Source organism: Wolbachia endosymbiont (group B) of Chesias legatella (genome assembly GCF_964026945.1).
Lineage (GTDB): Bacteria > Pseudomonadota > Alphaproteobacteria > Rickettsiales > Anaplasmataceae > Wolbachia.
Genome location: NZ_OZ034711.1, coordinates 57,672 through 173,014 on the forward strand (window position 1 = coordinate 57,672; position 115,343 = coordinate 173,014).

Sequence of the window (115,343 nt, forward strand, 5' to 3'; positions counted from 1 at the left end):
ACTGTTGTGTCTTTTGTTGTCATAATTTATTACAGTATGTTAATATAATATAACAATCGACTCAAGATTCAGCTACTTTATTTTTATAGTATGTTTCTTTTGTAGCATAATTAAAAATACTAGCAAATGTTAACATTGCAAATATTGTGAAAAGCGCCATTTGATGATCTGAAAAAAGTGCTAAAATTGACACTAAAATTCCACTCATAACAAACATAAATCCATTGATAATGGATGATGATGTGCTAATATACTTCTGCTCAACAATCTCACTACCAACAGTAAAATTAAGCATATGTCCTCCTGCAAAAAAACCAAACATTAACATACAAAAGTATATAATATGAACTGTTAAATTACCGCATAGTAAAATAATAGCTGAAATACTTTGCAATGTGGCAAAAGCAGAGATTACGTGCCTTCTATTTTTAAATAGATTTGAGATTAGATCTGCAATTGGAGCACCAACTGCAAGACCAAGCCACAATATTGCAGTTGCCATACCTAACTCCATTGTATTGAGTTCTAAGTTGCTTAGTAACCTTGGTGCCCACAGCATATTAAGCGCTAAAAATGTTCCAAAAGTGATAGCACCCACTATTGAGGTTATCCAGATATCTCTTAATTTTAGCACTGTTAGTACAGAACATATTACTGTTTTTATAGAGCTCTTTATTGTGTATTCCCCCAAATTTTTTTTTGAAAGTCCTTTCGGATAAAAAAACATAAGTACAAATATCGATACGCCAAATAATATTACGCATACAATAAGATTTTTCCAATCTGCACCTTCGGCAAGCAAGCTAGAGAAGCACATTTGAATCATCAAAGCAGAAAGACTTGAAATTGTCTGCACTAGTGAGAACATCAGTCCAAATTGAGTAAGGGGAAAATATGTGCTACTTACATGAGCAGCGCCAATAAAACCAAACGATGCTCCAATTGCGATCAAAAATTGAGATAAAATTAAATGGGCAAAATTGTCACTCTTGATAAGGACAAAAAAACCAAAGAGCATGATTGACAATGAGAAAAAATAAATTTTTTTGCTGGAAAAAACATTAAACATTGCCCCACTAAAAAATTGTGAGATAGCAAAAGTCCAAGTATATGCTGAATTAGCTAGTGCAACTTGCGCGATTGTGAGCCCAAGTTCTTTTTCAAGATTCACGCTTATAAAGGTGTAGATTATCTGCATATTGCTGAATACAACAATCAAGTTACTGATTAGCCAAATGAACCAAGCTTTATTTTTCATAAGATTTTTTATAAATAGTTCATTGATAATAAACCTCTTTTAGGCTCTGATTATTGTTAAAACAGTTGCAATTATAGTATGATATAAAAGCTATGAAACAACAAATTTGTTGTGAGATTTAATTTGTTAGAGTCTGTACATAATCTCAAGAAAGGAATAAATTCAACAATCATCATCTATAAGATAAAGGTGAAAATTTGAAATTATCATGAACTGGCTCATTTTTCTGCCACTCGAATGATGTTCTTTCAATTGTTGGTAAATCAAAGTCAGTTTAGCTATTAATTATTCATCTTTTTTCTAATTATGCAGTGGATCTATTATTAAACCTTTCAATAATACTTTTTATTTTTGCTGCCTCTTCAAACTCTAAATTTTCAGCATGCTTCAACATTTGCTTTTTCAAACTGTTTAGATCATCCTTATTAAAATTCTCAACTACCACTTTTTCCTGTAGAGTATTTGATATAGGCTTTATTATAGTTTTTGGTACAATATTATGTAGTGTATTATGCTCTGTCTGTTTCTTTCTTCTCCTTTCAGTTTCTTTCAGTGCACGATCCATAGAATTAGTAATTTTGTCTGCATATAAAATTACTCTGCCTTCAACATTTCGTGCAGCACGACCTATCGTTTGAATGAGCGAAGTCTCTGATCGTAAAAACCCTTCTTTGTCAGCATCTAAAATTGCAACCAATCCACACTCGGGAATATCAAGACCTTCCCGCAATAAGTTAACGCCAACAAGAACATCTATTTCTTTCGATCTTAATTTGCATATAATTTCAATTCTCTCCAGTGCACCAATATCTGAATGTAGGTAAGTTACTTTCATACTGAGCTCACTCATATGCTCAGCTAGTTTTTCAGCCATTTTTTTTGTCAATGTGGTAATTAGAATACAAAACCCTTTTTTTATCGTCACTTGTGCCTCATGAATCACATCATCAACCTGACTCCCTGTTGGTTTTATGATGCAGATGGGATCTGTCAGTCCTGTTGGGCGGATAACTTGCTCTATAAATGCGTGATTAGTCTTTTCTAATTCATATTTTCCTGGAGTAGCCGAAACGTAAATAGTCTGTGGCCGTATTGCCTCCCACTCTTCCAATTTTAATGGACGGTTATCAAAAGCAGAAGGTAGCCTAAAACCATAATCTATCAATTTCTTTTTACGTGCTTCATTACCGCTATACATTGCACCTATCTGGGGAACGGTTACATGGCTTTCATCAACAAATAAAATTACATCTTTAGGTAAATACTCAAACAATGTAGGTGGTGGATCTCCGGCTTTCATTCCGTAAAGATAACGCGAATAATTTTCAATACCTTTACACACTCCCGTTGCCATCATCATTTCAATATCAAAATTAGTACGCTGCTCAAGGCGTTTTGCTTCAACAATTTTGTTCTGTGAATAGTAATAATCCAGGCGTTCATGTAGTTCTTTTTTAATCAATTGAACTGCTTGCAAAAGAGTCTCACGTGATGTAGTGTAATAGCTATTTGGAAAAATGGTGACTGTATCTATGCGTCTGATAATATTGCTGTTCATGGCATCAATCTCAGAAATTTCCTCTATTTCATCACCAAACAATGATAAACGCCAAGCTTTATTTTCATAATAGGCAGGAAATATATCAATAATATCGCCGCGCACTCTGAAATATCCTCGCTCAAATCTGACATCAGAACGTTTATATTGGAGATTAACTAAATTATTCAGAAAGTCATTAACATGAATCTTATCTCCAGCACTTAAAGTCAAGGTCATGCTGAGATAGCTCTCAGGCGAACCAAGACCATATATACAAGAAACACTCGCAACTACAATCGTGTCCCTACGCTCCAAAAGAGAGCATATAGCAGAATAGCGTAGCATATCAATTCTTTCATTTATTAAAGAGTCTTTTTCAATATAAGTGTCTGTTTGTGGTGAATAAGCCTCAGGCTGATAATAATCATAATAAGAAATGAAGTATCCAACAGCATTGTGAGGGAAAAATCCTCTCATCTCCTCGTAAAGCTGCGCCGCTAAAGTTTTATTATGTGCCATAATTAACGCAGGCCTGTTTGTTCTTGCAATAACATTTGCCATAGTAAAAGTTTTTCCAGAGCCAGTTACTCCAAGTAAAACCTGATCTCTTTTTTTGTTATTTAGTCCTTCAACTAAACTATCTATTGCTTGTGGTTGATCCCCAGCTGGCTGAAAATTTGTAACTATTTGAAATGCCATAATCCCTATACTTTCATAATATATTTATCATTACATAATACACATGATATTATGAGTAAGGTATAAAAACGAGCGTAAATGAAGTTCTATTTTCCTTTTTTATAGAGTTGGCTCCAAACTCTATTGTTAGTGAGAACAAAAAATACCGTCAAAATTATAAAATATGTCACTATTTTTAGCCCAAGTTTATGTCGGCGCTCCAGTTCTGGCTCTGCTGCCCATTGTAAGAAATTTACCACATCATATGCCATATTTTCAACTGTGGCTTGCCTTGTACCATCATATTCTACCATTCCTTCAGAGAGTGGTGGTGCCATAGCTAACCTGCCTGTTGAAAAATATGGATTAAAATATAAACCGTTCTCATCATGTTCACCGTTTTGATAACCAATTAGTAGTGAATAGACATAATTTGCACCATCATGTCTTGCTTTGACAATTAATGATAAGTCCGGTGGAATTGCTCCATTGTTGCTTGCTGCAGCTGCTTCTTTTGTATCAAAAGGTGCAATAAAATAATCCGAAGACACTCCCGGCCTATCAAACATTTCACCCAAATCATTCGGACCATCTTTAACTTGGTAAGAGGCTGCAATTTGTTTTACATCCTCTTCAGAAAAACCAACATCTTGCAAATTACGAAACGCTATTCTATTCATTGAATGGCAAGCAGCACAGACTTCCTTGTATACTTTATAGCCACGCTGAATTGATTCTCTATCGAAAGATCCAGTAATTCCATCAAAACTCCAGTCGATTTTCTTATTTGGTAAAGGTTTAAACTCCTCTGCAGACAAAGAATTAGTGAGAAATAATATACAAAATACAGCAACTTTAACCAACAGCATCACTTCATCTCCGGAACGGAATCGCTTATTGTTTTTGGTAATTTTTTTGGTTTCTCATACTTACTAAGTAAAGGTAAAACTATTACAAAATATGAAAAATAATAAAGAGTTGAGAGCCTACTTAAAGTAATGTAAGGCTCCTTAACTTCTTGTCCCCCAAGCCAGGCAAGAAATGCAAAATTTATTGCAAAAACCCAAAAAAATTTCTTAAATAATGGACGGTAGGAACCACTTTTAACCTTTGATTTATCAAGCCAAGGCAAAAGAAACCACACTAAAATAGATCCAAACATGGTAAGTACACCAATAAGTTTATTTGGAATTGAACGCAGCATCGCATAAAAAGGTAAGAAATACCACTCTGGCACTATATGTACTGGAGTTACCATAGGATCAGCCTCTATATAATTATCAGGATGCCCAAGATAATTGGGGGCATAAAAAACAAATGCAAATAAAATTATAAAAAATAAACCAAAAGTTATGCAGTCCTTTGCTATATAGTAAGGATAAAAAGGAATGGTATCCTTATCTGACCTGACTTCTATTCCACTTGGATTATTAGAGCCAAACCTATGCAGAGCAACAACATGCAACATAGCTAAAGCGATAATAATGAAAGGCATAAGATAATGCAGCGCAAAAAAACGATTGAGCGTTGGATTATCAACAGAGAAACTTCCCCATAGCCATATAACTATTTTATCACCAATTAAAGGTATAGCCGAGAATAAATTAGTTATAACTGTTGCACCCCAAAAACTCATTTGTCCCCATGGAAGAACATATCCCATAAAGGCAGTTGCCATCATTGCAAAAAATATAAATATGCCAATAAACCACACCATTTCTCGCGGTCTCTTATAAGATCCGTAATATAATCCACGCATGATATGAACATAGACCACCATAAAGAAGAGCGACGCCCCAACAGCATGAGTATAACGTATCAGCCATCCATAACTTACGTCACGCATTATACGCTCCACACTATTAAATGCATGATCAACATGCGGAGTGTAGTGCATGGCAAGAAATATACCTGTTATTATCTGCAAAATTAGTGCTATACCAGCCAAAGAACCAAAATTCCAAGCATAATTTAAATTTTTTGGTACTTGATAAGAAGCAGTATGTTTTAGAAAAGAAAATATAGGCAGTCTATACTCTATCCAACCTAATATACCTTTTTCTTCTGTTATTTCTTTCTTGCTATCATCTTCCATAACTTAAAGTTTTTTCATCTTAACTCATTTTATTGTAACAACTTACCTACAACACACAATAAAAAGTTTAATTTAAATAATAGATTTCACGAAAACAAGCACTCAGACTTGAGTGCTTGTTTTAACTGATTTAGAGGGATTTTTGATGACATACACCTTTAGATATTGTTGAATTGCTTAATAAACTTCGAGGACATTGATCAAGTTTTTCAAACTCACTAATTACCATCTTGATATCCCTTTCTATAGCACTAACCTTTCTTTCTCTAATTTGCTCCAATGTCAAAAGTGAATCATCCAATGGTCTTGAATATTTTCTCCCGATAAACTTTCTGATTACCACGTCAGCTAGCAGAGCTGTTCCATTAAAATCAACTTGCGAAAAATCAATTGGGCTTCCAGTCAAATGTGCAACAGATTGTTGTGCAGGAGGTAAAGCAGGAGTATTTCGACCCAATGTAGAAGCAGTTATCCAACTAAATATACTATTAATAAAAGAGGAAGGTTTTACTGCACTGCTTGCTGCGTTACTTGCCACGCTGCTAGCTTCCAATTCTTCTTTAAGACTTACTCTAGTAGAAGTTAATATCGCTTTGCAATCAATTGAAACGGCACCACTTAATATAGATACTATTCTTTGCATTGCACTACTGTTATTACACATATCTCTTCTGTAACCTCCAACAACATCCGATGCTGTTCTGCCATTTACATCTTTAATACTAATATCAGCATTGTTGCAAAACAAGAGTTTTACCATATCTGATTGACAATGAAACGACGCTAAGTATAAGGGTGTAAAACCTTTATAATTTGTAGCATTGATATTAGCACCACTATCAATTAGAAGTTGTGCTATTTCCAGTTTACCATTAATAGCAGCAATGTGCAGAGAAGTATTAAAATATTCAGTATTAGTAGCATTAATATCAGCACCTTCATTAAGCAAAAGCTGCAATATTTTTAAATCGCACTTGTCAGTAGTAAAATGTATAGGTTTTATACCATGCCTTTCACTACTCAAGATTTCGCTTTTTATACCTATACTCTCCGCCTCTTTAATGCACTTTTCAACTTTCTGAAAATTACCTATGTTTATAGCAGTAAATAATTCATCTATGAATAGTTCAACTTTTTTGCTTGTTACATCTGCGGTACTATAATTATTACCCATTTCTAACACTGTCTGTATAGTTCCTATAGAGCTAACTTTAGCAGTATGTTCTAGCATAGATGCTATTTTTCGTCTTGCATCGCTATCACACATATTTCTTCTATAACCTCCAACAACATCCGATGCTGTTTTGCCATTTACATCTTTAATACTAGTATCGGCATTGTTAAAAAGCAAAAGTTTTACCATATCTAGGTAACAATAGAAAGATGCTAAGTACAAAGGTGTAAAACCTTTATAATTTGTAGCATTGATATTAGCACCATTATCAAGTAGAAATTGTGCTACTTCTGCTTCGTTAGCAGCAGCAGCAATATGTAAGGGAGTACTCAAATATACAGTACTAATAGTAACATTAATATCGCCACCTTTGGCAATTAAAAAGCGTAATATCCTTAAGTTACGTTTTTGAGTAGCAAGACGCAGAGGATTTATAACGTGCTCTCTACTATTCAAAACCTCATTCTTTACATGCTCACTCTCTGCCTCTTCAACACATTTTTCAACTTTCTCAAGATCATGCTCATCTATAGCAGTAAATAAATTCTTTCTCAATTGCTCAAGTTTTCTCATCACGTATCTCCTAAAGAATAATGTTTCCGGCTTTATATCACACAAGTTAGTATGTGCAAGTGAAATTTACAAAGAAAAAATTTCACTGGTTAAAAATTAGGTCTTCAGCAATCTATCAAGTAACTTTTGTGCAAGATATTCGAAGCTCCTCATTCAAATTTTTTAGTACTTGATAAGAAGCAGTATGCTGAAGAAAGGGGAAAATAAGCACTCAAACTTGAGTGCTTATTTTAAAGGCATTTTTGATGCATGCTTTTAGATATTGTTGGGTCGATTAGTGAACTTCCAGGATAAAGTTCTTTACACTTACTAAGTGCCGTCTCGAGTTTTTTTTCTATAATGTCAAGTTCTCTTTCTTTATTTTTTTCTGTTGTCAAAGGTGAATCGTTTAGTGGCCTAAAATGTTGTTTTCTTGTGAACTTACTTATTGCTACAGCAGTTAGCAGAACTGTTCCATTACAATCAATTTGTGAAGAACCAATAGGGCTTCCAGCCGAATAGGCAACAGATTGATGTGCAGAAGGTAAAGCAGGAGCACTGCTGAATAAGCCACTGATGGTGATAGTTATCCCATTAAATATACTATTAATAAAAGAAGAAGGTTTTACTGCATTGCTTGCAGTGCTGCTAACTTCTTCAAAATTTTCTCTGATAAGAGTGAAGGAAGAATTCACTGTTCTACTTGCCAAGTCTGTGGTATTACTAACTTCCAATTCTATCTTGATTGCTTTGGTAGGGAATAATGAAAGATTCGCTGCACTACTTACAGAATCTGTGGCGTCATTAGCGTCTAACCCTACCTTAACACCTGCTTTTATAGAAGTTAATTTTGCTTCACAGTCATCTTCAGTAGCACTGCTCAATACAGATTCTATCTCTTGAATTTTACTATTGCTATTACATCTATCTTTTCTATAACCTCCAACAACATCTAATGCTGTTTTGCCGTACTTACTTTGAATACTAGCATCAGCACCTCTACAGAGTAGGAGTTTTACCATATCTAAATGACAATGGTTAAATGCTAAGTACAAAGGTGTAAAGCCTTTATAATTTGTAGCATTGATGTTAGCATCACGATCAAGTAAAAACTGTGCTATTTCTAGTTTGCCATTAATAGCAGCAATGTGTAAGGGAGTACTCAAATATCGACTGCTAATAGTAGTATTAACATCAGCACCACTGTCACACAAAAACTGTAATACCTTTAAGTTACCTATGTAAGTAGCAGAATGCATAGGCTTCATACTATATTTTTCATTATTCAAAATCTCATTTTTTATGTGTCTATGTTCTGCCTCTTCAATATATTCTTTAACTTTCTCAAAATCATCTCTGTTTATAGCAGAAAATAATTTTTTTCTCAGGCTCTCAATTATTTCTTGTCTTTCCATCAAATACCTCCTAAAAGACAACGTTCCCGGCTTTATATCACACAATTTAGTATGTGCAAGTGAAATTTACAGAGAAAAAGTTTCAATAGTTAAGAATTAGGTCTTCAGCAATCTATCACGTGCCGCGTTTAACTTTTGTGCAAAATACTCTGAGCCTCCCTTATCTGGATGGACTAGCTTCATTAAATTTTGGTATGCTTTATTGATTTCATTTTGGCTTGCTTCAGGATTTAGTCCCAGTATTTTTAATGCTTCGTCTTTAGACATGTTATCACCAGTGTAATTTTTGTTGTAACTTGTACCACTATTAAATTCGTTCAAAAACTTACTTAGTATAGAGTTCATCATAAAGCTTATGTTATTTCTCTTTGCCAAAAAGAGAAAAAATACGACAACGCTAGGTAGAACGAACGTGATTATTATGAATACTAAAAAGAGCAAAAAGATGAATGACATGTATATTTTTTTATCATTTTATGATTAAATAGTAACAATTATAATTGTTGTGGTAAATAACATGTTTATCCAGATTGAAGAAACACCAAACCCAAACACGCTGAAATTTCTTCCTGGTTTTGAAATTCTGAGCGAAGGAGAAACAGCTGATTTTTCAAATGCAGATGAAATAAAAAATTCTAAACTGGCAGCAAGTCTTTTTCAAATAGAGCATGTGGTAAGAGTATTTTTCGGTCATGATTTTATTTCAGTAACAAAATCAGATGGAATTAATTGGGACGTATTAAAAGTAGAAATTTTAACTACAATTATGGATCACTTTACTTCTGGTGGAAAAGCACTGGATAAAGAAGGAGTAAGTGATAATAAAATGCTAGAGGAAGAATTCTTTAATGAAAATGATATAGAAATTGTAAATAGAATAAAAGAATTGATGGAAAGTTATATTAAACCTGCAGTTGCTCAAGATGGTGGTGATATCAAGTTCCGTGGCTATAAAGACGGAATAGTTTACGTTGAACTGCAAGGAGCTTGCTCTGGGTGCCCAAGTGCTGCAATTACCTTGAGGCAAGGAGTGCAGAATATGCTGAGCTATCACATACCAGAAGTTTCAGGTATAGAGACTATGCTATGACTAATCAAACAGTTAGAGGAACGAAAGATCTTTTGTTTGATGAATGGTATAAATTTAAATACATAGAGCAAACAGCAAATACAATCTCAAGTTTATACGGCTTTTTGCCTGTTCAAACTCCGATATTTGAATACACAGAAGTTTTCACAAAGACTTTAGGTGATAGCTCAGATATCATAAATAAAGAGATGTATACATTTAATGATAAAGGAGGAAAGAGTATAACTCTGCGTCCTGAATTCACTGCAGCGATTGTTAGGCTACTCATTGAAAAAAAATTGCAAACACCGATAAAATTATTCTCAACAGGACCTGCATTTCGTTACGAAAGACCACAAAAAGGACGACAAAGGCAATTTCATCAGATAAATTTTGAAGTTTTTGGCATAGAAGATCCAAAAGCTGATATTGAATTGATATCACTTGCTCAGCAATTACTCACTGAATTTGGCATCAATAAAAACGTAAGGCTGGAAATTAACTCTTTGGGCGACGGTGAAACAATAACTAAATATAGAGAAGCTTTGATATCGTATTTAAAAAAATTTCAAAATGACCTATCAGAAGATAGTCAAAATAGATTGATTAAAAATCCACTCAGAATACTAGACTCTAAGGATAAGACAGATAAAGAAATAATCTCTGACGCACCAAAAATCAGTGATTATTATACAAAAGAATCTTCATATTTCTTTGACCAGGTGTTAAATGGACTGCAAGCTCTTGGCATACCTTACACTGTAAATAGCAAATTAGTTCGAGGTCTAGACTATTATTGTCACACAGTATTTGAATTTGTCACAGAAGATTTAGGTGCACAAGGAGCAGTTTTTGCCGGTGGAAGATACGATAATCTAGTATCTTCAGTAGGTGGAAAGCATACTCCAGCAATAGGATTTGCAGGAGGTATTGAGCGTATAACGGAATTAATCAACTATGCTGAAAAAAAAGAGAGGCCTATTTATATAATTCCAATCGGTGGAGAAGCTGAAGAACATGCTCTAGCACTTGTAAATGAGCTGCGCAGAAATGATTTATATGTGATTCACGAGTATAGCGGAACTCTTAAAACCCGAATGAAAAAAGCAAATCAAGCAAATGCAAAAGCTGCATTAATCTTTGGTGATGAAGAACTGAGCAGTAAGACTTTAAAAATTAAAAACATGGATACAGGTGAAGAAAAAGTAATCGCTCGTGATAAAATCGTAGAAAACCTCTAAGGAGTAATGCAAGTGTTAGCTATAGAAGAAAATTCGTCTGCAAAAGAATTTTTCATAGCATTCAATGTATCATAATCTGTAAAATCTAACTTTACTGGTGTAATAGTAATAAATCCCTCTTTTATTTTATCTACACTACCACTGCCTGAGTGTTCTCGAGACCAATTTAAGCTCAAAGAACCATTTGCGTTTTCAGTAAAAGTTAAATCCCCATCAATATTGTATTCACCTTGTTCAGCAAATTCTACCCCTTTTACTTTTTCTGTAGCAGGAAAATTTACACTCATCACTATATTTTTAGGCCAACCAACTTTCATTAGCTTGCTGATAACCTTTGATGCAAAAATCTTTGTATTATGCCAGTTTATTTCATTACGATAAACTTGGCTTAGCGCGATAGAAGGTATAAATCTTGCAGCACCTTCCATTGCAGCACCAATTGTTCCTGAATAACAAATATCATCGCCGACATTTGATCCAATATTTACTCCAGATAATATCAAGTCTGGTTTTTTATTCATAATCTTATTGAGTGCAATAATGACGCAGTCTGCAGGGGTACCAGATACACTAAACTCCCTTTCGTTGTGTTGGTTTATTTTAATAGATTGTTTCACTGGATAATCAAGAGACCTTGCAGCTCCACTCCTATCAGTATCTGGTGCCACTATCCATACCTCTGATGCGAAATTATGTGCAATCTTTTTGAGTAAATTTATTCCTTCACTTTCAAAGCCATCATCATTTGTTATCAATATTATCATATGCAACACTCAGCTATCAAGGTATACTGATGAGGTTTTAAATTTCTTTTCATAACCATAACAAAGAACTTGCTACAAATCAATAAGGAAAAATTAGAAGTGCGGCCAGGTTACTGCCGCAACTTTCTTTGATTAAAGCTTAGCAAGCTCTAGAGCTTTAACACTAAGCAGCAGAAAATCTTGCCATGTCCCCTATAAATGCTTTCACTTTTTCAAGATAGGTAGATGGTTCTGCAGGGATTGCTATCTCGTCTATCTTATAAGATATTGCTGCATCTATGACTTCATCTGTTATTAATTCTCTTAGCTTTTTTTATTATATGCATAAATAAAAATATGCTTAAATTAAAAAAATGCAAATTTTGTATAAAAAAGATCGATTGAAATTTCTGAGCTTCAATTATATTATTAATCTATTAAGATAAAGATTACTGTGTCAAATAAGATAGGGTTTTTTGCTATTTTCGCCTTGGTGATTAGTAGCCAAATTGGCTCTGGAATTTTCATGCTTCCAATTAGCCTCGCTCCGTATGGCGCTTATAGCCTTATAAGCTGGGTAATATCAGGATTTGGTGCCATATCTCTTGCTTTGGTTTTTGCTTCACTCTGCGCAAAATTTCCAGAAACGGGTGGTCCTCATATTTATGTGAAACATGCCTTTGGCTCTACAGCAGCTTTTTTTGTTGGTTGGACATATTGGGTAAGTTCGTGGGTTAGCTCAACTGCTGTAACGATTGCAAGTATCGGTTATTTAGCTCCACTTTTTCATAATGATATACAAGATATACGTTTGCTTTTAGAAATAATATTAATTTTAGCTATTATGCTAATAAACTTAAGAGGAGTAACTACTGCTGGCCGTGTTGAGCTTCTGCTAACCATTGTTAAAATTATCGCACTTCTTGCAATACCTATCGCAGGGTTGTTTTTCTTTGATAAAAATAATTTTATTGTAAGCGAGGAAGTATCAAACTTTACAATATCGCAAACTTTTGCTCGTTCTACACTCCTTACTCTATGGTGTTTTATTGGACTTGAATCAGCAACAGCACCTGCAGGATCCGTCAATAATCCAGCTAAGACAATACCAAGAGCTATAGTGCTTGGAACAGTCTGTGTTGCTGTGATATATTTCATCAATAGTCTTTCAATTATGGGATTGATAAGTGGTAATGAACTAGCTAGTTCAAAAGCACCATATGTTGATGCGATAAAAATTATGTTTCCAGGTAATTGGCATTTAATTATTTCTGTTGTTGCCTTTATCGTTTCTGTAAGTAATTTAAATGCTTGGTTTTTAGCTGATGGACAGGTCACCTTAGGCCTTGCAAAAGACAAGTTAATGCCGCAATTTTTTGGCAAAAAAAATAAGCATGATGCTCCATTATGGGGAATAATACTCAGTACTTTGGGGGTGTTAGTTTTACTTATCCTAACGTCAAACAAAAGTTTTGCTGAGCAAGTAACTTCAATAATTGATATCTCTGTGGTGTCATTTTTGTTTATCTACTTAGCATGTAGCCTTGCTTTTCTCAAAGTTAATATACAAGACAAAAGCTACTGCAAATTTTTAATTGGAGGTGTGGCTGTATCTTTTTGCTGTTGGATAATATACGAGACTTCTATAAAAACATTGTTAATATCAAGTCTATTCCCTTTAAGCGGAACACTTATTTATCTACTTTGGTATCATAAACTAAAAACTTAACTTAAATTTTTTATTTGCTAAAATTCTTAAGCTATACTACTGGCTTACATTAATAGAATTAAGAGGTATTGTGTCAAATAAAATAGGTTTTTGGGCTGTTTTTGCTTTAGTCATTAGTAGTCAGATCGGCTCTGGGGTTTTTATGCTTCCAATTAGCCTTGCTCCATATGGCGCTTATAGCCTTATAAGTTGGATGATATCAGGAGCTGGTGCTGTGTCTCTTGCGCTAGTTTTTGCTACGCTATGTGCAAAGTTTCCAGAAACAGGAGGTCCTCACGTTTATGTGAAACATACTTTTGGTCCTGCTGCAGCGTTCTTTGTTGGTTGGACATATTGGGTAATCTCATGGGTTAGTACAACAGCTTTAATAGTTGTGGGTGTTGGCTATCTTACACCATTTTTCCATGAAGATATCAAAAGTATGCGTTTATTTTTAGAGCTGTTGTTATTTACAATCATTACATTAATAAATTTAAGGGGAATAGCTACTGCAGGGCACGTTGAGTTTCTGCTCACGGTTGTGAAGGTTGCTGTATTGCTTGCAATACCTGTAGCAGCGTTGTTTTTTTTCGATAGAAATAATTTTATCATAAGTGAAGAAATATTAAGTCTTACAACATCGCAAATTCTTGCCCGCTCTACACTCCTTACTTTATGGTGTTTTATTGGACTTGAATTGGCAACAGCACCTGCAGGGTCAGTTGATAATCCAGCTAAAACTATACCAAAAGCTGTGGTGCTTGGCACAGTTTGTGTTGCTGTTATATATTTTATCAACAATTTTGCAATTATGGGATTGATCAATGGCAACAATTTAGCAAGTTCAAGAGCACCATATGTTGATGCGATAAAAATTATGTTTTCTGGTAATTGGCATTTAATTGTTTCTATAGTTGCATTCATTTTTTGTGTTGGCAGTCTAAACGCTTGGGTTTTATCTAGTGGACAAGTTGCTTTTGGTCTTGCAGAAGATAGACTAATGCCAAAATTCTTTGCTAAAAGGAACAAGCATGGCTCTCCTTTTTGGGGAATAACAGTTAGTTCAATTGGAACTGCAATTTTACTAATTCTCACTTCAAACAACAATTTTGCCCAGCAGATTACGTCGATTATTGACTTTTCTGTAATTTCATTTTTGTTCGTTTATCTTGCGTGCTGTTTTGCCTTTCTAAAGGTTATTATACAGGAGAGGAGTTGTTATAAGCTTTTAATTGGTAGCATAGCAACAACCTTTTGTTGTTGGGTGATATTAGAAACCCCTGTAGGTACTCTGCTGATTTCGAGCCTGTTCACTGCAAGTGGCATACCCATTTATTTATTTTGGTACTGCAAAACTTCTGTGCAACAAATTCAGTAGTGAGAGATACACTTTAAATGGTTAATATTTATGGGCCAAGATTTTTTTTCTCTTTATCTACTTGTTCAATATTACCATTCTCAAGTTTGCTACCTACTTCTTCTGTGCGTTTATTATCTATGTAGATCTCATTTTTTGCTTTATTAGAAAGACCTATTTGCGATTGCAGTTTTTTATACTCTTCTTTTTCAGGCGTGAAAATTTTCACTAAAAATCTTCCTATTATTGGTATTGAACTTAAAAAATCTCTTAATCCAAAAGATTCTTGCTTCTTGTTTGAAAGATGCTGGTCTATCTTAGAAATTTTCACACCATACTTTTTATCATCAAAATTTATCGCTGGCTTGCTTTTTTTCGAAAGAACATTTTGAATCTCTAATCTATTGACTTTTTCAGGCTTTTGAAATTCAGATACTGCAGGTTTGACCTTAGTGTCATCATGTTTTTTACTCATTTCATTCTACCATGCAATATTACTAGTGTCTTATAATTATAACTAAATTATGGTTAATTGCAAGGTAAAAATATTAAAGTAATTGTAAATTTTATCAGTAAAAATATAATATAGCTTTAAAATCAGAGGTTTATTTATATGGGATGTAAGATTGCAGTTATTGGAGCAACAGGAAGAGTAGGATATGAGGTATTGACCATGCTTGCTGAGTTTCAAAAAGAGGGAAAATTTTCGATAGATTCTGTTATTGTATTTGCATCAAAAAAATCAGAGGGAAAAAAGGTAAGTTTCGGCGATGAAGAATTAACTGTCTTAGACCTTGAGAACTACGATTTTGTTGGAATTAATATAGCAATTTTCTGTGCTGGGTCTCATGTTTCCGAGAGATACGTACCGATTGCAACTGAAGCTGGATGTATTGTCGTAGATAATACCTCTCGTTTTAGGATGAAAGAAGGCGTGCCACTAGTTATTCCAGAGATCAACAAAGATAAAATTACGGAATATAAAAACCATAACATAATATCTAATCCAAACTGTACTACAATACAAATGTTGCTGGCATTACATTTATTACACAAAAAAGCAAAAATAAAGAGAATCGTTGCTTCAACTTATCAATCAACTTCTGGTGTAGGTAAAGCAGCAATGGATGAGCTTTACAATCAGACAAAAAAAATCTTTATGAATGAATCTAAAAAACCTGAAATATTTCCTAAGCAAATAGCATTTAATTGCATTCCCCATATAGGAGGGTTCATGGAAGATGGCTCTACAGAAGAGGAATGGAAAATGCAAGAGGAAACAAAAAAAATTTTAGGAGAGAATATAAAAGTAACTGCAACTTGTGTACGAGTACCTGTTCTTGTTGGTCATGCTATAGCAGTAAATGTAGAATTTGATCAGCATATAACTGAAGAAGAAGCTCGTGAAATGCTCAGTGAAGACGATGGAGTTTTAGTACAAGATAAGCGCGAAGATGGTGGATATATGACTCAGATTGATGTTGTGCAAGAGGATGCCGTATACATATCGCGTATTAGACAAGACGATACCGTTAAACACGGATTAAATATGTGGATAGTAGCTGATAATCTACGCAAAGGTGCAGCACTAAATATAGTGCAGATCTTGGAGATCTTGATCAAAGAGCATTTATAGCTCAATAACTTAAATCTATATTGACATGTCCCATTTTACGCTTGTCCCTAACCTCTTTTTTCCCATATATGGTTAAACTAGCTTTTTCGTTGCTCAAATATTTGTGAGAATTATATATATCATTACCTATTATATTTTTTGTCATGCAAGGAAAGCGTAATACTACTTCCTGCATAGGTAATCCGCATATTACCCTCACCAGCTGCTCGAATTGACTAACGTTGCATGCATCCAAGCTCCAGTGGCAAGAATTGTGGGGTCTTGGGGCCAGTTCATTAACTAGTAATTCATGATTTTGAGTGATGAAAAATTCAATAGCTAGAATTCCTACTACATCAAGCGCAGTTGCTATTTTCTTTGCAGTTTTTTGTACCTCTTGGGCTAATTTATTATCTATTTTAGCTGGTGCTATTGAAGTATTAAGTATTCCGTCAACGTGGTGATTCTCTGCTATAGGAAAAAAAGCTACTTTACCGTTTTTATTTCTTGCAACGACTATTGAAACCTCTTTCAGTAAATCAACACTTGCTTCAAGAATGTACTCTTTATTCCAATCGAAGGAAGCAAATTGCTTCAGTTCAGAATCATTTTCAATCACATATTGTCCTTTTCCATCATAACCCATTTCTGTTGTTTTTAGCCTCACTGGATAGCTAAAAGTTTCACTACTTTCTATTAGCTGATTATAATTTTGTATACTTTTGTAATCAGCAGTTTTTATGCTTAAATCTCTAATAAAATCTTTCTCTCTCAGCCTATTTTGCGAAATGTGTAACGCCTTTTTGCCTGGATAAAAATCTGTATGCTGCGACACAATCTCAATTGCACTACATGGAATATTTTCAGACTCAATAGTGACTAAATCCACACTCTGTGCAAAAGATTCAAGTGCCCTCTTATCACAGAAGTCTGCTATTGTTAAATCATCAGCAACAGAACAAGCTGGATCGTTTTTAGCACTGGCAAAAATATGCGTTTTGTGCCCAAGTTTTATTGCAGCGATAGCAGTCATTTTACCTAATTGCCCACTTCCTATTATTCCTATCACTTTTTTATCCAGTGGATCTGTTTTGTTCATCATGTAGATTAATATTTCCTAGTTAGAGTACGATAATATGCTTGGAAAATCTATGAAAAAAGTGTATAATTGAAGTGTGTTAAATTTTTATCATGAACACTTTACGATGACCATGAAATACACACTTATTACTAATTCTGTTGAAGTTACAGTTTTGCCAATTTACATTGAAGAGCAATCCATTCCTTATGAAAATTGTTACGTATGGATGTATAATGTTAAGATAAAAAATAAAAGCTCATCAACCATTCAATTATTAAGTCGCTATTGGCGAATAATAGATCATAAGGGCAAAATAAATGAAATTGCTGGAGTTGGTGTTATTGGAGAACAACCTGTAATAAAATCTGGAGAGGTATTCAAATATACAAGTGGAACATACTTAAATACACCATCAGGAATAATGCAGGGTAAATATGAATTTCTGAACGAAGAGAGCATAAAAACCTTTGATGTTATGGTACCACCCTTTTCCTTAGATAGTCCATACGTTAACACTAGACCTCATTGATCATCAAGATAGTGTATTTGTTTAAGTGCATCTGAAACCAGTGCTTCTTGTTTTGTCATTTGAGCTTCCATAATGTCATCCGAGTAGCTGATACTGAGATCCAACTAAGTTGATAAACACGAAAGCACTGACCATTTGCTTCTATAGTTGTCTTTTTTCGTCTATCTTATTTTGTTACTCTGCTGAACAGATGCAAAATAGTTTATTTTTGATTCTTATCATCAAGTGTGAATAAGATTATTGTAGAGGTTAAACCTATAATAACTATCATTAACGAAAATGGGGCAGCTTCTCTGTAACGCTCATCGCTGACAAGTTCATATACTCTAGTTGATATAGTTTCAAAATTAAATGGTCTGATAATTAGTGTTGCCGTGAGTTCTTTTACCGTATCCATAAACACGAGCAGAAATCCCGATAGTATGCTTTTCTTGATAAGGGGAATATGAATATTCAGGCACGTGGAAATAGGCCCATGACCCATAGTATATGCAGTCCATTCAATTTCATTTGGTGTTTTTTTGAGTCCCGACTCTATCGCCTTGAAAGATATAGCAAAAAAACGAAATAAATATGAGTAAACTAATGCGCCAATAGTTCCTACCAAGCTAATTTCTACAATATATTGAGTAATGAAAGAAGATATTCTGCTTAAAAACATTATTATGCTAATTGCAATAATTGCATTTGGAATTGCATATCCAAGAGAAATTAGACGTGCTACGTTGCTTATTACCTTGTTTCTACGCGCTGTATATCCAATAATTATCGCAATGCTAATTGAGATTAATGCGGTAATAAATGATAAACCAACACTATTTGCTATTATATTGTAAAATCTTGCTTCGTATATGAAAAAGCCTTTCTCTATGCTCCAATATATAAGTGGAATCATTGGTAAAATAAAGCCTATTAATATCGGCAATAAACACATAAGATAAGAAAAGATCAACGATATAGAACCGTTTATACTACGTTTATTGTGATAATCTGCATTAGTATTGATTGAAGAGTAAGATATTTCTCTTTTTTGTAGTTTTTTCTCGATAACTATTAGTGTTGCAACGAAAATCAGTTCTGCAACTGCCAAAACAGTAGTTGAATATTTGTCATGCAATAAAAACCAAGTACGGTATATTCCTGTCGTGAAAGTATCGATAGCAAGAAACTGTGGTGTGCCGAAATCTGTAATTACTTCCATTAGTACCAAGGATAACCCAGCTATAATTGATGGACGTATGGAGGGTATGATGACAGAAAACAGACTCTGTAATGAGGAGAACCCAAGTGTTGATGCAATAGTGACTGAGTTACTAACGCTCTTTAGACTTGAGCGGACCAACATATAAACGTATGGATATAGACTAAATCCCATTACTAATATTCCACCACCTAGGGATTTGATCTCGGGAAACCAATAGTCACCTTTGCCCAATTGAAAAGTATCTCTTAACAAGCTCTGAATCGGACCTGAAAACTCTAGCGTATTTACATAAACAAACGATACTATATATCCAGGAATTGATATCGGAAAAAATAAGGCAATCTCAAAAATTCTACTTCCGGGAAACGAAAAAAATGTAGTAAGCCAAGCTGGAATTACTCCAAATATAAAGGATATTAACCCTACTCCTACCATCAAAATTAACGTATTGAGTATATATTCAGGAAAAAGTCTACTAATTACCCACCCAGAGTTTGCTGATTCTGTAAATAGAATCGATATTAACGATAGTATAGGGCAGACAAATAATACACTTACTAAAAACAAGAATATATTTTTAAATACTCTCAGAAACATTAACTTGAATCTATATTTGATATTAAAATGTTATATGCAAAAACTAAAGATATCCAGTAATTAACAGCCGTCCTATTGAATATCTTCATAATTTTATATATTATGTTTTAAATCGATAAACTAATTAATTATGAGTTTTGTCATTGCAACTTTCTATCATTTTGTAAAACTCTCTAATTATTATGACATGAAAGATGAAATAAAAGTTGCATGCGACAACGTTGAATTAAAAGGCACTATACTCCTTGCAGAAGAGGGTATTAATGCAACCGTATCTGGTGAAAGAAACGCGATTGATAAAATATTCGATTTTCTACGTTCTGATTATAGACTAAGGGACCTTACATGGAAAGAGAGTGCAGCAGAATATCAACCATTTAGTAAGATGAAAGTGAGATTAAAAAGAGAAATTGTGAATCTTGGTGTAAGTAATCTCGATACTTCCGTTAGAGGCCAGTACGTTGATCCAGATTATTGGGATGATTTTATCTCTCAACCTGATGTTTTAGTGATAGACACACGAAATGATTACGAAGTAAAACTAGGCAAGTTTAAAAATGCAATCAATCCACACACTCAGCGTTTTCGCGATTTTCCTCAGTGGGCAGAGTCATTTTCTGAGAGTAAAGACCTGAAAGTAGCTATGTACTGTACTGGTGGAATCAGATGTGAGAAATCTACAGCATATATGAAAAGCCTTGGATTTAAAGATGTTTACCATCTTAAAGGCGGTATTCTTTCCTACCTTGAAAAAACTGGTAATAAAAGTGGTAATTGGGAAGGCGAGTGTTTTGTTTTTGATGATAGAATTGCTGTTGATCACTCACTTGCCCCGAGTGATAAAATAAAATGCATATTCTGCTCAAGTAAAGTTTCAACTGATGAGCTGAAATCAGTTCCACGTGGCCAGGTAGTTTGCTCTGATTGTAAATCTTTAAGTATTGAAAGAAATTCAGAATACAACACGAACCTTTAACAATGTATTTCTCTTTGCATATTTGTAACCTTAATTTTATCAAGGCATTTACCTACAACATAGCCCGCTCCAGCTCCAAGTAACGCACCAACTATAGCAAATGCAATCAACACTACACCAGAACCGCCAATAAGAGCTAAAGTTTCTTGCCATAAACAACATGCTGCAACTAGACCAGCAACTAAACCAATTCCTGCACCTCTGCACCTAAGTTTCATATTATTACTAATATTGTAACCTCTTCTATGCTTTAGGTTATGACTAGTATTGTTACTTGCCCAATCAAAGATTTCGATATTTGGGTTTTTGTTCACAAAATCGATAAGCTCACCTATTGTTTCGTTACGCAAACTATCTAAAGATATAACTTTATCTTCTACATATTGTTCAAATACATTTTTTTTACGTGTCATTTATTTTTCCATACTATTAGAATATATTTTATTACACTTAATGTCTTAATAGTTGGTAAATTCCCATATAAGAATAAGTAGATAATCTTACCACTATAGGTGGGACTAAAGCGCTATAAGATTAAATTTCTGAAAAATGTTGGTAAGAAGAGCTTTTCCAAAAACAATAAAGTTAAGAGTTGAAGAGATAGTAAAAGAGCGACTTACAGTTAATCCAATTGATTTTGGTGAATCGTTTTGTTACAAACTCAAAGGATACAGAAGACTGAGAACTGGCGATTATCGTATCATGTAAATGCTGCAAAGTATGAAGTGTTTCAATAAAACGCAGAAAAGACATTTACGAGTCTGAGGCTCCATACTAATATCCTTCCAGTATTAACTTACTGTAACCTTTCCGGTTGAGCCACTGCGATTCTTTGCAACGTTTATCTCTAATTCGTTATTAGCATCGATTTTATAGTCTGTAGAGTAGTAAAATTATAGGGGTATAGTCAAAAAATGAGTTATTTTTGAGCTGAGCAAAGCCACCTAAGGTGAAGAGGAAGGAGAGGTGTATAATATAATATTTATAATTTACTTACGTAACTTAACGATTATTGAAAAACATAGTTCTTAAGTACCTTCAAAGCTTTCTCGTAAATGGTATCCCTATGTCCTATTGTAATAATAGTTACTTCATGTTTTTTGGTGTCTGCACAATACATAATACGGTAATCGCTGACTCTTAGTCTTCTAAACCCTTTAAAGCTATGATATAAAGGCTCACCAATGGATCGACTGTAAGTCGCTCATTTATTGCATCTATAGCTCTTGACCGTACTTTTTTTGGAAGATCTTTTTCAAGAACACTGTCTAGGAAGATAATAGTGTATTCCAATCCACGTCCTCACTTTTAGTTTTTTTTTCATTTTCAATATCATATTGATCAGCAACTACAGATAGTAAAAAATCTTCCATTTCACGATCTATTGCTTCTTTAAATAGCCTTTCTGCTAATTCTTGAGTGGGCTGCTTAGTGAGCTCAACTAGCTTAGCAAAATGCAGTAAAGTTTCTTTACTGAAAGCTAAATTAGCGTTTGCCATAAGTTTTACCGAAATCTACTAATAATTATAAAACATTTTTCTGAAATTTTCAATTTTGTTTTAACTTTCGTGAAAACTGTATTGGAAAGCATTAATATGCTATTAATAGCATATTAATGCTTATATGTTATAATTATGTTAATTTTTTAATTAAGGAGAATATTATGTTAGGAAATTTACAAAGAGGTATTGTTGCTAAAAATTCAGGAAGGTGGGGAGATAATATATTCAAAGCTCCAGAACAAAAGTTGAATGATCAATCAACACAGTATGGAAAAACACTTGTACACCGAAATGAATCAAATTTGAATGATTTGGATCCGGACAATGAGGTACAATATACACTAGCTGATTGCTATAAAATATGTGATGAAAGACACCCAAAAGATAACTGGTGGGATAATTCCTTGAGAAAAACGTGCAAGGCTTTCTGTCCTTACACTAATGAAACCTGCCTCTCTAAGTGTAGGGCTCCTTATCATTTTGATAAAAAATGCTATAATGAATGTAAAGCTCAGGGTTTTGACGCTCCTAAACATCCTTCACAAGAGTCAACACCTATTGATGTAAGTGCTATATTACAGGATATTGGAGACAATTTCCATGTTCTTGCAGATTCAGTGTCTGTTCTGTAGAAGGTACAGGTTTAATATCAAAAAAGTGTGAGGCTTCTTTATTTTTCCTAAAATTTTCAATAAAGAATTATATCGGAAGAATGGATCAGGAAGAAGGGCTGTATAATGTATATTTAATGTTTATATTTATTTTTTATAAATATCACATCTATGTCCTATCTCTGTGATAGTTACTATTTGTTCTAATTGATTTACTCTATAAATTATACGATATTCACCAACTCTTAACCTTCTACGTCCTTTTAAGCTGTGGTGTAATGGTTCACCGAGGTTTATTGGATCAACTGTAAGACGTTCTTTTATAGCCTTTTGGATTCTTAGCCTTATTGTTTTTTGAAGGTTTGGTAAATCTCTCTCAACAACACTTTTGAGAGACTTAACTTTATAATGCTCTAATCCCACTTAATATCTTCAAAATCGACTGTTTCTGCACCTTCAACATCACGCTCATCAGAAATTTTAGACACTAAAAAGTCTTCAATTTCAAGCTCGATTGCTTCTTTAAGTAGTTTTTCTGCTAATGCTTGAGCAGGTTGCTTAGTAAGTTCAGATAATTCAGCAAGATGCTGTAAAGTTTCTTTACTGAAAGCTAAATTAGCGTTTGCCATAAGTTTTACCAAGTTCTACTACTCTATAATTATACAACATTTTTCTGAAATTTTCAATAAAGAATTGTTAAGGTGAAGAGGAAGGAGGGCTGTATAATTTGTTTTAACTTTCGTGAAAACTGTGTTGGAAAGCTAATATGCTATTAATAATATATTAATGCTTATATGTTATAATTATACAAATTTTTTTAAGGAGTATATTATAGCAAAATGTAATCAGAAGGTGGAGTGGTTAAGGTGTAGAAACTGCGAGGACAAATGTGAGAAAGATCTGTCTGAACGTGGCTTAAGAGTGGTGGAGGAATGCCAGGAAAAATGTAAGCAAGCTTGGAGAGATGCTTGTGATGAGAAAGTTAATCCACTTCACGATTGCCACAGATGGTGTGAAAGAGAGTACCCTAATTGGTCTAAATTAATCGAGAGATCAACATGCAAGGCAAAATGTAATGGTGGGCTTACTCCTCAAGAAATAAAGTGTGACGATAAATGTAGGAATCCTATTACTGCAAGATTAGATAAAGAATGCTTTTCTAAATGTAATGAAGATTTCAAACTTCATTCACAAGAAGCAACAATTAGTGACATAAATACATCAGAAGATATTAAAAGTAGTTTCTATAGTCTTGCAGATTCAGTGTCTGTTTAACAAAAAAGAGTGAGTTGTCTCCCGAAATTTTCAATAAAGAATTATATTGACAGATTATGACAGGTTGAGTATAAACGGGTATTAGCTTTTGCTGAGGTTAGGGAGAAATGACACAGACTAAGTATAGTATTGCAAGACATTATTAGGAATAGGGAAGGTATGCTGGCTACTGGATGTATTTCTATGATAACAACTACTCTTCGTCATCAAAAATCAAGAAGGCTCTGCAACTTGATAACTCTATTCTTTTATTGACGTAGATGACTCTGAAAAATTGCGGAGCTGAAGTGCTAATGCTATATGGTTATTACGTTCAAGAACAAAACGGAAAATCCTATGTTATACTAGAAATAATGTGCGGAAAAGGGGGGATTCGAACCCCCGACATATTTTCATATGTGCACGCTTTCCAAGCGTGTGCTTTAGACCGCTCAGCCACCTTTCCATACTTATTCATAATATTAAAAATTATGCTGCTAAACAACTGGTATATATGGTTCGCCACGGAAATTCACAGTATTGTTAAACTTGTTTTTGCACGTTAAAAACGCTTTATCACAACCTGCAAGTATCGAATATTTATCTCCGGTAGAAATTTGATATGGAGGAGAAGCAAATAATGTAACTACTTTATTTTTGTATTCTTTAACTACAACTTCAAATGTTGCTGAACTAAACACTCCGTGCTTATAATATCCATCGCTTTCGATTAAATTAGTGTCTTCAAATCTTCTTTCATCTATCACTTTAGTAATTGTGCTCATTCTACTAAACTTTTTAGCATCAGCTTTACATCTATCATCGCAAAATTGTGCCCTGCATACAGGAGAATATAGCTCTGTTATGCTTCTCTCAAGCTTTGTCGCAAGACCTCTAATTTCAGCGATAAACCTCCCACTATTTAATGTTACTTTACCAAAAGTTCCTGCATGCAAATTCATAATTCCCTGACTCAAATCTTTATAATTCACAAGAAATATTTCAATATTTGCAAAGTCATGCCTTCCTGATAAAACATCTTTTTCTTTAATATCAGCACTATTTAATATTCCTTCAATTTCTAGATTATCAGTTCTCAAATCGCTATTTAATATTATACTGCTGGCTATAAAACCGCTTGAAGATTTATAGAGTATATTATTGAGATTTAAATCTTTATCATAGTCAGTGAATCCCATTACCTCCCCACTTACAAGTGTTAATTTCCAGCAAGTAGCGATGGTAAGTAATTCTCCAGCTAAATGTTTTTTTAATTTGGTTTGCATAGTTGCCTCTTATAAATAATGGCATAGCTGCATTTAGCTACACTTGTTTTTTCAAATCTCTATAAAAGTTCTCGTGTGGAGCAAATGCAAGAAGTGTTAATACGTTATTTTGTTCGTTGTGAATATAGGCTAATAATGTCAGTTGATTAAAAATAGAAAATTTATACACGCGAACACCTGCAAGATCGCCTGACTTTAGCTCTCCAATATATGGGTTACCTTGAATTTGTTTGATAGCTTCTTCAAGTTTGGGTAGTTGATTATTGAGCAGCTTCTTCATTGACCGCTTAAAAGTGTTGGTGAGAAGAATCTTCAAAATTTTGTGGACTTATACTCCTCAACATTACCTGACTTGATATCCTCAATGCCTGAAAGGATTTCTTTGATGATATTATAGCTTAGCTCAGGGTTATCTTCAACAATCTGACCAATCTTAGCCCAATGCTCGATTTGTTGCGGTACAGAACGATTTTGCAATATGGAATGAGACTGCACTATTTTCTCGAACTCTCCATCAAGATTTACTGTTATACTCATTAAATTATTACTTCCTAGTTTAAGCTATTATATCATATATTGGAAATTTTTTCAACATTTTGAAAGTGCATAGTGAAAACACACACCACATTCAAGTTGTGGTGTGTATTACTAGAACAAATTAGAAAGAAAACTTCACACCAGTGAGGAGAAGAATTCCTTGGTTAGAAGGTACATCAGCATTATTTTTATCTTTCAGTGCACCTTTTTCATCAGTCATAAAATAATGTAAGGCTGCATAAGGAACAAACTTGCTCTTATTGCAAGAAGATAGATCATACTGAACACCAAGTGCAACATCATGAAGCATATCTTTGTCGCTCATTCTGCTACCAAAGTATGTCAAGCTTGTGTAGATATTATCATATTGATAACCAGCACCTGCAGTCCAATACATAGTGTTTTTACCGTCCCCATCAAACTGAGCTTTCAGCCCTTTTACTCTTTTGTCATCATCAGTAGTACCGTTACCATCAATTTCTGTATAGGTATCACCGACTAATTTTTTAATACCCTTCGGTTGACCAGATTTGCCTAAATATGCAAAAGAAGCAGCGAATTTTATATTTTGACCTTCATCAATCTTATAATCAGCGCTTGCACCCAAATTAACACCCATCAGGTCATTGTACTCTACAAATTCCTTATAAAGATGCTTATCTTTACTCGGTTGCTTTGAAACCCCATATTCACCAACTACGGAAGTTTTAACTTTTACATTATGTTTACTAAAGTCATATTCATATGACGCACCAGCACTTATTATATGCTGGTAATCTGGTCCAACATGTCTTAACGTTTCCTCATTCTTTACCCCTGTTACCTTATTACTTGAATCTTTGAGGAAATCTGGAGCTATTTCTTTTACAACGGATAAACCACTATCGTAGCGAGGTGAGTAGCTAAGACCAAATCTTGCACCCATATAATTCGGCGAGTAGTAAGCAGCTCTAAATGGCAATGTGGTCATAACCTCTTTGTTGTATTTTCCCGCCATACGGAAGGAGAGTTTTTCGCTCTCGCTCGAGAAGCTTTCAGTGTAAAGACGTGGTGTTACGTAAAATGGGAAGTTTGCAGCACTTCCTTCTAAGTTTACTTTTCTGAACCAGTCACTATCTGCAGCTCCATCAACAGTTGCAATTCTTGTTGCATCAAGTCTCATCAGAGACTCAGGACCAAACTGATAGCCAAGTTTCAGATCACCATATTGTGAATTTAAGAATACATGCGCACTTCTACCTCTTGCAGCATTCACGCCTTGTGAAGCTCCTTTACCTTCAGTAACTGGAACATGGAATTGTACATCGGCACCATAACGAAGACCAATATCCTCATTTTTATTTGAGGCTCTTAAGTGCAATATTGCATCTGAAATCATGCCCATGTTTTCACTGTAATCACCAATATTCCCTATCCCTTTAGGAAATATTGGATTTGCTCCTTTTATACTATTTGGAGTATTGTTAAAATAATCTGTAGATTTACCTGGCATAACATTATAATGGTTATAGCCACTTAGCCCATAGTTACCATAACCTTGAGAATCAACAACGCCACCGAAAGTTATTCTTAAACCATCCCCTTGATTGGTATTGATAATATCAACCCCACCAACTGAAACAACAGGACTTGCCTTACCTTTTTCCTCTGTATTGCTGTTAACAACTTTTACATCCTTTTTTATATCTTTAGCTTCAATTTTAGCATTCTTAGTTTTAGAACCCTTAATTTTTGACTTTTCTACATTAGAATTTTTAACTTTCAGGGCTTTCGCTTTTGAATCTCCTATAAGTTTTGCTTTTTTCTCATTTGCTAGCCTAATTTCATCTTTTTTCTTTTGTTTTGCTACTAATTTTAACTCTTCTTTTTTCTTCTTTTGTTCAGCTGCTAATTTTAACTCCTCTTTTTTCTTCTGCTCAGCTGCTAATCTTAATTCTTCTTTTTTCTTAAGCTCCTCAGCTTTTTTTCTTGGATCAGCATTACATATCCTGTCCATTTTTTCTTTTAGTTTCTTATTTGACGTCTTCATCACTTCCATCTTTCCAGAAGTTTTGATTGACTCGTTACTCTCTTGCTTTTTTACTTCCTTCATACTCTCGTCAGAAAAGTCAGCAGCAAAGCCACTGAAAGAACATAAAGTCAATAGAGAAGTTAGAGCAGTTCTAGTATAAATAGATTTTTTCATGAAGTGCCCCCAAAAAATTTTAAAATCATAACATAAATAGTATAAAGGTGTTGAAAATCCAACTTAAAGCAACCTTATAGCGAAAATAAAAGTAAAATGCAATACTTTAAAAGCAACTTTCTTAATACGCTCAACGTGTATATTAACCAAAATTTAGCACAGAGGTAGCTTGTTAGTACATTGTAACTCTATATTTATTCTATGGAAGTAAAATTTACTCAAAGCGAGAAAATTAAAATATTAATAAAAAGTGTTGACAATAATATTAGTTTGTATTATAGTTAGTAAATTATTGTTTAGCTGTTAATAATTAAGGTATTTATGGATTTTAGTTTTTTACGCAATTGGTTTAGCACCACAGGTGCTGGTATAGATTCACAATTAGATAAACCTGAACAGTCAAGAGCCATTTCAGTAGATGACGGAAAATGTGAGATGAAAGGATATGATGATGAATTTGAGATCATTGAAGATTATGAATTTATAAATCGTGCTGATCCAAATGAGCCATGTTCTTTACCTTCTGATTATAAAATAGATGAAAGTATTGTAAAAATTGCAGGATTTGATAAAGAGAAATTATTAGAAATGGGTAATTTCTGTAATATAAGCTATGGCGAGGATGATGATAAATTAAGTAAAAAAAGATGTAATAACCTAGCTCAAGGAGTATACAAAACTGAATTTGAAACTGCAGAAGATTTTGAAATTATTCCATCTACTGAAAAAATGTATAAAACTAGAGCTGAACTTATCAGCGAAGGTTATGAAATCATTCCATTTAGTAATAGTTTTGAGGAAGATGCTGGTCATGTTTTCATAAAAGGCAAAGAAATAACGGTAGCTTACCACGGTACTCGTGGCCTCAATGATGGAATCACTGATGCAAATGTACTTTTTACTACTTCAGAATTTTTACCAGAAGGTGGAAGAATTCATCGTGGTTTTTATAATTCATTTACGGATTCATGGTCTAATCTTTATGGCATTTTGAAATCTTATGCTGAAAAACAAGAATCAGAAATCAAAGATTTTAAAATCAATCTCACAGGTCACAGTATGGGAGGAGCTATTGCTAAAATAGCTGCTTTGTGTCTAAACAAAACAGAAGGAGCAGAAGATATTCATGTTGCAACTTTTGGTGATCCACGAGTTTTTGATCTTACTGCTAGTGAATTTTATAATGATGTTCTTCAAGAAAAAACCATTAGAGTAACTCAACATAGACAAGACCCAGTACCAGCGGTATCACCTGGTATTTGTGGTTATGCTCATGTAGGTGCACAATTGAGAATATCAGTACCTGAAGGATATTTTGTTCATCAAATGGATGGTTATCATGAAGCCATTAAAATAATGGATGAAAATGACTTCCGATCGAACAATAACGTTTCTCTCTTTTACTACCCTTCGAGAATATTAAGTCGAATTAACTGTGCAGTTTTAGGTAATGCTCAATATTATGCTGCTAATTTAGGTAATTATATTCTTGGTGGACAAAATTTTTTCGAGAAAGTAAAAAAGGAATACCAAGATAAAAACTTAGAAAATTTTTCTAAGCTTGAACAAGCAGAAGTTAAGCAGATAGGATATGAGGATTCCTTGTCTACTGCAAGGAGTTTATAACTACTATACAGAGCAATCATTAGATTGCTCTGTAAGCATCTATTCATTTAAATTCAATATAAAAATTTTCACCAGAAGTTATTTTCCATTCTTCTTTAAATTTCTTTAGGTGTTCTTTTTTTTCGCATTCTAAAAGCAGTTCTTCTATGCTCTTATTATAGCTTTCTGTAGTAATTCTTCCTTGATGATGCATAAACCTCAAATAAATCAAATAAGTGTTAATCACATCTGTTTCACAATAATCGCGAATCTCTTGTATTTTGCCACTATCATATAAGTCCATAACTTGTGAACCATCAACTCCAATCTTACCGGGAAGATTAAATGCTGCGCAAACTTCGTTCATCTTCATTCTTGCAGAAGCTCCAAAATCAGAGAGAGATTCAAGCAAATCACAATGCCAATCACTACTGTACCTCTGATTGTAACTATTCCACTTATCGCCAGCTTTGTGAAAATATTCTGCTTGAATGCCATGAACCATAGCACGGTACTTCAGTACCGGTATATCAAAAGTGCGTCCATTGAACGAAACTAGTCTTGGCTTTTTCTCTGATATGTAGTTAAAAAATCCCTTTATTAGCTCTTTTTCATTGGAGTTTACTGTGCCTCCAGATCTTATTTCTTGTAGTGTGAACATTTCATAACCGCTCTGGCGTGTTATATTACAAAGTAAAAAACTAATGACTACAACAAGGTGGAAGGGCTGACGCAGAAAAGAGTTTTGCCCGTTTGTTATTTCAAGATGATATTTTGTTAATGCGTTCCTCTTTTCTTCTACACTGCTATCATCACTAATATTTAGTAAATTCTTGCAGGAATTTACATCTGGTATAGTTTCAATATCAAATACTAACAAAGAATTAAGCATTACTTATATATTCCTCAGGGCGATCAGTCCAAGGTCGCACTTTTACGAACAAAAAGAGATGAACTTTACACTCAAATAACTTTTCCAATTCTGTACGCGCCTCGATATTAATTTTTTTTATGCTACTGCCGTCTTTTCCTAGCACTATTTTCTTATGATTATCTTTCAATACAAATATGATCTGTTTTATGACTAAACTCTTATCTTTTTTTTCCTCAAATTGTTCAGTTATAACAGCTGTAGAGTATGGCAATTCTTCACGTAGGTTCAAGAATAACTTTTCTCTCGTAATTTCCGCTGATAAAAAATCAGCTGAGGAATCAGTTATTTGATCTTTTTCATAAAACCAAGGGCCTATCGGTGCAATTTCAGACAAGTAACTAGTCAGATCAGAAAGTCCATCATTCTTCAGTGCCGAGATCGTAAAAATTTTTTCAAACTTATAAAGCAAATTTAGGTGCTCATGTGCCATCTTGAGCTCTGATTTCTTTACTAAATCAGTTTTATTGATAACCAAAATGCATCTGCCTTTTGTGCGCTCCAGTCGTGCAAATATCGTTTTTATTCTTTCTATATTTTTTAGGTAATTGTTTACATCAACAAGCAATAAAGTAATGTCACTATCCTTAACTGCTCCCCATGCAGATTTGACTAAAGCTTTTTCAAGATTTGTTTCTGCTGAAAACACTCCTGGAGAGTCAGTAAAAACAATTTGCGCATTGTTGCATATAGCAACACCCCTTACCTGCGTCCTTGTTGTCTGCACTTTAGGGGTGACAATAGCAATTTTCTTGCCTACGATGCTGTTAATCAGCGTTGACTTTCCAGCATTTGGCAAACCAGCTATCGTTACAAATAAGCATCTTTCTTCTTTCACAAAGGAAATTATAAAGAAAACTAAATGCTAACGTCAATTGATTGTTTTGCAGGTAGATCGCACTCTTCCTCTTTTGAAGAAAAACGCTCAACTATACGTGGTTTGACATCCTCCCCGCCCTAAAGGGCAAGGATTCCTACCACGTTCAGACCGAAATCTCGGTGGGTTCCTGCTTCACCGGGAGGCTAAATGCACTATCCCCTCCACAGGCACAACACGGCATGCCCTGCCGCTAAATCTATTATAGCTTGCTTATATTCGGTCTGCTTCCGCCTTATATCCCCGCCCTGAAGGATGGGGTTTTACGGCTATCGTTGATAATACACTCATTCACTTTTTCAGCTATTGGTTCAATAATACCAAATGTTACAAGGAGCCCTGCGATTACTGCTATGGGTGCTATCACCGCACCTGCTAAAGCTGCCGATCCCATTCCAAGCATTGCACCAGGGAAAACAGCAGTTGCAGCTGCAGCAAGACCAACTCCAGTTGCAAAGCTTGCAGCACATGAACAAGCACCAATAAAAAAATCTTCTTTGAAAAACTCTTCACTATAAATTATTATACATGCAAATAAGGCTGCCGAAACCGCAGCAATAATTCCACCCATTATCAAAGGTGACAAAGCTGTAAAACTGAGCCCCAAACCTGCAAGTGCTCCTATTGTTGTAGCTATACCTAAGGCAAATAACATTTCTTTAGTATTGTTGTCCATATAACCTCCTTAATTAATTTTCTAAAAAACTTTTCTAGTATAGCTAAATTTCTTAGATAGATCAATTAATTTTTTTATGATTAAATGTGATTAAAACTCAAAGAGCGGGAGAAGGGGTTCGAACCCTCGACCTCAACCTTGGCAAGGTTGCGCTCTACCAACTGAGCCACTCCCGCAATGAAAATTTACTTATTCTTATTATAGGTGCATATCATAATTTGTAAACCCATGCATATGAAAAATATGGGAGCCAATCTTCTATGATCTTTTCGTATACTTAAAACTCATTTTTGATTATTGTATGTATCATAAAACATATTAAATTTATGAGAATATTTGTATATAAAGACGACCTGCCAGCCAGTGCAATACCGAATGATATAAAATCTATAGCTGTTGATACAGAGGCAATGGGGCTACTGCATAGCAGAGATAGATTATGCCTTGTTCAGCTCTCTTTCAATGATGGCAACGCTCACTTAGTTCAATTCAAAAACGATTATACAGCTCCAAATTTGAGAAAAATATTAGAGGATAAAAATATAACCAAAATATTTCACTTTGCGCGGTTTGATGTAAGCATAATACATTATTATTTAAAAACTTGGGCACTGCCTTGCTATTGCACGAAAATAGCCTCACGTTTAGTTCGCACTTATACAGATAATCATAGCTTAAAAGAGTTGTGCTTAGAACTACTTGAGATAAAATTAAATAAGCAACAACAATCTTCTGATTGGGGAAATGAAAATTTAACAGACAAGCAAAAAAGTTATGCTGCATCTGATGTTTTATATCTCCATAAAATAAAGGAAAAGCTAGATTTAATGCTAGAACGTGAAAATAGAAAAGAATTAGCCGAAAAGTGCTTTGAATTTCTTCCTACTCGTATTGAGCTAGATTCAATGGGTTGGGGGAGTGTAGATATCTTTAATCATCATATGTAATCACTTCACTTGAATCCAGAAAAATTTAGTTGATCAGCTGTTAATTGATACGCTATATTTATAAAAATTTAGGTATTTTATGAGTGATGATATTAAAGCGGTAAATGATCAAAATTTCGAATCTGAAGTTGCTAACCACAAAGGATTTGTGCTGGTAGATTTTTGGGCAGAATGGTGTGGACCATGCAAAAGTCTGATGCCACGTATCGAGCAGTTAGCCAAGGATAGAAAAGACAAGATCAAAATCTGTAAGTTTGACATAGATGGAGAAACTGAGGTGCCAAGTAAGTATGGAGTTCAATCTATACCTACTTTAATCATATTTCAAGATGGTAAGGAAATTGCACGCAAAATTGGCGCAATAAATGATTTACACAGTTGGGTTGATAGTGAAATAAGCGAGTAGACAAATTTCCTTTTGCGTGTATTATAGGTGTTGATAAAAGGGATTGTAGCTCAGTCGGTTAGAGCAGTTCGCTCATAACGAATTGGTCGTAGGTTCGAGTCCTACCAATCCCACCACTATTGATACAATTGCAAGGCCTACTCTCTTAGATAAGCTTTTTGCCTTATTAAAGTACTTGGTTGTTAGTGTTTGAAAACTCCATGATATTAGATTCCTTGCATAACTGGAATTCAAAAGTTCCAGAGCGATTTTCTTATTCGATCTCAGCTGTCTGATTATGAAAGAAATCTATTGTCAAAAAAATTACTTCCGCGTATTTTGAATCTGATTATAATGACAATTAGAGATATTTTAAGAGCTCAAAAATTTATCTTTGTCTGCAGACTTTCAATTAATCTTTCAATAAAAAGCGTGCTCTTCAGCTTATATCTGTCGTGTGTGCGCTGCATTTTTTTCTAATCTTTTTATACAGGAGGATTTTATGTCCAGAATTCCAGATACTTGACCTTTACTTTAGCTAATCACAGGCGCCTGTGATTTTTATAAAGAAAGTGTAGGAAAAACTGTTTCCAGCCATAAATTTGCCATGCATACCTAAAAGGTAATTATATTAGCATAACGTTCATACTTGCATGCTAGTATTAATATTATTTAAATTGAAGAATATTATGGAACAACAAGCATCAAACAAAGATAGAGGGGTTAAATTTAGACAGAATCAATGTAAGGAGAAATGCTATATCCACACAAAAAAATGGACAGACCCTGAATGCGTAGACAAATGCATTCAGAGGCACAGTTCTGAAGTTTTTAAACCTTATTCACAAGTTAGTGAGAAATTATTACCTAATGCAAACAATCTCTATGATGAAAGCACAGAATTATCACTTATGGCAGATACTCTAGATGCAATGTTTTTTTAATCACAAAAGAAACACTTATTTCAATATTTGCAGAGATGTTAGATTTTTAGATATACTCTGACTTATTGAACAATTCTTTAAATTGGTAAAATACTGTTTCTTTTCCTCTATTTCTTTTTCACTATTCTTTCCACATATCGCTTCTGTTTTTATCTCTGGTTGTTTCTCTTGATTGAGCGAGCCCTTCTTTTCAAAATAATTATCTGTGAATTCTAAAAAGAGTGAAATCAGCTCAGGAAGATTGTATTTGTGTTCACTTGATGAGCACAATTCTGTAATCGAAGAAAAGTGAATATCATCTGCCTTAATAGGTAGTAACGATAGAAACTTATTCCAGCATTTTTTCATTATTCCAACTTCAGGTTCAAGGTTTTTTATTTTAGCTAAGTTGGCATGCTCCATAAAAAACTCTTTATATTGCTCAAAACCTTCAAAAGTTTCTTTTTTTTGGTAGTTTTTTTTCCTATGACTTTTTTCTATGTCAGCAATTTTAGTACCTATATTTGCCTGCTTACTAATAAAGCCATCGTTCTCTAAGTTAAAACAAATTGTGTATGGAGTAATGTCGTTTACTATTGTGTGTGGCTTAAAGTGCCAACCAAAGCATTTGAGTATGAATTTTATTATAGGAGGAAATAGCCATTTAGGTTTTGATATGTGTAGTAATTTCACTACGAGTTTTTTGAATGAGCTAAAGGATTTATTGATAATGCATCTTAAATGAATATTGTCATCTTTTTTAAACTTTTTATAAACCTCCGCAGCTATTGGTCCTCCAGCACAGCTTCCATACAGTACTATATTGTCTGGGTGAATGCCTTGCTTTAGAAGATCTGAAATGACTCCAATTCCTGCATTTACTCGATTTCGACCGTTTAAAGAATGGCCTTTGCTTTTTCCAGAACCAGGAAAATTAATAAGGTGAACATCCATACCTGCTTCAGCTGCCCAATTCCATTCACTTTTGTCTTCATCTGGCTCTTTTTCAAAAGTATATGTAAGCCCTGGAAAGTAAACTATATGCTTTTTCTTTCTGCTATCTGCACTGCTCTTCGAGTTTGACATCACTATCTTTTGAATTCGCATTCCATTTTGAACTTCTACGAACTCTTCCCTAATTTTTATTGTATTTTCTTCTGTTACTTTCATTTTGCGTTTTTCACTATATTGATTTAATAATACATGAAATTTTAGAAAAAATCAATTTTACTAAAAAATTAACTTATAGCGTATCTATCTTTATATTTATTGGAATTAAAGTAGTAGTGAGAAATGCCTCTTGACATTTGATAAACCTAAACGTAGCCTAAAACAATTTACTGTTTATTTATGACATTTGTTCAATCACTTAATAATCAATTAGATAGTTTACACTTATTAAAACACCCGTTTTACGAGTCATGGAATGAAGGTAGCTTAAGCCTGCAGGCTCTGCAAACCTACGCTAAGGAATATTATCACCATGTTGCTGCTTTTCCTCGTTATATCAGCGGTATACATTCCTTGTGTCCGAATTTGAAAATGCGGCAAGTTTTACTTGGTAATTTAATAGAGGAAGAACAAGGCGACGAGAATCACCCAGAATTATGGCAGCGTTTTGCTGAAGGACTGGGAGTAGCACGTTCAGAACTTTGTGAAAATGCACAAATTAAGGAGACACGAGAATTAGTTGATGGTTATTTTGACATTGTAAAATCAGATTTTGCAGCAGGTCTTGGAGCTCTGTACGCTTATGAACGTCAAACTCCAGAGGTTTCTAAGTCTAAAATTGAAGGTCTGAAAAAACACTATTCAATAAATGATGAGCGTTCTCTCAAATTTTTTACCGTTCATATGGAAGCTGATGAGTGGCATTCTGAAGAATGTGCAAACCTTATTGCAGATTTAAACGAAGAAGAGCAAGAGAAAGTTATGCAAGGCGCTGAAAAAGGAGCAAAACTCTTATGGGGTTTTCTTGATGGCATGATGAATGTTGATGTTTGTCATTAATTATAAGTAGATACTAAATTCAGTGGTAGCATGTAATCTTCTTATATCTGATTTACGGCTTTGGGTTCATTTGGGATGTAGTGCAGAAGAGAAGTCTTCTCCCCAATTGGTGAGTATTGACGTTGATTTCACTTTTAAATCTCCTCCTTCAGGGCTTACAACTGATCAACTTAAAGATACTATCTGCTATTTGGAAGTAGTGCAAAATATTCAATCTCTTGTTCAGGGCAAGCAATTTAATTTAATCGAGCATTTAACTCATGAGATATACAGAGCCATTAATAACCTTTTGCTGCGAAAGAAGCATATTATTTCTTCTGTCAGGGTGACTACTCACAAAATCGCACCACCAGTTCCTGGTGTGCATGGGGGCGTTTTTTTTACTTACTGTAATGAATTGCAAGAATGATCTATATTTCTATTGGATCAAATATAGGGAATCGCCTTTCCCATTTACAAAGAGCTACTGAGTTACTAAAGAAGCGCTATTTAAAAGACTTAAAGTCTTCGATCATTCTAGAAACTGAGGCTATTTTACCAAATGGTGCTCCACCTGAGTGGAATAAGCCATTTCTTAACATGATTGTCTATGGAAGTTGTTCTTCTTCTCCTGAGGAGCTACTAAAAGGCTTAAAACAAATCGAATGTGACATTGGTCGTCCACAAGTCTACGAAAAATGGGCACCTCGTGTTATTGATTTAGATATTTTGTTATGGGATGATCTAACGCTTGATACACCTGACCTTAAAATTCCTCATCCAGAATTGGTACACAGACCATTTTTGCTCCACTTGATGGCAATGGTTAACAAAACTTTTGCTTTCAATGTTCAAGAATGTTTTTCAAAGAGTTTTACGCTTTCACCAAAGCTTATGGGTATCGTCAATATTACCCCTGATTCATTTTCAGATGGTGGTCTTTATTATGATGCGAATCGAGCAACCAAGCAGGCATTGCAGTTGGTATCAGATGGTGCAAGCATAGTTGATCTTGGAGCTCAATCAACAAGGCCTGGAGCTTCAATAAAGACACCAGAGGAAGAGTATGAACGTCTAAAACCAGTACTTGATAATCTTAGCGACTATATGAAAAATGGTGATATTGAAGTCAGCATTGATAGTTTTTGGCCAGACATTATTTTAAACGTTTTGAAGCACTACAATATTGCCTGGGTAAATGATCAGAAGGGAGATCTGAGTAGTAATACCTTAAAAGAAGTTGCTAGCAGTGGGTGTAGTGTCGTTATTATGCATTCACTTTCGATACCACCACATAAGGAAAATATTATTCCACATGATATTGACCCAATTGATATCATAAATAATTGGGCAGAGAAGAGCATTAATAGGTTACTTGACCTTGGTTTTGATGAAAATTCAATAATTATTGATCCTGGTATTGGTTTTGGCAAATCTATGTATCAGAATATTCAGATTTTACGCAGTATAGAAACTTTACAAAATTTTGGCTGCAAGGTTTTAGTTGGCCATTCTAGAAAGTCATTTATTTCTTCTTTTTCTACAGAGCCTGCCTCTAATAGAGATTTAGAAACAATTGCTACATCTGCTATACTGCACAATAAGGTTGATTTCCTTAGAGTGCATAATGTACGTGACCACATGAGATTTTTTGTAGCCCAAGCTGCCTTACAGGGATGAAGATTATTGGAATTATGGCTGTTGACCCTAATGGGGTAATTGGAATAAATGATGATTTGCCCTGGCATTATCCAAGTGAGTTTAAGCACTTTTGTCAAGTAACCGACAAACAAGTTATTGTGATGGGAAGAAAGACATTTGAAACCGTGCCTCAAAGCATACTAAAGAATCGTACACCTATTGTTTTCTCCCGTAACAAGTGTTTTAATAGAGGTCCAAAATGTACTGTTGTCTCTTCCATGCAAGAATTTCTGTCAATTCAAAGTAGTTCTCAAGTCTTTGTGATTGGTGGGGCACAAATAGCACACCTTTTTTTAGAGCATAACCTAATCTCAGAATTTATTATAACTGAAATTCACAAGCCCTATAAGGGTGATACATACCTCAATTTAGCATTTTTTGATGGATGGAATAAAACTATTCTCGTCAGAACAGAAGACTATACTATATTCAATTGTATCCGTTCAGCAGAGTAGTAAAATTATTAGCATAAAAGTAATCAACGTTTCTAATGAAAGCTGGATCCCAGCATCAAGTGCTAGCCTGAAGCTTTAGCTATAAATATTAAGAAATTTACCAAACGAAGAAAAAAGGCAGAAGAATCCCCGTGTGACGAGTTTTATAATGTAAATTGGCGCTATAATAATGTTCTAACAAGCGCGTTTTGGCTGAATGTAGAAAAAATAAAAAAAGCCGCTATAATTTTTGTGTAATTTGCCAATAAATATTTGAGTTTTTTACTGATTTTGTGATTGAGCCTGCAGGTCAAAAATAAGGATAAATACTCTTAGTATCATAGTAAAGGGAATGACGAAATTTGTAAAGTAGTTTTCACTCAAATGACGCCCAGGCAAAAACTATATGGTTATGCAAAAAATCTATTTTTAAAACTGTTAATATAACATAGAAAAAACCTCACCTTCATTAATAATAGATTACTTACCAATTGGGTAGTCACCAGTGAAACAAGCATCACAATATTGCGGTGTAGCATTGTTACGTTTTTCTGCTTTAACAGCTCTGTATAGCCCATCAATACTCAAAAAGGCTAAGCTATCTACTCCTATACTTTCCTTTATCTCTTCTATAGATTGAGTCGCAGCAATTAAATCTTTGCAATCTGGTGTATCTATTCCATAAAAACAAGAGTGCTTAATTGGTGGACTTGAAATTTTGAGGTGAATCTCTTTTACTTCTGCATCCTTTAGCATAACTATTATATTTCTGAGCGTACTACCACGCACTATACTATCATCTATTAAAATTATGTTTTTGCCTTTCAAAGTGTGCTTATTAGCATTGAATTTTAATTTTATTCTAACTTTACGTACTTCAGCGGTGGGTTGTATAAAAGTTCTTCCTATGTAATGATTACGAATTATCCCCAGTTCCATAGGTAATCCTGAATGCTTTGCATATCCAATAGCTGCAGGTATTCCAGAATCAGGTATTGGTACAACCATATCTACATTGTTTTTTGGTGGGCTCTCTTCTGCAAGTATTCTTCCTATTTCTTTTCTTATATCATATATGGACCTCTTCTCCATTATGCTGTCTGGTCTCGAGAAGTAAACGTATTCAAAAATACAAAAACTTGATTTTTGCTGTGGGAAAGGAAACATTGAGGCTAGCTTACTATCCGAACTGATGGTAACTAATTCGCCTGGTTCTATTTCTCTAATAAACTCTGCATTTATTATATCAAGAGCACAAGTTTCAGATGCAAGAACGTAAGAACCGTTTAACTTTCCTAAAACAAGAGGCCTGATTCCAGATGGATCACGTACTCCAATAACTACTTCTTGATTGATTGCCACAAAAGAATAAGCACCTTGTATTTGCTTTAATGCATATATAAAACTCTCTAAAAAGCTATCTTTTTCACTGCTTGCTGTCAGATGCACTACTACTTCTGTATCAATATCTGACTGAAAAACGCACTCTTGTTTAATTAATTGTTCGCGTATCGGAGAAATATTAATTAAATTACCATTATGTGCTATGGCAAAATCCCCAAATTTGCCACTTTTGCCAAACATGGGCTGCACTCCAAATTTACTACCACTTGTTGAGTATCGAACATGACCTATTGCACAATCTCCAGGTAAGGATTTCTTTATTTCATCTATATCATCAAATACACTGCTCACTTGGCCTTGAAAGTGATAAGAGTGCAGCTTATCGTTGTTACTGGTTACTACGCCAAAAGACTCTTGACCTCTATGCTGCAAAGCGTGGAGAGCAAGTATAGAGTTAAAAGCAGCACTTTGGTTGTAACTTATGCCAAATACCCCGCACTCCTCATGTACTTCATCAAGCATGAAAAATATTAAATAAAGCCTGATTGTACTTTAGTAGAGGCAAAATACAAGAATTTTATTTGTTAATCCCTTTCAAAGTTGGAGCTTTCTACGGTAGTTTTGATGTATACCAGAAAGTAGGTTATATGCAATTAACCAATTTTGAGATTTTTGACAATTTTTTAGCACTGAAGAGAAAAAGATATTTTTATTGACTTATCTATGTATTGAAGTAATCACTAAAAAGTTTTAGTGGTTATGGTATATAATATGTCTAAGCAAGTGGGTAAACAAGGTGAAAGTAATCTTATTTTAGAGCCTGAACAGTTCTCTAACAGCTTCTTCAATAGTCAACAGAGTAGTTCATCAAATCCAAAATTACCGACTATAAGTCGTAAAGATAGGCATATGGATTTAATCAAGAAAAGGTACGCAAAAAACAAAGATGTTGCAGAATATCTAAGAAGTTATGACTTTATTAAAAGAGCAGAAGAATTGTCAATAATTTATCTTTTTGAGCGAGACTCATCTTCTACGAAATTGCAAATACCATTGACTACAGATGAACAAATTCTAGTTAAAAAATTTTGTGATGAGATGATAAAAGGTATAACAGAACACGATGAGCAAGAAAGCGTTTTAAAGTACATGGAACGCATAATAGAGGGTTATTTAAATCAAGGAATAAGATTAAACTCATATTACGGTAAGGATAATAAGACTGTAACAAATTTTATATTTGAAAAAATGGAAGAATTAATTAATCGCTTTCATGCAAATCCACACAATTCAACTACAAAAAATATCATACAAAAGATCACTCGTAATTTAGTGTTAAAAGGTGGGGTAGAAAAAGGATTATCTTTTTATAGCGATATTGAAGGCGGATATTACGGCTCTAATTATTTAAATGATCTTAACGAACAATGTAAGAGTAAGAAAAAAATGCTAGAGGGTCTAGCATATGAAGGTATTGTGAAAGAAAATAACAAGCAAATTGATAAATATGATCTTGAAGTAGAAGTAGATAATAAATATTTTTATATTAAGTATCCACAAGGTAGTATTGTTGAAACTGCGAGAACTTTAAATAATGAAAAAGCTAAGGATTTAGAAGTTGGCATATTTCAGATTGAGGAAAGTATAGTAAAAGTTGAAATTACAGAAGATGGAAAAAGAAATTACACAGATATCTTAAAAGGTGGTATTGAAATATTTTTTACTACTAAAATAGGAGAGATTAGTATTTATCTACGGAAAGATGGTAACAAAATGGTAGTAGAAATTGATGAGAAAAGCAAAATAAGGTTTAGCAAGTTAGAAAACAAATCAAGCTTTGGAGGGAATTGTCTTATACAGGGGAAAAGTGTTTTAGAAGTTATGGGCAAGAGTTTTGAAAATATTCCTGAGGAGTTAACTCAGACTATTAAAAACGTTCCATCTACTAGTCTTATGCAAACATGTTTACAACAACAAGAAAACTCTAATAGGGAATTAAATTAATGTATTTTTAGGATAATAATTAAGAAATTAATTATAAACATTCATACGCATTCGATTGTAGTAGAGGATATGGGGCAGCAATTAGCACAAGAACTAAAGGCAAATGTGGTTGGTTGTCAAATAGTGATTGATTAAATCAATTTAGAGAGGTAAATAGCAGCTTTGCAGCTTGTTTTTATGAACAAAGATAAAACGTTGTAGCCAAGTGCGCTTTCGGCATTGTGCTGAATTGCAATATCTCTGTGCTCTAATTCCTCATCGCGAAATTTACTTATAGTTTCTCTTAATTCCCCATCTTCTAAATGTAAGACTTGCTCCTTGTAGTGCTCTCCGATCACTTCTTCAACTGCAGCAGTGCAAGCCATAGCGGCTTTTTTACCCATCATGGCAGTTACAACACCAAGTGATACCCCTAAAGCACCCCAAACTGGCAACAAAACAGTAGGACGAACTCTTTGCTCCTTGATTTTCTCATTAAAATAGTGGAAATGTTTTTTTTCCTGCTCCTCCATTTCAATTATTTTGTCAATTATGGAAGATTTTTTAAGAATAAATTTTTGACCGGAATAAATGCAAATGGCTCCATATTCGCCAGCATGATTTACTCTAATTGCTTGTTCTAAAAAATTTCCTTTCAATTTTTTTATATTGCTTTCCAATGTCTCCTCCCTTTATTTCTGCATTAGTACTACTATAAACCAACATATTATAGAGTAAATAAAATTCCATGCGTGCATTGCACCAACATTGTGATTACAGGAACTCAAGCAGCTATAGCAACGGCAAGAGTTACTTGACGGACTCCGCCATTCTCCTTAAAATAAGGGTGAAGATATATTATTTATCTTCAGTCTGTGCAGATAAAACGACAAAAAGCTCAATATACTTGATGTTTAATTTTTTGCACTATGTGCACTCTATGTCTTTATAAAACTTTTACCCACATAAGCTAAAATGCGCTTATCAAAGCATTTAATACAATAAAAAACGCCAATTAAAAAAATAGGTAGTAGCTGATAGATTTTCTTTTGCCTTTTTCTCTGTTTAGTAAATTTTTCAATATTTAATGCAATTAGCCTGCACTGGGATGACAACGAGTAGTGAGCTAAACATCCGTGTGGTTATTAGTATTATCAAGATATTCTCTAATCTTCTTTAAATCTTCCCAAGCTAAGCGTTTTTGTGCTGGTTGACGAAGTAGATAGGCTGGATGAAATATAGCGGCTGTGGTAATTGCATGAGATAAATATTGGTTAGTATAAGTATGAAATTTGCCACGCAAGTTCGATATAGTCTTTGTGTTATCAAGAAGGCTATAACATGCGATTCCTCCAACAAAAATCAGAATCTGCGGTAAAACAAGAGCAATATGCTTCTCAACAAATGGTCTGCACATATCAAGCTCTAGATCAGTTGGTTTTCTATTACCTGGTGGACGCCAAAACACGGTGTTGCTTATATATACCTTAGTGCGGTCCAGATTAATTGCACCGAGCATCTTATCGAGCAGCATTCCGCTTGCACCACAAAATGGTATGCCTTTCAGGTCTTCATTTGCTCCTGGTGCTTCACCAACAAGCATGATTTTTGCATTTGGATTACCATCGGAAAAAACAGTATTAGTTGCAGTTTTTTTTATTTCACAACCCTCAAATGACTTAACTGCACTTCTTAGTTCATCTACACTACCACATTCACTTGCAAGCTTCCTTGCTTCAATGATCCAGTCACTTGGGAACATGGCTTTTTTCTGCTCGATGACAGAAGACTGTGTAGCTCTCTCATTTTCCACTTTTTTTTCCTCTTCACCTTCAGTTAGCGTGCAGTCAACACCCACTTCATGATAGAACTTCAACAATTCTAGATCTTCATTGTTCATAGTGCCTCTTAACCTTTTGAGCTTTTTTCATAGCCATATCGTACTTCAATTTAGACAAATGTCTAACGTATAATATACCATTTAAATGATCTAACTCATGCTGAATACACCTTGCAAGCCAACCACTAGCTTTTAGCGTCTGTTCTTCGTTATTTAAATTTTTATATTTCACAGTTAAATATTTTGGACGCTTAATTTCATGGCTTTGCTCTGGAATTGAAAGGCACCCTTCTTTGAGAATTACTTGTTCACCCGATAATTCTGTAATTTCAGGGTTAATCATGCAAAATTTGCCAGTTGATTCATATCCTGCTGGCCCATCTTCAGCCTTCTCTGGCTGAACGTCCATGATAAAAATTCTCTTCAGCACTCCAACTTGTACTGCAGCAAGACCAAGACCTTCTGCATAGTACATAGTTTCGAACATGTCGTTTACTAATTCTTTAATTTTATCGGTTATATCTATTACTTCACTGGCACGTGTAGTTAACCTTTCATCAGGGGCAATTACAATTGGCAATTTAGACATAAAATTAAAATTTTATGTTTTATTTTTTCCTTTGTACAGTATTTTGGGTATATTAAAATGTTGCTGTATTTTTAATAGAAATATAAATTATTAAAGGAAGCTTCAATTTGAATGGAATTGTGTCATAAGGTCAACTAATGTACTCTGCAGTAATAATAAAACCAAAGCAAAATGTTTTTGCCGTTTTAGACGTAGGTACAACAAAAATTATCTGTCTCATTGTTAAGATCAATAGCAACTTCAGCTATAAAATAATAGGAACGGGTTATAAAAGTGCAGAAGGTATAAGCGGTGGATCAATAACTGATGCAAAGCATGCAAGTTACTCTATTTCATCAACTATAGGTTTAGCTGAGCAAGTATCAGAAGAGACTATAGACCAGATATATGTGAATGTAGCCGGATGTGGAGTCTCATCTTTTAACGTATATAACGAAATTATTGCAGCTAATCACGAAATTTCAGACCGAGATATAAAACGTGTAGTCTTTCAGACGTTTGAGAAATATATCGAAGAAAATGTTATCATTCACAATATACCACTGAAATATCACTTGGATGACATGACTGATATAAAAGAGGTTGGTGGATTGTACGGAAAAAGACTATCTGCTGATGTTAATGTCGTCACTGCTTCGCGTCCAGCGCTTACCAACATTGAAAATTGTATAACTAATAATAGCGGGATAAGTATGGCTGGTTGTATTGCTTCCGCATATTCTGCAGGCCTTGCCTGTCTAAGTGAAGATGAAAAAGAGCTAGGAACTGCCATTGTTGACATAGGGGGTGGGTGTACTGCAATTGGAATTTTTAAGAGAGGAAAGCTTATATACACAAGCAGCATTCCAATTGGCGGCATTCACATCACTCGAGATATAGCTTATGGACTATGCACAAGTATAGAGCATGCTGAACGCATAAAAATACTATACGGTAGCACTGTCGTAACTTCAATAGATGAGAACGAATATATTACACTGCAAAACAGTGAAAATGATGAACCGACTCGAGTACCCAAGTCCGAACTTATTGACATCATAAGACCTAGAGTTGAGGAGATATTTGAACTGGTAAGAGAACAATTTCAAGAACAAAAAGATCCAATCAATAAAGTAGTGCTCACAGGTGGAACCAGTCAACTCACAAGCATGAAAGAGATTGCAAGCTATATATTCAACAAACAAGTCCGCATTGGATGCCCTGAGTCTCTCAGTGGCCTTGATGGCGAGTATGATAAAAATCCCGTATTTTCTGCTGCCATAGGCTCTATCAAGCTAATAGTTGACACTTTTTATAAAAATAACTCTGGAATGCTCGGTCAAGATGGTAAAATGAGTAAATTGTATAATTGGGTTAAATCGAAAGTCACGGTTTGATTTTACCAAATAAAGTTTTGATATCCGTCAAAGGAAGTATAAAGAAAATTATTTCAAGATTGATAAATTGATTCGTGATCATACACCTGAAATTATGCGCTCCCATGGAATGATTGTTTATGATATGGTAATGGAAAAAGATGAATATGCTGAACGTCTCATTCTATGATAAAAGATAAAACAGGCTGGATCCCAGTGGGCTTTGTTGAATCGCTCAAGTGAAAAGAACTGGCAGTTACTGACAAAATTCATTATAAATAGCCATTTAACTGTTGAAGAAAAAATATGCCACAAAAAATGAGAGTCAGTAATTGCCATGAATATAACAAATTTCTCCAAGAAAGAGGAAGCATTTTTTGTTATATCAATGACGCCATAGAAAATTGGTACGAGAATTGTCCAAAAATGCAGGGCGGCAACTATATTTATAGTGATAAAGTTGTGATTTTAGTGCATATAATCGTCAGTTTCTTTAGAATTGGTTTAAGACAAACAGTCGGGTTTATAAAAGGATATTTGCAACAAATAGGAAGAGATTTGCAGCTATTCACAAGCATCAAAAAAAACTTAATATTAAGATAAATGATTGCAGAAAATAATATAGAAGATATCGAAATTGCTATAGACAGTACAGGAATTAGTATATACAACAACACACAGCAAGGAAAATAGCACTGACAGAGTGGCTATGAGCAAACGAGAAAATTGCACGTAATGTTGAATATAAACAACAAAAAAGCCATAGCTGTAAAATACAGTAACGGTGTCTACTCTGATCACTTGTGATTTGCTAAAAGAAGTTGATTTTCAGCATGCCATAAAAGCACTATATGCAGATAGAGCATGTGATAGGCACAAGTTTTATAAGTTGTGTAACGAATATGATATAAAGACAAAAATTCCACCAATAAACAATGCGGCAGAACATCCAGAAATAGATTATATGTCTGACAGGAATGCTGCTATTAGGTTAATAAAATTATACGGTGAAGATGGCATGAAAGAATGGAAAAAGAAGTAAATTATGGGAAAAGATCTTATATTGAAGGGTTTTTCTCAAGATTAAAGCAAATATTCGGATTTAGTTTTAGGAATAAATCTGAGATAAATCGAGAAAAAGAACTAAATGCTATTTGCTTAATAAATTCACTGATATTGGTGTGGCTAAATTTGAGATAGTTACATGAATTTACCATAAATCACCATCTCATAAAGTGTGATGCAACAAAGCCATCCCAGTGTCAGCTACTCGGATGACAAGAAAGGGAGTACAGGTTTCAATATTTGCATGCATCTGAACAGATAAGCAATTACCATCAGAAAGAGGGAGACTATGCTACTCCTTTCTATCCACTTTTTTGAGCAATCCACTTCTACATCTAACACACATCTCAGTGATTATAATATCCAATTTTTGATCATGTTTTTCTACAGGTAAATTTTTACAATATTGCTTCTCATAGGCTACACCTATAAATATTTTTCCAAGTGGCCGTAATTTTTTTATCATTTCATCATACCAACCACCGCCAAAACCTAACCTATTAAAATGATCATCAAAAGCAACAATAGGGGTAATGATTGTGTCGGGAATTATATCTTCATCTGCTTTATTCCATTCCTCAAATTTTAATAACTTATTTTTATTAGGAATTGCTACTTTATATCCTAAATCGAGTAAATGATGCATCAAAGGCACAACATTAATTTCTCCGTCTGTTGGAATGTACGCTGCTATTGTTTTACCTTTAACGCAACTTAAGTTTTTGTTAAAGAGATTAATAAGAGAATTTGCTGCATAACTAGAATAACTTTCATCAACATCTTTTCTTATGGTTCTATATTGCTTCCTTAGTTCCTCTTTGTGCTGTTTAGTGTCTTTGAACATGTTCTATCCATTTTGCAGTGAGCTTTTCTTGTAAACTATTTTGCTTCAAGCGCTCACTTAAAAAATCAAAGTCAACAAGCTCCATATCCTGGTCTTGATTACTGCAACTATAAACAAAACTTATTTCTCCTTTTTCCTTATTTATGTGTTGCTGAATACATTGAGCGCAGATTTCTTTCATCATGCACTGCATAGGAGAGTTAACTGATGATATTGCTATGTGTTTTGGTTTTAGATATGGCTTTAAAATTGTTTTTCTAGCTTCATTTATAGCTTTCATCATTTTATCAGAACCAATAGTGATGATTTTATCTATAGTGTTTAAACTAATAGTAATTTTACCTAACTTTCCTTGCTGATATGAGATTATTGCATCAACTATATTACCATGAAAGGATTTATCCTGTTCTCTGCTTGTTTCTATCAATCCTTCTTCACATGCCCAAATTACTGCACTTGATGCACGTTCTATCAGTGCTCGTTTAAATACATCACTTAATTTTTTATAGCCAGCGAAATATAAAACCTTATGATTGTTTTCAAGACATGCCTTCCCTATCGAAAATAACACTGCATTTCCAACTCCACCGCCAATGAGCATTATATTCTTCATAAACTTTTTATGGAGTAGAAAACCTCTCTAACTTCAATTAAACTGATAACTAACAGCTGCATTTTTACGCATATTATCCAATAACAGGTTGCTTTGTATCATAATCTTTTGTTGATACATTTCCTGTTTGATTGCTTCTATATCCATTGCATTATTTTTGATATCACATAACATCATCAACTTTGCAGTGCTATTTTCTCTTAATTCTACTATTTCATTCATATTTGTTTTACTAAATAAAATCTGTAAATCAGGATTTAAATTTCGCATTTTTATTTCAAACTCTTTTACGCTTGGCAACTTGAAATCATCTGCTAACTTGTCAAAATTTAAACAACTGACCTTTTGCTCCTTAAAACTAGAGAGTAAACTTTCTGAACCTTCAACTACAACCTGTTTCAGTTTTAAAGTACTTTTCAGCATTGTATGATTAAGCTGTACTTTATCTATGACTTTTATAACAGAGTAACCTTCGCTTAAACTAACCGGACCTGCTACATCACTGATTTCTAATCCTTCCAAAACGTCCTTGAGTTTACCTTTTAGCTGACTTAAATTAACGGTTGCTTTGCTCATCTTTATTGAAGATTCTGGATTATTACTGCTACGTAATTGTTTTATTAAATCTTCAGCCATCTTCTGATCAGGAATTACAAACTCCTGAAATGTAATAAGGTAGTCAGGTTTCTCTTTTTGTTTTCTTACATCGTCCACTTCTTTATCGCTGATATTGACAAGTGGCACAATTCCTACTTCAATAATCTTGTTCCACAGTAGCTGACACTTTACTTGTTTTTTTAGGGTATTGAGATCTATATTATGCTTTTTTACGTATTGATCAACTTCATCAGCCTCAAGTTTTAAACTTTGAGTTAAGAATAACGTGACAGCATTATTTAACTCCTCGTTACTCAATTCTATATTCATCTTCTGTGCTTCGCTGACAATGATAATTTCGTCTATTAACTGTCTTAGAATTTGAGATTTTACCTCTTTTTGATTAATCTTCTGATTGCCAAGCAATGAATTTATAAAATTGACGCGTTTTTCAATATCTAAATTTGAAATTGGCTCACCATTTACATCTGCAACAATTTCAATCTCAGTTGCAAGTAACCTAAGCGGCAGCATTATTAATATCAAAATTAGTATTTTATGCATATAAAATTATTTAGCTAATAACTAATTCTATAATAAATACTGAATAAACGCTAGCTAACTTTTTAATAATTAAAAAAGAGGATGAAATTACTGTAATGAATACCTAAACAATAATATACGGAAGGAGAGGGATTCGAACCCTCGATACGACTTTTCAATCGTATAACGGTTTAGCAAACCGCCGCCTTCAGCCGCTCGGCCACCCTTCCAAATTATTACTATAATATCAAGACCTTTACTGCCTGTCTAATGCTTTTAACCGCAACATTAAAAACAACAATGTTTTTCTGAGCAGCTCTAATGCAAACTAATTTCTACTTTTTTCAATGATTTTTTTTGCTTCTTCTACATCAGCCCATTCTCCAACTGTCACCGTTTTTCCCTTTTCTAAATCTTTATAATGAGAAAAGAAATGAGAAATTTTATCTAGTAAGTTTTTAGGTAAGTCAGAATAGTTTTTTATATTCTCATAATAGCTATCAACACTGGAGATAGGTACGGCTAATATTTTTTCATCCTCTCCTTTTTCATCTTTAGTGAGCAATGCACCTACTGGACGCACTGATATCAAAACCCCAGATGCTAAAGGAAATTGAGTTATCACCAAAACATCTACAGGATCACCATCACCTGCACAGGTGTTTGGTACAAATCCATAATTGCAAGGATAAGTCATTGAAGTAGACAAAAATCTGTCAACTTGTAATAATCCGAGCTCTTTATTAAATTCATACTTTACGGGTTCAGCATTTGCGCCTATTTCAATTACTACATTTATTTCATCTGGTTTTGTTGTTACTTTGCTTAAATCCATGAATTACCTCGTTATTCAAGAGAAGATATTATATAGCATACACTTTAAAAGTGCTACATTTATCATTTATAAGTAGAGATTCATGAACGCCTGGACTGTGTAGGACCATTTGTAAGATCATTAATAATTGCACCATTGACTGCTGAATGTGGCGGTTCTTGAGGTGATTTTAGTAGTTGAAATAAAGCATATACTATTACGATAGTAAGTACTGCAGCAACTATTAAATTGATGAGATTGTTTTGTGGCAAAATATTTGTTATTGAGTTGAATAACCTTTGTTCCATAAGAAAATAATCAGCAACATATAACCCAGCAGATAATATAAACATACCTAAAGCTAGTTTACAGAACGTATTTTTATGATTTTTCTTGCTGATAATGAAATTTGGCCTACATTCATTCTCTTCTTGCGGTGCTGAATAATGTGTATTGTTTATTATCCTCTCTTCAAACTTATTGCTATTTTGCTCCTTTAACAGCTGTTTCAAAATTGGTCCAACTCTTTTCAAGAATAAAAAACCTTGATTATTATAACCTGCAGACGCCGATATATTGAATGTTCTGTTTAGAGTGCCTATCTTTTTACAATCCAGCGTATATTTAATGGCTCTATTTTGATCTTTCAAATTAATACTTTGCAGTAATTCAGCTAAATTCGCTATATATCTGAGAACAACCATGTTATCTATTATTGGTAAATTTTCCTTTTTTATAGACTCTTTGTGATATTCAGAAAGTTTATGATAGTCGCCAAGTATAGAAAATAACAATACTACACCACTGTCTACTTTTATGTCTTGATGAATAGAATAATAGAAGTCAATAATGCATTTATTTAAGGTAAATTCTCTATCATATTTGTTTAATGCATTTTCTTCACTTAACAACCTTCTAACATCAATAAGCACCTTATTTTCAAAATCTTCTGCTGTTTTAAATATTGATTCTCTCTTTGGATTTGCCAAAACGTTAAGTAAATCTAATTTTCTTCCATCTACTATTTCGTGTATGTCTTTACCTAACTCAGACTCCTTAATAACTTTATATATTTCATCTATGATATCTTGAGTGCTCAGATTATTACTTCCGCTTAAAATTTTATAAGCTTGAGTATAAATTAAGAACAACCCTTGTAGACTAAATTGTAAGTTAAAATATTTATCTAATGATTCCTCTTTTTTTCTAACGAATGAAGACAAACCAATATGGTTTCTATGGTCTATTTTACCAGTTAAGTTAGCATGTTGAAAATTGCCTAAAAAAATAAACAAGGCCTCTAATAAATTGCCTTTACCAACAATTTTTATTAATTCTTCAACTTCTTTAACCATCCCTCTAGTCCACAATATAATAATTATCTTTAATAGTATAAAGAATATAGGATAAAACAGCAATAAATTTTATTGTATGTTTACATTCTGCATTAAAAAATCAAACCACCAAGTTAGGAGCATATCCACCCTCCACCGATAACTTGTTCGCCCTTATATGCTACACAGGCTTGACCTGGACTGATGCCAAAGTAATCGTCGTTTAAAATTACACAGGCTTTGTTCTTTTCGTCAGTTGAATATATTGTCGCTGAGCTTCCTGCATGTGATGACCTGAGCTTCACAGTTACTTCCATGCCTTCTTTTGGTTGTTCTAACCAATTTAACTCTTTGACCAATATCTTTTTTTGCATTAGAGCATTGATCGGGCCTACTACAACTTCATTATTTTCTGTATTAATTCTTACTACATAAAGAGGCTCACTGTGTGCAATGCAGAGGCCTCTTCTCTGCCCCACTGTAAAATTTACTATGCCGCTGTGCTCACCTAGCACTTTTCCATGAATATCTACTATTTTACCTTTCTGTACAGACTGTGGAGCTAACTTAGCTATTGTTTTACTATAGCTTTCGGAAACAAAGCATATATCTTGGCTGTCTGGCTTTTCAGAAATTTGTAAGCCAAAATACTTTGCTAATTTTCTTATATCACTTTTATAGAACCCACCTAGTGGAAATCGCAAAAGCTTTAACTGCTCCTCAGTTGTAGCAAACAAAAAATAACTTTGATCTTTACTTTTATCAATACTTCTGCACAACTTTACCTCACCATTTTCTTCTAATCTTCTTACGTAATGTCCTGTTATGAGCACATCCGCACCAAGATTTTTTGTGACTTGCAATAGATCACGGAATTTTACTGTTTGGTTACATCTTACACATGGTATGGGGGTTTCCCCACGCATGTAAGTATTCGCAAAATCTTCTATTACTTCCTTTTTAAATGTTTCTTCGTAATTTAAAATATAATGAGGAAAGCCAACACTTTCAGCTACGCGTTTGGCGTCATAAATATCTTGTCCAGCGCAGCATGCACCTTTTCTTGCATTAGCATTGCCATCAGTGCCATATAGCTGAAGAGTCACACCTATCACTTCGTACCCAAGGTTATACAGCAGTGCTGCAGCAACGGAGCTATCAACTCCCCCGGACATTGCAACAATAGCCTTAGTTTGATGCGGAGCTTTATCTTTTAATAAAGGTTCAATTTCAAATTCTTTTAGCATATAATTTATAAACACAAACCTGGTGTCAAGCACTGGAATCCAGTTTCTATTACACAATTTCATCGAAACAGCGTACTTATTTGTAGTCAAGTTCCAGTGTCAAGCGCTGGGATGACACCCCTTCCTGCTGGAAGTTGCTTTTAAATTACTTGGTGCGTGACACTGGGATCTCATTTATATTACATAATTCCATCAAAACAATTCGATAAACTGCCTTCAAAAACAATTTAATCTTGCTTGAATAAAACATGGCCAAAATAGTCCATGTTTTCAAGTACTTTTCCACTACCCAGGGCAACACAACAAAGTGGATCATCTGCAACACGAACTGGTAATTTTGTTGTTTCACTAATAACTTTACTCAAGTTGCGCAATAACCCACCTCCACCAGATAAAATTATTCCTCTATCAACTATATCAGAAGAAAGTTCAGGTGGAGTACTCTCCAGTGCAGTTCTAATAGCAGAAATTATCTGATGTACAGGCTCTATTAGGCTCTCTGCAACTTGATATTCTGATAAAAGCATTTCTTTTGGCATACCACTCACTAAATCCCTGCCTTTAATTATCATTCCCTCTTTGTTGTTTTCAACTGGCAGACTGGCTGAACCGACGTTTTTCTTAATTTTTTCAGCAGTTGTTTCGCCAATCAATAACTTATGATTTTCACGAATGTATGACTTTATTGCCTCATCCATAATATCGCCACCTACTCTGGCAGAACGTGAATAAACAATTCCACCTAAAGAAATAATTGCAACTTCAGTTGTACCACCTCCTATGTCAACAATCATAGAACCTTCAGGTTCGGTAACTGGAAGTCCAGCCCCAATTGCTGCAGCCATTGGTTCTTCAATTAAGAATACTTCATTTGCACCAGCACTTTCTGCTGCATCTTGTATAGCACGCCTTTCAACTGGGGTAGATCCAGATGGAACACATATGATAATATTAGGCTTATTAACAGTGAATCTTGTGTTTGCGCTGCGTATGAAATATTTTAACATTTCTTCCGCGCTTTTAAAATCAGCAATAACTCCGTCTTTCAAGGGCCTTATCGCTTCTATTTCTCCAGGTGTTTTTCCGAGCATCATCTTAGCTTTTTTGCCAAAAGCATAAGGAACGTAACTTCCTTTTTCTTTTACTCTTGCTACAACTGAGGGTTCATCAAGCACTATCCCCTGACTTTTCTGATAAACTAAAGTATTTGCAGTACCAAGATCTATAGCAATATCGCTAGCAAATAAACCTTTGAAAGTAAAAAAATTTCTGATTAAATTCTGAACAAAACTCATACACAACTCAAGAAAACCATTTATTGAGACAAATTATACTTTTCAGATAAGTAACTAGTGTAGCACTCAATATCTAAATCCCTACCTGTTACCTTTTTTAGCTGTTCCAAAAAGCCATAATTTGCACTATATACATTTTTAGAGAACCAATCGATAAGTAAACTGAAATCTCCTTTTACTATAGAATCTAAAAATTCGTAATGATTTTTCTTAATGAAAGAAAAAAACTGCACAGCAGCGATTAACGCTATGACTTTAATAGGAAAGTAGCCTATAACACCACTTATCCAATACTCATCTTGAAAATAAGTGTCTAGCTCATTTTTAGCTTTTACTGAAATCTTGTAATGCTTCATACCTTCCAACCATTTATCGTGTAGATCTTTAACTTCTAACGTACCATTTATTAGATCTTGTTCTAATTTAGTTCTTAGCATAATGTGAGCCAATAAACTAAATTCATCCGCATTCTTCAAAAAAGATGAAAGATTTACTTTATTGAAAATCAAATACAAATTTTCAACACTACTATTAATTTTGCCTTTTGTAGAAAGTTTCTCCTTTATGTGTGGTTGAATGAACTCAATAAATTCTCTGGATGTTCCAATGATCCTTTCCATGAATAACCCTTGAGTTTCATACATAATATGTTTTGTAATTAAGCTCTTTATAGAATTTTGCGCTAAACATTTTTGATGAATTGCATAACCAGTATGCCGTAAAAGTAAAAATAAACCATAACAAAGGTCAGATTCATCATAATCGATAGAATCGTAATAAGAAATGGAAATCTCATTTGGTGTAACACTCATTTGCTGTAAGAATAAGGAACCAAGTTCAATCTGTCTCTGAACCGTAACTTTTTGTATATTAGTAACCTTATCCTTCTTCTGCTTTTGAGTTACTTTCTCTACATTTTCACTAAAAAATTTACCTAGCTTAGGAAATATTTCCTTTATGTTCTTTTCTGTGATACTAGAGTCATAGTCAGCAAGCAATGACTCATAGTTTGAGCACTTTAATTGCTGCGATTTTATAGAAGCTGCTTCACGAGTAAGCTTAATTAGGTTAGTAAAGCATTCTTTCAGCTTTTCTAAGTTACTAATTTCAGAATTAGTTAGTCTCCATAAGTTTTGGCATTCAATCTTAGCTTTGGACAAAGATTTTACTAAATCAACAGGAATAGCACTGCTGCTTTTGTATATCCCCTCTATTAACTTTAGCTGCTGAATATTTGCACTCTTTTTATTCCTAAGAGCATTCGCTAATGATTCCTTTATTGCATCATGAGAGATAATTTCATGTCTGATTTCCTCTAGAAGACACATTTGCTCGATCTTATCCTCTATATCCAGTTGGCTTTTGCTTAGTAGTTTTAGTATGTTTTCGATATTCCTTACCTTATGTAATACTTCCTCTAAAAACTTATAAGATCTCATTTTTATTCATTGCTTTGAAACATCTGCATAATATCGTAATAGATTAATAATAAAGTTAAAAGTATATTTGCTTAAAGTACAATAAAAAATTGTATTTTTACTCCTTCATTGAACTTTTCGACAAAAATCGAGCATCTTATCAGAAAATTAATTGTCAGATTGTATTGTAAGTGAAATATTTAGTATTTTATTTTTCTTGACTACATTATAGTATAGAGTGATCATTAGTACTAAAATTAAAATTACGCACTATATTTTAAATTTATGGAGGTTTAGTGATGTGGAGTAGACTGATTATAATGTGTTGTTTTTGTTTGCTGCTTACTGGTGTAAGTTCTTGCCCTAAAAAAGGAGTAAATACGACAAATAAAATGAATGCTGTTGTTAAACAGATAGGTGATAAAAGAGTTTTCTTCGGTTATGATGAATCTAGTATCAGTGAAGTGAGTGCAGATGCATTACTTGACGTGATGGAAGTGTTACAAAATAATCCTGACGCAAAGGTCACTTTAACTGGTCACACTGACAATCGTGGTTCTCACGAGTATAATCTTGCACTAGGAGCTAGAAGAGCAGATGCAGCTAAAAAATTTATGGTCAGCTGTACACCTTATTTAGAAAATAGAATAAAAACTGCTTCTAAAGGTGAAACTGAGCCTTTGGTTAATGTAAAAGATGATTCTAAAAATTCTAAGTACGAAAAAGACCATGCTAAAAATCGTAGAGTAGAATTTTCATTTTCTGGAATAAAGAAATAGTTTCTTGCGTTAAAACCTGGATCCCAGTGTTTAGCACTGGGATGATACAACGTGCAAATCCGTTGCTTCCACTGATTGTTAGTTGAACTTGTATTGAAGTCCTGTGGGCGGTATAATGTAGAGAGATATAAACTACCTAACCGAGACATAATGCAATTGGAGCTGTCATTTCAAAATATAGTTAATAACTTTGCTTTTCATGATAATCAAGTTGCGGTTGCAGTATCAGGTGGTATAGATAGCGTAGTTTTATTGCACTTAATGATTAACTGGGCAAAAAAAAGTAAGCTTTTAGCCCCTATAGCATTAACAGTAAATCATGGGTTACGTTTAGAATCTCAAAAAGAAGCTCATTTTGCTATAAGTTACGCAAAAGAACTTGGAGCAAGGGAGTCATTCGTATTAAATTGGGAGAAAAAAAATATTAAAGGCAATATTCAGTTACAGGCACGAAAAGCACGATACAAGTTATTAATAGAATGGTGTAAAAACAATAATGTTAAATATTTATTTGTTGCTCACCACGAAAATGATCAAGCAGAAACGTTCTTGTTGAGATTAGAGCGAGGTAGTGGCGTAGATGGATTATCATCAATGGACTACAAATCTTTCTTCAATGGTATTTATGTATTTAGGCCATTGTTAAATTTCAGTCGTAGTAAAATAGAAAGGTATGCTCAGCTTCACCAGTTAAGATGGATCGAAGATAGAAGCAATTATGACTTGAAATACAGGCGAACTTTATACCGTAACTTGCTTAAAGCAAGTGATAATCAAGATGTTCTAACAGAGCGAATATGCCTTACAGCCCTTCATATGAAAAGAGCTGCAAAAGCGTTGATGCACTACACACGCCTTGCATTTAATGACTGCGTTAATATTCATGATCTTGGTTATATTGAAATTAAACTAGATGAACTTTATAAACTGCCAGAGGAAATAGCTTTAAGGCTTCTTCTTTATTCTATAATGGCAATTGTCAACAAGCACTATAAGCCAAGGTACCGTAGCCTTATCGCAATATTTAACAAAATATCGCAAAAAGATAGTGATATTAACTGTACACTCTCTGGGTGCAAAATAAGAAAATATGGAGGGAGCATCTTGATAATGAGAGAATCATCAAAGATACAGGAAATTACTGTACACCTAACATTAAATGTCCCTATTGAATGGGACAATAGATTTAGCTGTACAATACTTAGCAATCAGAAGTGTTCAGTAACTATTGCTCCGCTAAAAAAAACGCAAAAAATTCCTGAATTTCTAAAAGATTACAACTGCTGCCCTGAAATTTTTTACTCTTTACCTGTAGTGCTAAAAGATGGAAAGATGTTTGCTTATCCATGTATGAAACATAATAGTAAGAGTACTAGTGATGACGAGATTAAATATTTTATTTCTAGTATAATAAAGGAAAATTTGCTAAAGTTAACTGATATTTAATTAAGGATTACAATGAGTGGGGCAAGATTTTTTAAATTTGTAATTATTTTTCTAAAGTTTACTACTCTTTTCCAACAGTGAAAAAATGGAAAGGTGGTTGCTTATCCTGATGTAAATTATAACGAAAAAATACGGTGATGATAAGATTCGATTCATTATTAATAGCACGATAAAACAAAATTTGGTAAGCTTGATTAGTATTTAATTAGAAATGTAAATGAAAAAATTTTTAGAAGGCTTATTGATCTGGTTAGTGATTATTGTTCTTATTTCAGTTGCTTATATTCAATTTAGCGGAAGTATAGGTAAGAGTAAAACAACCATACCTTTTTCAGAATTTTTAACTAGACTAGAAGATAATGATATAGAAAATATTACAATAAGAAACCAAAGCATCGAAGGGAAGTTTAGGGATGGGTCAGCCTTTAACTCAAGTGGTGTTATATATAGTGACTTAATAAAAAGTTTGCATGATAGGAAAGTGAAGTTCTCCTTTTCAATTGGAGACTCTGCAATAGGTATAATTGGTGGATTACTTATTCAATGGGTTCCGACGCTTATCTTTATCGGTTTATTACTTTTCCTTTTTAAACAAACGCAAGCAGGAGGTAATAGAACTATAAGCTTTGGCAAATCAAAAGCTAGGCTTATGACTACTGGAAAAAAAGTGACATTTGATGATGTTGCTGGGATTGATGAAGCAAAAGAAGAGTTGGTTGAAATTGTTGATTTTCTTAAACAAAGGCAAAAATTTCAAGTGTTAGGTGGGAAGATACCAAAAGGATGCCTTTTAATTGGTTCCCCTGGAACTGGTAAAACTCTACTTGCTCGTGCAATTGCAGGTGAAGCTAATGTACCGTTTTTTAGTATTTCTGGATCTGATTTCGTTGAAATGTTTGTCGGTGTTGGTGCAAGCCGTGTCCGGGATATGTTTGATCAAGGTAAGAAAAATGCTCCTTGTATAATTTTCATAGACGAAATAGATGCAGTAGGTAGGCATCGCGGCATCGGTCTTGGTGGCGGTAACGACGAAAGGGAACAAACATTAAACCAGTTACTGGTTGAGATGGATGGTTTCGAGTCTAATGAAGGTGTGATAATAATTGCTGCAACTAACCGTCCAGACGTCCTAGATCCAGCACTACTTAGACCTGGTCGTTTTGACCGACAGATTACTATTTCTTTACCTGATATAAATGGGCGTGAGAGAATATTAAATACGCATATAAAGAAAATATCGATAGCACCAGATGTAAACGTAAAAACAGTTGCGAGGGGAACGCCAGGTTTTTCAGGGGCTGATCTAGCAAATTTAGTGAATGAGTCTGCGCTTATTGCTGCAAGAAGAAATAAGAAAATTGTTACCATGGATGATTTTGAGTATGCACGTGATAAAGTGATGATGGGCATGGAAAGAAGGTCCTTAGTCATTACAGAAGAAGAAAAAAAGCTTACTGCTTACCATGAAGCTGGTCATGCAGTAGTTGCAGTTAATATTCCTGCTTCTGATCCTATACACAAAGCAACAATTATTCCACGTGGTAGAGCACTCGGTTTAGTTATGAGACTACCAGAAACAGATAGAGTGTCCCTCACAAGAGAAAAGATGCTAGCAGATATAACTGTTGCAATGGGTGGACGTGTGGCAGAAGAGCTAATTTTTGGCTATGATAAAGTCACAAGCGGTGCATCTTCAGATATAAAACTAGCATCAGATTTATCACGTTCTATGGTGACAAAATGGGGAATGAGCGACAAAATAGGTCCGATCTATCATAATCGTGAACAAATCACACATGATTCTGAGACAATTTCTGAAGATACGTTAAGACTTATAGATGAGGAAGTAAAGAAAGTCGTATTTTCTTGCTATGAAAAAGCAAAAGACATTTTAACCAAGCGTAGGAAAGACTTGGAGCTCATTGCTGAAAATCTACTGGAGTTTGAAACTTTAACAGGAGATGAAATAAGAGACATATTAAGTGGAAAAAAAATTGTTAGAAATGAAAATGAAGGTAAGGAAGAGGTAAGGAGATCCTCTCTCTAATCAGATCTGGCTTTATTTAACCGCTAAAACAAAAATTTTTAATTAATTAGCTTAAGTTATAAGATCATAGTTAAGCCGATGTATTTTATAAATGGACTTTTTTGAACATTCTTCCAATTTTTTTCTAAATAACTCTTTGCCTATTTAAATAAGTATGTTCAGTATTAGAGCTTTCCAGACCGCTACTAGGAGAAAGATTAGGTTCTTGACCTTTAAACATCTCTATTAGCTTTAATACAGGAGCAGTTCCTGCTACAATAGCTCCTATAACAGCAGTAGCACCCATGATGAGAAGAATCGGTTCTGCAGTAGTGATTACACAAAGCTCAATACATAAACCAGCAATGACCATACCAACCATTATACCAATGAAAGCACCTACAATTATGGATGAAACTACACCAATTAATTGTCCTATTTTTGAACTAAGTGGTACTTCTCTTTCACGTCTAACAAAATTTGGCCGCATTCGCCTTCCCGCTCTTCTTCGTTCTCTCATTATTGTATATTCATCCCTATTTTCGGAGAGATTTAGTGATACTTCACTTGGCTGCATTTGTTCTCCTGGTCTTCTTATATTTTCACTCCTGTTTCCAGAGAGATTCAATGACGCTTCTCTTTCTCTAACAAAATTTGGCCGCATTTGTTGTTCTCTTGCCCTTCTTCGTTCTCTCATTATTATGTTTTCCTCAAAGAAGTTTAGTGGTACTTCTCTTTCACCTCTAATTCTAACATGATTTAGCTGTGCTTGTTCTACTAACAACCTTATTATACTTTCTATTTCATTTAGCGTTGCTCTTCCTCCAATATCCTTAATTGCCTTCTCAAATTTTAATAGCGACTTGTTATTTAGTCTGACATTATTCTGAGAATCACAAACAATAACCCAATCTAAAATTGGCTTTTTTTGACCACCATACTCTATATCATCATTAATGTGTTCCTTTAGTTTTTTAATTATCTCTACTGCTCTTGTTTCCATAGCTTCTATGGCGCTATCTTCACTTTCTATGAGTATATTGAAAACAATTCCTAATAACTCCTGTTGTAAATCCTTTCGTTCTTTAATATTCATAATTAGCCTCAACTTTTATATGCTATTTTGCCAAAATAATTTTACCAAATAAGTAATATATATACAATAATTCTCGTTTAAAAATTTTTTTACATTGGCCTATCTAAGTTATGTTTTAGGATGTAAAAGCTTCTTACTTTAATAATTTATTAAAGTAAACCATATATGGATTGCTATTTAGGAGCAGCTGTTGTACTTTAATCAGAAGGTACAGTAATGTAAGAAGGAGGTACTTTATGTCTTTAAAAAATGAAATTTCTGAGTTGATAGAGCAACAGCTTGGCATTAAATATCATGACAATTGCTTAGCTTACACTATCCATAATTCGGCTGTAGGTGAAATATCCGATTCTATTGCTCTTTGCATAGTTGGCTGTGGCGATTGTGAGATTAAGTATCAAGGTATTGCTAATTCATTTAACATAACGAAAGAAGAAATTAACCAAAGTAATATAGAAAGCATAAAAAATAAGATAGAAAGTGAAGCTAGAAAAGAAGGTAGTGAATTTTCCGAGTTGATTTCTAGAATGGATCAATCGCTGAAAGAACAAAGTGAAAAGTCTATTATACAGATTTTAAATTCATCTGCTGAAGAGATGTTAAGGAGTTTTTGTGGTAGTTCTATACAGAGAACAGAGGATAAAGAAGTTAGTCTGTCCTCTGCTTCACATGAAGAGCCTGCTACAGAAGATTCGGAAACTACTATTAATTCTGATCTTTTATCAATTTAACCAGCTCCTCATATAAATTTTTTCTGTACCCAAGCTATATGTTTGTGAGAGGATAGTAAGCACTACATTTTTCTATTTCCATTATAACAGATTCGTCTATTTTCATGATGATCTTACTATTTGTACTCTGTCTAGGACTAAGCAATAGAAATAGTAGGATAACAGTAGTCAACCAAGATTCCAGCATCACGTACTAGGATGATATAAGTATCATGATTTACGATTAGATTGACATAGGGTAAAGAGTAAATTAAAAATTAAATAGATCTTTTAATGCAGAATAAATGCCTATAGAAATATTGATGCCCGCTCTTTCCCCAACAATGAGTAAAACTGGAGGGAAAATTGTAAAGTGGTGTAAAAAAGAACAAGATAAAGTTGAAATAGGTGATGTAATCGCTGAAATTGAGACTGATAAAGCCATAATGGAGTTTGAATCTGTCGATGAAGGAGTTTTGGCAAAAATTTTAGTGTCGGAAGGAACAAGTGGCGTGCCTGTAAATCAACTGATAGCTCTAATGTTAGAGGAAGGGGAAGATAAAAGCGCACTTGATTTAGCTTCTGCCATCAATACCAAGGTTGAGAAGGAGGTTGAAGCCGATTTTTCAGTATCATCCAACCCTTCGATTTCATCTAGCTCTTCAATGTCATCCCAGTGCGTGACACTGGGATCTAAAAAAGAGGATAGAGCAACAGAAAATAGAATAAAAGTAAGCCCCTTAGCTAAAAAAATAGCTCAAAATGAAGGTGTTGATATAAAGCGATTAAAAGGTACAGGTCCATATGGTCGTATCATCAAAGCTGATGTATTAGAATTTTTAGATCAAACTAAAAGCTATGAGAGATTTGAGGAAAATACAACAGTTGAAGTAAGTAATATGCGCCAAGTGATAGCGCAGCGCCTAGTTGAATCTAAGCAAAATATTCCACACTTTTATTTAACTGTAGACTGCCACGTTGATAAGCTAATATCGCTCAAAAATGAGGTTAATTCAGCAAATGAGAACAATAAAGTAACAATTAATGACTTAATTATAAAAGCTGTGGCTTTCAGCATGAAAAAATTTCCTGACATAAACTCATCGTGGATAGATACTAAGATAGTAAAATATTCAAATATAGATATCTCAATTGCTGTAGCGCTTGAGGATGGACTTATTACTCCTATAGTAAAAAATGCTGATGAAAAAAGTGTTTTATCTATATCAAAAGAAGTGAAAGATTTAGTAAATAGAGCACGATCTGGAAAATTAAGGCCTGAAGAATTTCAAGGAGGAGGGTTTACCATTTCTAATTTAGGCATGTTTGGTATAAAAACTTTCAGTGCTATAATCAATCCACCACAGTCTTGCATTATGGCTGTCGGCGCATCTAAAAAACAACCAGTTGTCATAAGTGAAAAAATAGAGATAGCAGAGGTAATGACAGTTACTCTCTCTGTTGACCACAGAGCAGTTGATGGAGCACTCGGAGCAAAATTTTTAAATGCCTTTAAGTACTATATAGAAAACCCTACAGTGATGCTTCTGTAGCCTTATTAGCATAAAATTAATACCTCTTAGTTTATACTTTTGTTAGTTAATAGGTTTAGAGGTAAAATATGACTGATAAAAAGATAGAAAAACGTAGTATATCTTTTGATGCTACAAAATCAAAATTTTCAAACGATAGGTTTCAAATAGATTCCTCATCTAATGAGTCAATAGATACCATTGGTAAAAAATTTAAGTATGAAGTGAAACTTCCAGGTGTTATTCACACTACAACAAGAAAAAATAATGTTGGAAGCGGATTAAATGAGTTAGATCTAAGAAAGAAAAATGAAAACTCTTTCAAGACACCAATAAAGAATATTGAAGAATCAGATAGTAAGAGAAACCAAAGTCATTTGCTGTTTCAGGAGGACTCATTTCCAGAACTACCAGCATGTGCATATAAGCCAGCACTGCTGCCAAAACCATCAAAAGAAAAAATAAAGGAAGCTGTAGATAAAATGCGCAATAATAGAAAAGCTCATAATTCTGCAAGTGTTGAAAATGGTGTTAGTTCAGACAGGTTCAAAGTGCGCCCGTTCTTATGTAGTGATATAGATGGATATGTAGCTCCTGACAAACGTGACCGTAATCTAGAAAGGTGTAGGGTTACACATGATAGCAGTAAGCTTGAAGCACAAATGGAAAGAAAGCATGGGTTTCAATCAGATCCAAGTGTTAAGCATGTAAAGGCTGATACTGTAGTATGTTCTATTACTAAAGGTCATGACAAAAAAGGCGTTAAATCTGATGTCTCATATACACAAGAGCCTATATCAGAAATGTCTAAGGTCAATGTGAGAGAATTAGCAAATAGGTTCCGCGGCTAATCATTATTGGATTTTTCTAATAACAATTGCTTGAGATTTTATAAACTGTGCATATAGTACTCTATAAGAGAAAGAGAAGTGTGACAGCTTCTCTCTTTCTTAACCACTTGCTGAAGAACGTTTATCTTCTGTGGCATCTGGTGATGGAGCAACTAATCTGCTCAAAATCTCATCTTTTGGTCCCATATCATAAATAACACCATCTGACATGATAATCACTTTATCAACTACGGATAGTAACGGTAGCTTATGAGTGATGATAACAGTGGTAGTATTTTGCTCTCTTGCAACATTGATTGCATTAATCAAGCGCGCCTCTCCATTACTGTCTAAGTTAGCATTCGGTTCATCAAGCACTAAAAGCTTAGTATTACCATAAAAAGCCCTTGCAAGTCCAAGAAGCTGTTTTTGGCCACCAGAGAGTATTACTCCTCCAGGTCCTCCTATTGTTGTATCATACCCATTTGGTAAGCTCAGTATTAATTCATGTATTCCTGCAATTTTTGCTGCTTTGATTATTTCTTCAGGATTTGGATCTGGTCTCATGCGGGCAATATTAGCTTTAACGCTCGTGTTAAATAACTCAATATCTTGAGGTAAGTAACCAACATAATTACCAAAGTTTTCTTGATTCCAAGTATATACATCAGCACCATCTAGTCTGACTACACCTGATATGGGTTTCCAAACACCAACGGTTAGTTTTGCAATGGTCGACTTACCAGAAGCACTTGCACCAATAACACCAACAACATCCCCTGGTTCTATTACAAATGAGATTCCTTTTACTGTTGGCTTATTACTCCCATAAGGAGTAAAGAATACTCTATCAAATTCCAACTTCCCTTCAGGCTCTGGTAGAGCCATAGTTTGCTCTCTTTTTGGTGATGTTAGGATAAGTCTTTGCAGCCTACCATATGACATTTTGGCTTGATTTAAAAATTTCCAAGTATGAACTGCTGCATCAAATGGAGCCAATACTCTACCCATCAAAATTGAGGCAGAAATGATACTACCAGCAGTTTTGTGAGCTGTGATTGCGAGTAATGCACCTGTTCCAATTACTGAAATTTGGAGAGTTGAACGTAAAAATTTAGTAATACCAGTAATTACATTAGAACGATTCTGTGCTGTGACTTGCATTGCACGATTTTGATCATTCCGTTTACACCAATCAGAAACTATAAATTCTGACATACCCATAGCTTCAACCACCTCTGCATTTCGTGTTGCAACATCTATAGCATTAATATTACGTATAGTTTCTTCATTGGTTTCTCTCAATATACGCTTAGTAGCAAGTTCATTCCATACTGCCATTGAAACTAATATAATAATTCCGGCAATAGCTATAAACCCTGTAGAGGTATGTATCATAAAGATGAAAACAAGGTAAATTAACGACCATGGAGTATCAAATAGTGAAAATATACCATTTCCTGTAATGAAATTTTTTATTACCCCAAGATCTCGTATTGCTTCACCGCTGGAAGTTGAGCTCTGCACTGATGTTAGCCTAATTGACCTTACTATTAGGTCTGGTGTTGCAGTTTTATCAATCCAGTCGCCAATTTTTGCCATGGCTAAATATCGACAAGTTTCAAGCATTGCAGAACATGCAAACGCAGATAAAGTAATAATCGTCAGCATAACTAATGTTGATACACTCTCGCTCGATATCACTCGATCAAGTACCTGAGAAGTATAGAGTGGCAAAAATAACATCAACGCATTAATCCCTGAACTAAACCAGAAAATGAACCAAAACGCACTCTTGCATTTCTCTAGACAAGTGTATAGTATACTTTGCTTTAATTCTTTTTTTATTGATGGAGTAATTTCCACAATCTTCCTTTTAACTTAACTATATGCACCATATATAACTTTTATTTCAAAAGTATTAACAGTTATTGCCTTACCCTATCGTTAATATAATAAAATGTTAACATATGCGAATAGGAAAACATAAACTTTTTTATAGCAAGACTATCTAATTCCTTCTCTACTATAATCTTATACGATAGCCTTGCCAATTGTTCTATGTTTTCCTTATCTACTACTCAATGACAGTTTACTATAATGCTTACTATCACTCCTCTGAAAGTTGATGCTATCAGAGTCAGTGATTACAATCTGCATCTATTTTCCTCTTCCTATATGATCAGGAAGTATTAAATATTCCAATGATCTAGCTGTAATTGCTCTTTTTCTCACACAAGATGGACTTGAATATACCCTTGGTCTATATCTTTCGAATTTAAAACAGTCAACAGTAATCCCCTCCTCAAAGTTAGAAAGTATTAGAGATGGAGATTTACTAACTTCCTTATCACTTACAGGATTATTTGCACTACCATAACTCACATGACGCGCTGCACTATGATTGTTACCACACTCTTCTCTTGAGGTTGAATCGCTTGGATTAAAAGGAGTCGAAAATGTTGAATACCCATTGGTATCACCAAATCGTTTTATCAACCCACAGTTTTCTTCATTCATTTTTGTAATATTCTCTTGATTAGCACCTTCTGATAAGCTTGATGAAGCAATAAGATCTTCTTTTTTCTTACTAAAGATATTGCCTATTTTTAGCTTGTTTGCAACATTCTTGAATTTGTTTTTCGGAGCTTTTGGTTTAATTTCTGGATGCTCATTTATAGTAATTACACATGATGGATTATCTAACTTGTCCATTGTATTTTGTACTCTACTGTTGCGTCTTGAAAACAGACTAAGTTTTGCTGTTGAATCATTCAAAACAGGTGAACTTTTTCTACCTTCTAAAGACTTATTCGAACATGGTACTGCACTACCACCCCTACTCATTTTCTGAGGAGAAATATTGAGTTTGTCTTTACTCTCTAATCTAGTTTCATGCGTAAACTTGTAAAGTTCATTTTCCAATCGTGAAATATCTTCTGCATTCTTTATTAATAGTTCCAATATTGAGTTGTATTCCTCCAAATCATGATCCCCTACTTTTGTCTTAGCTAACTTTCCTGTAGCCTCTTCAATTCTGTTCATTTTTTCAGTATAGTTTTCTATCTTACGTTTAACAGGTTCTTTTTGACGGCCAATCACTAAGTTGTATAAGATAAGTAAAAATGATATCGAAGAAAATGCAATGGAAATCCAGGTAAAAATTTCTTCCTTTTCAGGTTCTGCATTATTATACTTAACGCAAACAGAAATAATCACACTTGATATTGACATGGCCAGATTATAGTAGTCTAGAAGCTTTTTGCTTCTTTCTTGATCTTCCATATTAAGTCTATCATATTTCCTTTTTTTGTTTTCCCTTATTTCATAAAAGAAATCTAAAAATAACCTCAAGATATTTGTGTCGCCATGTTTAAAAGCATAATCTAAAGCTGTTTTTTTTGCATTATCCTTTATATCAAAATTTATCTTCTTATTTACAGTTTTCTCTCCGGTGCTGATTGTTAGGTAGAATAAGGCTTTAATAGCTTTTTCCCTTAAGCGCTCATTTTGTTTACGCTTTTCTAAAACCAACTTTTTCAAAAATTGACCTTGCTTAAAATCCTCATTTATAGTTTTTTCAAAATCATTATCACTCATTACAAGATAGTGTAATGCTGTTCTTCCAGATTTAGATACAACATTTAACATTTTCTTATTATAGGGGTAATGATTATCTGTCATAAAATATTCTATTAACTCAGCATTAAGGCTCATGGCAGCTAAATGTAGAGGTATAAGCCCTTGACTGTTTGTGTTAAAAAGTGGTACTGTGTTCCTAATAATTGACTTAGCAATACTTTCAATAACATACTGAGAGAGTCCTATGTCGTCGGCAAGAGCAGCCATGTGTAACGGTGTATTGTCATTTTCATCATATAACACTTTGATGCTAGCAGCCACCTTTTTACCTACAAGTTCTTTTGACACAAATTCAAGACATTCCTTATTGCCGCTCAAAATAGCTGCAAATAACAACTTTTTTTGTGTATTTTGTTCTAAAAAAATACCCTTTGGGCTTTTTTTTACCAAATACTTAACGCATTCTACTCTTCCACTGAGGATAGATAAGTGTAGTAAAGTTTGTCCATCCTTATTTTTCTTACTTAATATTTCTCCCACTCTCTCTTTTTTAAAAAGGTGCTCAAGGCATGATTTATTACCAACACGTGCTGCCATATGAAAGACGGTGTCACCGTTGCTATTCTCACGCAAAACCTCTTGATAAACGTCAAATTTCTTCTCTTCCAACTTTTTTTCTATCATGCTTAAAAACGATAAATCAAGTTGGGCAGCAAAATGTAAAGGGGTGTTTCCTTCATTATTACTCTTATTTACTTGCATGCTTCTGTCTATTAATAGACTCACACATTTTTTTCTTAGTTCTGTTTCTGTATTACTCGATAGAGCTAAGTGTAGGGCCACATTTCCTTTGCGTGTTTCTGTGCTTAAATCGTAATCAGGAAATTTATTGAGTAAAAATGTTAGACAATCATACTTCCCGTACATTGCAGCTAAATGTACAAGATCTCTTCCATACTCACCTTTGGATTGAAGTATGCTATTTCCTATATTTTCATAAAATAGCTCTATACAATATGTATTACCATGTATAATAGCAATATGTAAGGGGGTGTTACCTTGTTTATTCTGAACAATTTTTGCACCTGATTTAATAAACAATTCTATTAGCTGTTTATTTCCATGTTTTGCAGCTATATGCAATGGGGTGTTACCATCTACATTTTCTTGATTAATTTTACTTTTTAGTCTACCTAAAAATTTTAGATGCTCTATAAGAAAATTTATGGCATTTTCTTGAGTTTCTGAGTTACCTGCAATCTTATGAAAAGGATTCTCATTATATTTATTTTTTAAAAATTGTACTTGATTATCAATGAAGAATTTTATGCACTCAGCATTTCCAGATTGCACAGCATAGTGTAATGCGTTATTTCCATATTTATCTGTTTTAATTTTCTCCCTATCAAAAATTCCTTTTGCTGTCAATATTTCTTTTAAATATTCTAGGAGGTTAGGACTTCCGCTTCTGGCAGCATAGTGTAACTCAGTTTTATTATTGGTAGTGCAACTAAAATCTGCTTCATTTTCTATGAGAATTTTCAAGCATTCTTTATTGCCAGATTTAGCCGCATAGTGTAGTAGTGTTTTGCCATCTCTATCTTTATTCCTTAATGCTTCTTCAATGTCAAAATTAGAATTTTCTATCACAAAACGTAAAATATCTTCTTTACCCAACTCAGCTAAATAATGTAGAAGTGTTTTATCATTACTATCTGCAAAATTCTCCAGTTTTGTAATCAATTCTTTCTTCATACCAAGAATTAGAGATACAGCCATTTTAATATCACAATCCCTATTTTTCTTTTGTTGTCTTTCCCTAATTCTTTCAATAGCCACTGTTAATAGCGAAGAACCATCATTACTTATTATATTCCATCCATCTTGACAAAATTTTTCAGCTAATGAATCACTTATATTTTCTTTTAAAATCTTGCTTTTTATATAATCAAGATTATTAGTACATATATTATAGTTTTCTTCTTGAGTTACTTTATTAATATAATCATATATGATTATTAGGTCTTGCTTATTGACTTTATCTTCTGAATTGCCTTGTAATAAAGAGAGGTCTATCTCACTAATTGCTCTGGCCATACCAATGGTTCCCGCAGTAAATAAACCTGAACTGAGTGTCTTTGCGCTTGTACTAGATTTAGCTTTGAAAACATTAGTAACTGTGTCAAATTTATTTTTGAACATACTGTACCTCATAAATAATAATGCCGGTAGTGAATAAGGCTTTAGTAGATACCACTGTAATTTTTAAGCCTACAAAAATTCACCAGCGGCCGCATTATATAATAGATAATTTTTTGTGCTAGTAATATTTTTCTAATTCCCACTTTGGCCTTGGTGCAAAGTCAAGAGAGTCTACATAGTTTCTCTGTAACCTTTCAATTCCTGTCCATCCAATCATCACTGCATTGTCTGTACATAAATTGCTTGGAGGAGAAAGCACGTTCAAGTCTATGTGCTTTTTTAATCTCTCTTTCAGGAAATTATTTGCTGCAACTCCACCAGTAATTACAAAATCATTGATTTTAATATTTAAAGATACAGCGATACCAATAGCATTTCTGACTCTATCGAGTAATATGTCGCTAATACACTCTTGAAACGAAGCACACATATCACACACATCCTGTTCACTCATTACAAATTCTCGTGCTAAGTTTTTTACCGCTGTTTTAATTCCAGAAAATGAAAAGTCACATCCAGAACGTTTTATCATTGCTCTTGGCAGCTTAAATCTCATACCATCACCTTTTTTAGCTAATTTTTCAATCAACGGACCTCCTGGATAGCTTAGACCCAGTGTCTTAGCGACTTTGTCAAATGCTTCTCCTAATGAGTCATCAAGCGTTTCTCCAAGTTTGATGTATTTACCTACATCCTGTGCAATTAAAAATTGGCAGTGACCACCTGATATCAGCAGGACTAAAAACGGAAATTCAACCTCATACAGTAGCCTAACAACTAACGCATGTGCTTCTAAGTGATTAACTGCAATAAACGGTTTTTGTGCTGCATGTGCAATTGCTTTAGCCATCATTGTACCAACTATTAATCCACCTATGAGTCCTGGTCCTGATGTTGCTGCAATTGCATCTAGATTACAAAAGTTAAGGTTGGATTTTTCCATAGCATTTTTTATTAGACCGCTTAAATGCTTCATATGAGCACGTGATGCTATTTCAGGTATTACTCCGCCACATTTTTTATGCTCTGTTTGAGAAAGAATTTCGTGAGCAAGGACTTGCTTATTACTATTTACAATTGCTGCTGCAGTTTCATCACAGCTTGTTTCAACAGCTAATATAGTTTTCATATATATTTGAACTCTTTAATTGTGAGAACTATAACTTGAAATGTTGAAGAAGTGAACTTTGTTCTGTTAAGCTAATTATCATCTCCAAATATAGAACCAATTTTTTTACTCCCAGAGGAAAATTTATTAGTCCAACTGCTTTGTACTTTGTTTATATCTTTAAAGGCAGTTTTATTGCTATACTCCTTTACTTCTTTATCTATTATCTTCATTATTTGTGGATCCAGGCATCTCTTTTTCCATTGGTTAGTAGCAAGAAATACTTTATTTAAATCTTGAGTGCGAATCAGATATTCTTTATCTTTAGGATAAACTTCCTGAGCCCAAGCGAACAGCTCAAAATAGCGTGCAAATAATTCAGATGCGCGTGATTTTGCAGTTTGATAAGCTTGTATCTCTTTAAATATGACTTGACCGATAATTTTCTGTACAAGAATATTTGACTGCTTTAAGTTCTGCTCAATATCCTGATAAACTTTATGGAGAAATTCCTGCTCTAAGCTTAAGTTCAGCTCATTTTCAACCATATGTGAAAGTTCATGTACTATTATGTAAGGATTTGACCTTCTTAGCACAATAACATACTTATTTAAACCAAAGGATCGAATGGTCTTACACACTCCCTCTTCCATATCCAATAATCCTTCTTGGTATATTTCAAATGAGAGTCTATTTTGCTTTATTAGTGACAAAGTGAGGTTTAATGTATTTCTAAACTTCTCAAATTGATAGAGATATTTGACATATTGTATTACGTTTTCACTATTTCCTACTTGAGTTGCTTGTTTTATTAACTTCCTGATTAGCATGCTTCATTATTAAAGGAATTTTCTTTATGCTCAAGAATTATAAAGTGTTTTCAGGAAGTATAGCTAAAAAAGTTTAATTTACTTACATTCCGCTACTTATTATTAGCCAAGAGGTATCACGTCAGTATGACTTAGGAATGTACTAGATATAAAAGTGCAATATCAAATATATTTTACTAAAAATCAATCAACTTTTCACATGTTTGCTCTTCATAAAAGAAGCTCAATGTTATCGTAGTACCAAGTTTTGCTTCACTTTGAATGTTGAAAGTCCCACCCATTAACTCTACTAATTTCTTGCTTAGAGGTAATCCGATACCTGTGCCTTCGTTTCTATATCCCGAATCTGCTTGGCCAAAAACGGACATAACTTTATATATGTCCTGCTGCATTATCCCTATTCCATTATCATGAAACTCAATAGTTAATAAATTTTTTTCTATATTCTCTTTAATAATCATTCTTATTAAACCACCTTGAGGAGTGAACTTGATTGCATTTGATAACAAATTTATTATAACTTGCTTCATTCTTTTGGGATCGGCGATAACTAATAATTGTTTATCAGATATCTCTTTCTTTAAACTAATACCTGTTTCTTTTAGTTTAGGTGATAACATTTTTAAGCACGAATCTATTATCTTATTCAGATTAAACTTCACTTTCTCTACTGTTAAACTACTTGATTCAGCTTTAGAAAAATCGAGCACATCATTAATCAAAGCAAGTAAATGTGTACCAGCATTATATATATCGTCTACGTATTCCTTGTATTTAGAGTGATCTACCGAACCTAAAGTTTCATTTTTGATCAACTTTGCAAATCCAATAATAGCATTAAGAGGTGTACGCAACTCATGTGTAACACTTGCAAAAAATTTTATCTTATTTGCATTTTCTTGCTCTAATGCCTCTTTAACCCTTTGTAATTCAATATTAGTTTTATGCTGCTTGGCTAGCATTTGGGTGTTGGAAAAGTGCAAATAAAGCATTATTAGTATTAAGATAACCAGTAATAAGCCAATTAATATTGAAAATAGACTATATACCATAATATAAGAGTCATTATAGCTTTGAATGATCTTCAAAAAAAATGAAGGCTTAATGTCATCTTCATGAAATATAGGGAAAGTAGAAGTTAATGTATTTCCTGTAGCGTAAAATATTTCTTGATTGCTTAGCAATTTATCAATTTCATCATTTGTAAGCAACTGCTCATAGTCATGACCTTGAGTATTAAAATTACTGAAAATTACTCTGGCATTTTGATCATACAGTATTAAGCTAAAATTTCTTACTTTGCTTACTGATTGTAACAATTCAGCACGCAATTTTACCAACTGGTTTATGTAATCAAAACTGTTATATTTAATATGATGTTTTTCTATTAGTAAATAATGATATTTTTTTATTATACTATTTTCCAATAGATCTTTTAAGTTTGCATTTGAATTACGGTAAAAAGAAAGAAAATTATTCTTTAGTGAATAATTGCGGTATATTGTGCCCAATAAAACCACAAAAATTAATAAGAATAGCGAGATAATTTTTGTATATCTATTTGTTTTTAGTGTAGTAAACATTAATTTACTTAATTTATACATATTCTTCTCATTGTGAAATAACGTCTTTTATGGTATTAATAAAAAATTAGCATATCATACTTTTATGACAATTTCTCCTATCTTGCCAGTTTATTCTCCTATTAACATAAATTTTTCTTATGGCAAAGGTATTTACTTGTATGATATCGATAATAAGCGCTATATAGATTTTCACTCTGGAATAGCTGTTAGCAGTTTAGGTCATGCCAACCCACGATTAACTGATGTCCTAAAATTACAAGGAGAAAAACTATGGCATATATCAAATACCTATAATATATCTACTGCCAACAAATTTGCAGAAAATTTAATAAACAACAGCTTTGCTAATACTGTATTTTTTGCAAATTCTGGATCAGAAGCAGTGGAATGTGGACTTAAAATCGCTAGGGCCTATCAAAATGGAAAAGGTAATAAAAATCGCTATAGAATTCTAACATTTCATGGTGCATTTCATGGAAGGACATTTTTAACTTGTGCAACAAACGATAGACAGAAATTTTCTGAATTACTGAATCCTTATATTGACTGGTGTGATAACATAGAGCCCAATATTGAGAGTGTAAAGAAAGCAATTTCTAATGGCATAGGTGTTATATTAATAGAACCAATACAGGGACAAGGTGGTATTAAAGTAATGAGTGAAGTCTTCATGAAAGAGCTAAGAGAACTATGTAACGAAAACGACATACTGCTATTTTTTGATTGCGTTCAGTGCGGTGCTGGCAGGACAGGAAAGTTATTTGCATATGAACACATAGGAATTAAGCCTGACATATGTGCTCTTGCAAAAGGAATAGGAGGAGGTTTCCCTCTGGGGGCTTGTCTTGCAACTGAAAAGGTTGCTAAGTACATGGCGGTCGGTATGCATGGTTCTACTTTTGGTGGTAATCCACTTGCAACTTCAGTAGGTAATGCTGTATTGGATGAATTGCTCAGCCCTGGCTTCTTAGAAAATGTTGAAGTTAGAGGTAAGTCTTTAAAAAACAAACTAGAGGACTTAGCAAGCAAGTTTCCAATGATAGAAGAAGTGAGAGGAAAAGGGTTGATGCTAGGAATAAAAGTAAAAATGAATAACCAAAAATTTGCAGAAGAGCTAAGTCACCGTGGTTTACTTACTGTTGGAGTAACATCAGATAATGTTCTAAGAATCTTGCCTCCACTCATTATCACTGAAAAAGAGATTGATGAAGGCATTGAAATTCTCACTCAGTATTTATCTGAAAAGTTCTAGTTAAAAACTAAACCTTCCTGCTCACTAGTTGTTGGCTGTATCAAAATTGCAGATAAAGCAGTAGCTACAACTTTATCAGCTACTTCATTTGTACACTTTGCCTTTTCCTGTTCTCTTATCAGTGTAAGCTCATTTATATCACTTAGTGAGTCAAATTTTGTTATATCCTCAAATATAAACGATTGCACGATGTCTTTCGGAATATTGAAAAAAGCCGAGTTACCAAGCGATAATGTCATATCTAACAAACTTTTCATTGGGCCGTTTCTCAAAACACATTTAGACAGTTCTCCTAAAAGAATTGGCACTCCAAAAGTAAAAAATGCTCCTCTCACTAAATAGGTTGTTATTTCATATAACAATGCACCACACAAGAGTGCCAGTGGTCCAAATACTATAAAACCGCAAAGTAAAGGCAATGGCATGGTCTGACCTGATGATATTCTACCTATAAGCTCCATTGAAATTATAAACCCAATAAGTAACATAGCTCTACCTAGATATGTCCTTTCTTTAGAGCGTTTGTTAAAGTTTTTCTCACGTAACTTAGAAAAATCATTGTTAACTCTGACTTCAAAAATATTATGGTTGATTTTTAATTTTAGCTCTAAGTCCTCTATTCCATGATGCCACTTATGACACCTTACAATTTCATCAATTATCGTACTAACTTGATTATTGATTTTGTATAATTTGCTTTCTTGATATAAGTTGCCTTGATAATATTTTTCTCTCAAGTCTACACAATTTAAATTCTTTAAATCACATAAAAAATCTTTGATTTCTTGTGCCATTTTATTAGCATCATCTTTGTAGCCTACAGCTTTCAAAATTGTTACCAAGTGTTTATTTTCAATTTGAGCAATTGTTCTATCTAATGCACGTATATATTGCTTGGATTGAAAATATGAGATGATTTTTTCTTTACATCTATCCTCATTGCCTTCGTACAAACTATTTCTTTTGAAACTGCTGTCATGTTCTTTGGCAATTTCTAATGCATGAACCAATACATTTTGCGCCTTCACACTACTTTCACAGTGACAGTTTCTGATTATGTGTACATACGCTCTTGCACTGGTATCTCCAGATTTATCTATATTGTACGCTTTAGCCAAAAAGACTAAATAGTCAAACCCTGCCCAAAGATAATACATTACCTTTGTTATAGCACTCCCCACAGAAAATAAAGCTGAGCGTGTGCAAGATAATTTACCGTTGTTTTTAATTCTGTTCTCATATGAACAAAGGTATGCCTCTGTACTTTTTAAAATCCTATGTAAATCTTGTTCTGTCTTTTTGACATCAAAATCATTTATATCATGAACTTTTTCATACGTTTCTTTTATCAAATCACTAGAAAACTTCTTCAGAGCTGAATCATCAATATTTCCTAATGCATCAATATTTTTACTAATATAGATTTCTATTTTTCTTCCAAGTTCTTCTCCCATTCTATTTTTTAGCAACTTATTGTATTTATTAGTAGCTGGAAACAAAACTTTCTGACAAAATTTCTGTGGTTCGTTTTTAAAATTTGCTAAGATCTTATTCACAAATAGCTCAACTTCTTCACCTGCAGCAGCGAAAAACCATGATTGTCTGCTCTCATTACGCTCTCTATTTCTTCCAAGATTCTGTAGGGCTTCAGATGGATTATTGAACTGACTAACCGAATCTGCAAATATTGATGCAACATGATTATATTCACTATCAAATCCACGACCTTTCGATCCATCTATAACCGTTGTCAACGCATATTTAGCCAATGAATCAAAATCTCTTTTTTCATAATCACAATAAAGAGTTCGATATCCACCTATCTGATTACGTATTATCGCTGAAAAGGGTCTATTTTCTCCAATACCAAGATCATTTTTCCCAATTCCTGCAAAGATACATTTATTTTGTTTGCAGAAATCAATGAGACTATGTAGTATACCTTCCTCTCTTTCCATGAGGTCATGGAGCTCTTTGCTTAAGCGCCAATTATCAACTATTAAGCTGCATTGCTCATTATCACTTTTACTCAATGCTTCAATTACTGTCTTTATTTGCGGTAAGAGCTCATCTCTAGCAAATTGCTCACTAAAGCCTTTTCTCTCTAGGTAGCTTATAATATTGTTATCATTAGTGGTGCTAACATTCTTTTTAACATCTTCTATCAATTCACTCAAACCTTCTCTTCTTTTTTTATCTAAAGTAATATTATCACACTTCATTAAATATGAGAGAGTAAGATCGATCATTGAATGCATTACTCTATATTTTAGATATTCAGCAGTACTACTGAAATCCACCTTTTCTTTTAATTCAGATATCTGCTCTTCTGTCAGACTAGGATGTTGCTTTTTAACGCAGCTTATAAAGTTCGCTTCGCGTAACTTGAGCCTATAGTCTTGATAAGATATCCCTTCAGGCTGAAATTTATTATACACTTCATAACGTGTACTACCTTCATATACTAAATTATCTCTACCCTGCAACGCAAAGTTAAGATTAACTATACTATTTACATCATCAGCTAAAAGCAGAGCACTTTCTCCAATTGGGCTTTGCACATTCCATCTTATAGAAGTTAATAAATCATCGGTATCAACAAGCTTATTGTAATTAAAAACTTCTTCGCTCTCTTCAACATACTCATGAGCTGGGCTCGATTTTTCTCTAGTAAATAAGCTACGCACGTTAGCAAGAAATCTAGAAAGCAGTTCTTTTGACTCTACACCAGTTGCTTTAGTTAGTACCCACCAAATTGGCAACATTACTATACCAAATATAAACATAGAAATTGTATAATATAAGTTTCCAATCAAAGCAGAATACAGCCAATAATCTGAAGTTAGACCAATTACAGCAGCAACATTACTATTTATAACAGGAAATAATGTAATCATAGGTATTATAGTAACAGCAATATTCACTACAAATGCTAGAGTGAAATTTGTTCTCCTATTGGTTTTTGCAATAACACTTGCTGTTTCGATGGCGTTTGCAATACAACGTCTACTCAATCTTGTCGGGCTGATAACTTTTCCGCATCTATTTAAAATCCTTCTCTTTGGTGTTGCAGTGAGGTAAGTCGTAGGATATTTCTCATCAAGCTTGCACATGTTCTCAAAATCCTGCTGCTTGTTAATACTGTCTGCTTCATCAACACTAATCCACAACTTGGTATTTTGGTCTTTAAATTTACGATCATTTTCTTGCTGTAATAACAGGTCATGTGTCACTATAATTGTTGTAGGTTTAGTTGCCTTCAGTGCATTTTTAATTTCCTCAGCAGTTTTAGGTGTCCTAATGTTTACAGTAAATGCACTACTCATCATTTTTTTAGCTTGGTTTACTAGATCACTGCTTGGTACTGCAACAAGATGATGAAATCCTGCTTGGGCTAGTACATGACTCAGTATTCCAATGTCGTAAGTCTTACCAAATCCAGTTTCTGCATCGATCATAACATTACAGTTAGTAGTAGAAGGGTTGCGTAGATGTTCTAATACCCCTTCAACAACAGGTTTACGACGTGCTACTATTATAGATTCCTTTGTATCATCAAGTTTTATAGATTCACCTTTTAGCTTGCAGTTGATTTTTTCTAAGCTACTTATAATACTTTGCTTTTCTTGATTACTGATAGAACTCACACATTACCCGCTATAATTATTACAATATTAATTGTATGTTAATTCAGTAAATTGTCAATTCTATGGACAAAAAGCTGATTTCAACTATCATATTAATATGAATATATGCCTCGGAATAATTACTTCTCCCCATGGAATCAAAGGAGCTGTCAAAATAAAAACCTTTACTGAAAAGCCCGAAAATATTTTCCTATATGGTGAACTAATAATCGGAAGTGAAAATTATAAAATAAGCTTGGTGTCTGTTGTCAGTAATAATTTAGTAATAGCAACAATTAGCGGTGTGAACTCCCGTAATGAAGCAGAACTTTTAAGAAATAAAAAGTTATATATAGAGAGAAATAAGCTACCACAATTAAATGATGAGGATGAATTTTACCAAAATGATCTTGTGAATATGGAAGTAAGATTAGAAAGTAATGAATTATATGGCTATGTGAAGTCTGTACATAATTTTGGCTCAGGGGATATATTAGAAATTTTGGTTATCAGCACAAAAAAAAACATTATGCTATCTTTCACTAAAGAAATATTTCCATACATCAACATGAAGGAAAGATATATAGTAATCAACATGCCAGAATTCATTGGCCAATAAAAATTTTGATATTTGTATAAAGTTATTTATAATCATCAGACTAAATTAAAAGTGTAATTATGGCAGAAAGGGCTAATGATATCAGGCCAGGTCAGGTACTAGAACATAACGGTGGATTGTTTTTGGTTGTAAGTATTATGCATACTCAACCTGGTAAAGGTGGTGCATATATACAAGCTGAAATGAAAAATATCCAAACAGGAGCAAAGTACTATGAGAGGTTTCGCTCTGATGCAACAATCAGAAGGGCAATTTTAGATGAAGAGGAATATGTTTATCTCTTTACTGAAGGGAATATCGTAAATCTTATGCATCCAAGTAATTACGAGCAGATTGTTATAAATTTAGACTTATTAGGAGAAAAGAAGTCTTATTTGCAAGATAATATGAAAATTAAAGTAGTAACTTATCAAGATAAAATAATTTCTGCACATGTGCCTGATCACGTTACACTAACTGTAAAAGAAACAGAGTCTGTTATCAAAGGGCAGACTGTTACTGCTTCTTATAAGCCTGCAATTTTGGAAAACGGAATACGCGTTAACGTGCCTCAATTTATAAAAGAAGGTGATAAAATTGTAGTACATACTCCTGATAACAGCTATTACGAAAGAGTGAAAGAGTAAATGGCAATTTCATCACCACGAATCAATGTGATGCTTGATTCTGTACGCAGTGCCTCCAAGCAGCTTATACGTGATTTTAATGAATTGCAAATTTCAAGCGTTAAGTCAGCAGACTTTATCAATAAAACTTATTCGAAATCCAAGCAACTTATGTACGATTGCTTGAAAAACTATAACCAGAACTATGACTTTATTTTTGAAGACAATGTAGGCCAAGATCTAAAAGACGGCGGTTATACTTGGTTTATTATGCCTATAGAAGGCAAGGAAAACCTTTTTAGTTGTATGGTTTATTTTGCAGTATCAGTTTGTCTCATTCATAAAAACAGAGTTGTAGCAGCTGTGATTGATGCTCCAGCCCTTAGAGAAACTTTCTGGGCAGAGGAAAAGAAAGGAGCTTTTCTTGAAGATTTCAAATCTCGCCATGTAAAAATGCGGATGAAAGCTCGTGAAGGGGGAATAATAGACATAAGTGGTAATTTGTTAAATAAATTACCACTTGACAATAATAATCTACGCTCCCTTGGCTCAACGGTACTAGGTTTTGCATATCTTGCTGCCGGAAGATACAATGGAATAATTTACTCTGGAATTAATAAATATAAAACTTCACTCGGTAGGCTTTTTCTGCAAGAAAGCGGTGGGAGATTAAGGGAAGATAACGCGCTTGTCATTGCTGGAGATATAAACTAAAGTTCATTCAAAAGAGCAAAAGTCACGTAGTGAAAATAATAAATGGTCTTACCTACCCCTCATTGCAGCAGGGTGGCAAAATAAGATAGACGAGAAAAGACAACTATAGGAACAAATAGGTGTCATTCCAGCACGTGACACTAGAATCCAGATTGTTTAGACTGGATCCTATGGTCAAGCCATAGGATGACAAAAGAGTAAACTTTACCTGTGTGAGCTATAGATCCCAGTGTTAGCTACTTTCATGACAAGAAATAAAGCACTGATTTTGTACATTAACCATGCTTTTAAATAGATACCTTATTCTTGGCAACTTTAAACTCAACAACAGACACAAACAGACAATTTCTCAAAAACTTTTACAAGAGATTTTGTTAAATGCTCTATCATTTCATTTGTATGGTAAGGCGTAGGAGTAATACGGAAGCGCTCAGTCCCCTTTGAAACTGTTGGGTAATTTATATGTTGTACATATATTCCATACTCATCAAATAACAATTTTGATGCTTTTTTGGACAACTCAGGATCGCCAATTATGATTGGAATTATATGAGTTTCTGTTTGCATAAAATTCACTCCTGCGTTTCTCAGTGAGTCTTTTACCTTTTCAACAGACTGCTTTTGCTTCTCTCTTTCAACATTGCTCGATTTTAAATGCTCAACGCTTGCCTTTGCTGCTGCTGCTAAAACGGGCGACATAGCAGTAGTAAAAATAAATCCTGGGGCTGAACTTCTTATTACATCCACCAAGCTCTTTGAAGACGCTATATATCCACCCATCACTCCAAAAGCCTTTGATAATGTACCCTGAATAACAGTTATTCTATCCATCAAACCTTCTCTTTCTGCAATTCCGCCACCGCGCGGTCCATACATGCCAACTGCGTGTACCTCATCCAAATAGGTAATTGCATTATACTGATCTGCTAGATCACATATCGCTTCAAGCGGTGCTACATCACCATCCATTGAGTATACAGATTCAAGTGCTATTATTTTCGGCGTTTTTATATCTATAGACTTTAGCAACTGCTCTAAGTGATCAACATCATTATGCCTAAATATGTGCTTCGGTCTTTTTCCTGATTTTATACCTTCTATCATTGAAGAATGGTTTTTCTCATCTGAAAAAATTACCACACCCGGAATAACAGACGATAAAGTACTAAGTGTAGTTTGGTTGGCAAGATAGCCACAAGCAAAAGTTAAAGCAGCTTCTTTTTGATGCAAGTCAGCCAAAGACTTCTCGAGCTCAACAACTTCCTTTGTTGTACCTGATATATTTCTTGTTCCTCCAGCACCAACAGATGAATTTTGAATAGCAGCAATGACACTATCGTTTTGTGACATTCCCAGATAATTATTACTGCACCAGACAATAACCTCTCTATTTCTTTCATAATCCATAATATAGGGAAGTTTGCCAGGTAATGACGCAAAATGCGTAAATTCACGATAGCGCCCTTCTTCTTTTATATCTTTGATTTTATTTAAGAATATTTTTTCGTAGTCTACCAAGTTTTTATCTATTAACAATCAATATAATTATAATAAATTATTAAATGATAGACTACTATATTTATTACTTAGACTGACATTCTTCTGTCTGCATAACCTTTTTGACCTGATTATCCTCAACTAAGCTTTTAGGCCTATAGCAGTACGTAATTGTAGCTGCAATAAGACAACAAACTGCAACTGCTATTCCTATTGCTAACATTTCCAAGTAAACTGCAACAGCTGCTCCTAAGGCAATAACAGTTATTGCAAGCGCAGAAGCAGCTACGACATACTTTTTTGTGTTTTGTGGATCATTCTTTGAATTGCTTGGTACGGTTGCTGAATAGCCTAAAGATGACATAAATTCCAAAAATCCCTTATTTCCTCGTTTTTTTGCCATATCTAAAGAGCTTCCTTTCAAAAGAGTATCTGATGGTTTATTAATAATTGGATCGTTTTCTAAATACGGGCTTGTACCATTGTCTATTATCAATTTTGCAGATTTTTTATGCTCTTCATTTATTTCTCGATTATAAGCTATAACATGCAACGCAGTACCAATACTGTTGCTTTGCATATTAACATACTTTTCTTTATCTTTTGCTGCACTTATTAAGATGGCAACTACATCAGAATGACCATTATCAGCAGCTAAGTGCAATGCAGTTTCACCATTATGATGTTGTAAATAAAGATCTGCCTTTTTTTTTAAAAGCAATTCCACCATTGCTGAATTACCTTGTGTAGAAGCATACATCAAAGGAGTAAGATTATATCGTTCTTTAGCATCAACTGTTGCGCCACGATCTATTAGCAATTCCGCAACATCTAAATGTCCACTATATGCTGCTTCATGTAAAGGAGTTACTCTGCTGCCTGTACTGCTTACTGAATTAACATTTGCACCGCTATCAAGTAAAAGCTTCACAAAATCTTTATGACCATTTCTAGCAGCTAAATGAAGTGCGGTGTTACCACCTACTTTTGTTTTTGATTTAATCTCAATATTTGCACCACATTCTAGTAAACGCCTGCCAAGCTCAACATTACCTTTTTGTGCTGCAACGTGTAAACGAATAAATCCATCATTATCATAATCTGTGAAACGTTCATTAATATCGTCTAGTAAACTTTCCCTACCAGCTTTTAATTCCTCAGGAATGATAAGTGTTACTTTACCATTTTCATACTCTACTTCACCATTATGAAATTTAAGTGTGAATCTAAGTAAACTGTCTAATTCACATATCTCCTTCTCTGGCTCATCATAATTGCGTGCCACCATTGATGACTTATAGTTAATGCGTACATAATTCTCATTAGAACAATCGATGTACATAGTCTTCTTATCAGAATCGCTAGAAAGTACCTGATATTTTATTAATATACTATGCATTCGGATAGCAAGGAAAGCCATATACCCCGCTTGATTACAACTTGTAGTTAATTCCTCTATGAGGGAATCATTCGGAACCTCTACTTTAGCATGTTTAAACATTTCTGTAAAAACTTGCTTAGCAAACAGACGATAATTTTCTTTGTCTTTATTATTTTTAGTATATAATGTATTAATAAAGCTTCTACCTATCTCTTGACCATTAATTACAAAATTCATTCTAGGTAGGTCTTTATAAGCTACTTCACCAGACTTTACATCTTCATCATTCTCATTCTCATTCTCATTTGCTTTTACTTGACCCAGCAGAGATTGTGTTAGCTGAAATTCTAACGTAGTTACTGCACTAGATTTAGTATCAGAATTATTAACGCCAGATTCCTCTTGACTTTCATTACCTGAATCCTCAGAACGACGGCGCTCTTTTTCCTCTCGTTCTAAAATTTTAAACCCTTCTTCAGTTCCCGAATCCCTAGAATCTGATTTCTTTAAAATTTTGTTTGATTCCTGTGATACAAAATCTGAACCTAACATGTTTTTCCTCACTAATTAGTAGCTAAGCTAAGTGTAGCATTAAATGGCAATTTTGTCAACTTAGCAAGCATCTCTTCGTAGTCTACCAAGTTTTTATCTATTAACAATCAATATAATTATAATAAATTATTAAATGATAGACTACTATATTTAGTATACAGACCTTTCCTTGAACACAATCTCTGCAGGCTCACCATTCTCAATTAAGCTTTTAGGTCTACAGCAGTATGTAACTGTAGCTGCAATAAGACAACAAGCTGCAACTGCTATTCCTACCGCTAACATTTCCAAGTAAACTGCAACAGCCACCCCTGAAACAATACCAGCTATTGCAAGTGCAGCAGCAGCTAAGACATACTTCTTTGTATTTTGTGGATTTTTTTTGAGGCCACTTTTGCTGCTTTGCTCATTAATTCTTGGCAATTCTGTTTTTGGCTGTCCATTTCCGTTAGCAACTTGTTCTACATGCTCAGTAGGTTGATTAACGTTAATATCATTATTAACATCTTCAATTTTAATCGAAAGAAATTCATCTTCATCATCACTTGTTAATTCTACTCTTAAAGTACAAGGAACAGAATTACTAGAAACAGTACCATTAGCTGTTGCTTCAGCTTCCACTGTGTCAATTACAGATATTCTTGTTTCATGACCTTCTTCACTAATTTTTTCAAATGGAGAATTACTATTAGAGTCTGAGGAAGTTCCGGCAGAGCAATCACTTTTATTACCTTCAAGTTTAGAAAAATCATCCTCCTCAGAACTCAGTGATGATTCACTTCCTTCACGCTCTACCACAGGAATTTCTTGGCTAATTACAGTAGCACCCATACTTTCTACACTATCATTTACTGGTAATACAGCAGTAGTTTTTTCTAACTCTTTTTCAAGAAATATTTTAATTTCTGCGAGTTTGCTTTTAGATACTTTATCTTTCTTACCAACTTCCGTCTTATTAGCGTCTTCTAAGGCTTTATTCAAGATTTGCTTTATGTCTACACTATTGTCCTCTTTCCTTACCTTTTCCACTAAAGACATTACTTCTTCATAATTAAGAGCGAAGATAGCATTAGACAATTTCTCTTCTATATTTTTAGGCATTTTACCCCTCCTATAATTATTATTATCTATAGTTTCTTCTATTGAAACCTTTTTATTATTCATAATATTTTCTTCTTTATCAACAATACTCCTTTGTGGCCGTTGATTATCAATATTTTTGGATTCTGGATCTTTTTTAATATTTAAATGCAAAGGTGTTTTATCATCTAAACCTTCAAGAAATTTTGTGATTTTTGATTCACTAGAAGATTTTTCCCTGTTTTCTTCCCTTACCAAATATAAACTTTTCGTTCCTACCAGATCTAAAGCTGTTTTGCCATCTCTATCTTGAATGTTCCAATCAGCTCCCTTGTTTACAAGTAATTTTACTATTTCAAATTTATCATGGTAAGCAGCCCAATGTAAAGCTGTTCTGCCATGCCTCTCATCTTGAATATCAATCTCAGCGCCATTTCCAATAAGCAAGCCCATTAATTCTAAATTATTACGTGCTACAGCATAATGCAAAGGTGCAATTCCAGAATTATCTATACTATTAATATCAGCAATTTTATGATTAATAATAGTCTTTGCTACATCTATAAAATCTTGTTGTATAGCATAGTGCAAAAATTTTTCTGACATATCAGAAACTCTAGACCTGGCTTCAGTATCTTTAAATTTATCTAATACCGCTTTCACGCATTCTTGATTACGAATAGACAACGCCCTTCGAAGTTTTTCACATATGCTATGCCAAGGTAGAATAGTACTTCGATTTTTTTCCAAATCTTCTAATAAAAGCTTAGTATAGCGCTGTCCACCAACACCAATAAGTAGCCTATCGAGACCTTCATCTTGCGTAAATAATATACTTTTATGCGTTTCTGCATACCTTTCCACAAGTGTGTCATCAGCTGCAATGGCTAGTAGTGAAAGCTCTTTTACTGAATAATTATAATAACCATTTGTTTCATCATAGCTATTATTCAACAGCACATTGTGCATATGATCAGTCAAATTAAGCTGTTGAGAGCAAAAATCCTTCAAATTACCACAATTCAAATCAGTAATAAATCTATCGCTTTCCTCTATATTATTTATAGTTTTATCTAAACCTGTGTAATCACCATAATTTTTTGCTTTATTTATAACGTCTATTAATCCATCAAAGGTTAAATTTTCAGGGATAATGGTAAATTCTTCTTCATTATGCCTTGGTTCTATATTAACCTGATCTTGAGGCCAAAATAACTCTGTTGCTACAACTGCTGTAACTTCTGCAACACCTACCAATACATTCGCAACATTACCTAAAATGCCTGGATCAGTAACTACTTTGTTTGCTACTTCACTACTATCAGATGAACTCTCAGTAATAGACAAGTCTTCAGCAGCAAATGACTTAGGTCCTTCATTCATATTTTTCTCAAGAGTCTCTGTAATTCTATTATCCTCATCTTCGAAATGCCTATTTATTTCATCTAACAAACTTTTGCCATCAGCTTTGTAATTCTCTAATTGTTCAGGAATGGCAAACGTTACTTTGCCGTTTTCATACTCTACCTTACTATCTCGAAACTTAAGGGTGAACTCTAAAATAGCATCAACCCTGCATATTTCCTTATTCGTATCAAGTTCTCTAACAGGCATACTTGGACAATACTGAATATTGAGAGAACCTTGGCTATTATATACAATACTTATCTTTCTATCGTTGGCATGAGGCAAGCTTAGTTTATGCTTAGAGAATATAGGAGAGAGCTGCATTAACAAAGAGCCATCATAACCAGCCTGATTGCAACTAGTAATTAATTCTTCTAATAGATTATCATTTGGAATTTCTGCTTTAGCATGTTCAAACATTTTTGTAAAAACATGTTTTGCAATTTGGCGTTGGTCATTTTGATTACATTTATCACGAAGCTGGCTAACGAAATTCTTGTCTATAACTTGACCATTAATTACAAAATCCATCCTGGGTAGGTCTTTGTAAGCTTGCTTGCCAGAATTTGCATCCCTATTATTCTCACTTGCCTTTACTTGACTTAGCAGAGATTGTGTTAGTTGAAACTGTAACGTAATTGGTACACTAGGTTCAACATCAGAATCCCTCACATCAGCTTCTTCTTGACTCTCATCACCTGAATCTCCAGAGTAGCGACGCTCCTTAATTTCTTCTCGCCCTAAAATTTCAAACTCCTCTTCAGTGCCTGAATCTCCAGAATGGCGTCGCTCACTTTCTCCTGCAGTATCTACTGCTGGCGGCATGAGCCCACCAAGTAAATTCCACCCCATGTTTTACCCCCTAATTATTAGCTAAACTAAGTATAGCATTAAATAGAAATTTTGCCAAGCAAGTTATTGAGCCTTTTAGCAAATAGACTTACGTCTTCCATCTCTTCACCTTCCACTATACAAGCTTGATAGAACAATAAGTAAATCATATCTCCAAGTGTTGGATTTTCACCATTTTCAGCGTGAGATTCCATTATGTTTCTTATCAAAGGATGCTTAATGTTAATTTCAAGTACTTTTGGCGTGCGGTAATTTAGCTGCTTCTGTTCACGTAAAAAACGCTCCATACGGAGATCCATAGTTCCTTCATCAACTGCTAGACACACAGGACTATCGGTTAATTTCTTAGAGATCTTTACACTTTTTACTAAGCTTCCAAGAACCTTGGTGAAGTATTCGAGTATAGAATCCGCGTTTTCTTCGCTTTTGTTTTCATCTGATTTATTTTCTTCATCTTTCTTACCTTCTTCTGAAGAGAATTTTTCTAAATCAACATCTGCACGAGTTACAGACTTAAATTTTTGATCTTTATATTCATGAATCACGCTAGTCCAGAAATCATCAACTGGATCAACAAATAGAAGCACCTCCAATCCTTTGCTGACGAATCCTTCAAGTTGTGGACTGTTTTTTACTGAATCGAGACTATTTCCTGTGAGATAGTAGATATGTTCCTGTTCAGGCTTCATTCTGCTTATATAATCATCAATACTAACTAGCTTATCATCACTGGTGCTATGAAATCTGCAAATGGAAAGCAATGCTTCTCTTTCATCAGTTGGCATAGCTTCGCAAAGACCTTCTTTTAACACCGCACCAAAATTGCCCCAGAATTTTGTGTATTCCTCTAAATTATCTTTTGCTTTTTTGCCGAGCTCTGATATTATGCGCTTAGTTAAAGATTTCCTAATCTGCTCAACTACACGATTATTTTGCAGTGTTTCTCTGCTGATATTGAGAGGCAAATCCGGTGAATCAACCACACCTTTCAAAAAACGCAAGTACTGCGGTATAATCTGCACATTATCTTCAGTGATAAACACTTTATTTACATACAATTTTACAGAGCAGCGTCTATCTGGATGAAATAAATCAAAAGGCTTGATAGAAGGAACATAAAGCAAGTTCGTATACTCTATTGCGCCTTCATTTTTATTATGAAATATCATCCAAGGCTCACCGCCCACATGTGCAACACCACGGAAGAAGTCGTTGTGCTCTTCTGGAGTAACGTCATTTTTTGGCTTAGTCCAAATTGCAGCTTTGCTATTTAATTTTTCACTTTTTCCTTCTTCATTTACAAACTCAACGGGAAAATTTATGTGGTCAGAGTAAGTAGTAACGATGTTTTCAATACGGAATTTGTCTAAAAATTCGCTTTCTTCAGGACGCATGATGAGCGTAATTTTTGTGCCACGAGAGATTTGACCATCTAATTTGCTGATTGAATACTCTCCATTTCCTTTAGATTTCCACACCCAAGACTCTTCTTCTCCGGCTTTCCTTGATTCTACTATAACTTCTGAAGCAACCATGAAGCTTGAATAAAAACCAACACCAAACTTTCCAATCAGCTCTACAGCTTGGCTCGAATCTTTATTATTCTTAATTGCATCCAAGAATTTTTGCGTACCAGAACTTGCAATCGTGCCAAGATTATCTATTAAATCTTGCCTGTTCATGCCAATTCCATTGTCGGTTATATACAGCTCATTCTTATCTTTACTGGAGCTAATAGTAATCTTCAACTCATCACTTGAATCTAATAAATCAGCATTTAATTGTGATTCATAGCGCAATTTATCACATGCATCTGATGCATTTGATATTAACTCACGCAAGAAAATATCCTTATTAGTATAAAGTGAATGAATTACTATATTTAGTACTTTGCCTACTTCAGCGTCAAATTTTAAACTTTCAGTTTCTTGTATGTTGTGCATTTTGAGCTCCATTATTAGCCTGCTATTCTAATAATTTAAGTATTGCACAGCGATCTTTCAAGGTCATATATGCTAAAATTTATGTGAGCCAATTTGTCATGCAAGCTGAAATGATAAGAAGAGGGTTCTGTTCCAAAATTCTCTTTATTCTTAGAATAAGATATCTCTTATTTGCTTCAAAGATTTGTGAGTCTTTGATTCTTTTTCTTTAAAAGTAGTCTCAAGAGAGATTTTAAGCTTTTTCCATTCTTCTTGACCATTTGGCATTAAATCACTCTCAATCTTCTCCAGTACTTTCTGAGGTGATGAATATAATTCCTCGTACAAATCAGTGTTTACTGACTGTAGTATTACTAAAAATGTAAATAAATTCGGATCAAGTAATTCTTCTTTTGCATGGTTCAAAAAACATAGCTTTATTCTCCTTATACAGTATTGTATTGCCTGCAGTGATAATGAGAAGCTTTCTGCATAAAATATAAAGCTATCTATAATTAAGCTCTTTGATTTTTTCGGTAATTCAGAACTTTCAAACAGTTTTCTTATAAACTGCTCTGTTGGCTGTTTTGGCAAATGCAAAGAGAGATCAGTAAAAGATTTTAGGCTAAAATTTGGTCCAAGTATTGTGCTGATTGCTCTTTGCACGTTACTTTTATCTTGACTAACAGAGATAATGAAAACCAGTCCCTCAACATCAAGCATGTACTTTATGGATTCTAAAAAATCGACAATGAATTTAGGACGGCATATATCAAGATCATCGACCATTATATAAATGTTTTTGTCTTTCCTGATTTTATTAACCACATCTGCTAGTTGTATCTTAAAGTCTCTAATGTTCTCTTTTCTCCTTTGGAGAAGATTTAATTCACCCAAAACAAAACCAATGTCTTTTTTATCAGCCTCTTTTGCAGCATCGAGAAATACTGAAAGCATAGCAAGTGGAGATTTACTGATTAGCTTTCCTAATGTATTGAGAGAAAATAGTTCTTGGTTTATGTTTTTGAACTGCTGTATAACACTCCTTTTTACTTTGTATGATGCAAATAGATCCTCAAACAGAAAATGCAAAAAAGAAGGCAATGGTTGATCTAGCGCACTAATATCCCATGCGCTGTAATAAGCTGCAATTTCATTTTGCTGCCCTAGATCCTTTACCCATTCTTTCAAAAAAAATGTCTTACCCCACTTATCATATCCTTCTAATGATAGGATTGAAAAAGACTTATCAATTGTCTTAATTATAGAACTAAATTTACTTGCAACTTGCTTATAGCCTAAGCAATCACCTTCCCAAGTTGTTACCTTGGGTAGATGTTCCGTTTCTTTTTTTCTGAAGGTTATTAGGGATGTAAGTTTTTTTAAGCACATAAGACTCTTACACTATATTTTACTATAGTATTTTATAAGTTAAGAATCAGTTTACTTAAATAATCCATAATTTTCTATCACTGCAGAAATGGAAAGGTTCTTCAAGCTGCTTTCGGGACTATATTGAATATCTATGCCGGTTAATTCTTTTACCCTTCCTTCTGTATCTTTTGTTAACCTTTGTGTTAAACCATCTACATTGCCAGAACTTATCATTCCCATAACAGAAAATTTCCCATTTGAAATATACTCCTTCTCTATCAGTGGGGATATTTTAATTATCAAATCTAGGCTTTTACGACTTTTTATTGATAATTTACCTTCTTCTTGAAGTAGATATAACTTTTCTATCATCTCAGCTCTATTACCGGAGTGATTTTTTACAAGATCCTCTAATAGTTCTCCATGTTCATCTATAGGCACATCAACATACATTAGCCACAAAAGAAGAACTAAGTCCGTATTACCTTTTGTTATCCCCCTTATTTTACGTGCCTGAACGATTGCATAAAAATAAGGATCTTGGCCATCATAAGAATAACTAAACCTCGACGTAATTTGATCATCAATTCTTACTCGAATCACATTTTCCAGATTTGTAACAGATCTATGTTCTTGTTCTTGTTTTTGTTGAGATACTTCAATCATTTTTTTTAGGTCTAATAATATTAAGTTATTTTTAATTTCAAATTTAGGCTCAATCTCCGGATGATCTTCTATTATATATCCAATTCGTTTACTATCTGCGTATTCTTTGTTAAATAGCGCAATGAAATCAAGAGCTGTTGATCTTAATTTTGTAATTAACCAATTATAATTATTACGTACTCCATCTAGTACAAAAGTTAACATAACCCCTCATTTTAAAATACCATATTTAAATGTATAATATTTTCAATTAGTAAGCAAGTTTCTAGGCTGAAGTATGTTGCAGTATTTTTAAAGTATGTTGCTAAAAAGAAATGGAATATTATTTAATATCCTGTCTTGAAGTAAGTGCTATCCTCAGCGTCCCTTCATCTAGGTAGTCAATTTCTCCACCTATCGGTATGCCGCAAGCAAGGCGCGATATTTTGACATTCAAGTTTTTTAGCAATTCAATTATATATTGCGCAGTAACTTGGCCTTCTAATGTCGGATTAATTGCAACAATGACTTCTTCAATTTTAAATTCTGTAACTCTTTTGAGAATGTTATCAAGATTGAGTTCTTTTGGACCTATGCCATTTATTGCTGATAGCCTTCCACCCAAAACATGATACATACCTGAATATATATTTCCTTTTTCAAATGCCCATAAATCACCCAATTCTTCTACTACACACATTAATTTGGTATCACGTTTGGGGTTAATACAAATAGAACATGGTGATTTAGTATCTAGGTTTCCACAAATCTTACACTCTATTATAAGATCTGCTAGCTCTCTAATCAAAGATGCAAGTGGTAGCATGACTTTCTCTTTATTTTGGAGCAAATGTATAACTAACCTTCTTGATGACGATGGCCCTAAACTTGGCAATTTAGAAAAAGCATGAACTAAATTCTTTATATTAATGTTCATTTAACAAATTCAGGATATAGCTTATAAAATGATAACATCAAACCTTTCGTAAAGAAAGCTTAGTTTGATTGGCTATGAAAAAGATTTCCCACTTTTTTTTAGAACTGTCTTGAAAAAATTAATGTAATTACAATCTACTGTAACCTAACTCTGATTCAGGTATAACTGAAGTTATCTCACACATTTGCGTAGTTACTACGGTACTTCCTTTTTGAAAATGACGTAATTTATTTTTCAACATATTTCTTTCTTCCACATAACTGTCCGATTCTTTATTCAAACTAGAATTTTTTTCTTCATACTTGGAAAGTATTGTATCTATCAAATAATTAAAAAATAATATTAGACCTGTAGTGTTGGAGAGCAATGCAAGAGAATAATATAACATATCTTCACTCACTTCTTCATTTATTATGTCATGAGAATTTCTATACATTCTAAAACAAGAGCCGAAGGCTGCTAAGCATACGCAAGTAAGTTTTGTTTTGTTTAGGACGCACTTAATTCGCGCTAGTTTTTTATTATTATCTTCTAATTTTATACGCAACTCACTAATTTTACTACTATAGTGCTTAATAAACAATTCTATTGACTCTTTGTTATTAGCATAATTATATGCTTTGTAAGATTCCTTATCCATAAATTCAGTATCTATATCTCTTGATTTTAGAAGCTCTTTGATTACTTCATTCTTGCCAAGAAGCACAGCTTCGTGTAGAGGTGTGTACTCACTTTCAACATCTTTCCTTCTGTTAATATGTTCACGAGTTAAGTAGTCGAAAAGAACTGAAACGCATTTTGAATTATTACCTTCAATAGCCAGAGTAATTACATCTTTTTCGTCTTTGTTCTTAGTATTAATAACTTTAGAAAGCGGCTTTTCATTCTCTTGCTTACGTTCAAAATATTTGTGCTTGTAAAACTCATTTGAACAGTATGGTTCCTTAAGAATAGACAAAAGCTTTTTTACAAAATCAGCACGATTTTTTTTTATGGCCAAATGTAAAGGTGTGTCCTGATTTTTCTTATCTTGCAACAATAAGGCATCATACAAACAGCCCTCTTTATATAGAGAATCAATCTCTTGGTCAAAATAGATATCTTCTTCTTCTCCTTCACAGATATTTAATAGCCGTGACCCTATACTTTCTGTAGTACTGTAATCAATTGCAGAGCTACGTTTCACTTTAGATTGATAAAGGTTTATGTTCATACTACCCCTGCCTTTAAACAACCCAGCTATACCTCTAAACAGTTCAGCTATACCTGATTCACTCCGAGTGGCACAAGGTGTTTCATCTGGAATGTTAATCTCAACATTTTCACTAGAAAAAAGTTCTAAAACATGCGAGCTGCTTCTTCTACTGGAAAAAGGCACATCGTTCTTTTTATCTTTAATCTCAGCACTCTTTGCATTCAAAGAATTTAGAGAGTTAGCTAAACAATCAAGATCTGTAGCATTTTTAGACTCAAGGTCTTCTGCTTGAAAATTTGCTGCAGTGTTTATTTCACCTTTCATATTTCTTTATTTTACAGGGATTGCATTTCAGGTAGGGTATCTCATCTTTAAAATTTTTCAACTCTATTTAAATTTTTTTAAAATAGTTTTTGATAAAAATATTTATGACACTAACTTTTTGGTTCTCTTGTTAAACTTTTACAAGACAGAATTATTTTATAGCTAAAAAAATTACTTCCGCGTATTTTGAATCCAATTATAATTACAATTAGAGATATTTATTGAGCTCAAAATCTATCTTTAGTCTGCAGACTTTTTAATCAAACTTATTAAAAATGTATTCTTCAGTGTATATCTGTCGTATGTGCACTGCATTTTTTTCTAATCTTTTTTACAGGGGGATTTTATGTCCAGAATTCCAGATATTTGACCTTTACTTTAGCTAATAAAAACCAACTGGTACCTGCGGTTTTTATAGCTACGTTTCTCAAACAAGTTTCAAATGAATAGATTTCTTGCATAACTGGAATTCAAAAGTTGATGTCATTCTAGCGCGTGACGCTAGAATCCAGTCCTTTTGTGCGAAAAACGTTGTAAAGTAACTTAGTTGGATCCCAGTGGGCTTTTTCACTGTTGAAGAAAAAATATGCCACAGAAAATGAAAGTCAGTAACCAAAACGAATATAACAAATTCCTTGAAAAAAGGGGGAATATTTTTCGTTACATCGATGAAGCTATCGAAAATTGGTATGAAAATAGTCCAAAAATGCAGGGCGGCAACTATATTTATAGTGATAAAGTTGTGATTTTGGTGCATATAATCGTTAATCTTTTTAGAATTGGCTTAAGACAAACGGTAGGGTTTGTAAAAGGATATCTGCAACAAATAGGAAAAAATTTGCAGCTATTAACAAGCATCAAAAAAAACTTAATATTAAGATAAATGATTGCAGGATTGATAAAAGCAACATGGAAAATATTGAAATTATCATAGATAGCACAAATTTACAGTAACACTCCTGGCCACAGTAAGGAAAACAGTGCAGATAGAAAGTACCGAAGCTACGAGCAAGTAAGAAAGTTACATGTTATGTTAAGTGTGAATAGTAAAAAAGCTATAGCTGCAAGATACAGTAATGGCGTCTACTCTGACCACTTGCGATTTGCTTGAAGAAGTTAATTTTCAGCACAAAATAAAAGCATTATATGCAGATAGGGCATACGATAGGCAAAAACTTTATAAATTGTGTAAGAAATACGATATAAAAACAAAAGTTCTACCAAAAAAGGATGCAGCAGAACATTCAAAAATAGATTATATGTCTGACAGAAATGCTGCTATTAGGTTAAAAAATTATACGGTGAAGATGGCATGAAAGAATGGAAAAAGAAGTAAATTATGGAAAAAGATCTTACATAGAAGGATTTTTCTCAAGGTTGAAGCAAGTATTTGTTTAGGAATAAATCTGAGATAAATCGAGAAAAAGAACTAAATGCTATTTGCTTAATAAATTCACTGATATTGGTGTGGCTAAATTTGAGATAGTTACATGAATTTACCATAAATCACCATCTCATAAAGTGTGATGCAACAAAGCCATCCCAGACTGGGATGACAGAAGAAGAGTATTTTAGGTAACAGCTGTTTACTCCAAAGTAATGTTGCAAAAGGTCTAACATATAAATTATAAGACTAATATAGAATATACCTTGCTAAAAAAAAAAAAAAGTATAACCTTTGATAAGGTATGCAGGCAAAAATTCTGTAACTTGGTCAGGTCAGAAATGAAGCAACCATATCAGAATCTTTTTGGGTTGCATACCTATTTGTACTATTTGTTTTATTCTAGGCTATGAACATAGCATTAAAATATCGTCCTAGTAGCTTTAAAGATTTAGTAGGTCAAGATATATTGGTGCGTATACTAGAAAATGCTTTTACTCTCAACAAAATTCCACAATCTATACTGCTTTCTGGTAGCAGTGGAATTGGTAAAACCACCACTGCAAGAATAATAGCTTTATGTTTGAACTGCTCATTGGGGCCAACTTTTGAACCTTGTGGATCATGTACAAGTTGTCTGGCAATAAAAAATTCAAGCCATCCAGATGTAGTTGAAATCGATGCGGCAAGTCACACTAGTGTTGAGGATGTTAGAGCGATCTTGGGAGATATTTGCTATTTACCAATAAGTTCTAAATTTAAGGTTTACATTATAGATGAAGTACACATGTTATCCAGTAATGCATTTAATGCATTACTTAAAACTCTAGAAGAACCACCATCTAGCGTAAAGTTTATTCTAGCAACTACAGAAATAAAAAAGATACCAATAACTGTTATTGCACGTTGTCAAAGGTTTGACTTACATAACATTCCTTCAGCTAAGATAATGGAGCGTTTAAATGATATTGCACAAAAAGAAAATTATTTTATTGAAAAAGAAGCATCGGAATTAATTGCGCACCACTGCAATCATTCAATGCGTAACGCTTTATTTTTGATGAATCAAGCAGTGCTATATAGCAAAGATGGTACAATATCCACTCAAAGTGTTACAGACATACTTGGTCTAGTAGATAGAAACGTTATATTTGATCTACTGGAAGCAGTATTAGATAGTGATTTACAGAAGGCTTTGTTAGTATTCGACAATGTGGTAAAAACAGCAAACCCGCTCAATATTTTTGAAGATCTGCTGCAAACAATCCAGTTAATATGCCGTTTTTTAATTACAAAAGAGATTGATACAGAATATGAGAAGAGCAGAGTAAAAGATTTGAGTGCGAAAAAGTCTTTAATATTTTTTTCGAGATTGTGGAAGGTGCTGCTTAAGGGTATTCAAGATATAAAAATTTCAACATGCAATGAGGTTGCTGCTGAAATGATGTTAATTAGCCTTTGTTATCTTTCTGATTTGCCTTCTCCGGAACAGGTGATCAAAAAAATTCTTTCACAGAATGTAGAGCAAGGAAATAGACAGGGCAGACCTGTTGCACCTTCCCCATCTGTCATCCAAGTAGCTGACTACTCGGATCCAAAAAAATATGTGGAAAAACCCCACTCTGTCATCCCAGTGCGCGACACTGGGATCCATGTGAAAAATAAACAACAAAATTACGATTTTGATAAGATTTTGCAACTATTAAGGCGGAGTAACCAAATTTATCTTTACAAACAACTGTGTAGTAATCTACAATTAATAGATTGTAAATTTGGGTATTTAAAATTAAAAGCTGTATCTAACTTGAACAATAATTTTTGTAATGACTTGAAAAGTTACTTAAATCAAGCTACTAATCAGGAGTGGGTTATTATAGTTGATACGAGTTATATGAATAGGGAAGTGAGCAATTTAAATTATGCACCTGTAGTTAAGGATATATTAAATACGTTTAAAGGTGCAAAGGTAGTTAATATAGAAAATAAGGAGTAGGTTGTGGATTTCAGTCAAATAATGAAGCAAGCGCAAGAAATGCAAAAAAAGCTTGCGGAAGCCCAAGAAAAATATATTGGAAAAGAGTTTCAAGGTATTTCTGGTGGTGGCAAAGTTTCTATATTAGTGGAAGTTATAAAAATAGGTGGCTATAAAGCTAAAAAGGTAAACATAGACTTAGAGCTTATGAGAAATGAAGAAAAAGACATAGTAGAAGATTTAGTGACAGCAGCGTTTAATGATGCCATTAAAAAAGCAGAAGAAGATATGGCAAATGCAACCTCTGATCTTGCAGGTATGATGGGGTTACCACCTGGATTTAAACTCCCTTTTTGAATTTATTTCTATACTACTGAAATTTCTTTTAGTGTAAGTATTTTTTTTCTAATATTTCCAACGCTAGTACTTTTTCATATAATGCACCTATAGCTAGCACAGCCCTACGTCATACCGCCGCGGTATAGATTCCGCTAACAAGTAGCGGAATGACGAGGTCTTTCGATAGTAAATCTTACCTATGTTAGCTATACCAAAAAATCAAGAGTAAAAAAAGTAGAGTAACTCTATTTATTAATTAATAAAATCTTTGTATTTTCCTAAAAGTTAGTTAAGATACAGAAGGTTTTGTGTTATTAAGTTAGCACTTGACTTAACTTTAGTTATTATTTAGACTGCTAAAGTGGAATTTTAATTTTTTTAACGAGGGCAATTATGCATTATAAAAAGTTTTTTTCGGCAGCTGCTTTAGTGACGTTGCTAAGCCTATCAAACTCTGCTTTTTCATCAGACCCTATTGGTCCAATAAGTGATGAAGAAACTAGCTACTATGTTCGTTTACAATACAACGGTGAAATTTTACCTCTTTATACAAAAGTTGATGGTATTACACATACATCAGGTAAAAGTCCCTTAAAAGCATCTTTTCTAGCTGGTGGTGGTGCATTTGGTTATAAAATGGATGACATTAGAGTTGATGTTGAAGGGCTTTACTCACAATTGGCTAAAGATGCAACTGTAGTATCTGATGACAAGGCTGCAGATAGTGTAACAGCATTTTCAGGATTGGTTAACGTTTATTACGATATAGCGATTGAAGATATGCCTATCACTCCATACGTTGGTGTTGGTGTTGGTGCAGCATATATCAGCAATCCTTCAAAAGCTGATGCAGTTAAAGAGCAAAAAGAATTTGGTTTTGCTTATCAAGCAAAAGCTGGTGTTAGTTATGATGTAACCCCAGAAATCAAACTCTTTGCTGGAGCTCGTTACTTCGGTTCTTATGGTGCTAGTTTTGATAAGGCAAATAAGGATGATACTGGTATCAAAAATGTTCTTTACAGCACTGTTGGTGCAGAAGCTGGAGTAGCGTTTAATTTCTAGTCTATCTTTGTCTTATTATCCCAGTGGGTTTTTCTTGTCATTCAAGTAGCATGACACTGGGATCTAGAAAAAAGAAATGTGAATTCCAGTGTTTGAGCACTGGAATAACACATTATTTATTTAATGTAGTTTTTATCGTTACACGCTGGCAATTTTAATTCTACATTTAGGTAGCTGTTGTTAAGATCTCAACTAGATATAAAGTTATGCTTTTTTAATTAAAGCTTGAATTTTTCACTGAAAATCAATATATTATATGTATAGAGTTTTAATTTAAGTTATTATGTTGACCCCAGTAGCAAATTTATGTGTTAATAGTAGCACTAATCTCATGCAATATATTGCTGAAGTGCGAAAATTTCCTATGCTTTCCCAAGAAGAGGAAGTGCGATTAGCAAAAAATTGGCAAGAATACCAGGATATTTCTTCTGCTCACAGGTTGATTACTAGCCATTTGAATTTGGTAGTAAAAATTGCAATGAAATTTAAGAATTACGGTCTATTGTTGATGGACCTGGTCATGGAAGGAAATATGGGTTTAATGCATGCAGTGAAAAAGTTCAATCCTAACTTGGGATTTCGTTTTTCAACTTATGCAGTATGGTGGATTGAAGCTTCAATGAAAGACTTTATATTAAAATCTTGGTCACTTGTAAAAATAGGTACAACGCAAGCACAAAGGAGATTGTTTTTTAGTTTACGTAAAATAAAAAAAAGAATTTTACAATACACAAACAGAGAAACTTTGAGTAAAGAAGAAATAAAAGCAATATCAAATGAGCTTTCTGTATCTGAAGAAGATGTTGTACAGATGAGCTATCGTCTGGCTTGTAAGGATCAGTCGTTAAATAATTGTATAAAAATAGGTGAAGACTCTAAAAAGGAATTACAAGATATGATTCCGTGTAATTTAGTTAGTCAAGAAGTAGCTTACCAGAATCATGAAGAAAAGGCATTAAAAGAAACAATCTTAAGCAATGCATTAGCAAGTCTTAATGAAAGATCAAGAGACATTTTCATTAGCAGATATTTGTCTGAGAATACTCAGACTTTGGATGAGCTTAGCAAAAAATATTGTGTTTCAAGAGAAAGAATAAGACAGCTGGCTGAGCAAGCGATGAGTAAGGTAAAACAACATATAAAATCAGAGAGTTTGAAATTCGGTTTACATGCGTAGTCTTTTCGTATTTCTAATATTTCTTTCAATAGACACTCTTGCATCGGTTAGTAATGTACAACTGAGCGAAAAATATAAAGACTGGTTTGTGTATACTGCATTGGAAGATGGTGAAAAAGTGTGTTATATTGTATCTCATCCTAAGAAAAAAAGTGAACATTATACAGCCGATCGCAAGCCGTATGTAATGGTCAGTTACGTTGATAAAAAAGCAGATGAGGTGAGCGTCACTTCTGGCTTTCAGTATAATAATGAGCCTGTAGTTCTCAATATCGATAAAAAAATTAAATATCAATTGCCAATAATACAGGGAAGTCTTGCGTGGACAGATGATACAAAAATGGACCAAGATTTGATTCTAAAAATGAAGCAGGGATTATCAATGGTAGTTAATGGAAAAGTAAAAACAGCAAATGTTGATGATACTTATTCCTTGCTTGGCTTTCAAAAAGCGTACCAAAAAATGCATGACTTATGCCATACAAAGTAAATTATTGATCACTAAAGTATAAGATAGGCTGTTTTGTCTCTCAGACAAAAATATGGATATCACTTTACATAGAATATGAATATCATTTAAAATATATTTTTGAGAATTAATATGTCAAAAATTGTAGATATAGGAATCAAAGAACAAAGTTCTGTGTGTGAACAAATGCGTTTTAGTGTAAGTCGTGCAAGTCTTTTAAATACGCTATCCAGAGTGAGCGGGGTGGTTGAAAGGCGCAACGCGATAGACGTTTTAGCGTGTATAAATATCAAAGCACAACATGGCAGCATAAAACTAAAGGCTACTGATCTTGACATTTCAATATTTGCCTCACTTACTGCAAATGTATCAGCAGAAGGAGAAGTGAAAATCTCAGCACATACTTTACATGACATAGTGAAAAAATTGCCAACTAATTTGGATGTCAATTTCGAAATGAATAATCAAGGAAAATTATTGATATCCTGTGGAAATGCAAATTTTTCTTTACCGAACGTAGTTTCAAATAACTTCCCTGTTCTGGAAGAAGGTGATCATCAATACGATTTCACTCTACTAAGTGCAGATTTGGTAGACTTATTGACTAAAACGAAGTTTGCTGTGTCGCTGGATGATACAAGGTATAATTTAAACGGGATATATCTGCATACAGATGAGCAATTTCTGTACTGCGTTGCAACTGATGGCCACCGTTTATCATGTATAAAAAGGCCTAAACCTGAAGATATCAACGGAGAATTTGGGGTGATCATTCCACGTAAAACTATCATGGAACTGTTGAAAGTATTGGGTGATTGTAATGAGATAAATATAAAACTTTCAGATAGAAAAATCAAATTTACATGTGGTGAGTATATTCTAATATCAAAATTGATAGATGGGACTTTTCCAGATTACAAAGCTGTCATTCCAACGTCTCAAGATAAACAAATGATTGTTGAGAGTAGTAAGCTTGCTAGCGTTATAGATCGGGTTTCTGTTGTTGTGTCCGATAAAATAAAATCCATTAAATTTTCATTGCAAAAGAATTTATTAACTCTGCATTCAAACTCTCAAGAGTGTAGTGATGCAACTGAGTCTATAGAGGTGGATTACGATGGAGCTCTTATGGAAGTAGGATTTAATTCTCGTTATTTGCTTGATGCTTTATCTTGTATAAAAAACAAATGTAAGGTCAGCCTATCAGATGGTAATAGCGCTACAATTATCACTGATGAAGATGATCCAAGTGCACTATATATAGTAATGCCAATGAGGACTTAAGCTAGTAATCTATCTTTACTAAGTATAAGCCGTGAGGCGGCGCAGTGACCCCAGCGGCGTTTCTTTTGCATTGACTTAATATATTTAACATTTCTTGTGGATTAGTTCTATTTTTTCCAAATTCAACTAAAGTGCCAACAATAATCCTCACTTGGTTATGCAAAAAGGAAATCGCAGATATTTTGATGTATATGTGACTTCCATTTTGTACTATATCAATATCATCGATTGTTCTGACCGGATTTGTAGCTTGACAATCTTTTGAGCGGAAGCTTGAAAGATTATGTTTTCCAAGCAGGTGTCTAGCAGCTTCACGCATGATGTTTACGTCAAGTGGGTTAAATACTTGCCACACATAACCGATTTCCAGAGCTGCAGGAGCGTAGCGATTAATTATTCTATATTCATAATATCTTTTTTTTGCTGAAAATCGCGCATGAAATGCATCATCTACGGCTTCTGCACTAAGCACAACTATAGGAATAGCTTTTAAGTGATAGTTTATTCCATTTCTTATTCTGTAAAGCTCAAATTGCCTTTCCATATTGAAATGAGCAACTTGCCCTAAAGCATGAACCCCTGTGTCAGTTCTGCCACCACAATGCAAAGAGACTCTCTCGCCACTGAAATTAAATATAGCGTTTTCTATGGTTTCCTGAATTGAGTTAGCAGAGTGTTGTTGCTTTTGCCAGCCAGAGAAACCACTATAGTATTTCCTAAAGTAAATGATAAAGGTATAATGAAGTATTTGAGTTATAATGGCATATAGTGTGGATTTAAGGGAAAAGGCAGTATTGATGATAGAAAAAGGGAAGACAAAGGTTGAGATAGCAGAGCTCATGGAGATAGGAATAGCAACTCTGTACCGCTGGTTAAAAAAGAAAGCTGCTGGTGAAAGCCTAAAGCCATCTAAAAACGGTAGCTTTATTCGAAAAATAGACCCAAAAATACTCGAAGAATATGTTACAAAGAATCCAGATCATACTCTGGCAGAGATGAAACAAAATCTTGGATTTGGAATAAATTCAATTTGGTATAGACTAAAACAGCTAAAAATTACTTTAAAAAAAAGTCACACTATATCAAGAGCGCAATCAAGAAGATAGGCAGCAATTTATTGATAAAATCTCAAAAATAGACCATTCCAGCATCTTATATATAGATGAAGCAGGAGTTGATAATAAGTTATACCGAGAATATGGACGTGCTCCAAGAGGAAAGAAAATTTATGCAGATATTCCAGGGAGAACTCGAGAGAGAATCAGTATAGTAGCCGGGTGGATTGGAATGAGATTTATTGCACCAATGACTTTCAAAGGTGGGTGTGACAAAGAGGTATTCAATATATGGTTGGAGAAGATGTTATTACCTAAATTGCCACTTGGCACAACCATAGTTATGGATAATGCTACATTTCATAAGACCACTAAAACAAAATCATTAATAGAGTCTTTTGGCTGTCATGTGCTGTATCTTCCAACATATTCACCAGATTTGAATCCCATAGAACACTGTTGGCATACCATCAAAAGCCGCCTCAGACCTCTAATGTATAAATGTACAGACTTACAACTTTTGGTTGGTAATACCATAATGGAAATTTATCATTCATTTTAGAAAATACTATACCATTGTATTCTATCGTTATTTTGTATCGCACTACAAAGTCTATCTATCTAATTTTAGGTAACTAACGTTCTTCGTTATTAAAAAACCCTTGGCAGATTGGTTGCGTTCAATTACCATGGAGACTATACAAGTTAATAAATGATCCATGGCACATAATCCAGAAGAAAGAAATAATGATAAGCAAAAAGCACTAGATAATGCAATAAGTCAAATTGAAAAAGCATTCGGTAAAGGTGCAATAATGAAGCTAAAGCAAAACCCTGTAGAAAAAATAGACACGATATCTACAGGGTCGATTGCACTTGATTCAGCTCTGGGTGTTGGGGGATTGCCAAAAGGACGTATAATTGAGATATTTGGCCCTGAGAGTTCTGGTAAAACTACTCTTGCTTTGCATGTAATTGCTGAAGCACAGAAAAAAGGAGGATTATGTGCATTTATCGATGCGGAGCACGCACTGGATGTTATATATGCTCGTAAACTTGGAGTGAAAACTGATGATTTGGTAATTTCACAACCAGACACTGGAGAGCAGGCATTGCATATTGTTGAGTATTTAGTGTGTTCTAGTGCAGTTGATGTAATAGTTATTGATTCTGTTGCAGCACTAACTCCAAGAGCTGAAATTGAAGGGGATATGGGCGATCAGCACATGGGATTGCAAGCAAGGCTTCTAAGCCATGGACTCAGGAAACTAACTTCTGTAGTTTCAAAAGCAAACTGTATATTGATATTTATCAACCAAATCCGTATGAAAATAGGAGTAGTATATGGAAATCCTGAAACTACCACCGGTGGAAATGCGTTAAAATTCTATACTTCTATAAGACTTGATATAAGAAAAGTTGGTGCGATAAAGGATAAAGAGAATATCACGGGCAATGAAACGAGAGTTAAAGTCGTAAAAAATAAAGTCGCTCCTCCATTTAGAGAGGCAAAATTTGATATAATGTATAATGAAGGCATATCAAAACTTGGGGAAATAATAGATATAGGAGCAAAACTTGGTGTCCTTGAAAAGGCAGGTGCTTATTATTCATATAACAATACGCGTCTTGGCCAAGGAAGAGAAAATGTAAAAAGTTACCTCAAGGCAAACAAAGAAATTGCAAATGAAATAGAAACAAAAATCAGAGATTTATTTAAAAATCACGATAACTCTATTGCAATAGAAGAGGAGCGTGAACAACTTCTAGAAGAATCAGTATTCTAATCTAGATTAGTTTGTATTGGGCAGTATTCGTTTGCTATACTAAAGTTTCACTCTCAACCGAGTTGATGAAAGCTGCGTTATCTCCTTGCAGCATTAGGTGTATATTTTTTGCTATTTTTTCCACTAAGAGGATAACGTTATCAAAATTTTCAAATTTTGATAACACATAGTCTGCTAAGCTTTTCTGACCTTCAGGCCTGCCTACTCCAAATCTTAAACGCCAATAATCATTACCAATAAAGCTATCTATAGACTTAAGTCCATTGTGTCCAGCAGAACTACCACCTTTTTTTACTTTTATTCTTCCAAATTTCAAGTCAGCATCATCATGTATGACAACAATATTGTCTAGCGATAATTTGTAAAAATTTTTTATTTTTGCAACAGGAATACCTGAATTATTCATAAACGAATAAGGCTTTATTAGCATAACTTTATTATTGTTAATTATGCCAGAGGTTATCAAGTAATCGGCTTTCTTAGAAAATGACTGAAAATTCCAATATTTGTAGATTGCGTCAATAACGATAAAACCAATATTATGATGAGTTAACTCATATTGACTACCAGGATTACCAAGCCCAGCTATTAAATGCACTACTCCTCTGTTTTTGTTTGAGTCTCTTCAACATCACTATCGGCAGCAGAGATTGTTACAATGGTGAAATTTTCTTCCTCATGAGCTACAAATTTAACACCTTCTGGCAATTTTACATCATTGATATGTATAGACTGACCAATCATTTTGCCAGACAAATCAATTTCTATGACTTGAGGTATTTTCTCAGGAGAGCATTTGACAGTAATAGAACGACACAGAACATTAAGCACTCCACCTAATTTGATTCCTGGTGATTTACTTTCATTGATGAATGATAAAGGTATATCTATTTTAATTTCACTACCTTTATCAACAAACTGAAAATCAACATGTTGCACAGTATCCTTTACTACATGCCATTGAATATCACGAACAAGAGCATATTCTTTTTTCCCTGAAATATCTAGTTCTATTAAATGTGCAGAAAGAGCACCTGATTTATATTGTTTAGTAAATTCCTTTGCAGACAATGTCAAATTTACGTTATCATGCCCTTTACCATATATAACTGCAGGTATACTTCCCTTCTCCCTCAGAGCCTGCATCGCTTTCTTTTTTTTTACATCACGTAACTCTGCATTAATTGTTACCATTTCTTGCTGTGCCATCGATTACTCCTATTCAGCTAATCCTTTTTATATAATTTAATAATATAACATAAAAATATTTATTTCAAACTTCATTCTTTCACACTAATTCTTTGTGGAAAAATTTATTTAGATATATACTTAAGATTACGTAGTAAGAGCTATGAGTATTAACGATCAAGTAGTTTTTAAGATTTATAAGCCAACAAAAACTGCAACACAATCTGGCTTAGGTAATACAAAATTCTGGCACCTAAAAATTGAGCCTTGTTCTTACTATATTGAACCTTTGATGGGATGGGTTGGCTCAAAAGATCCCCAAAAACAGATTGTATTAAAGTTTGATTATCTTGAAAAAGCAGTATCTTACGCAAAAAAACATAACACAAAATACATAATTGAAATGCCAAAAGATGTGAAAAGACTGCCAAAATCTTATGCAAATAATTTCGTATCAAAGTAAGTTTTATCGTAGTGTGTTTATCTAAAAACCTAAACCTAATCGTTACTATGATTTTGCTAACACACTAAGGTCATTTAGATAGTCGAACCTGGCTAGCTAGTATCAAAGAGTTATTTTTTAGGTATTTCTCCGTAAGACTGCAAGTTTTTTTGGATTACTCAAATAACTTCATTCTGCTTGAAGAACTTTTATGTTGCTTTGCACTAAATTAATTTCACGTTTTATTTGTGTTAGCTATTTATTTAGTGAGTGGACATGTAATTTTACCTTAAATAACCCTATAATAAAAACATAGTTATTGAAATAATAGAGAAGGTTCTCATGACAACCTCTGTATAGCTCTTAATTTTGCTGAACGCGCACGCGGATTTGCATTTATTTCTTCCGCACTTGCTTTAATCACTTTTTTGTTTAAAAGGGAGAATGTCTTTGTAGGTCCTGGTTCACACAAATCTTTAAAAAGGGTTTTAACTATACGATCTTCTAGAGAATGAAAGGTAACTACAATTAATTTGCCGTTTTCACTTAAAATCTCAGATGCAGCTTTAATACCCTTTTCAAGCTCTCCTAGCTCATCATTTACCCATATTCTGATTGCCTGAAATGTCCTAGTTGCAGGGTCAATCTTGCTTTTTCCACGAAACACTACAGAACGTACAATATCCGCAAGTTCAAATGTAGTTTTGATAATTTTCTTCTTCCGCGCATTTACTATCGCTCTTGCGATTTTACGAGAATGACGCTCACCCCCATAATTATATATAGTGTTTGCAATCTCTTCTTCACGTAAAGCGTTAACAAATGTCGAAGCATTCATATGAGAATAGTTATCCATGCTCATGTTAAGTGGGCCATCACGTAGAAATGAGAATCCTCTATCTCCATTATCAAGCTGCATAGATGAAACTCCAACGTCGAAAACTATTCCATTGATACCTTTAATATTATTACTATCTAATAAATCTTTGATATTACTAAACTTTTCAATAAATAACTTTATTCTATTAGGGTATTTAACATTTAGATCATCATAAAATTTGGTAACTGTTTCATCCCTATCAATTGCATACACTTTGCAATCAGCGGATTCCAATATTGCTTTGCTATATCCTCCAGCTCCAAACGTGGCATCCACATATATACCACCACTGTGTGGTGACAATTGCAGTAGCATCTCTTTTAACAAAACTGGAATATGTGTCATATCAAGAGACTTTGTGCACTTAAATTAAAATAACTTTCTCGCCAAAAAATATATGGAAATATATAGGTATAGTATAAGAATATTTAAATATAATCAACGATATAAAAATTTAATAAGATAATATTATTAATATAACATTTACATAATTCACGTTTGAAAAAGTAAGTAATATTACTATAATATCAAACAAATTACGGAAGATTTCGTGCAACAAATAACAAAAGTAATACTATCAAGTTTAATTTGTAACACTTTATTGTGGTATGATCACATGCTTTTCAGCCATCTAATAAGCATAATCGGAGATGTGTTTTTTCCATCAGACGACAAATTAGTCAGCATACTTAAAGCTTTTGGAGTATTTGCAGTGGGTTTCTTAATAAGACCAATTGGTGCTGCTATATTTGGCCACATTGGCGATAAATATGGAAGAAGGATTGCTCTCTTTCTCTCTATTATATTGATGACTCTATCAACTGTACTCATTGCCTTTGTTCCGGGTTATCAAAAAATTGGAGTACTAGCATCAATACTGGTGGTATGTTTAAGATTATTGCAGGGTATATCTCTTGGAGGAGAGGCAGGAAATGCGCCATTTTTAATAGAGCATGCTCCTAAGAATAAAAGAGGATTTTTTGGCAGCATTGAAGTTTTAAGCGCAATTCTTGGTTCAATATTGAGTCTGATAGTAGTGCTCATATGTAAGGAGGTATCCGATTTTGAATCTTGGGGATGGAGATTGCCTTTTATTTTCAGTTTTGTAATAGGATTAATCAGTATATATATGAGATATATACTCGATGAAAGCCCAGAATATAAAAAGCAGGAAAAGCCACATGAATTACCGTTAAAAGAACTGTTAAATGGCTATAAAAAACCTTTTCTAATATCAATTGGAGTTGACATAGTTGAGAATGCATCTCTTTACATATATTTAGTGTTTTTTAATCTACTTGCATCAACAATAAACACTCACTTTAATCACGCAGTAGAAATATTGAATCAGGTTGCACTTGGAGGATTGACTATACTATTTGCAATACTTTCTGATAAGGTAGGGAGAGAAAGAGTCATGAAATTTGCATTTGTGACTTTTATAGTAGTAAGTTATCCAGTTTTTTCAATGATACTAAGTGGTAATAATTTGCTCACCATAATGGCGCACGTTCTTTTTATAATCCCAATAGCTGCTTCTCTTGGTCCTGTTAGCGCGTTTATGTGCGAATTATTCCCAATAAAGGTACGATACAGTGGATTTGGTTTATCAAGAAATATAGCTTCGGGATTTTTTGGTGGTCTTGCACCATTTATATGCACAACTATTATCAAAGTTACAGGACAAGGAACCTTAGCAAGTTTTTACATGATTTTCTGTGCACTAATTGGGTTAGTTGCTATATCACAAGTTAAGAGTTAGATTTTTTCAAAAACCAAGTGTTTAAAAAATCTAATCATAAGGTGGAAAATGCCAATTTTTAGGTGATAGTGTAAATATTTCAACTCCATCTTTTGTGACTCCAAGCGTATGCTCAAACTGTGCAGAAAGTGAAAGATCACGTGTTGTCACTGTCCAGCCATCTAGCTTGCTGAGCAGAGTTTCATGTTTTCCAGCATTGATCATTGGTTCTACCGTAAAAAACATGCCTTCTTTTAAGATAAGATCCTCACCTTCATCATAAAAATGTACAACATTTGGTGGAGCATGAAAAACCTTTCCTATGCCATGTCCACAATAATTGCGTACGATAGAATATCCAAAATCTTCAATATATTTTTCTATAGCAAATCCTATTTCATTTAACTTATTGCCGGGCTTAACTTGTTTTATCGCTTCCATTAGCGCATTGTAGGCAGCATTACACAAACGCTTTGCTTTTATTGAGGGTTTACCGGTCCAAAACATGCGACTTGTATCACCATACCAGCCATTTAAAATCACTGTAACGTCAATATTTAAAATATCTCCATCTTTAAGAGGTTTATCATCAGGAATACCATGACATACAACAGCATTTTTCGAAGTACAAATTGATTTCGGATATCCCTTATAATTCAGTGGTGCTGGAATTGCACCTGCATTGATTATAAAATCATGACATAGATCATTTAATTCATTAGTTGTTACGCCTACTTTGACGTATGGTGCAATAAAATCAAGGGTTTCAGCTGCAAGCCTGCCAGCTTTACGCATAAAGTCAAAATCTTCTTGTGAATGTATAGTTATGTTCATATTTTCCATTTCTTATTATAATTCACATCTTGCATAGTAGATAATGTCATTCCACTGCTTGACACATAATTGTACGAATATTGAATGCAAAAGTACAAAAAATAGTGTCATCAGAATGCCTTTTTTTCCTGTCATCCCAGTGTCACGCACTGGGATGACAAGAGGAGAACTACTGGGATGACAAGGGGAGAGCTACTAAATGACATCTTCAATTTCTGTGTGTCAAGCACTGAAGAGGTCTCTCCTATTTTTTCTTGATGAATAAATCTAAGTAGAGTATAGTAAAAATGCATTTATGTAGCGGTTAATGAGCAATTTAGTTTTGGTCTATATAACTTTTTCAAACTTGAAAGAGGCTAAGGCTATTTCTGAAGAATTGTTAAACGAGAAGTTAATTGTGTGTGTAAATATATTTCCTGAAGTAAATTCTCTGTATTTATGGGAAGGTAAAATTAATAGTAATTGTGAAGTAGTGGCAATTATGAAAAGTAGGAATGATCAGGCTGATAAGATTGTAGAAAAAATCGAGGCAATGCATTCTTATGATCAACCAGCTGTTGTGATAATACCCATAGGAAAAGCGAATAAATCTTTTACTAATTGGGTTAATAATGTTATTGATATAAACAATATTGGGGTGTAGCCAAGTGGTAAGGCAGCGGTTTTTGATACCGCCACGCGAAGGTTCGAATCCTTCCACCCCAGCTTTATTGAAGTGTGCGTGAAATGATATCACTTTTTTATAAATTAAGGTTATTTAATTACATACTGGGCAGTTTGAAAGATATAGTTGTCAAGCTATTTCTTTTCACTTTGTATCTTTATACATCGAGCATTATGCTCATGTTTCTCACCAATGGTTTTTGGTATACTGTAGAGTTTAGCTCTTTCAAAAATGCATTTTACCATTTGTATCAATATTTAAAATGGTATTATGAAAATAGAGATGATTTGGGTTATGGAGTTTCTATTAGAATATTAGTAGCGTTTCTTACTCCGCATTTTCTCTACAAATTATTTTCTGGCACAGGCTGGAAGTCTTTTTTCAAGGAGAAGATAGTTCAGATACTCAGCACAAGAAGAAAAATGAGTAATAAACCAAATGGCAGTAGTTATGGTTATAGTAATAAGAACAGTTACGGTAACAATAATCTTCAAGAGGCAGAACGGAAAGTGAATATGATAAAGCAGCTATTAATCCAAGATATAGATGAAGCTATAGAAAAAAGATTAAATGATATTTTTCTTGGTGAGAGGGGTAAACCTCATTAAAAGGGCTTTATCTTTTTTAGAATTGGCTGTATTTTGTTTTTTACGTATAACGGATCGCAATCAGCCAGTATACATGTTTCAACAAAATCTTGACTGAAGTCTGATAGCCAGGAAATTGCTTTACGTTTCTCTACCAAGCTTTCTGTTTTTTTACAGTTACTTGCTGCATCAATCATTGCCTGTGATATCACTGATTGCCACAGTATGAAGTACCTTTGTATATCATCTAAAGTGCTATTTGCTTCGTGATGGTAAAAAAATTCTTTGAAATTGAAGTTATTTGACATTATGTACCTCTTTAAGTTGAAAATTAGAATTTGAAGTAGTGCGAAAGTTGTCTGCTGCAATGAGTAGCCTTTATGACAGTCAGACCGGGTTTTATATGAGCTATAAATGTTTAAGAAATTATATCTATTCAGATCTATGTGAAACCAGTGCTTCTTTTCTTGTTATCCGAGCTGGGATCCAGGTTGACAAAAGCGCTTTACAACGTTTTGTGTACAAAAACCAGTGTTGCATGACACTATAGTATTTCCTAAAGTAAATGATAAAGGTATAATGAAGTATTTGAGTTATAATGGCATATAGTGTGGATTTAAGGGAAAAGGCAGTATTGATGATAGAAAAAGGGAAGACAAAGGTTGAGATAGCAGAGCTCATGGAGATAGGAATAGCAACTCTGTACCGCTGGTTAAAAAAGAAAGCTGCTGGTGAAAGCCTAAAGCCATCTAAAAACGGTAGCTTTATTCGAAAAATAGACCCAAAAATACTCGAAGAATATGTTACAAAGAATCCAGATCATACTCTGGCAGAGATGAAACAAAATCTTGGATTTGGAATAAATTCAATTTGGTATAGACTAAAACAGCTAAAAATTACTTTAAAAAAAAGTCACACTATATCAAGAGCGCAATCAAGAAGATAGGCAGCAATTTATTGATAAAATCTCAAAAATAGACCATTCCAGCATCTTATATATAGATGAAGCAGGAGTTGATAATAAGTTATACCGAGAATATGGACGTGCTCCAAGAGGAAAGAAAATTTATGCAGATATTCCAGGGAGAACTCGAGAGAGAATCAGTATAGTAGCCGGGTGGATTGGAATGAGATTTATTGCACCAATGACTTTCAAAGGTGGGTGTGACAAAGAGGTATTCAATATATGGTTGGAGAAGATGTTATTACCTAAATTGCCACTTGGCACAACCATAGTTATGGATAATGCTACATTTCATAAGACCACTAAAACAAAATCATTAATAGAGTCTTTTGGCTGTCATGTGCTGTATCTTCCAACATATTCACCAGATTTGAATCCCATAGAACACTGTTGGCATACCATCAAAAGCCGCCTCAGACCTCTAATGTATAAATGTACAGACTTACAACTTTTGGTTGGTAATACCATAATGGAAATTTATCATTCATTTTAGAAAATACTATATTTGTTCTTATACCCTTTTTGTCTATCTTATTTTGTCACTCTGCTGAACAGATAATTTTCGCCAATAAGCTTTCTACTGAATTTTTGTTATTGAGCTCGCACAGATCAAAGACAAGTTTTGAGTCAAAAATACCCTTAATATTATAATAAGGGGCTGGTAAAATGTGTCTAGTAAGTTTTCTTCTCTATGCAACTGCACCTCAAGCTAATAATGGACCATCAGGCGTATTACCAATTACATTGATCTGGTTTAATATTTTATTAGTGGGGTAAAAATAATTTTTTATAAACTCCTTATATATAGCTGTTAATTTATGTATATCGTCTATTGATACGCATTCATTTACCTGATGTGCGGTTTTGTTGATCATACCAAATTCAATTACTGGACAAATATCCTTAATAAACGCAGCATCAGATGTGCCACCATTTGTACTCAGCACAGCATCAATGCCGGTAATTTTATTTATCGCATCAAGCATAATATCAGTATTTCTATCAGGAGTAGAGAGAAAAACGTTTCTGCTGCTTTGCATAGAAAGTTTATAATCGTTAGTTACACTAGAGCATATTTCATCAATCATCTTATATAAAACGTCTGGTGTTTGTGTATTGTTATATCGAATATTGAAACCTGCTGCTATTGAGCTAGGTATTAGATTATTAGTATTATTTCCAACGTCGATAGTAGTAATTTCGCAATGTGAAGGCTGAAAATATTTGTTACCAGTATCAAAAGTGGTATCTTTTATCTTACTTAGTATCGATATCATTTTATATATTGGATTATCCGCTAGTTCTGGATAGGCAACGTGCCCTTGTTTTCCATGGCAAATCAATTTAAATGTTGCAGAACCTCTTCTACCTATTTTTATGGTATCACCTAATTTCTCACTACTCGTTGGTTCTCCAACTATACAAAAATCTATCTTTTTTTGCTTGCTTTTCATCCATTCCAAAACGGCCTTTGTTCCATGTTCTTCCGTGCTTTCTTCAGCGCTGGTAATCAATGCACTGATTGAACCGCTGAATCGAAACTTACCTGCAACTGAATCTACGATAGCAGCAATAAATGCGGCTATTCCACTTTTCATATCAGCTGCTCCTCTTCCATATAGCATTCCATCTCTAATTTCTGGCTTAAATGGATCAGATATCCAATCTTTTAACTCACCTGGTGGTACAACATCAACATGTCCAGCAAAACACAAGTTTGGTACTCCATTTATATATTTCGCATAAAGATTTTTAACTTTATCACCAAACTCTAAAATCTCACATTCAAAACCACTTTTCTTGAGAATGGCTGCTATATGCTCTATTGCCCCATCGTCTTTTGGTGTTATACTTTTAAAAGAAATTAATTTCTTAGTTAGTTCTACAGGGTCAATCTTCATACCAATCTTGAAATACTAACATTACCGTATTGTAAACATTCTATGCGATATTTAAAACAAATATTACAGCACACAGAACAAGTTCTTATTAGGGAAGTTGCTGATAATATCTATGAAATATGTAGACAATATGGAAATGACATTTTTCTGATTGCAGATGAAAATACAGCAAAACTTTTAAACAAAAACATACTTAATAAAGTTTCTCATTTAATTATTCCAGCCACACCTGTCATTCCAGCGCGTGACTATGATGGATCGCAGTGTCACGCTACTTGGATGACACCAAATAGACTGAACAGAGCTGCTTCTCTCCAAGCTGTAAACCTAGTTAGAAATAAAGCAAAAGATAGTGACTTAATGGTTGCATTTGGCAGTGGCACTGTTAATGATATCTGTAAGTACGCAAGCTATTTAGAAGGCAAAGACTACATATCCTTTCCAACAGCTGCTTCCATGAATGGATATAGCTCTGCAAACGCTTCAATATTAGTTGATGGATATAAAAAATCGTTCGGAGCACATCTTCCAAAGGCAATATACATTGATACCGATATAATTGCCAACGCACCACTACGCCTCACATTAAGTGGATTTGCAGATTTCATCTGCCGTTCAACAGTACAAGCCGATTGGCTATTATCTCATCTATTACTTGGCACAGAATATAATGAACTCCCCTTTAAACTTGTTCGCAATCTGGAGGAAATTTTGCTCAGAGAACACTTGGCACTTGCTAAAAAAGATAAAAGAGTAGTTTTATTACTTATGGAAGCCTTATTGATTTCAGGACTCGGAATGGTGATGTCAAAAGGCAGTTACTCTGCAAGTCAAGGAGAACATATGATAGCTCATGCAATTGAGATGGTAACACAGGATTATTCCTCCTCGTTACATGGGGAAAAAATTGCTGTGACAACGATTACCATGGCTAACTTGCAAGAGGAGATATTGTCAATACGAAACCCGATTACCAAACCGATCACTTTAGATGTAAAACATATAACTCAGTGCTTTGGTAATACCGAATTTATAAAAATTCTAAAGCAGAAGCAAATGATGCAGCAAAAAATTCAAGAGATTATTTGCAAAGAATGGAGTAATATTTCTAGTTTAATTAAGCAAAATTTACTATCTGCAAAACACCTGCAGAAAGTATTTGAAGATCTATCAATTCCGTACTTACCGGAGCATCTTAATTGGAACAAAGAGCAATATTGCAAGGTAGTCAATCTTACATTTGCAACAAGAGATAGATTCACCTTTCTTGACCTGGCTGGTTGTATAGAAAAAAGTTAGATTTTGTGTATTCGTTCAGTAGGGTAGCAAAATAAGATAGACAAAAACACAGTAACAAATGATGTCATGCAAGTAGCTATCCAGCCTTTCTTAACAACAAAAACTTAGCATGACTTTTGTGCTCAAAAAACTTCTGGATTCCAGCATCAAGTGCTGGAATGACATGGTAAAATATTATTCAAGTAGCCTCTGTCCCAATACCTATTCGGTGTCATTCAAGTCAACTCTTTTCTTGTCATCCCAGTGCCTAGACACTGGGATCCAGAAAACTTCACTTTAAATGAGTGCATTAGATTGTCTTTATATAGATGCCAGTATCAGCTACTCGGATGAAATTCATTTAGTTGTCTTTTCTCATCTACCTTACCACTTTCTTGAACGGATACCATTAGCCATTCCCCTGAATAGATACAACAAATGTTGTATCTTTATCACTTCACATACATTATTCCATATACTATATGAATAACTGAAAAAAAACTTCAGTTAATTGACAATGAATCACGTTATTTTGTCAAATGCGCTGCTATCGCCAAACCATAGCTTAGCTTGAGTGGCTGAGGAGGGATTTGAACCCCCGACCAAGAGATTATGATCCTCCTGCTCTACCACTGAGCTACTCAGCCTCATTAAAAACCTTGCTATATATATGATCTACATGTTTCGTATAATACTTCAAATCAAACAAAGATTCAAGTTTTTTAGAGTTAATAACTTCAAGTAAGGATTTATCTTGTTTCAGTTCGGCCAGAAAATCACTATTGTTTTGTTTCACTTTCATTGCATTGCTCTGAACAATTTTATACGCCTCTTCCCTCGCCAAACCACTATTTACCAACTCGAGTAATACTCGTTGTGAAAAAACCAAGCCTTTTGAAGAATTTAAGTTCTTTTCAATGTTTTCCTTATTGATCACCAATTTATCTATCAAATCTGTTAATCGTACTAAAGCAAAATCCATTGCTATACAAGCATCAGGAGCAATGCATCTTTCCACAGACGAGTGCGATATATCTCGTTCGTGCCATAATGCAACATTTTCTAATGCA

110 protein-coding genes, 6 tRNA genes and 1 other RNA gene (2 of these 117 cut by a window edge) are annotated in these 115,343 nt (G+C 33.9%); 53 read left to right on the forward strand and 64 right to left on the reverse strand.

The features are described from left to right. The 8 genes from AAGD65_RS00305 to AAGD65_RS00340 all read right to left on the reverse strand — a co-directional run. Window positions 1-23 carry the 5' portion of an integration host factor subunit alpha gene (locus tag AAGD65_RS00305; RefSeq protein WP_007302154.1) on the reverse strand. Its footprint begins 277 nt before the window's first position, so the window shows 23 of its 300 coding nt (coding positions 1-23); it begins with the start codon at window positions 21-23; the stop codon falls past the left edge of the window. A gap of 38 nt (window positions 24-61) precedes the next feature. Continuing rightward, window positions 62-1,258, reverse strand: a complete 1,197-nt coding sequence (locus AAGD65_RS00310; RefSeq protein ID WP_319803474.1) for an MFS transporter — start codon at window positions 1,256-1,258, stop codon at window positions 62-64. Between the two features lie 304 nt (window positions 1,259-1,562). Then, complete coding sequence (gene uvrB, locus AAGD65_RS00315; protein ID WP_264682863.1) at window positions 1,563-3,497, reverse strand: excinuclease ABC subunit UvrB; 1,935 nt, start codon at window positions 3,495-3,497, stop codon at window positions 1,563-1,565. Window positions 3,498-3,583: 86 nt separating this feature from the next. Next, window positions 3,584-4,345, reverse strand: a complete 762-nt coding sequence (locus tag AAGD65_RS00320) for a cytochrome c1 (RefSeq protein WP_264682864.1) — start codon at window positions 4,343-4,345, stop codon at window positions 3,584-3,586. After that, window positions 4,345-5,571 (reverse strand): cytochrome b, encoded by a 1,227-nt coding sequence (locus AAGD65_RS00325; protein WP_264682865.1) that lies wholly within the window; start codon window positions 5,569-5,571, stop codon window positions 4,345-4,347. The genes AAGD65_RS00320 and AAGD65_RS00325 overlap by 1 nt, the downstream gene beginning before the upstream one ends. Before the next feature lie 130 nt (window positions 5,572-5,701). Then, window positions 5,702-7,318 carry an ankyrin repeat domain-containing protein gene (locus AAGD65_RS00330; RefSeq protein WP_341810936.1) on the reverse strand — a complete coding sequence of 539 codons (1,617 nt, stop codon included), beginning with the start codon at window positions 7,316-7,318 and terminating at the stop codon, window positions 5,702-5,704. A 230-nt stretch (window positions 7,319-7,548) separates the two neighbouring features. Continuing rightward, a complete protein-coding gene (locus AAGD65_RS00335; RefSeq protein WP_264682868.1) occupies window positions 7,549-8,712 on the reverse strand; it encodes an ankyrin repeat domain-containing protein in 1,164 nt (387 codons plus the stop codon). A gap of 96 nt (window positions 8,713-8,808) precedes the next feature. Then, the gene (locus AAGD65_RS00340) at window positions 8,809-9,060 is read right to left on the reverse strand and encodes a DnaJ domain-containing protein (protein ID WP_264682869.1); all 252 of its coding nucleotides are present in this window, start codon (window positions 9,058-9,060) and stop codon (window positions 8,809-8,811) included. A gap of 169 nt (window positions 9,061-9,229) precedes the next feature. On the opposite strand from AAGD65_RS00340, the gene AAGD65_RS00345 reads away from it, so the two are divergent. Further along, window positions 9,230-9,802, forward strand: coding sequence for a NifU family protein (locus AAGD65_RS00345; RefSeq protein WP_264682870.1), 573 nt, complete (start codon window positions 9,230-9,232; stop codon window positions 9,800-9,802). Then, window positions 9,799-11,022 (forward strand): histidine--tRNA ligase, encoded by a 1,224-nt coding sequence (hisS, locus tag AAGD65_RS00350; protein WP_264682871.1) that lies wholly within the window; start codon window positions 9,799-9,801, stop codon window positions 11,020-11,022. Before AAGD65_RS00345 ends, hisS begins: the two co-directional genes overlap by 4 nt. On the opposite strand, the gene surE is transcribed toward hisS, so the two are convergent. Further along, window positions 11,019-11,786: a 5'/3'-nucleotidase SurE gene (gene surE, locus AAGD65_RS00355; protein ID WP_264682872.1), complete on the reverse strand. Its 768-nt coding sequence runs from the start codon at window positions 11,784-11,786 to the stop codon at window positions 11,019-11,021. The two genes, hisS and surE, sit on opposite strands and share 4 nt — an antisense overlap. Before the next feature lie 433 nt (window positions 11,787-12,219). Here surE and AAGD65_RS00360 point away from each other — a divergent pair, with 433 nt between their 5' ends. Together AAGD65_RS00360 and AAGD65_RS00365 are read left to right on the forward strand one after the other, a co-directional pair. Further along, a complete protein-coding gene (locus tag AAGD65_RS00360; protein ID WP_264682873.1) occupies window positions 12,220-13,494 on the forward strand; it encodes an APC family permease in 1,275 nt (424 codons plus the stop codon). Between the two features lie 70 nt (window positions 13,495-13,564). Continuing rightward, entirely contained in the window at window positions 13,565-14,851 is a 1,287-nt protein-coding gene (locus AAGD65_RS00365; protein WP_149168684.1) for an APC family permease, read from the forward strand. A 28-nt stretch (window positions 14,852-14,879) separates the two neighbouring features. On the opposite strand, the gene AAGD65_RS00370 is transcribed toward AAGD65_RS00365, so the two are convergent. Further along, complete coding sequence (locus AAGD65_RS00370) at window positions 14,880-15,305, reverse strand: hypothetical protein (protein ID WP_015587974.1); 426 nt, start codon at window positions 15,303-15,305, stop codon at window positions 14,880-14,882. 138 nt (window positions 15,306-15,443) lie between these two features. Between AAGD65_RS00370 and AAGD65_RS00375 the strand changes: the two genes are divergently transcribed. Further along, complete coding sequence (locus AAGD65_RS00375; RefSeq protein ID WP_264682874.1) at window positions 15,444-16,466, forward strand: aspartate-semialdehyde dehydrogenase; 1,023 nt, start codon at window positions 15,444-15,446, stop codon at window positions 16,464-16,466. Between the two features lies 1 nt (window position 16,467). Here the strand turns inward: AAGD65_RS00375 and AAGD65_RS00380 are convergent, their stop codons facing one another. Next, window positions 16,468-17,544, reverse strand: a complete 1,077-nt coding sequence (locus AAGD65_RS00380; RefSeq protein ID WP_264683449.1) for a 5-(carboxyamino)imidazole ribonucleotide synthase — start codon at window positions 17,542-17,544, stop codon at window positions 16,468-16,470. 106 nt (window positions 17,545-17,650) lie between these two features. On the opposite strand from AAGD65_RS00380, the gene apaG reads away from it, so the two are divergent. Further along, on the forward strand, window positions 17,651-18,055 hold the full coding sequence (gene apaG / locus AAGD65_RS00385) for a Co2+/Mg2+ efflux protein ApaG (protein WP_010402892.1): 405 nt from the start codon (window positions 17,651-17,653) through the stop codon (window positions 18,053-18,055). Window positions 18,056-18,257: 202 nt separating this feature from the next. On the opposite strand, the gene AAGD65_RS00390 is transcribed toward apaG, so the two are convergent. Next, window positions 18,258-19,856, reverse strand: coding sequence for an ABC transporter permease (locus tag AAGD65_RS00390; RefSeq protein ID WP_264682875.1), 1,599 nt, complete (start codon window positions 19,854-19,856; stop codon window positions 18,258-18,260). 130 nt (window positions 19,857-19,986) lie between these two features. Between AAGD65_RS00390 and AAGD65_RS00395 the strand changes: the two genes are divergently transcribed. Next, on the forward strand, window positions 19,987-20,832 hold the full coding sequence (locus AAGD65_RS00395; RefSeq protein WP_264682876.1) for a rhodanese-related sulfurtransferase: 846 nt from the start codon (window positions 19,987-19,989) through the stop codon (window positions 20,830-20,832). On the opposite strand, the gene AAGD65_RS00400 is transcribed toward AAGD65_RS00395, so the two are convergent. Further along, complete coding sequence (locus AAGD65_RS00400; protein WP_264682877.1) at window positions 20,829-21,245, reverse strand: hypothetical protein; 417 nt, start codon at window positions 21,243-21,245, stop codon at window positions 20,829-20,831. The two genes, AAGD65_RS00395 and AAGD65_RS00400, sit on opposite strands and share 4 nt — an antisense overlap. Window positions 21,246-21,381: 136 nt before the next feature. Between AAGD65_RS00400 and AAGD65_RS00405 the strand changes: the two genes are divergently transcribed. Continuing rightward, window positions 21,382-21,540, forward strand: coding sequence for a type II toxin-antitoxin system RelE family toxin (locus AAGD65_RS00405; RefSeq protein ID WP_019236727.1), 159 nt, complete (start codon window positions 21,382-21,384; stop codon window positions 21,538-21,540). Window positions 21,541-21,841: 301 nt separating this feature from the next. Here the strand turns inward: AAGD65_RS00405 and AAGD65_RS00410 are convergent, their stop codons facing one another. Next, complete coding sequence (locus tag AAGD65_RS00410) at window positions 21,842-21,952, reverse strand: hypothetical protein (protein WP_264375108.1); 111 nt, start codon at window positions 21,950-21,952, stop codon at window positions 21,842-21,844. A 148-nt stretch (window positions 21,953-22,100) separates the two neighbouring features. Continuing rightward, entirely contained in the window at window positions 22,101-22,331 is a 231-nt protein-coding gene (locus AAGD65_RS00415; protein WP_264682878.1) for a hypothetical protein, read from the reverse strand. A gap of 164 nt (window positions 22,332-22,495) precedes the next feature. Between AAGD65_RS00415 and AAGD65_RS00420 the strand changes: the two genes are divergently transcribed. Then, window positions 22,496-22,966, forward strand: coding sequence for a hypothetical protein (locus AAGD65_RS00420; protein WP_264682879.1), 471 nt, complete (start codon window positions 22,496-22,498; stop codon window positions 22,964-22,966). A 126-nt stretch (window positions 22,967-23,092) separates the two neighbouring features. Here AAGD65_RS00420 and AAGD65_RS00425 read toward each other — a convergent pair whose 3' ends face one another. Then, complete coding sequence (locus tag AAGD65_RS00425; protein ID WP_264682880.1) at window positions 23,093-23,368, reverse strand: type II toxin-antitoxin system RelE family toxin; 276 nt, start codon at window positions 23,366-23,368, stop codon at window positions 23,093-23,095. Beyond that, the gene (locus tag AAGD65_RS00430) at window positions 23,359-23,574 is read right to left on the reverse strand and encodes a hypothetical protein (protein ID WP_108784357.1); all 216 of its coding nucleotides are present in this window, start codon (window positions 23,572-23,574) and stop codon (window positions 23,359-23,361) included. The genes AAGD65_RS00425 and AAGD65_RS00430 overlap by 10 nt, the downstream gene beginning before the upstream one ends. A 223-nt stretch (window positions 23,575-23,797) precedes the next feature. Here AAGD65_RS00430 and AAGD65_RS00435 point away from each other — a divergent pair, with 223 nt between their 5' ends. Continuing rightward, a complete protein-coding gene (locus tag AAGD65_RS00435) occupies window positions 23,798-24,220 on the forward strand; it encodes a hypothetical protein (protein ID WP_264682881.1) in 423 nt (140 codons plus the stop codon). A 358-nt stretch (window positions 24,221-24,578) separates the two neighbouring features. Here the strand turns inward: AAGD65_RS00435 and AAGD65_RS00440 are convergent. The 5 genes from AAGD65_RS00440 to AAGD65_RS00460 all read right to left on the reverse strand — a co-directional run bounded on the left by AAGD65_RS00440 (window position 24,579) and on the right by AAGD65_RS00460 (window position 28,207). Beyond that, window positions 24,579-24,665: transfer RNA gene (locus AAGD65_RS00440), tRNA-Ser, on the reverse strand. A gap of 31 nt (window positions 24,666-24,696) precedes the next feature. Further along, complete coding sequence (locus tag AAGD65_RS00445) at window positions 24,697-25,485, reverse strand: DUF2163 domain-containing protein (RefSeq protein ID WP_264682882.1); 789 nt, start codon at window positions 25,483-25,485, stop codon at window positions 24,697-24,699. Between the two features lie 37 nt (window positions 25,486-25,522). Next, window positions 25,523-25,765, reverse strand: coding sequence for a type II toxin-antitoxin system RelE/ParE family toxin (locus tag AAGD65_RS00450; protein ID WP_341810937.1), 243 nt, complete (start codon window positions 25,763-25,765; stop codon window positions 25,523-25,525). Window positions 25,766-25,797: 32 nt separating this feature from the next. Then, window positions 25,798-26,022: a ParD-like family protein gene (locus AAGD65_RS00455; protein WP_226079579.1), complete on the reverse strand. Its 225-nt coding sequence runs from the start codon at window positions 26,020-26,022 to the stop codon at window positions 25,798-25,800. Between the two features lie 121 nt (window positions 26,023-26,143). Beyond that, a complete protein-coding gene (locus AAGD65_RS00460; protein ID WP_341810938.1) occupies window positions 26,144-28,207 on the reverse strand; it encodes a hypothetical protein in 2,064 nt (687 codons plus the stop codon). Between the two features lie 321 nt (window positions 28,208-28,528). On the opposite strand from AAGD65_RS00460, the gene AAGD65_RS00465 reads away from it, so the two are divergent. Then, on the forward strand, window positions 28,529-29,833 hold the full coding sequence (locus AAGD65_RS00465) for a lipase family protein (protein ID WP_264682885.1): 1,305 nt from the start codon (window positions 28,529-28,531) through the stop codon (window positions 29,831-29,833). A gap of 43 nt (window positions 29,834-29,876) precedes the next feature. Here AAGD65_RS00465 and AAGD65_RS00470 read toward each other — a convergent pair whose 3' ends face one another. The 4 genes from AAGD65_RS00470 to AAGD65_RS00485 form a co-directional block, all read right to left on the reverse strand. Continuing rightward, window positions 29,877-30,704, reverse strand: coding sequence for a 3'-5' exonuclease (locus tag AAGD65_RS00470; protein ID WP_264682886.1), 828 nt, complete (start codon window positions 30,702-30,704; stop codon window positions 29,877-29,879). Further along, window positions 30,697-31,581 carry a GTPase Era gene (gene era, locus AAGD65_RS00475; protein ID WP_064085366.1) on the reverse strand — a complete coding sequence of 295 codons (885 nt, stop codon included), beginning with the start codon at window positions 31,579-31,581 and terminating at the stop codon, window positions 30,697-30,699. The genes AAGD65_RS00470 and era overlap by 8 nt, the downstream gene beginning before the upstream one ends. 274 nt (window positions 31,582-31,855) lie before the next feature. Further along, window positions 31,856-32,296, reverse strand: coding sequence for a hypothetical protein (locus AAGD65_RS00480; protein ID WP_264682887.1), 441 nt, complete (start codon window positions 32,294-32,296; stop codon window positions 31,856-31,858). A gap of 103 nt (window positions 32,297-32,399) precedes the next feature. Next, window positions 32,400-32,472 (reverse strand) — tRNA-Gly (locus tag AAGD65_RS00485). Between the two features lie 150 nt (window positions 32,473-32,622). Here AAGD65_RS00485 and AAGD65_RS00490 point away from each other — a divergent pair. The 4 genes from AAGD65_RS00490 (at window position 32,623) to AAGD65_RS00505 (ending at window position 34,572) form a co-directional block, all read left to right on the forward strand. Next, complete coding sequence (locus AAGD65_RS00490) at window positions 32,623-33,243, forward strand: ribonuclease D (protein ID WP_264682888.1); 621 nt, start codon at window positions 32,623-32,625, stop codon at window positions 33,241-33,243. A 79-nt stretch (window positions 33,244-33,322) separates the two neighbouring features. Continuing rightward, window positions 33,323-33,649 (forward strand): thioredoxin, encoded by a 327-nt coding sequence (gene trxA, locus AAGD65_RS00495; protein ID WP_064085368.1) that lies wholly within the window; start codon window positions 33,323-33,325, stop codon window positions 33,647-33,649. 39 nt (window positions 33,650-33,688) lie between these two features. Then, window positions 33,689-33,765 (forward strand) — tRNA-Ile (locus AAGD65_RS00500). Between the two features lie 552 nt (window positions 33,766-34,317). Next, entirely contained in the window at window positions 34,318-34,572 is a 255-nt protein-coding gene (locus tag AAGD65_RS00505) for a hypothetical protein (RefSeq protein ID WP_264682889.1), read from the forward strand. Between the two features lie 15 nt (window positions 34,573-34,587). Here AAGD65_RS00505 and AAGD65_RS00510 read toward each other — a convergent pair whose 3' ends face one another. Beyond that, entirely contained in the window at window positions 34,588-35,721 is a 1,134-nt protein-coding gene (locus AAGD65_RS00510; RefSeq protein WP_264682890.1) for an alpha/beta hydrolase, read from the reverse strand. 180 nt (window positions 35,722-35,901) lie between these two features. On the opposite strand from AAGD65_RS00510, the gene AAGD65_RS00515 reads away from it, so the two are divergent. The 4 genes from AAGD65_RS00515 to AAGD65_RS00530 are packed head-to-tail and all read left to right on the forward strand — an operon-like array spanning window position 35,902 to window position 38,696. Next, on the forward strand, window positions 35,902-36,561 hold the full coding sequence (locus AAGD65_RS00515; RefSeq protein WP_108784268.1) for a CADD family putative folate metabolism protein: 660 nt from the start codon (window positions 35,902-35,904) through the stop codon (window positions 36,559-36,561). A 22-nt stretch (window positions 36,562-36,583) separates the two neighbouring features. Next, window positions 36,584-36,970, forward strand: coding sequence for a dihydroneopterin aldolase (locus AAGD65_RS00520; protein WP_052264775.1), 387 nt, complete (start codon window positions 36,584-36,586; stop codon window positions 36,968-36,970). Then, entirely contained in the window at window positions 36,967-38,220 is a 1,254-nt protein-coding gene (gene folP / locus AAGD65_RS00525; RefSeq protein WP_264682891.1) for a dihydropteroate synthase, read from the forward strand. The genes AAGD65_RS00520 and folP overlap by 4 nt, the downstream gene beginning before the upstream one ends. Then, window positions 38,217-38,696 carry a dihydrofolate reductase gene (locus AAGD65_RS00530; RefSeq protein WP_264682892.1) on the forward strand — a complete coding sequence of 160 codons (480 nt, stop codon included), beginning with the start codon at window positions 38,217-38,219 and terminating at the stop codon, window positions 38,694-38,696. Before folP ends, AAGD65_RS00530 begins: the two co-directional genes overlap by 4 nt. Before the next feature lie 459 nt (window positions 38,697-39,155). Here the strand turns inward: AAGD65_RS00530 and purF are convergent, their stop codons facing one another. Beyond that, the gene (purF, locus tag AAGD65_RS00535; RefSeq protein WP_264375095.1) at window positions 39,156-40,541 is read right to left on the reverse strand and encodes an amidophosphoribosyltransferase; all 1,386 of its coding nucleotides are present in this window, start codon (window positions 40,539-40,541) and stop codon (window positions 39,156-39,158) included. Window positions 40,542-40,790: 249 nt separating this feature from the next. Here purF and AAGD65_RS00540 point away from each other — a divergent pair, with 249 nt between their 5' ends. After that, complete coding sequence (locus AAGD65_RS00540) at window positions 40,791-42,023, forward strand: hypothetical protein (RefSeq protein ID WP_064085594.1); 1,233 nt, start codon at window positions 40,791-40,793, stop codon at window positions 42,021-42,023. Window positions 42,024-42,154: 131 nt separating this feature from the next. Here the strand turns inward: AAGD65_RS00540 and AAGD65_RS00545 are convergent, their stop codons facing one another. From AAGD65_RS00545 to def, 3 genes are all read right to left on the reverse strand, one after another. Beyond that, complete coding sequence (locus AAGD65_RS00545; RefSeq protein ID WP_007302313.1) at window positions 42,155-42,682, reverse strand: demethoxyubiquinone hydroxylase family protein; 528 nt, start codon at window positions 42,680-42,682, stop codon at window positions 42,155-42,157. Window positions 42,683-43,128: 446 nt separating this feature from the next. Further along, entirely contained in the window at window positions 43,129-43,902 is a 774-nt protein-coding gene (locus AAGD65_RS00550) for a uracil-DNA glycosylase family protein (protein ID WP_264682893.1), read from the reverse strand. Further along, a complete protein-coding gene (def, locus tag AAGD65_RS00555; protein ID WP_007302315.1) occupies window positions 43,892-44,431 on the reverse strand; it encodes a peptide deformylase in 540 nt (179 codons plus the stop codon). The genes AAGD65_RS00550 and def overlap by 11 nt, the downstream gene beginning before the upstream one ends. Before the next feature lie 137 nt (window positions 44,432-44,568). Between def and ftsA the strand changes: the two genes are divergently transcribed. From ftsA to AAGD65_RS00570, 3 genes are all read left to right on the forward strand, one after another. Continuing rightward, window positions 44,569-45,807 carry a cell division protein FtsA gene (gene ftsA, locus AAGD65_RS00560; RefSeq protein ID WP_264682894.1) on the forward strand — a complete coding sequence of 413 codons (1,239 nt, stop codon included), beginning with the start codon at window positions 44,569-44,571 and terminating at the stop codon, window positions 45,805-45,807. Window positions 45,808-46,092: 285 nt separating this feature from the next. Then, the gene (locus AAGD65_RS00565) at window positions 46,093-46,389 is read left to right on the forward strand and encodes a transposase (RefSeq protein WP_264374473.1); all 297 of its coding nucleotides are present in this window, start codon (window positions 46,093-46,095) and stop codon (window positions 46,387-46,389) included. Between the two features lie 181 nt (window positions 46,390-46,570). Then, window positions 46,571-46,828 carry a hypothetical protein gene (locus tag AAGD65_RS00570; protein ID WP_264374490.1) on the forward strand — a complete coding sequence of 86 codons (258 nt, stop codon included), beginning with the start codon at window positions 46,571-46,573 and terminating at the stop codon, window positions 46,826-46,828. A gap of 315 nt (window positions 46,829-47,143) precedes the next feature. Here AAGD65_RS00570 and AAGD65_RS00575 read toward each other — a convergent pair whose 3' ends face one another. The 9 genes from AAGD65_RS00575 to AAGD65_RS00615 form a co-directional block, all read right to left on the reverse strand. Next, window positions 47,144-47,695 (reverse strand): 5-formyltetrahydrofolate cyclo-ligase, encoded by a 552-nt coding sequence (locus AAGD65_RS00575; RefSeq protein ID WP_010403418.1) that lies wholly within the window; start codon window positions 47,693-47,695, stop codon window positions 47,144-47,146. Next, complete coding sequence (locus AAGD65_RS00580) at window positions 47,679-48,308, reverse strand: oxidoreductase (protein ID WP_264682895.1); 630 nt, start codon at window positions 48,306-48,308, stop codon at window positions 47,679-47,681. Before AAGD65_RS00580 ends, AAGD65_RS00575 begins: the two co-directional genes overlap by 17 nt. Before the next feature lie 33 nt (window positions 48,309-48,341). Beyond that, on the reverse strand, window positions 48,342-49,469 hold the full coding sequence (locus tag AAGD65_RS00585) for a SurA N-terminal domain-containing protein (RefSeq protein ID WP_264377203.1): 1,128 nt from the start codon (window positions 49,467-49,469) through the stop codon (window positions 48,342-48,344). A gap of 118 nt (window positions 49,470-49,587) precedes the next feature. Next, a tRNA-Ser gene (locus AAGD65_RS00590) sits at window positions 49,588-49,678 on the reverse strand. A gap of 98 nt (window positions 49,679-49,776) precedes the next feature. Continuing rightward, window positions 49,777-50,283, reverse strand: coding sequence for an inorganic diphosphatase (gene ppa / locus AAGD65_RS00595; RefSeq protein WP_264682896.1), 507 nt, complete (start codon window positions 50,281-50,283; stop codon window positions 49,777-49,779). Between the two features lie 80 nt (window positions 50,284-50,363). Continuing rightward, window positions 50,364-51,617, reverse strand: a complete 1,254-nt coding sequence (locus AAGD65_RS00600; protein ID WP_264682897.1) for a hypothetical protein — start codon at window positions 51,615-51,617, stop codon at window positions 50,364-50,366. Between the two features lie 113 nt (window positions 51,618-51,730). Continuing rightward, complete coding sequence (gene mnmA, locus AAGD65_RS00605) at window positions 51,731-52,843, reverse strand: tRNA 2-thiouridine(34) synthase MnmA (RefSeq protein ID WP_264683451.1); 1,113 nt, start codon at window positions 52,841-52,843, stop codon at window positions 51,731-51,733. A gap of 227 nt (window positions 52,844-53,070) precedes the next feature. After that, a complete protein-coding gene (locus AAGD65_RS00610; RefSeq protein ID WP_064085834.1) occupies window positions 53,071-54,138 on the reverse strand; it encodes a rod shape-determining protein in 1,068 nt (355 codons plus the stop codon). 20 nt (window positions 54,139-54,158) lie between these two features. Beyond that, a complete protein-coding gene (locus tag AAGD65_RS00615) occupies window positions 54,159-55,577 on the reverse strand; it encodes a carboxypeptidase (RefSeq protein WP_264682898.1) in 1,419 nt (472 codons plus the stop codon). 278 nt (window positions 55,578-55,855) lie between these two features. Between AAGD65_RS00615 and AAGD65_RS00620 the strand changes: the two genes are divergently transcribed. The 3 genes from AAGD65_RS00620 (at window position 55,856) to ftsH (ending at window position 59,828) form a co-directional block, all read left to right on the forward strand. After that, window positions 55,856-56,335, forward strand: coding sequence for an OmpA family protein (locus tag AAGD65_RS00620; RefSeq protein ID WP_264683452.1), 480 nt, complete (start codon window positions 55,856-55,858; stop codon window positions 56,333-56,335). Window positions 56,336-56,485: 150 nt separating this feature from the next. Further along, a complete protein-coding gene (tilS, locus tag AAGD65_RS00625) occupies window positions 56,486-57,781 on the forward strand; it encodes a tRNA lysidine(34) synthetase TilS (protein ID WP_264682899.1) in 1,296 nt (431 codons plus the stop codon). Window positions 57,782-57,998: 217 nt separating this feature from the next. After that, window positions 57,999-59,828: an ATP-dependent zinc metalloprotease FtsH gene (ftsH, locus tag AAGD65_RS00635; protein WP_264682900.1), complete on the forward strand. Its 1,830-nt coding sequence runs from the start codon at window positions 57,999-58,001 to the stop codon at window positions 59,826-59,828. A 124-nt stretch (window positions 59,829-59,952) separates the two neighbouring features. On the opposite strand, the gene AAGD65_RS00640 is transcribed toward ftsH, so the two are convergent. Beyond that, entirely contained in the window at window positions 59,953-60,903 is a 951-nt protein-coding gene (locus AAGD65_RS00640; protein ID WP_341810939.1) for a hypothetical protein, read from the reverse strand. Window positions 60,904-61,139: 236 nt separating this feature from the next. Between AAGD65_RS00640 and AAGD65_RS00645 the strand changes: the two genes are divergently transcribed. The 3 genes from AAGD65_RS00645 to AAGD65_RS00655 all read left to right on the forward strand — a co-directional run bounded on the left by AAGD65_RS00645 (window position 61,140) and on the right by AAGD65_RS00655 (window position 63,996). Next, window positions 61,140-61,634 carry a hypothetical protein gene (locus tag AAGD65_RS00645; RefSeq protein ID WP_264682903.1) on the forward strand — a complete coding sequence of 165 codons (495 nt, stop codon included), beginning with the start codon at window positions 61,140-61,142 and terminating at the stop codon, window positions 61,632-61,634. 284 nt (window positions 61,635-61,918) lie between these two features. Further along, window positions 61,919-63,166 carry a pyruvate dehydrogenase complex dihydrolipoamide acetyltransferase gene (locus tag AAGD65_RS00650; RefSeq protein WP_019236772.1) on the forward strand — a complete coding sequence of 416 codons (1,248 nt, stop codon included), beginning with the start codon at window positions 61,919-61,921 and terminating at the stop codon, window positions 63,164-63,166. A 68-nt stretch (window positions 63,167-63,234) separates the two neighbouring features. Next, a complete protein-coding gene (locus tag AAGD65_RS00655; RefSeq protein WP_010403294.1) occupies window positions 63,235-63,996 on the forward strand; it encodes a hypothetical protein in 762 nt (253 codons plus the stop codon). A gap of 99 nt (window positions 63,997-64,095) precedes the next feature. On the opposite strand, the gene AAGD65_RS00660 is transcribed toward AAGD65_RS00655, so the two are convergent. The 5 genes from AAGD65_RS00660 to AAGD65_RS00680 form a co-directional block, all read right to left on the reverse strand. Beyond that, a complete protein-coding gene (locus tag AAGD65_RS00660) occupies window positions 64,096-65,841 on the reverse strand; it encodes a type I secretion system permease/ATPase (protein ID WP_341810940.1) in 1,746 nt (581 codons plus the stop codon). Window positions 65,842-66,135: 294 nt separating this feature from the next. After that, a complete protein-coding gene (locus AAGD65_RS00665; RefSeq protein WP_341810941.1) occupies window positions 66,136-69,759 on the reverse strand; it encodes an ankyrin repeat domain-containing protein in 3,624 nt (1,207 codons plus the stop codon). Between the two features lie 118 nt (window positions 69,760-69,877). Continuing rightward, the gene (gene tsaD, locus AAGD65_RS00670; protein WP_264682906.1) at window positions 69,878-70,888 is read right to left on the reverse strand and encodes a tRNA (adenosine(37)-N6)-threonylcarbamoyltransferase complex transferase subunit TsaD; all 1,011 of its coding nucleotides are present in this window, start codon (window positions 70,886-70,888) and stop codon (window positions 69,878-69,880) included. Between the two features lie 71 nt (window positions 70,889-70,959). Further along, window positions 70,960-71,697: a hypothetical protein gene (locus AAGD65_RS00675; protein WP_264682907.1), complete on the reverse strand. Its 738-nt coding sequence runs from the start codon at window positions 71,695-71,697 to the stop codon at window positions 70,960-70,962. Between the two features lie 176 nt (window positions 71,698-71,873). After that, window positions 71,874-73,301 (reverse strand): sensor histidine kinase, encoded by a 1,428-nt coding sequence (locus AAGD65_RS00680; RefSeq protein ID WP_264682908.1) that lies wholly within the window; start codon window positions 73,299-73,301, stop codon window positions 71,874-71,876. Between the two features lie 64 nt (window positions 73,302-73,365). Between AAGD65_RS00680 and AAGD65_RS00685 the strand changes: the two genes are divergently transcribed. Next, window positions 73,366-74,535, forward strand: coding sequence for an aspartate aminotransferase family protein (locus AAGD65_RS00685; RefSeq protein WP_264682909.1), 1,170 nt, complete (start codon window positions 73,366-73,368; stop codon window positions 74,533-74,535). Here the strand turns inward: AAGD65_RS00685 and AAGD65_RS00690 are convergent. Continuing rightward, the gene (locus AAGD65_RS00690; RefSeq protein WP_341810942.1) at window positions 74,532-78,182 is read right to left on the reverse strand and encodes a DEAD/DEAH box helicase; all 3,651 of its coding nucleotides are present in this window, start codon (window positions 78,180-78,182) and stop codon (window positions 74,532-74,534) included. The two genes, AAGD65_RS00685 and AAGD65_RS00690, sit on opposite strands and share 4 nt — an antisense overlap. A 97-nt stretch (window positions 78,183-78,279) precedes the next feature. On the opposite strand from AAGD65_RS00690, the gene rimM reads away from it, so the two are divergent. The 3 genes from rimM to AAGD65_RS00705 are packed head-to-tail and all read left to right on the forward strand — an operon-like array spanning window position 78,280 to window position 80,099. Then, window positions 78,280-78,780 carry a ribosome maturation factor RimM gene (gene rimM / locus AAGD65_RS00695; protein WP_264682911.1) on the forward strand — a complete coding sequence of 167 codons (501 nt, stop codon included), beginning with the start codon at window positions 78,280-78,282 and terminating at the stop codon, window positions 78,778-78,780. A gap of 59 nt (window positions 78,781-78,839) precedes the next feature. Beyond that, complete coding sequence (gene efp / locus AAGD65_RS00700) at window positions 78,840-79,406, forward strand: elongation factor P (protein ID WP_264682912.1); 567 nt, start codon at window positions 78,840-78,842, stop codon at window positions 79,404-79,406. After that, window positions 79,407-80,099 carry an inositol monophosphatase family protein gene (locus AAGD65_RS00705; RefSeq protein ID WP_264682913.1) on the forward strand — a complete coding sequence of 231 codons (693 nt, stop codon included), beginning with the start codon at window positions 79,407-79,409 and terminating at the stop codon, window positions 80,097-80,099. Between the two features lie 321 nt (window positions 80,100-80,420). Here AAGD65_RS00705 and hemA read toward each other — a convergent pair whose 3' ends face one another. The 8 genes from hemA to AAGD65_RS00745 form a co-directional block, all read right to left on the reverse strand. Then, complete coding sequence (gene hemA / locus AAGD65_RS00710; RefSeq protein ID WP_214303449.1) at window positions 80,421-81,617, reverse strand: 5-aminolevulinate synthase; 1,197 nt, start codon at window positions 81,615-81,617, stop codon at window positions 80,421-80,423. Window positions 81,618-81,681: 64 nt separating this feature from the next. Further along, complete coding sequence (locus AAGD65_RS00715) at window positions 81,682-83,529, reverse strand: ankyrin repeat domain-containing protein (protein WP_264682914.1); 1,848 nt, start codon at window positions 83,527-83,529, stop codon at window positions 81,682-81,684. A gap of 150 nt (window positions 83,530-83,679) precedes the next feature. Next, window positions 83,680-86,868, reverse strand: coding sequence for an ankyrin repeat domain-containing protein (locus tag AAGD65_RS00720; protein WP_341810943.1), 3,189 nt, complete (start codon window positions 86,866-86,868; stop codon window positions 83,680-83,682). 38 nt (window positions 86,869-86,906) lie between these two features. Then, window positions 86,907-88,811, reverse strand: a complete 1,905-nt coding sequence (gene htpG / locus AAGD65_RS00725) for a molecular chaperone HtpG (protein ID WP_264682916.1) — start codon at window positions 88,809-88,811, stop codon at window positions 86,907-86,909. A 150-nt stretch (window positions 88,812-88,961) separates the two neighbouring features. Then, complete coding sequence (locus AAGD65_RS00730; RefSeq protein ID WP_264682917.1) at window positions 88,962-90,182, reverse strand: KAP family NTPase; 1,221 nt, start codon at window positions 90,180-90,182, stop codon at window positions 88,962-88,964. A gap of 51 nt (window positions 90,183-90,233) precedes the next feature. Beyond that, window positions 90,234-91,034 carry a hypothetical protein gene (locus AAGD65_RS00735; protein ID WP_264682918.1) on the reverse strand — a complete coding sequence of 267 codons (801 nt, stop codon included), beginning with the start codon at window positions 91,032-91,034 and terminating at the stop codon, window positions 90,234-90,236. 118 nt (window positions 91,035-91,152) lie between these two features. Continuing rightward, window positions 91,153-91,740, reverse strand: coding sequence for a recombination mediator RecR (gene recR / locus AAGD65_RS00740; protein WP_264683454.1), 588 nt, complete (start codon window positions 91,738-91,740; stop codon window positions 91,153-91,155). Window positions 91,741-91,873: 133 nt separating this feature from the next. Next, on the reverse strand, window positions 91,874-93,265 hold the full coding sequence (locus tag AAGD65_RS00745) for an ankyrin repeat domain-containing protein (RefSeq protein WP_264682919.1): 1,392 nt from the start codon (window positions 93,263-93,265) through the stop codon (window positions 91,874-91,876). A 586-nt stretch (window positions 93,266-93,851) separates the two neighbouring features. Between AAGD65_RS00745 and AAGD65_RS00750 the strand changes: the two genes are divergently transcribed. The 9 genes from AAGD65_RS00750 (at window position 93,852) to dnaN (ending at window position 100,952) form a co-directional block, all read left to right on the forward strand. After that, complete coding sequence (locus AAGD65_RS00750) at window positions 93,852-94,148, forward strand: transposase (protein ID WP_264730335.1); 297 nt, start codon at window positions 93,852-93,854, stop codon at window positions 94,146-94,148. A gap of 193 nt (window positions 94,149-94,341) precedes the next feature. Further along, window positions 94,342-94,581, forward strand: coding sequence for a transposase (locus AAGD65_RS00755; protein ID WP_264682682.1), 240 nt, complete (start codon window positions 94,342-94,344; stop codon window positions 94,579-94,581). Window positions 94,582-94,943: 362 nt separating this feature from the next. After that, an RNA gene (gene ffs, locus AAGD65_RS00760) (signal recognition particle sRNA small type) lies at window positions 94,944-95,042 on the forward strand. A 16-nt stretch (window positions 95,043-95,058) separates the two neighbouring features. Then, the gene (gene dnaX / locus AAGD65_RS00765; protein WP_264682920.1) at window positions 95,059-96,642 is read left to right on the forward strand and encodes a DNA polymerase III subunit gamma/tau; all 1,584 of its coding nucleotides are present in this window, start codon (window positions 95,059-95,061) and stop codon (window positions 96,640-96,642) included. A 21-nt stretch (window positions 96,643-96,663) separates the two neighbouring features. Continuing rightward, window positions 96,664-96,978 carry a YbaB/EbfC family nucleoid-associated protein gene (locus AAGD65_RS00770; RefSeq protein WP_007302329.1) on the forward strand — a complete coding sequence of 105 codons (315 nt, stop codon included), beginning with the start codon at window positions 96,664-96,666 and terminating at the stop codon, window positions 96,976-96,978. A gap of 375 nt (window positions 96,979-97,353) precedes the next feature. Further along, window positions 97,354-98,022, forward strand: a complete 669-nt coding sequence (locus tag AAGD65_RS00775) for a P44/Msp2 family outer membrane protein (protein WP_264682921.1) — start codon at window positions 97,354-97,356, stop codon at window positions 98,020-98,022. A gap of 283 nt (window positions 98,023-98,305) precedes the next feature. Next, window positions 98,306-99,199: an RNA polymerase factor sigma-32 gene (locus tag AAGD65_RS00780; RefSeq protein WP_264682922.1), complete on the forward strand. Its 894-nt coding sequence runs from the start codon at window positions 98,306-98,308 to the stop codon at window positions 99,197-99,199. After that, the gene (locus AAGD65_RS00785; protein ID WP_019078627.1) at window positions 99,192-99,689 is read left to right on the forward strand and encodes an invasion associated locus B family protein; all 498 of its coding nucleotides are present in this window, start codon (window positions 99,192-99,194) and stop codon (window positions 99,687-99,689) included. The genes AAGD65_RS00780 and AAGD65_RS00785 overlap by 8 nt, the downstream gene beginning before the upstream one ends. 111 nt (window positions 99,690-99,800) lie before the next feature. Further along, complete coding sequence (gene dnaN, locus AAGD65_RS00790; RefSeq protein ID WP_264682923.1) at window positions 99,801-100,952, forward strand: DNA polymerase III subunit beta; 1,152 nt, start codon at window positions 99,801-99,803, stop codon at window positions 100,950-100,952. Window position 100,953: 1 nt separating this feature from the next. Here the strand turns inward: dnaN and truA are convergent, their stop codons facing one another. Beyond that, window positions 100,954-101,682 carry a tRNA pseudouridine(38-40) synthase TruA gene (truA, locus tag AAGD65_RS00795; RefSeq protein WP_264683385.1) on the reverse strand — a complete coding sequence of 243 codons (729 nt, stop codon included), beginning with the start codon at window positions 101,680-101,682 and terminating at the stop codon, window positions 100,954-100,956. 28 nt (window positions 101,683-101,710) lie between these two features. Between truA and AAGD65_RS00800 the strand changes: the two genes are divergently transcribed. The 3 genes from AAGD65_RS00800 to recA all read left to right on the forward strand — a co-directional run bounded on the left by AAGD65_RS00800 (window position 101,711) and on the right by recA (window position 103,794). Continuing rightward, window positions 101,711-102,058, forward strand: coding sequence for a transposase (locus AAGD65_RS00800; RefSeq protein WP_264336399.1), 348 nt, complete (start codon window positions 101,711-101,713; stop codon window positions 102,056-102,058). A 28-nt stretch (window positions 102,059-102,086) separates the two neighbouring features. Beyond that, window positions 102,087-102,569, forward strand: a complete 483-nt coding sequence (locus tag AAGD65_RS00805) for an IS630 family transposase (protein WP_252154099.1) — start codon at window positions 102,087-102,089, stop codon at window positions 102,567-102,569. Window positions 102,570-102,726: 157 nt separating this feature from the next. Next, the gene (recA, locus tag AAGD65_RS00810; RefSeq protein ID WP_264376085.1) at window positions 102,727-103,794 is read left to right on the forward strand and encodes a recombinase RecA; all 1,068 of its coding nucleotides are present in this window, start codon (window positions 102,727-102,729) and stop codon (window positions 103,792-103,794) included. A 34-nt stretch (window positions 103,795-103,828) separates the two neighbouring features. Here the strand turns inward: recA and pth are convergent, their stop codons facing one another. Next, the gene (pth, locus tag AAGD65_RS00815; protein ID WP_264682924.1) at window positions 103,829-104,392 is read right to left on the reverse strand and encodes an aminoacyl-tRNA hydrolase; all 564 of its coding nucleotides are present in this window, start codon (window positions 104,390-104,392) and stop codon (window positions 103,829-103,831) included. Next, a complete protein-coding gene (locus AAGD65_RS00820; RefSeq protein ID WP_007302321.1) occupies window positions 104,392-105,003 on the reverse strand; it encodes a 50S ribosomal protein L25/general stress protein Ctc in 612 nt (203 codons plus the stop codon). The genes pth and AAGD65_RS00820 overlap by 1 nt, the downstream gene beginning before the upstream one ends. A gap of 142 nt (window positions 105,004-105,145) precedes the next feature. Here AAGD65_RS00820 and AAGD65_RS00825 point away from each other — a divergent pair, with 142 nt between their 5' ends. After that, entirely contained in the window at window positions 105,146-105,445 is a 300-nt protein-coding gene (locus AAGD65_RS00825; RefSeq protein WP_264682925.1) for an ETC complex I subunit, read from the forward strand. Between the two features lie 319 nt (window positions 105,446-105,764). Here the strand turns inward: AAGD65_RS00825 and rsmH are convergent, their stop codons facing one another. Next, entirely contained in the window at window positions 105,765-106,649 is an 885-nt protein-coding gene (gene rsmH, locus AAGD65_RS00830) for a 16S rRNA (cytosine(1402)-N(4))-methyltransferase RsmH (protein WP_264682926.1), read from the reverse strand. 205 nt (window positions 106,650-106,854) lie between these two features. Between rsmH and AAGD65_RS00835 the strand changes: the two genes are divergently transcribed. After that, the gene (locus tag AAGD65_RS00835; RefSeq protein ID WP_264682927.1) at window positions 106,855-108,066 is read left to right on the forward strand and encodes an MFS transporter; all 1,212 of its coding nucleotides are present in this window, start codon (window positions 106,855-106,857) and stop codon (window positions 108,064-108,066) included. Window positions 108,067-108,096: 30 nt separating this feature from the next. Here AAGD65_RS00835 and map read toward each other — a convergent pair whose 3' ends face one another. Then, a complete protein-coding gene (gene map / locus AAGD65_RS00840; protein WP_010403864.1) occupies window positions 108,097-108,879 on the reverse strand; it encodes a type I methionyl aminopeptidase in 783 nt (260 codons plus the stop codon). Window positions 108,880-109,186: 307 nt separating this feature from the next. Between map and cutA the strand changes: the two genes are divergently transcribed. The 3 genes from cutA to AAGD65_RS00855 all read left to right on the forward strand — a co-directional run bounded on the left by cutA (window position 109,187) and on the right by AAGD65_RS00855 (window position 110,151). Further along, the gene (gene cutA / locus AAGD65_RS00845) at window positions 109,187-109,522 is read left to right on the forward strand and encodes a divalent-cation tolerance protein CutA (protein ID WP_264682928.1); all 336 of its coding nucleotides are present in this window, start codon (window positions 109,187-109,189) and stop codon (window positions 109,520-109,522) included. After that, window positions 109,513-109,584, forward strand: a tRNA-Gln gene (locus AAGD65_RS00850). Before cutA ends, AAGD65_RS00850 begins: the two co-directional genes overlap by 10 nt. 21 nt (window positions 109,585-109,605) lie before the next feature. Further along, window positions 109,606-110,151 carry a hypothetical protein gene (locus tag AAGD65_RS00855; RefSeq protein ID WP_010402291.1) on the forward strand — a complete coding sequence of 182 codons (546 nt, stop codon included), beginning with the start codon at window positions 109,606-109,608 and terminating at the stop codon, window positions 110,149-110,151. Here AAGD65_RS00855 and AAGD65_RS00860 read toward each other — a convergent pair. Beyond that, the gene (locus AAGD65_RS00860; protein ID WP_264682929.1) at window positions 110,148-110,438 is read right to left on the reverse strand and encodes a hypothetical protein; all 291 of its coding nucleotides are present in this window, start codon (window positions 110,436-110,438) and stop codon (window positions 110,148-110,150) included. The two genes, AAGD65_RS00855 and AAGD65_RS00860, sit on opposite strands and share 4 nt — an antisense overlap. Window positions 110,439-110,728: 290 nt before the next feature. Here AAGD65_RS00860 and AAGD65_RS00865 point away from each other — a divergent pair, with 290 nt between their 5' ends. After that, window positions 110,729-111,076: a transposase gene (locus tag AAGD65_RS00865; protein ID WP_264336399.1), complete on the forward strand. Its 348-nt coding sequence runs from the start codon at window positions 110,729-110,731 to the stop codon at window positions 111,074-111,076. A gap of 28 nt (window positions 111,077-111,104) precedes the next feature. Further along, window positions 111,105-111,587, forward strand: coding sequence for an IS630 family transposase (locus tag AAGD65_RS00870; RefSeq protein WP_252154099.1), 483 nt, complete (start codon window positions 111,105-111,107; stop codon window positions 111,585-111,587). 211 nt (window positions 111,588-111,798) lie between these two features. On the opposite strand, the gene dapE is transcribed toward AAGD65_RS00870, so the two are convergent. Further along, window positions 111,799-112,995: a succinyl-diaminopimelate desuccinylase gene (gene dapE, locus AAGD65_RS00875; protein WP_264682930.1), complete on the reverse strand. Its 1,197-nt coding sequence runs from the start codon at window positions 112,993-112,995 to the stop codon at window positions 111,799-111,801. Between the two features lie 42 nt (window positions 112,996-113,037). Here dapE and AAGD65_RS00880 point away from each other — a divergent pair, with 42 nt between their 5' ends. Next, on the forward strand, window positions 113,038-114,294 hold the full coding sequence (locus AAGD65_RS00880) for an iron-containing alcohol dehydrogenase (protein WP_007302109.1): 1,257 nt from the start codon (window positions 113,038-113,040) through the stop codon (window positions 114,292-114,294). Window positions 114,295-114,848: 554 nt separating this feature from the next. Here AAGD65_RS00880 and AAGD65_RS00885 read toward each other — a convergent pair. Together AAGD65_RS00885 and purB are read right to left on the reverse strand one after the other, a co-directional pair. Continuing rightward, a tRNA-Met gene (locus AAGD65_RS00885) sits at window positions 114,849-114,920 on the reverse strand. After that, window positions 114,911-115,343, reverse strand: partial view of an adenylosuccinate lyase gene (gene purB, locus AAGD65_RS00890; protein ID WP_264682931.1) — the final stretch only. It continues 869 nt past the right edge of the window; only the last 433 of its 1,302 coding nucleotides appear in the window; the start codon falls outside the window, past its right edge; its stop codon occupies window positions 114,911-114,913. Before purB ends, AAGD65_RS00885 begins: the two co-directional genes overlap by 10 nt.

Bases quoted from the DNA above. Each gene is read 5' to 3' on its own strand.
- purF (WP_264375095.1), bottom strand. From the start codon at position 40,541: ATGCTTGATGAAGTACATGAGGAGTGCGGGGTATTTGGCATAAGTTAC.
- rimM (WP_264682911.1), top strand. From the start codon at position 78,280: ATGAATATATGCCTCGGAATAATTACTTCTCCCCATGGAATCAAAGGA.
- AAGD65_RS00610 (WP_064085834.1), bottom strand. From the start codon at position 54,138: ATGAGTTTTGTTCAGAATTTAATCAGAAATTTTTTTACTTTCAAAGGT.
- AAGD65_RS00380 (WP_264683449.1), bottom strand. From the start codon at position 17,544: ATGAACAAAACAGATCCACTGGATAAAAAAGTGATAGGAATAATAGGA.
- ftsA (WP_264682894.1), top strand. From the start codon at position 44,569: ATGTACTCTGCAGTAATAATAAAACCAAAGCAAAATGTTTTTGCCGTT.
- AAGD65_RS00685 (WP_264682909.1), top strand. From the start codon at position 73,366: ATGACAATTTCTCCTATCTTGCCAGTTTATTCTCCTATTAACATAAAT.
- AAGD65_RS00865 (WP_264336399.1), top strand. From the start codon at position 110,729: ATGGCATATAGTGTGGATTTAAGGGAAAAGGCAGTATTGATGATAGAA.
- AAGD65_RS00735 (WP_264682918.1), bottom strand. From the start codon at position 91,034: ATGTTAACTTTTGTACTAGATGGAGTACGTAATAATTATAATTGGTTA.
- AAGD65_RS00445 (WP_264682882.1), bottom strand. From the start codon at position 25,485: ATGCAAACCAAATTAAAAAAACATTTAGCTGGAGAATTACTTACCATC.
- AAGD65_RS00585 (WP_264377203.1), bottom strand. From the start codon at position 49,469: ATGCATAAAATACTAATTTTGATATTAATAATGCTGCCGCTTAGGTTA.
- AAGD65_RS00400 (WP_264682877.1), bottom strand. From the start codon at position 21,245: ATGACACGTAAAAAAAATGTATTTGAACAATATGTAGAAGATAAAGTT.
- tilS (WP_264682899.1), top strand. From the start codon at position 56,486: ATGCAATTGGAGCTGTCATTTCAAAATATAGTTAATAACTTTGCTTTT.
- apaG (WP_010402892.1), top strand. From the start codon at position 17,651: ATGACCATGAAATACACACTTATTACTAATTCTGTTGAAGTTACAGTT.
- AAGD65_RS00450 (WP_341810937.1), bottom strand. From the start codon at position 25,765: ATGAAGAAGCTGCTCAATAATCAACTACCCAAACTTGAAGAAGCTATC.
- AAGD65_RS00860 (WP_264682929.1), bottom strand. From the start codon at position 110,438: ATGTCAAATAACTTCAATTTCAAAGAATTTTTTTACCATCACGAAGCA.
- AAGD65_RS00470 (WP_264682886.1), bottom strand. From the start codon at position 30,704: ATGCTTAATTCTTTGTTAGTATTTGATATTGAAACTATACCAGATGTA.
- AAGD65_RS00825 (WP_264682925.1), top strand. From the start codon at position 105,146: ATGAGTATTAACGATCAAGTAGTTTTTAAGATTTATAAGCCAACAAAA.
- AAGD65_RS00370 (WP_015587974.1), bottom strand. From the start codon at position 15,305: ATGAGTAAAAAACATGATGACACTAAGGTCAAACCTGCAGTATCTGAA.
- AAGD65_RS00580 (WP_264682895.1), bottom strand. From the start codon at position 48,308: ATGAAGAATATAATGCTCATTGGCGGTGGAGTTGGAAATGCAGTGTTA.
- hisS (WP_264682871.1), top strand. From the start codon at position 9,799: ATGACTAATCAAACAGTTAGAGGAACGAAAGATCTTTTGTTTGATGAA.
- AAGD65_RS00390 (WP_264682875.1), bottom strand. From the start codon at position 19,856: ATGTTTCTGAGAGTATTTAAAAATATATTCTTGTTTTTAGTAAGTGTA.
- AAGD65_RS00455 (WP_226079579.1), bottom strand. From the start codon at position 26,022: ATGAGTATAACAGTAAATCTTGATGGAGAGTTCGAGAAAATAGTGCAG.
- ftsH (WP_264682900.1), top strand. From the start codon at position 57,999: ATGAAAAAATTTTTAGAAGGCTTATTGATCTGGTTAGTGATTATTGTT.
- AAGD65_RS00310 (WP_319803474.1), bottom strand. From the start codon at position 1,258: ATGAAAAATAAAGCTTGGTTCATTTGGCTAATCAGTAACTTGATTGTT.
- AAGD65_RS00540 (WP_064085594.1), top strand. From the start codon at position 40,791: ATGTCTAAGCAAGTGGGTAAACAAGGTGAAAGTAATCTTATTTTAGAG.
- AAGD65_RS00480 (WP_264682887.1), bottom strand. From the start codon at position 32,296: ATGGACAACAATACTAAAGAAATGTTATTTGCCTTAGGTATAGCTACA.
- trxA (WP_064085368.1), top strand. From the start codon at position 33,323: ATGAGTGATGATATTAAAGCGGTAAATGATCAAAATTTCGAATCTGAA.
- AAGD65_RS00675 (WP_264682907.1), bottom strand. From the start codon at position 71,697: ATGCTAATCAGGAAGTTAATAAAACAAGCAACTCAAGTAGGAAATAGT.
- AAGD65_RS00770 (WP_007302329.1), top strand. From the start codon at position 96,664: ATGAAGCAAGCGCAAGAAATGCAAAAAAAGCTTGCGGAAGCCCAAGAA.
- AAGD65_RS00785 (WP_019078627.1), top strand. From the start codon at position 99,192: ATGCGTAGTCTTTTCGTATTTCTAATATTTCTTTCAATAGACACTCTT.
- ppa (WP_264682896.1), bottom strand. From the start codon at position 50,283: ATGGATTTAAGCAAAGTAACAACAAAACCAGATGAAATAAATGTAGTA.
- AAGD65_RS00415 (WP_264682878.1), bottom strand. From the start codon at position 22,331: ATGGCAAACGCTAATTTAGCTTTCAGTAAAGAAACTTTACTGCATTTT.
- AAGD65_RS00615 (WP_264682898.1), bottom strand. From the start codon at position 55,577: ATGAGATCTTATAAGTTTTTAGAGGAAGTATTACATAAGGTAAGGAAT.
- AAGD65_RS00750 (WP_264730335.1), top strand. From the start codon at position 93,852: ATGCCACAGAAAATGAAAGTCAGTAACCAAAACGAATATAACAAATTC.
- efp (WP_264682912.1), top strand. From the start codon at position 78,840: ATGGCAGAAAGGGCTAATGATATCAGGCCAGGTCAGGTACTAGAACAT.
- AAGD65_RS00505 (WP_264682889.1), top strand. From the start codon at position 34,318: ATGGAACAACAAGCATCAAACAAAGATAGAGGGGTTAAATTTAGACAG.
- rsmH (WP_264682926.1), bottom strand. From the start codon at position 106,649: ATGACACATATTCCAGTTTTGTTAAAAGAGATGCTACTGCAATTGTCA.
- AAGD65_RS00600 (WP_264682897.1), bottom strand. From the start codon at position 51,617: ATGGTTAAAGAAGTTGAAGAATTAATAAAAATTGTTGGTAAAGGCAAT.
- AAGD65_RS00465 (WP_264682885.1), top strand. From the start codon at position 28,529: ATGGATTTTAGTTTTTTACGCAATTGGTTTAGCACCACAGGTGCTGGT.
- AAGD65_RS00340 (WP_264682869.1), bottom strand. From the start codon at position 9,060: ATGATGAACTCTATACTAAGTAAGTTTTTGAACGAATTTAATAGTGGT.
- AAGD65_RS00530 (WP_264682892.1), top strand. From the start codon at position 38,217: ATGAAGATTATTGGAATTATGGCTGTTGACCCTAATGGGGTAATTGGA.
- def (WP_007302315.1), bottom strand. From the start codon at position 44,431: ATGTCTAAATTGCCAATTGTAATTGCCCCTGATGAAAGGTTAACTACA.
- AAGD65_RS00325 (WP_264682865.1), bottom strand. From the start codon at position 5,571: ATGGAAGATGATAGCAAGAAAGAAATAACAGAAGAAAAAGGTATATTA.
- tsaD (WP_264682906.1), bottom strand. From the start codon at position 70,888: ATGAAAACTATATTAGCTGTTGAAACAAGCTGTGATGAAACTGCAGCA.
- AAGD65_RS00655 (WP_010403294.1), top strand. From the start codon at position 63,235: ATGACTGATAAAAAGATAGAAAAACGTAGTATATCTTTTGATGCTACA.
- AAGD65_RS00775 (WP_264682921.1), top strand. From the start codon at position 97,354: ATGCATTATAAAAAGTTTTTTTCGGCAGCTGCTTTAGTGACGTTGCTA.
- htpG (WP_264682916.1), bottom strand. From the start codon at position 88,811: ATGCACAACATACAAGAAACTGAAAGTTTAAAATTTGACGCTGAAGTA.
- AAGD65_RS00855 (WP_010402291.1), top strand. From the start codon at position 109,606: ATGATATCACTTTTTTATAAATTAAGGTTATTTAATTACATACTGGGC.
- AAGD65_RS00640 (WP_341810939.1), bottom strand. From the start codon at position 60,903: ATGAATATTAAAGAACGAAAGGATTTACAACAGGAGTTATTAGGAATT.
- AAGD65_RS00395 (WP_264682876.1), top strand. From the start codon at position 19,987: ATGAGTTTTGTCATTGCAACTTTCTATCATTTTGTAAAACTCTCTAAT.
- AAGD65_RS00410 (WP_264375108.1), bottom strand. From the start codon at position 21,952: ATGTATTGTGCAGACACCAAAAAACATGAAGTAACTATTATTACAATA.
- AAGD65_RS00665 (WP_341810941.1), bottom strand. From the start codon at position 69,759: ATGTTCAAAAATAAATTTGACACAGTTACTAATGTTTTCAAAGCTAAA.
- AAGD65_RS00510 (WP_264682890.1), bottom strand. From the start codon at position 35,721: ATGAAAGTAACAGAAGAAAATACAATAAAAATTAGGGAAGAGTTCGTA.
- AAGD65_RS00515 (WP_108784268.1), top strand. From the start codon at position 35,902: ATGACATTTGTTCAATCACTTAATAATCAATTAGATAGTTTACACTTA.
- AAGD65_RS00705 (WP_264682913.1), top strand. From the start codon at position 79,407: ATGGCAATTTCATCACCACGAATCAATGTGATGCTTGATTCTGTACGC.
- recA (WP_264376085.1), top strand. From the start codon at position 102,727: ATGGCACATAATCCAGAAGAAAGAAATAATGATAAGCAAAAAGCACTA.
- AAGD65_RS00820 (WP_007302321.1), bottom strand. From the start codon at position 105,003: ATGGCACAGCAAGAAATGGTAACAATTAATGCAGAGTTACGTGATGTA.
- AAGD65_RS00420 (WP_264682879.1), top strand. From the start codon at position 22,496: ATGTTAGGAAATTTACAAAGAGGTATTGTTGCTAAAAATTCAGGAAGG.
- AAGD65_RS00335 (WP_264682868.1), bottom strand. From the start codon at position 8,712: ATGGAAAGACAAGAAATAATTGAGAGCCTGAGAAAAAAATTATTTTCT.
- map (WP_010403864.1), bottom strand. From the start codon at position 108,879: ATGAACATAACTATACATTCACAAGAAGATTTTGACTTTATGCGTAAA.
- folP (WP_264682891.1), top strand. From the start codon at position 36,967: ATGATCTATATTTCTATTGGATCAAATATAGGGAATCGCCTTTCCCAT.
- AAGD65_RS00330 (WP_341810936.1), bottom strand. From the start codon at position 7,318: ATGAGAAAACTTGAGCAATTGAGAAAGAATTTATTTACTGCTATAGAT.
- AAGD65_RS00320 (WP_264682864.1), bottom strand. From the start codon at position 4,345: ATGCTGTTGGTTAAAGTTGCTGTATTTTGTATATTATTTCTCACTAAT.
- dnaX (WP_264682920.1), top strand. From the start codon at position 95,059: ATGAACATAGCATTAAAATATCGTCCTAGTAGCTTTAAAGATTTAGTA.
- dnaN (WP_264682923.1), top strand. From the start codon at position 99,801: ATGTCAAAAATTGTAGATATAGGAATCAAAGAACAAAGTTCTGTGTGT.
- AAGD65_RS00800 (WP_264336399.1), top strand. From the start codon at position 101,711: ATGGCATATAGTGTGGATTTAAGGGAAAAGGCAGTATTGATGATAGAA.
- AAGD65_RS00715 (WP_264682914.1), bottom strand. From the start codon at position 83,529: ATGTTAGGTTCAGATTTTGTATCACAGGAATCAAACAAAATTTTAAAG.
- AAGD65_RS00430 (WP_108784357.1), bottom strand. From the start codon at position 23,574: ATGGCAAACGCTAATTTAGCTTTCAGTAAAGAAACTTTACAGCATCTT.
- AAGD65_RS00720 (WP_341810943.1), bottom strand. From the start codon at position 86,868: ATGGGGTGGAATTTACTTGGTGGGCTCATGCCGCCAGCAGTAGATACT.
- AAGD65_RS00730 (WP_264682917.1), bottom strand. From the start codon at position 90,182: ATGTGCTTAAAAAAACTTACATCCCTAATAACCTTCAGAAAAAAAGAA.
- AAGD65_RS00755 (WP_264682682.1), top strand. From the start codon at position 94,342: ATGGCGTCTACTCTGACCACTTGCGATTTGCTTGAAGAAGTTAATTTT.
- AAGD65_RS00645 (WP_264682903.1), top strand. From the start codon at position 61,140: ATGTCTTTAAAAAATGAAATTTCTGAGTTGATAGAGCAACAGCTTGGC.
- AAGD65_RS00460 (WP_341810938.1), bottom strand. From the start codon at position 28,207: ATGAAAAAATCTATTTATACTAGAACTGCTCTAACTTCTCTATTGACT.
- AAGD65_RS00650 (WP_019236772.1), top strand. From the start codon at position 61,919: ATGCCTATAGAAATATTGATGCCCGCTCTTTCCCCAACAATGAGTAAA.
- cutA (WP_264682928.1), top strand. From the start codon at position 109,187: ATGAGCAATTTAGTTTTGGTCTATATAACTTTTTCAAACTTGAAAGAG.
- AAGD65_RS00490 (WP_264682888.1), top strand. From the start codon at position 32,623: ATGAGAATATTTGTATATAAAGACGACCTGCCAGCCAGTGCAATACCG.
- AAGD65_RS00745 (WP_264682919.1), bottom strand. From the start codon at position 93,265: ATGAAAGGTGAAATAAACACTGCAGCAAATTTTCAAGCAGAAGACCTT.
- AAGD65_RS00405 (WP_019236727.1), top strand. From the start codon at position 21,382: ATGTTGGTAAGAAGAGCTTTTCCAAAAACAATAAAGTTAAGAGTTGAA.
- AAGD65_RS00780 (WP_264682922.1), top strand. From the start codon at position 98,306: ATGTTGACCCCAGTAGCAAATTTATGTGTTAATAGTAGCACTAATCTC.
- uvrB (WP_264682863.1), bottom strand. From the start codon at position 3,497: ATGGCATTTCAAATAGTTACAAATTTTCAGCCAGCTGGGGATCAACCA.
- dapE (WP_264682930.1), bottom strand. From the start codon at position 112,995: ATGAAGATTGACCCTGTAGAACTAACTAAGAAATTAATTTCTTTTAAA.
- AAGD65_RS00880 (WP_007302109.1), top strand. From the start codon at position 113,038: ATGCGATATTTAAAACAAATATTACAGCACACAGAACAAGTTCTTATT.
- AAGD65_RS00550 (WP_264682893.1), bottom strand. From the start codon at position 43,902: ATGAACAATGAAGATCTAGAATTGTTGAAGTTCTATCATGAAGTGGGT.
- surE (WP_264682872.1), bottom strand. From the start codon at position 11,786: ATGATAATATTGATAACAAATGATGATGGCTTTGAAAGTGAAGGAATA.
- AAGD65_RS00575 (WP_010403418.1), bottom strand. From the start codon at position 47,695: ATGTTCAAAGACACTAAACAGCACAAAGAGGAACTAAGGAAGCAATAT.
- AAGD65_RS00620 (WP_264683452.1), top strand. From the start codon at position 55,856: ATGTGGAGTAGACTGATTATAATGTGTTGTTTTTGTTTGCTGCTTACT.
- AAGD65_RS00565 (WP_264374473.1), top strand. From the start codon at position 46,093: ATGCCACAAAAAATGAGAGTCAGTAATTGCCATGAATATAACAAATTT.
- AAGD65_RS00345 (WP_264682870.1), top strand. From the start codon at position 9,230: ATGTTTATCCAGATTGAAGAAACACCAAACCCAAACACGCTGAAATTT.
- AAGD65_RS00375 (WP_264682874.1), top strand. From the start codon at position 15,444: ATGGGATGTAAGATTGCAGTTATTGGAGCAACAGGAAGAGTAGGATAT.
- AAGD65_RS00680 (WP_264682908.1), bottom strand. From the start codon at position 73,301: ATGTATAAATTAAGTAAATTAATGTTTACTACACTAAAAACAAATAGA.
- mnmA (WP_264683451.1), bottom strand. From the start codon at position 52,843: ATGCTAAAAGAATTTGAAATTGAACCTTTATTAAAAGATAAAGCTCCG.